This window comes from Azospirillum sp. TSH58, from assembly GCF_003119115.1.
Classification (GTDB): domain Bacteria; phylum Pseudomonadota; class Alphaproteobacteria; order Azospirillales; family Azospirillaceae; genus Azospirillum.
The window spans coordinates 491,864-604,692 of sequence record NZ_CP022363.1; the positions used below are offsets into that span (position 1 = coordinate 491,864).

At 69.5% G+C, this 112,829-nt stretch carries 96 protein-coding genes and 1 pseudogene (2 of these 97 running past the window's edge); 51 read left to right on the forward strand and 46 right to left on the reverse strand.

What is annotated here, in order from left to right; all coding sequences use genetic code 11:
• A protein-coding gene (locus tag TSH58p_RS02060; RefSeq protein ID WP_109068778.1) for a carbohydrate-binding domain-containing protein crosses the window boundary here: on the reverse strand, window positions 1-1,454 show its 5' portion. 703 nt of this gene lie to the left of the window's left edge; the window shows 1,454 of its 2,157 coding nt (coding positions 1-1,454); the start codon lies at window positions 1,452-1,454; its stop codon lies off the left edge, out of view.
• Between the two features lie 430 nt (window positions 1,455-1,884).
• On the opposite strand from TSH58p_RS02060, the gene TSH58p_RS33530 reads away from it, so the two are divergent.
• Window positions 1,885-2,031 carry a hypothetical protein gene (locus tag TSH58p_RS33530; protein WP_199230053.1) on the forward strand — a complete coding sequence of 49 codons (147 nt, stop codon included), beginning with the start codon at window positions 1,885-1,887 and terminating at the stop codon, window positions 2,029-2,031.
• An 18-nt stretch (window positions 2,032-2,049) separates the two neighbouring features.
• On the opposite strand, the gene TSH58p_RS02065 is transcribed toward TSH58p_RS33530, so the two are convergent.
• On the reverse strand, window positions 2,050-2,511 hold the full coding sequence (locus TSH58p_RS02065; RefSeq protein ID WP_035679469.1) for an Lrp/AsnC ligand binding domain-containing protein: 462 nt from the start codon (window positions 2,509-2,511) through the stop codon (window positions 2,050-2,052).
• Window positions 2,512-2,811: 300 nt separating this feature from the next.
• On the opposite strand from TSH58p_RS02065, the gene proC reads away from it, so the two are divergent.
• Together proC and putA are read left to right on the forward strand one after the other, a co-directional pair.
• Window positions 2,812-3,594 carry a pyrroline-5-carboxylate reductase gene (gene proC / locus TSH58p_RS02070; RefSeq protein WP_247873892.1) on the forward strand — a complete coding sequence of 261 codons (783 nt, stop codon included), beginning with the start codon at window positions 2,812-2,814 and terminating at the stop codon, window positions 3,592-3,594.
• Between the two features lie 82 nt (window positions 3,595-3,676).
• Window positions 3,677-7,435: a trifunctional transcriptional regulator/proline dehydrogenase/L-glutamate gamma-semialdehyde dehydrogenase gene (putA, locus tag TSH58p_RS02075; protein WP_109068777.1), complete on the forward strand. Its 3,759-nt coding sequence runs from the start codon at window positions 3,677-3,679 to the stop codon at window positions 7,433-7,435.
• 41 nt (window positions 7,436-7,476) lie between these two features.
• On the opposite strand, the gene TSH58p_RS02080 is transcribed toward putA, so the two are convergent.
• The gene (locus tag TSH58p_RS02080; protein WP_109068776.1) at window positions 7,477-7,665 is read right to left on the reverse strand and encodes a hypothetical protein; all 189 of its coding nucleotides are present in this window, start codon (window positions 7,663-7,665) and stop codon (window positions 7,477-7,479) included.
• Between the two features lie 211 nt (window positions 7,666-7,876).
• On the opposite strand from TSH58p_RS02080, the gene TSH58p_RS02085 reads away from it, so the two are divergent.
• Entirely contained in the window at window positions 7,877-8,917 is a 1,041-nt protein-coding gene (locus TSH58p_RS02085) for an MBL fold metallo-hydrolase (RefSeq protein WP_109068775.1), read from the forward strand.
• A gap of 128 nt (window positions 8,918-9,045) precedes the next feature.
• On the opposite strand, the gene TSH58p_RS02090 is transcribed toward TSH58p_RS02085, so the two are convergent.
• Window positions 9,046-9,753 carry an extensin family protein gene (locus tag TSH58p_RS02090; protein WP_109068774.1) on the reverse strand — a complete coding sequence of 236 codons (708 nt, stop codon included), beginning with the start codon at window positions 9,751-9,753 and terminating at the stop codon, window positions 9,046-9,048.
• Between the two features lie 217 nt (window positions 9,754-9,970).
• Between TSH58p_RS02090 and TSH58p_RS02095 the strand changes: the two genes are divergently transcribed.
• Entirely contained in the window at window positions 9,971-10,273 is a 303-nt protein-coding gene (locus TSH58p_RS02095) for a hypothetical protein (RefSeq protein WP_109068773.1), read from the forward strand.
• Window positions 10,274-10,320: 47 nt separating this feature from the next.
• Here the strand turns inward: TSH58p_RS02095 and TSH58p_RS02100 are convergent, their stop codons facing one another.
• From TSH58p_RS02100 to TSH58p_RS02120, 5 genes are all read right to left on the reverse strand, one after another.
• Entirely contained in the window at window positions 10,321-10,752 is a 432-nt protein-coding gene (locus TSH58p_RS02100) for a hypothetical protein (protein ID WP_109068772.1), read from the reverse strand.
• A 139-nt stretch (window positions 10,753-10,891) separates the two neighbouring features.
• Complete coding sequence (locus TSH58p_RS02105) at window positions 10,892-11,227, reverse strand: hypothetical protein (protein WP_109068771.1); 336 nt, start codon at window positions 11,225-11,227, stop codon at window positions 10,892-10,894.
• Between the two features lie 58 nt (window positions 11,228-11,285).
• The gene (locus TSH58p_RS02110) at window positions 11,286-12,104 is read right to left on the reverse strand and encodes an anti-sigma factor (protein ID WP_109068770.1); all 819 of its coding nucleotides are present in this window, start codon (window positions 12,102-12,104) and stop codon (window positions 11,286-11,288) included.
• A gap of 3 nt (window positions 12,105-12,107) precedes the next feature.
• Entirely contained in the window at window positions 12,108-12,626 is a 519-nt protein-coding gene (locus TSH58p_RS02115) for a sigma-70 family RNA polymerase sigma factor (protein WP_109068769.1), read from the reverse strand.
• A 92-nt stretch (window positions 12,627-12,718) separates the two neighbouring features.
• Window positions 12,719-13,180: an OB-fold nucleic acid binding domain-containing protein gene (locus TSH58p_RS02120; RefSeq protein ID WP_247873891.1), complete on the reverse strand. Its 462-nt coding sequence runs from the start codon at window positions 13,178-13,180 to the stop codon at window positions 12,719-12,721.
• 185 nt (window positions 13,181-13,365) lie between these two features.
• Between TSH58p_RS02120 and TSH58p_RS02125 the strand changes: the two genes are divergently transcribed.
• Window positions 13,366-13,752, forward strand: coding sequence for a helix-turn-helix transcriptional regulator (locus tag TSH58p_RS02125; RefSeq protein ID WP_199230052.1), 387 nt, complete (start codon window positions 13,366-13,368; stop codon window positions 13,750-13,752).
• A gap of 11 nt (window positions 13,753-13,763) precedes the next feature.
• Here the strand turns inward: TSH58p_RS02125 and TSH58p_RS02130 are convergent, their stop codons facing one another.
• From TSH58p_RS02130 to TSH58p_RS02140, 3 genes are read right to left on the reverse strand one after another with little or no spacing between them, the layout of a single operon-like run.
• Window positions 13,764-14,138, reverse strand: a complete 375-nt coding sequence (locus TSH58p_RS02130) for a rhodanese-like domain-containing protein (RefSeq protein WP_247873890.1) — start codon at window positions 14,136-14,138, stop codon at window positions 13,764-13,766.
• A gap of 2 nt (window positions 14,139-14,140) precedes the next feature.
• The gene (locus tag TSH58p_RS02135) at window positions 14,141-17,374 is read right to left on the reverse strand and encodes an efflux RND transporter permease subunit (RefSeq protein WP_109068767.1); all 3,234 of its coding nucleotides are present in this window, start codon (window positions 17,372-17,374) and stop codon (window positions 14,141-14,143) included.
• An 11-nt stretch (window positions 17,375-17,385) separates the two neighbouring features.
• Window positions 17,386-18,444 carry an efflux RND transporter periplasmic adaptor subunit gene (locus TSH58p_RS02140; RefSeq protein WP_109068766.1) on the reverse strand — a complete coding sequence of 353 codons (1,059 nt, stop codon included), beginning with the start codon at window positions 18,442-18,444 and terminating at the stop codon, window positions 17,386-17,388.
• Window positions 18,445-18,564: 120 nt separating this feature from the next.
• On the opposite strand from TSH58p_RS02140, the gene TSH58p_RS02145 reads away from it, so the two are divergent.
• From TSH58p_RS02145 to TSH58p_RS02155, 3 genes are all read left to right on the forward strand, one after another.
• Window positions 18,565-18,768, forward strand: a complete 204-nt coding sequence (locus TSH58p_RS02145; RefSeq protein ID WP_109068765.1) for a DUF2892 domain-containing protein — start codon at window positions 18,565-18,567, stop codon at window positions 18,766-18,768.
• Between the two features lie 118 nt (window positions 18,769-18,886).
• Complete coding sequence (locus tag TSH58p_RS02150; protein WP_109068764.1) at window positions 18,887-20,740, forward strand: sensor histidine kinase; 1,854 nt, start codon at window positions 18,887-18,889, stop codon at window positions 20,738-20,740.
• Window positions 20,730-21,341: a response regulator transcription factor gene (locus TSH58p_RS02155; RefSeq protein ID WP_109068763.1), complete on the forward strand. Its 612-nt coding sequence runs from the start codon at window positions 20,730-20,732 to the stop codon at window positions 21,339-21,341. The genes TSH58p_RS02150 and TSH58p_RS02155 overlap by 11 nt, the downstream gene beginning before the upstream one ends.
• Window positions 21,342-21,344: 3 nt before the next feature.
• Here the strand turns inward: TSH58p_RS02155 and trxC are convergent, their stop codons facing one another.
• Entirely contained in the window at window positions 21,345-21,794 is a 450-nt protein-coding gene (gene trxC / locus TSH58p_RS02160; RefSeq protein ID WP_109068762.1) for a thioredoxin TrxC, read from the reverse strand.
• 311 nt (window positions 21,795-22,105) lie between these two features.
• Here trxC and TSH58p_RS02165 point away from each other — a divergent pair, with 311 nt between their 5' ends.
• The 4 genes from TSH58p_RS02165 (at window position 22,106) to TSH58p_RS02180 (ending at window position 25,738) form a co-directional block, all read left to right on the forward strand.
• A complete protein-coding gene (locus tag TSH58p_RS02165) occupies window positions 22,106-22,651 on the forward strand; it encodes a hypothetical protein (RefSeq protein ID WP_247873889.1) in 546 nt (181 codons plus the stop codon).
• Between the two features lie 101 nt (window positions 22,652-22,752).
• Entirely contained in the window at window positions 22,753-23,538 is a 786-nt protein-coding gene (locus TSH58p_RS02170; protein ID WP_109068760.1) for an SDR family oxidoreductase, read from the forward strand.
• Between the two features lie 29 nt (window positions 23,539-23,567).
• Complete coding sequence (gene pabB, locus TSH58p_RS02175; RefSeq protein ID WP_109068759.1) at window positions 23,568-24,929, forward strand: aminodeoxychorismate synthase component I; 1,362 nt, start codon at window positions 23,568-23,570, stop codon at window positions 24,927-24,929.
• A complete protein-coding gene (locus TSH58p_RS02180; protein WP_109068758.1) occupies window positions 24,926-25,738 on the forward strand; it encodes an aminotransferase class IV in 813 nt (270 codons plus the stop codon). Before pabB ends, TSH58p_RS02180 begins: the two co-directional genes overlap by 4 nt.
• Before the next feature lie 9 nt (window positions 25,739-25,747).
• Here TSH58p_RS02180 and TSH58p_RS02185 read toward each other — a convergent pair whose 3' ends face one another.
• From TSH58p_RS02185 to TSH58p_RS02200, 4 genes are all read right to left on the reverse strand, one after another.
• Complete coding sequence (locus tag TSH58p_RS02185; RefSeq protein ID WP_199230051.1) at window positions 25,748-26,215, reverse strand: hypothetical protein; 468 nt, start codon at window positions 26,213-26,215, stop codon at window positions 25,748-25,750.
• Between the two features lie 104 nt (window positions 26,216-26,319).
• Window positions 26,320-27,405 carry a site-2 protease family protein gene (locus TSH58p_RS02190; RefSeq protein ID WP_109068757.1) on the reverse strand — a complete coding sequence of 362 codons (1,086 nt, stop codon included), beginning with the start codon at window positions 27,403-27,405 and terminating at the stop codon, window positions 26,320-26,322.
• 119 nt (window positions 27,406-27,524) lie between these two features.
• Window positions 27,525-28,244 (reverse strand): calcium-binding protein, encoded by a 720-nt coding sequence (locus TSH58p_RS02195; protein ID WP_109068836.1) that lies wholly within the window; start codon window positions 28,242-28,244, stop codon window positions 27,525-27,527.
• A 355-nt stretch (window positions 28,245-28,599) separates the two neighbouring features.
• Window positions 28,600-31,008 (reverse strand): transketolase, encoded by a 2,409-nt coding sequence (locus TSH58p_RS02200; RefSeq protein WP_109068756.1) that lies wholly within the window; start codon window positions 31,006-31,008, stop codon window positions 28,600-28,602.
• 140 nt (window positions 31,009-31,148) lie between these two features.
• Here TSH58p_RS02200 and TSH58p_RS02205 point away from each other — a divergent pair.
• The 4 genes and pseudogenes from TSH58p_RS02205 to TSH58p_RS02220 all read left to right on the forward strand — a co-directional run bounded on the left by TSH58p_RS02205 (window position 31,149) and on the right by TSH58p_RS02220 (window position 35,128).
• Window positions 31,149-31,631 (forward strand): annotated as a pseudogene (locus tag TSH58p_RS02205) (Lrp/AsnC family transcriptional regulator).
• Window positions 31,632-31,833: 202 nt separating this feature from the next.
• Window positions 31,834-32,454 carry a hypothetical protein gene (locus tag TSH58p_RS02210; protein ID WP_109068755.1) on the forward strand — a complete coding sequence of 207 codons (621 nt, stop codon included), beginning with the start codon at window positions 31,834-31,836 and terminating at the stop codon, window positions 32,452-32,454.
• A 212-nt stretch (window positions 32,455-32,666) separates the two neighbouring features.
• Window positions 32,667-33,557, forward strand: coding sequence for a LysR family transcriptional regulator (locus TSH58p_RS02215; protein WP_040137332.1), 891 nt, complete (start codon window positions 32,667-32,669; stop codon window positions 33,555-33,557).
• Between the two features lie 284 nt (window positions 33,558-33,841).
• Window positions 33,842-35,128, forward strand: coding sequence for an MFS transporter (locus TSH58p_RS02220; RefSeq protein ID WP_109068754.1), 1,287 nt, complete (start codon window positions 33,842-33,844; stop codon window positions 35,126-35,128).
• A 395-nt stretch (window positions 35,129-35,523) separates the two neighbouring features.
• Here the strand turns inward: TSH58p_RS02220 and TSH58p_RS02225 are convergent, their stop codons facing one another.
• Window positions 35,524-36,243 (reverse strand): GntR family transcriptional regulator, encoded by a 720-nt coding sequence (locus tag TSH58p_RS02225; RefSeq protein WP_109068753.1) that lies wholly within the window; start codon window positions 36,241-36,243, stop codon window positions 35,524-35,526.
• Window positions 36,244-36,428: 185 nt separating this feature from the next.
• Between TSH58p_RS02225 and TSH58p_RS02230 the strand changes: the two genes are divergently transcribed.
• From TSH58p_RS02230 to TSH58p_RS02240, 3 genes are all read left to right on the forward strand, one after another.
• Entirely contained in the window at window positions 36,429-37,412 is a 984-nt protein-coding gene (locus TSH58p_RS02230; RefSeq protein ID WP_109068752.1) for a C4-dicarboxylate TRAP transporter substrate-binding protein, read from the forward strand.
• Between the two features lie 160 nt (window positions 37,413-37,572).
• Window positions 37,573-38,091, forward strand: coding sequence for a TRAP transporter small permease (locus TSH58p_RS02235; RefSeq protein ID WP_109068751.1), 519 nt, complete (start codon window positions 37,573-37,575; stop codon window positions 38,089-38,091).
• On the forward strand, window positions 38,088-39,365 hold the full coding sequence (locus tag TSH58p_RS02240) for a TRAP transporter large permease (RefSeq protein ID WP_109068750.1): 1,278 nt from the start codon (window positions 38,088-38,090) through the stop codon (window positions 39,363-39,365). The genes TSH58p_RS02235 and TSH58p_RS02240 overlap by 4 nt, the downstream gene beginning before the upstream one ends.
• A gap of 210 nt (window positions 39,366-39,575) precedes the next feature.
• Here TSH58p_RS02240 and TSH58p_RS02245 read toward each other — a convergent pair whose 3' ends face one another.
• Window positions 39,576-40,631, reverse strand: coding sequence for a DUF808 domain-containing protein (locus TSH58p_RS02245; protein WP_109068749.1), 1,056 nt, complete (start codon window positions 40,629-40,631; stop codon window positions 39,576-39,578).
• Window positions 40,632-40,709: 78 nt separating this feature from the next.
• The gene (locus TSH58p_RS02250) at window positions 40,710-41,240 is read right to left on the reverse strand and encodes a hypothetical protein (protein WP_247873888.1); all 531 of its coding nucleotides are present in this window, start codon (window positions 41,238-41,240) and stop codon (window positions 40,710-40,712) included.
• A 328-nt stretch (window positions 41,241-41,568) separates the two neighbouring features.
• On the opposite strand from TSH58p_RS02250, the gene TSH58p_RS02255 reads away from it, so the two are divergent.
• From TSH58p_RS02255 to TSH58p_RS02265, 3 genes are all read left to right on the forward strand, one after another.
• Window positions 41,569-41,763: a hypothetical protein gene (locus TSH58p_RS02255; RefSeq protein ID WP_014242058.1), complete on the forward strand. Its 195-nt coding sequence runs from the start codon at window positions 41,569-41,571 to the stop codon at window positions 41,761-41,763.
• A 242-nt stretch (window positions 41,764-42,005) separates the two neighbouring features.
• Window positions 42,006-42,578, forward strand: coding sequence for a TetR/AcrR family transcriptional regulator (locus tag TSH58p_RS02260; RefSeq protein WP_109068747.1), 573 nt, complete (start codon window positions 42,006-42,008; stop codon window positions 42,576-42,578).
• Between the two features lie 94 nt (window positions 42,579-42,672).
• Entirely contained in the window at window positions 42,673-43,599 is a 927-nt protein-coding gene (locus TSH58p_RS02265) for an oxidoreductase (RefSeq protein ID WP_109068746.1), read from the forward strand.
• A 9-nt stretch (window positions 43,600-43,608) separates the two neighbouring features.
• On the opposite strand, the gene TSH58p_RS02270 is transcribed toward TSH58p_RS02265, so the two are convergent.
• The gene (locus tag TSH58p_RS02270; RefSeq protein WP_109068745.1) at window positions 43,609-45,531 is read right to left on the reverse strand and encodes a tetratricopeptide repeat protein; all 1,923 of its coding nucleotides are present in this window, start codon (window positions 45,529-45,531) and stop codon (window positions 43,609-43,611) included.
• A gap of 194 nt (window positions 45,532-45,725) precedes the next feature.
• On the reverse strand, window positions 45,726-46,421 hold the full coding sequence (locus tag TSH58p_RS02275; protein WP_109068744.1) for an HD domain-containing protein: 696 nt from the start codon (window positions 46,419-46,421) through the stop codon (window positions 45,726-45,728).
• A gap of 226 nt (window positions 46,422-46,647) precedes the next feature.
• Between TSH58p_RS02275 and TSH58p_RS02280 the strand changes: the two genes are divergently transcribed.
• Window positions 46,648-47,574 (forward strand): ABC transporter ATP-binding protein, encoded by a 927-nt coding sequence (locus TSH58p_RS02280; RefSeq protein WP_109068743.1) that lies wholly within the window; start codon window positions 46,648-46,650, stop codon window positions 47,572-47,574.
• On the forward strand, window positions 47,571-48,344 hold the full coding sequence (locus TSH58p_RS02285; RefSeq protein WP_199230049.1) for an ABC transporter permease: 774 nt from the start codon (window positions 47,571-47,573) through the stop codon (window positions 48,342-48,344). Before TSH58p_RS02280 ends, TSH58p_RS02285 begins: the two co-directional genes overlap by 4 nt.
• A 19-nt stretch (window positions 48,345-48,363) precedes the next feature.
• Here the strand turns inward: TSH58p_RS02285 and TSH58p_RS02290 are convergent, their stop codons facing one another.
• The 4 genes from TSH58p_RS02290 to TSH58p_RS02305 form a co-directional block, all read right to left on the reverse strand.
• Window positions 48,364-48,888: a GFA family protein gene (locus TSH58p_RS02290; protein WP_109068742.1), complete on the reverse strand. Its 525-nt coding sequence runs from the start codon at window positions 48,886-48,888 to the stop codon at window positions 48,364-48,366.
• A 92-nt stretch (window positions 48,889-48,980) separates the two neighbouring features.
• Complete coding sequence (locus TSH58p_RS02295) at window positions 48,981-50,264, reverse strand: amidase (protein WP_109068741.1); 1,284 nt, start codon at window positions 50,262-50,264, stop codon at window positions 48,981-48,983.
• Between the two features lie 38 nt (window positions 50,265-50,302).
• Window positions 50,303-51,703, reverse strand: coding sequence for an amidase (locus tag TSH58p_RS02300; protein WP_247895484.1), 1,401 nt, complete (start codon window positions 51,701-51,703; stop codon window positions 50,303-50,305).
• A 102-nt stretch (window positions 51,704-51,805) separates the two neighbouring features.
• Window positions 51,806-52,435: an isochorismatase family protein gene (locus TSH58p_RS02305; RefSeq protein ID WP_109068740.1), complete on the reverse strand. Its 630-nt coding sequence runs from the start codon at window positions 52,433-52,435 to the stop codon at window positions 51,806-51,808.
• A 346-nt stretch (window positions 52,436-52,781) separates the two neighbouring features.
• On the opposite strand from TSH58p_RS02305, the gene TSH58p_RS02310 reads away from it, so the two are divergent.
• The 15 genes from TSH58p_RS02310 (at window position 52,782) to TSH58p_RS02380 (ending at window position 70,357) form a co-directional block, all read left to right on the forward strand.
• Window positions 52,782-54,365 (forward strand): ABC transporter substrate-binding protein, encoded by a 1,584-nt coding sequence (locus TSH58p_RS02310; protein ID WP_109068739.1) that lies wholly within the window; start codon window positions 52,782-52,784, stop codon window positions 54,363-54,365.
• Window positions 54,366-54,367: 2 nt separating this feature from the next.
• Window positions 54,368-55,306, forward strand: coding sequence for an ABC transporter permease (locus TSH58p_RS02315; RefSeq protein ID WP_109068738.1), 939 nt, complete (start codon window positions 54,368-54,370; stop codon window positions 55,304-55,306).
• Between the two features lie 3 nt (window positions 55,307-55,309).
• Window positions 55,310-56,191, forward strand: coding sequence for an ABC transporter permease (locus TSH58p_RS02320; protein ID WP_109068737.1), 882 nt, complete (start codon window positions 55,310-55,312; stop codon window positions 56,189-56,191).
• A gap of 23 nt (window positions 56,192-56,214) precedes the next feature.
• Window positions 56,215-57,273, forward strand: a complete 1,059-nt coding sequence (locus tag TSH58p_RS02325) for an ABC transporter ATP-binding protein (protein ID WP_247873887.1) — start codon at window positions 56,215-56,217, stop codon at window positions 57,271-57,273.
• Window positions 57,270-58,409: an ABC transporter ATP-binding protein gene (locus tag TSH58p_RS02330; RefSeq protein ID WP_109068736.1), complete on the forward strand. Its 1,140-nt coding sequence runs from the start codon at window positions 57,270-57,272 to the stop codon at window positions 58,407-58,409. Before TSH58p_RS02325 ends, TSH58p_RS02330 begins: the two co-directional genes overlap by 4 nt.
• A gap of 36 nt (window positions 58,410-58,445) precedes the next feature.
• Window positions 58,446-59,099 carry an isochorismatase family protein gene (locus TSH58p_RS02335; protein ID WP_109068735.1) on the forward strand — a complete coding sequence of 218 codons (654 nt, stop codon included), beginning with the start codon at window positions 58,446-58,448 and terminating at the stop codon, window positions 59,097-59,099.
• A gap of 94 nt (window positions 59,100-59,193) precedes the next feature.
• Window positions 59,194-60,240 (forward strand): AbrB family transcriptional regulator, encoded by a 1,047-nt coding sequence (locus TSH58p_RS02340; RefSeq protein WP_109068734.1) that lies wholly within the window; start codon window positions 59,194-59,196, stop codon window positions 60,238-60,240.
• A 64-nt stretch (window positions 60,241-60,304) separates the two neighbouring features.
• Window positions 60,305-61,015 carry a GntR family transcriptional regulator gene (locus TSH58p_RS02345; protein ID WP_247873886.1) on the forward strand — a complete coding sequence of 237 codons (711 nt, stop codon included), beginning with the start codon at window positions 60,305-60,307 and terminating at the stop codon, window positions 61,013-61,015.
• 389 nt (window positions 61,016-61,404) lie between these two features.
• Window positions 61,405-61,494 (forward strand): K(+)-transporting ATPase subunit F, encoded by a 90-nt coding sequence (locus TSH58p_RS02350; protein WP_109068733.1) that lies wholly within the window; start codon window positions 61,405-61,407, stop codon window positions 61,492-61,494.
• Window positions 61,495-61,504: 10 nt separating this feature from the next.
• The gene (gene kdpA / locus TSH58p_RS02355; RefSeq protein ID WP_109068732.1) at window positions 61,505-63,214 is read left to right on the forward strand and encodes a potassium-transporting ATPase subunit KdpA; all 1,710 of its coding nucleotides are present in this window, start codon (window positions 61,505-61,507) and stop codon (window positions 63,212-63,214) included.
• A 13-nt stretch (window positions 63,215-63,227) separates the two neighbouring features.
• Entirely contained in the window at window positions 63,228-65,348 is a 2,121-nt protein-coding gene (gene kdpB / locus TSH58p_RS02360) for a potassium-transporting ATPase subunit KdpB (protein WP_109068731.1), read from the forward strand.
• Between the two features lie 10 nt (window positions 65,349-65,358).
• Entirely contained in the window at window positions 65,359-65,967 is a 609-nt protein-coding gene (locus TSH58p_RS02365; protein ID WP_109068730.1) for a K(+)-transporting ATPase subunit C, read from the forward strand.
• 100 nt (window positions 65,968-66,067) lie between these two features.
• Window positions 66,068-68,839, forward strand: a complete 2,772-nt coding sequence (locus TSH58p_RS02370; RefSeq protein WP_109068729.1) for a sensor histidine kinase KdpD — start codon at window positions 66,068-66,070, stop codon at window positions 68,837-68,839.
• Entirely contained in the window at window positions 68,836-69,534 is a 699-nt protein-coding gene (locus TSH58p_RS02375) for a response regulator (protein WP_109068728.1), read from the forward strand. The genes TSH58p_RS02370 and TSH58p_RS02375 overlap by 4 nt, the downstream gene beginning before the upstream one ends.
• Window positions 69,535-69,703: 169 nt before the next feature.
• Window positions 69,704-70,357 carry a TerC family protein gene (locus TSH58p_RS02380; protein WP_109068727.1) on the forward strand — a complete coding sequence of 218 codons (654 nt, stop codon included), beginning with the start codon at window positions 69,704-69,706 and terminating at the stop codon, window positions 70,355-70,357.
• Window positions 70,358-70,427: 70 nt separating this feature from the next.
• Here the strand turns inward: TSH58p_RS02380 and TSH58p_RS02385 are convergent, their stop codons facing one another.
• Complete coding sequence (locus TSH58p_RS02385; RefSeq protein ID WP_109068726.1) at window positions 70,428-72,128, reverse strand: adenylate/guanylate cyclase domain-containing protein; 1,701 nt, start codon at window positions 72,126-72,128, stop codon at window positions 70,428-70,430.
• A 141-nt stretch (window positions 72,129-72,269) separates the two neighbouring features.
• Here TSH58p_RS02385 and TSH58p_RS02390 point away from each other — a divergent pair, with 141 nt between their 5' ends.
• A complete protein-coding gene (locus TSH58p_RS02390) occupies window positions 72,270-72,968 on the forward strand; it encodes a Crp/Fnr family transcriptional regulator (RefSeq protein WP_109068725.1) in 699 nt (232 codons plus the stop codon).
• A gap of 4 nt (window positions 72,969-72,972) precedes the next feature.
• Here the strand turns inward: TSH58p_RS02390 and TSH58p_RS02395 are convergent, their stop codons facing one another.
• On the reverse strand, window positions 72,973-73,551 hold the full coding sequence (locus tag TSH58p_RS02395) for a YceI family protein (protein ID WP_109068724.1): 579 nt from the start codon (window positions 73,549-73,551) through the stop codon (window positions 72,973-72,975).
• Between the two features lie 46 nt (window positions 73,552-73,597).
• Complete coding sequence (locus tag TSH58p_RS02400; RefSeq protein ID WP_109068723.1) at window positions 73,598-74,452, reverse strand: hypothetical protein; 855 nt, start codon at window positions 74,450-74,452, stop codon at window positions 73,598-73,600.
• A 373-nt stretch (window positions 74,453-74,825) separates the two neighbouring features.
• Between TSH58p_RS02400 and TSH58p_RS32915 the strand changes: the two genes are divergently transcribed.
• Window positions 74,826-77,564, forward strand: coding sequence for a TrlF family AAA-like ATPase (locus TSH58p_RS32915; protein WP_146205835.1), 2,739 nt, complete (start codon window positions 74,826-74,828; stop codon window positions 77,562-77,564).
• A 95-nt stretch (window positions 77,565-77,659) separates the two neighbouring features.
• On the opposite strand, the gene TSH58p_RS02410 is transcribed toward TSH58p_RS32915, so the two are convergent.
• The 9 genes from TSH58p_RS02410 to TSH58p_RS02450 form a co-directional block, all read right to left on the reverse strand.
• A complete protein-coding gene (locus TSH58p_RS02410) occupies window positions 77,660-78,364 on the reverse strand; it encodes a nitroreductase (RefSeq protein WP_109068721.1) in 705 nt (234 codons plus the stop codon).
• A gap of 74 nt (window positions 78,365-78,438) precedes the next feature.
• Window positions 78,439-78,813, reverse strand: coding sequence for a response regulator transcription factor (locus TSH58p_RS02415; RefSeq protein ID WP_051141058.1), 375 nt, complete (start codon window positions 78,811-78,813; stop codon window positions 78,439-78,441).
• Window positions 78,814-78,971: 158 nt separating this feature from the next.
• Entirely contained in the window at window positions 78,972-79,619 is a 648-nt protein-coding gene (locus TSH58p_RS02420) for a response regulator transcription factor (protein WP_109068831.1), read from the reverse strand.
• 34 nt (window positions 79,620-79,653) lie between these two features.
• Window positions 79,654-81,144, reverse strand: coding sequence for a PAS domain-containing sensor histidine kinase (locus TSH58p_RS02425; RefSeq protein ID WP_109068830.1), 1,491 nt, complete (start codon window positions 81,142-81,144; stop codon window positions 79,654-79,656).
• A 165-nt stretch (window positions 81,145-81,309) separates the two neighbouring features.
• Complete coding sequence (locus TSH58p_RS02430) at window positions 81,310-82,983, reverse strand: FAD-dependent oxidoreductase (RefSeq protein WP_109068720.1); 1,674 nt, start codon at window positions 82,981-82,983, stop codon at window positions 81,310-81,312.
• Window positions 82,984-83,211: 228 nt separating this feature from the next.
• Window positions 83,212-84,714 (reverse strand): efflux transporter outer membrane subunit, encoded by a 1,503-nt coding sequence (locus TSH58p_RS02435; RefSeq protein WP_109068719.1) that lies wholly within the window; start codon window positions 84,712-84,714, stop codon window positions 83,212-83,214.
• A gap of 63 nt (window positions 84,715-84,777) precedes the next feature.
• A complete protein-coding gene (locus TSH58p_RS02440; RefSeq protein WP_109068718.1) occupies window positions 84,778-88,053 on the reverse strand; it encodes an efflux RND transporter permease subunit in 3,276 nt (1,091 codons plus the stop codon).
• Window positions 88,050-91,151: an MdtB/MuxB family multidrug efflux RND transporter permease subunit gene (locus TSH58p_RS02445; RefSeq protein ID WP_109068717.1), complete on the reverse strand. Its 3,102-nt coding sequence runs from the start codon at window positions 91,149-91,151 to the stop codon at window positions 88,050-88,052. The genes TSH58p_RS02440 and TSH58p_RS02445 overlap by 4 nt, the downstream gene beginning before the upstream one ends.
• A gap of 15 nt (window positions 91,152-91,166) precedes the next feature.
• Window positions 91,167-92,540 (reverse strand): MdtA/MuxA family multidrug efflux RND transporter periplasmic adaptor subunit, encoded by a 1,374-nt coding sequence (locus TSH58p_RS02450; RefSeq protein WP_109068829.1) that lies wholly within the window; start codon window positions 92,538-92,540, stop codon window positions 91,167-91,169.
• A 280-nt stretch (window positions 92,541-92,820) separates the two neighbouring features.
• Here TSH58p_RS02450 and TSH58p_RS02455 point away from each other — a divergent pair, with 280 nt between their 5' ends.
• Complete coding sequence (locus TSH58p_RS02455; protein WP_109068716.1) at window positions 92,821-93,435, forward strand: MliC family protein; 615 nt, start codon at window positions 92,821-92,823, stop codon at window positions 93,433-93,435.
• A 19-nt stretch (window positions 93,436-93,454) separates the two neighbouring features.
• Here TSH58p_RS02455 and TSH58p_RS02460 read toward each other — a convergent pair whose 3' ends face one another.
• Both TSH58p_RS02460 and TSH58p_RS02465 read right to left on the reverse strand, forming a co-directional pair.
• Complete coding sequence (locus TSH58p_RS02460) at window positions 93,455-94,027, reverse strand: HutD family protein (RefSeq protein ID WP_199230048.1); 573 nt, start codon at window positions 94,025-94,027, stop codon at window positions 93,455-93,457.
• 90 nt (window positions 94,028-94,117) lie between these two features.
• The gene (locus TSH58p_RS02465; RefSeq protein WP_109068715.1) at window positions 94,118-96,157 is read right to left on the reverse strand and encodes a M3 family metallopeptidase; all 2,040 of its coding nucleotides are present in this window, start codon (window positions 96,155-96,157) and stop codon (window positions 94,118-94,120) included.
• A gap of 630 nt (window positions 96,158-96,787) precedes the next feature.
• Between TSH58p_RS02465 and proV the strand changes: the two genes are divergently transcribed.
• The 3 genes from proV to TSH58p_RS02480 are packed head-to-tail and all read left to right on the forward strand — an operon-like array spanning window position 96,788 to window position 99,864.
• A complete protein-coding gene (gene proV, locus TSH58p_RS02470) occupies window positions 96,788-97,984 on the forward strand; it encodes a glycine betaine/L-proline ABC transporter ATP-binding protein ProV (protein WP_109068714.1) in 1,197 nt (398 codons plus the stop codon).
• Between the two features lie 3 nt (window positions 97,985-97,987).
• Window positions 97,988-98,926 (forward strand): proline/glycine betaine ABC transporter permease, encoded by a 939-nt coding sequence (locus TSH58p_RS02475; RefSeq protein WP_109068713.1) that lies wholly within the window; start codon window positions 97,988-97,990, stop codon window positions 98,924-98,926.
• Between the two features lie 41 nt (window positions 98,927-98,967).
• Window positions 98,968-99,864: a glycine betaine ABC transporter substrate-binding protein gene (locus TSH58p_RS02480; RefSeq protein WP_247873885.1), complete on the forward strand. Its 897-nt coding sequence runs from the start codon at window positions 98,968-98,970 to the stop codon at window positions 99,862-99,864.
• A gap of 29 nt (window positions 99,865-99,893) precedes the next feature.
• Here TSH58p_RS02480 and TSH58p_RS02485 read toward each other — a convergent pair whose 3' ends face one another.
• The 3 genes from TSH58p_RS02485 to TSH58p_RS33535 form a co-directional block, all read right to left on the reverse strand.
• Window positions 99,894-103,127, reverse strand: a complete 3,234-nt coding sequence (locus TSH58p_RS02485) for a PAS domain S-box protein (RefSeq protein ID WP_247873884.1) — start codon at window positions 103,125-103,127, stop codon at window positions 99,894-99,896.
• Between the two features lie 103 nt (window positions 103,128-103,230).
• Window positions 103,231-104,298: an HD domain-containing phosphohydrolase gene (locus tag TSH58p_RS02490; protein WP_109068711.1), complete on the reverse strand. Its 1,068-nt coding sequence runs from the start codon at window positions 104,296-104,298 to the stop codon at window positions 103,231-103,233.
• 156 nt (window positions 104,299-104,454) lie between these two features.
• Window positions 104,455-104,625: an RSP_7527 family protein gene (locus TSH58p_RS33535; RefSeq protein ID WP_199230047.1), complete on the reverse strand. Its 171-nt coding sequence runs from the start codon at window positions 104,623-104,625 to the stop codon at window positions 104,455-104,457.
• A gap of 444 nt (window positions 104,626-105,069) precedes the next feature.
• Here TSH58p_RS33535 and TSH58p_RS02495 point away from each other — a divergent pair, with 444 nt between their 5' ends.
• From TSH58p_RS02495 to TSH58p_RS02505, 3 genes are all read left to right on the forward strand, one after another.
• On the forward strand, window positions 105,070-105,765 hold the full coding sequence (locus TSH58p_RS02495; protein WP_109068710.1) for a lysozyme inhibitor LprI family protein: 696 nt from the start codon (window positions 105,070-105,072) through the stop codon (window positions 105,763-105,765).
• 181 nt (window positions 105,766-105,946) lie between these two features.
• Entirely contained in the window at window positions 105,947-106,366 is a 420-nt protein-coding gene (locus TSH58p_RS02500) for an organic hydroperoxide resistance protein (protein WP_109068709.1), read from the forward strand.
• Window positions 106,367-106,480: 114 nt separating this feature from the next.
• Window positions 106,481-106,960 carry a MarR family winged helix-turn-helix transcriptional regulator gene (locus TSH58p_RS02505; RefSeq protein WP_109068708.1) on the forward strand — a complete coding sequence of 160 codons (480 nt, stop codon included), beginning with the start codon at window positions 106,481-106,483 and terminating at the stop codon, window positions 106,958-106,960.
• A gap of 20 nt (window positions 106,961-106,980) precedes the next feature.
• On the opposite strand, the gene TSH58p_RS02510 is transcribed toward TSH58p_RS02505, so the two are convergent.
• Window positions 106,981-108,198, reverse strand: a complete 1,218-nt coding sequence (locus TSH58p_RS02510) for a plasmid replication protein (protein ID WP_109068707.1) — start codon at window positions 108,196-108,198, stop codon at window positions 106,981-106,983.
• A 798-nt stretch (window positions 108,199-108,996) separates the two neighbouring features.
• Between TSH58p_RS02510 and TSH58p_RS02515 the strand changes: the two genes are divergently transcribed.
• The gene (locus TSH58p_RS02515; protein ID WP_247873883.1) at window positions 108,997-109,881 is read left to right on the forward strand and encodes a helix-turn-helix domain-containing protein; all 885 of its coding nucleotides are present in this window, start codon (window positions 108,997-108,999) and stop codon (window positions 109,879-109,881) included.
• 144 nt (window positions 109,882-110,025) lie between these two features.
• Entirely contained in the window at window positions 110,026-110,574 is a 549-nt protein-coding gene (locus TSH58p_RS02520; protein WP_247873882.1) for a hypothetical protein, read from the forward strand.
• Window positions 110,575-110,596: 22 nt separating this feature from the next.
• Here the strand turns inward: TSH58p_RS02520 and TSH58p_RS02525 are convergent, their stop codons facing one another.
• Together TSH58p_RS02525 and TSH58p_RS02530 are read right to left on the reverse strand one after the other, a co-directional pair.
• Entirely contained in the window at window positions 110,597-111,637 is a 1,041-nt protein-coding gene (locus TSH58p_RS02525; protein ID WP_109068705.1) for a DctP family TRAP transporter solute-binding subunit, read from the reverse strand.
• 15 nt (window positions 111,638-111,652) lie between these two features.
• On the reverse strand, window positions 111,653-112,829 hold the 3' portion of the coding sequence (locus TSH58p_RS02530) for an adenylate/guanylate cyclase domain-containing protein (protein ID WP_109068704.1). It continues 965 nt past the right edge of the window; the window shows 1,177 of its 2,142 coding nt (coding positions 966-2,142); its start codon lies off the right edge, out of view; its stop codon occupies window positions 111,653-111,655.

Below are 112,829 nucleotides of genomic sequence, written 5' to 3' on the forward strand. Positions count from 1 at the left end.
AGCAGCAGGCCGGTGTCGTTCGAACCCGTCATCGTCAGGTTGTCGAACGTGATGTTGTCCTTGTTGTTCAGGCTGACGGCGTAGCTGGCGCCGCTCTTGGCCTTGATGATCGGGTCGGCGCCGGTGCCGTAGGCGCCGTAGATGATCGGCTTGTCGGTGGTGCCGGAGGTGGAGACCAGCAGGCTGTCGGTCCAGGTCTCGCCACGCTCGAACAGGACCAGCGAACCGGCGGCGAAGTTGGTGGAGTTCACCTTGGCCAGCGACTTCCAGGCCTGGTTCGGGTTGTTGCCGGAGTTGCTGTCGTTGCCGTGCGTCGCGTCGATGTAGAAGACCTGCGAGGCCGGGGTGGCCGGATAATCCGACGTCCCGCCGCTCGGGTTCGACGGGGCGGGCGGGGCCGTCGGCGTGGTCGGGGTGGTCGGAGTCGTGGGGGTGGTGGGCGTCGTGGTGGAGGAGGGGAAGAAATCCTTCGGAGCGGCGACGACCAGCGTGCCGTTCCACCACATGCCGGACTGGCCCTTCACCACGTCCTTGCCGTCGAGCGCGCCCTTGTCATAGGTGACGGAGGCGTCGGTCGGGTTGACGGCGTTGCCGTTGATGGTGATCTTGTTGACGATCAGGTTGCGGTCCTGGCCGTTCACGAAGCCATCGTTGTCGTACTGGATCTGGACCTTGTGGGCCTGACCGGGGGCGATGTCGGCGGTGAAGCTGTAGTCCTTGGCGGCGGTGCCGGCGGAGCCCTCGCCGATGACCTTGCCGTCCACCATCACCTTGAAGTGCGGGGCGACGCCGCCCGCCACGTTGCCGGCGGCGTTGACGACGATCTTCGTGCCGCCCGTCACCGCTTCGGCGGTCGCGGCGGGGAAATACTCCTTCGGGGCGGCGACGACCAGCGTGCCGTTCCACCACATGCCGGACTGGCCCTTCACCACGTCCTTGCCGTCGAGCGCGCCCTTGTCGTAGGTCACCGACTGATCGGTCGCGTCGAGCGCGTGGCCGTTGATGGTGATCTTGTTGACGATCAGGTTGCGGTCCTGGCCGTTCGCCACGCCGTCGTTGTCGTACTGGATCTGGATCTTGTGGGCCTGATCCGCCGTGACGTTGGCGTTGAAGGTGAAGTCCTTGGCGTCGGTGCCGGCGGAGCCTTCGCCGATGACCTTGCCGTCCACCATCACCTTGAAGTGCGGGGCCACACCGCCCGCCACATGACCGGCGGCGTTGATGACGATCTTCGTGGCGTTGTCGGCGGTCGCGGCGGCATCGGCAAGCGCCAGCGGCTGCGCGGTCTGCAGGGCCTGCGCCTGGAGGAGGGAGGCCGGCGTCGCGAAGGCATCGGCGGTGGACAGGGTGGACTCGCTGATCGTCATGTGCGACGTGTCGGCGCCGAGATCGCCAGCGTAGTTGGTGTGGTCGGTCAGATCCTGGTGGTGAAGGTCGATACCCAGATCGTCCATGGTCTGCACTCTCTTCCTTGTGGGGACGCCACCGCGCAGGTGGCCAGCGGGGGGCCGGCAGGCGGTCGGTGCGACCCCATCCTTTCGGTTAGCGCTTTCGCCTTTTGGCTTACCCCTTAAGACTATCCACTTCGCTGTGGCCTTAAATGGGACGATTTTAGGATAATAAATCTCAAATGCGTGATATCTCGGTCACAGTGAGGCGGATCCGCCCCGGTGGCGCGCTGGCCGGGTGCTGCAACCGGTGGGAAAAACCTCTTCGCCGCGCGCCGCGGCGGCGGCACCGAAAGCCGCCTTGCGCAGCCAAGGATGGCGGCGATGCGGACAAAAAGAAGCCCGCCTCCGAAATCAGTCCATCCATTGACTCGGGTCAATCCGCCGGAACCGGACCGGGCGTAGCCTCCCTCCAGGTATTGCAAGGAGGTATGACATGGAGACGATGGTCTTTCTGGTGCTGGCGCTTCTGCTGACCGGCTTCCTGACGGCGCTGTCGGTGCTGGGCATGGCCACGCTGCACGCCACGGTGCGGGCCGTCGTTCCGCCGCGTCGTCCGATGGCCCCCGTCCGGGCCTCGTGACCGGGCGTCACGCCTGAGTCAGAGGGGGAGGGGGCCGTCGTTCTTGACCTCCTCCATCACCGCATAGGTGCGGGTTTCCCGGACGCCGGGCAGCGAGAGCAGCACATCCCCCAGGAACCGCCGGTAGGCCGCCATGTCGGCCACCCGCGTCTTCACCAGATAATCGAACCCGCCCGCCACCATGTGGCACTCCAGGACCTCCGGCGCGTGGCGGATGGCCTGGGCGAAGCGGTCGAACACGTCGGGCGTCGTCTTGTCGAGCAGCACCTCGACGAACACCATCAGCCCGAAACCCAGCCGGTGCGGATCGAGCCGCGCCGTGAACCCCGTGACATAGCCGTCCTTCAGCAACCGCCGCATCCGCTCGCCGGCGGTCGTGGCCGACAGGCCGACCCGCTCCGCCAGATCCACGGCGGAAATCCGCCCGTCCATCTGCAGAATCGCCAGGATGCGCCGGTCCGTCCGGTCAAGCTCCGTCATTTCCTCGCTCCATGCCGTCTTTAACCGTTGATATCGCGGTCCAGAGACGAAAACAACCGTGGAGACACGGCGAACTCCGCGATAATCTGCGGATGCCGCAGTGGAACAAGCAAAACAAAGCGAACACGGCGGTCTTGAGAAGACGAATTGGATCGGGTGAGAGACACCGTGACCTTCGACATTGACCCCAACGCTGCGGGCCCCAACGCTGCGGGCCCCAAAGCTGCGGACCCCAAAGCTGCGGATGGCGCCGGATCGGCGCCGGGCGGCGGTACGATCCTTCTGCTGGGTGCGGGACGCATGGGCGGCGCCATGCTGCGCGGCTGGCTGGCGCAGGGCGTGCCGGCCTCCGCCATTGCGGTCGCCGACCCCGGCCCCGCGCCGGACCTGATCGAGCTGGCCGCGCGGACCGGCGTCCGGCTGAACCCGGCGGACGGCACCGCGGTCGACACCCTCGTGGTCGCGGTCAAGCCGCAGATGGTGGAGAGCGCGGCGGCGGACGTGCAGGCGATGCTGACGCCGCACACGCTGGTGCTGTCGATCATGGCGGGCAAGACGCTGGCCGACCTGCGCCACTTGTTCCCGGCGGCGGGCAGCGTGGTGCGGGCGATGCCCAACCTCCCGGCGGCGGTCGGGCGCGGCGCCACCGTCGCGGTCGCCGAGGCGGGCTGCCCGGCCGACCGCCGGGAACGCGCCGCCTCCCTGCTGACCGCCGTGGGAAGCCTGGAATGGCTGGCCGACGAGGCGCTGGTGGACGCCGCCACGGCGCTGTCCGGCTCCGGCCCCGCCTATGTCTTCTATCTCGTGGAATGCCTGACCCGCGCCGGCGTCGAGGTGGGGTTGCCCGCCGACGTGTCGGAACGGCTGGCCCGCGCCACGGTCGAGGGGGCGGGGGCGCTGATGGGCGCCACCGGCCAGCCGGCGGCGGAACTGCGGGCCGGCGTGACCTCTCCCGGCGGGACCACGGCGGCGGGCCTTTCCAAGCTGATGGCCGATGACCACCTCCAGAGTCTGTTGAACGCGACCCTGCGCGCGGCGGCCCAGCGTGCCGCCGAACTGGGCGGAACCGGCCCGAAAGCCTGACCCGAAAGCCTGAGAAGCACACCCCTTTTCACCATCAGGGACCGGCTCGCCCCCGGCCTGCGGATTCGAGCGGACGACACCGATGAACAGCATGACCAACCCGACCGCCACCCGGGGCGCCACCCGGGCCGACACCCGGACCGTTGCCCCGTCCGCCGCCTCGCGTTCCGGCGGCGCGGCACCGTTCGCGGACTTCGCACCGCCCATCCGACCGGCGACCGAGCTGCGCGCCGCGATCACCGCCGCCTACCGCCGGCCCGAGCCGGAGTGCCTGCCCTTCCTGTTCGAGCAGGCCGCGCTGCCGCCCGGCATCGTCACCGCCGCCGCGGCCACCGCCCGCAAGCTGATCACCGCCCTGCGCGCCAAGCCGCGGGGCCGCGGCGTCGAGGGGCTGATCCACGAATACAGCCTGTCCAGCCAGGAGGGCATGGCGCTGATGTGTCTGGCGGAGGCGCTGCTGCGCATCCCCGACCACGCCACGCGCGACGCGCTGATCCGCGACAAGATCGCCGGCGGCGACTGGCAGGCGCATCTCGGCAAGGGCGGCTCGATGTTCGTCAACGCCGCCACCTGGGGCCTGCTGATCACCGGCAAGCTGACCTCGGCGGGCGGGGAGCAGGCGCTGTCCTCCGCCCTGACGCGCCTGATCGCGCGCGGCGGCGAGCCGCTGATCCGCCGCGGCGTCGATTTCGCCATGCGCATGATGGGCGAGCAGTTCGTCACCGGCCAGACCATCCAGGAGGCGCTGACCAACGCCCGCCCGATGGAGGCCGAGGGCTTCCGCTACTCCTACGACATGCTGGGCGAGGCGGCGCTGACGGCGGAGGACGCCGCGCGCTACTACGCCGACTACGAGAACGCCATCCACGCCATCGGCAAGGCGTCGGCGGGCCGCGGCGTCTATGAGGGGCCGGGCATCTCCATCAAGCTGTCGGCGATCCACCCCCGCTACTCCCGCGCCCAGGCCGACCGGGTGATGGACGAGCTGCTGCCGCGCGTGAAGGCGCTGGCGCTGCTCGCCAAGGGCTACGACATCGGCCTGAACATCGACGCCGAGGAGGCCGACCGGCTGGAGCTGTCGCTCGACCTGATGGAATCGCTCTGCTTCGACCCGGATCTGGCGGGCTGGAACGGCATCGGCTTCGTCGTCCAGGCCTACGGCAAGCGCTGCCCCTACGTCATCGACTTCCTGGTCGATCTGGCGCGGCGCAGCGGCCACCGGCTGATGATCCGGCTGGTCAAGGGCGCCTATTGGGACAGTGAGATCAAGCGCGCCCAGCTCGACGGGCTGCCCGATTTCCCGGTCTACACGCGCAAGGTCTACACCGACGTCTCCTACGTCGCCTGCGCGCGCAAGCTGCTGGCCGCGCCCGACGCGGTGTTCCCGCAGTTCGCCACCCACAACGCCCAGACTCTCGCCACCATCTACGAGATGGCCGGCAGCGACTTCCAGGTCGGCAAGTACGAGTTCCAGTGCCTGCACGGCATGGGCGAGCCGCTCTACAAGGAGGTCGTCGGCCCGCTGAAGCGGCCCTGCCGCATCTACGCGCCGGTCGGCACGCACGAGACGCTGCTGGCCTATCTGGTCCGTCGCCTGCTGGAGAACGGGGCCAACAGCTCCTTCGTCAACCGCATCGCCGACCCGGCGGTCCCGGTCGACGAGCTGGTCGCCGATCCCGTCGCGGTCGCCAAGGCCATCGCCCCGCTGGGCGCGCCGCACGCGCTGATCGCCCTGCCGCGGAACCTCTACGCGCCGGAGCGGGCCAACTCCGCCGGCATCGACCTGTCGGACGAGACGGAGCTGGCCAGCCTGTCGGCCGCCCTGTCGGCGAGCGCCGCGATGACCTGGACCGCCGCGCCGCTGCTGGCGGACGGGGAGCGGACGGGGCAGGCCCAGCCGGTGCGCAACCCCGCCGACCGCCGCGACGTGGTCGGCTCGGTGACCGAGGCCAGCGAGGCCCTGGTGGCGGAGACCTTCGGCCACGCCGTCGCCGCGGCACCCGCCTGGGCCACCACCCCGCCGGAGGAGCGCGCCGCCTGCCTGTTCCGCGCCGCCGACGCCATGCAGGAGCGGATGCCGACCCTGCTCGGCCTGATCGTCCGCGAGGCCGGCAAGTCGCTGCCCAACGCCATCGCCGAGGTGCGGGAGGCCATCGACTTCCTGCGCTACTACGGGGCGCAGGTGCGCGACCGCTTCGACAACGCCACCCATCGCCCGCTGGGGCCGGTGGTCTGCATCAGCCCGTGGAACTTCCCTCTCGCCATCTTCTCCGGCCAGATCGCCGCGGCGCTGGCCGCCGGCAACCCGGTGCTGGCGAAGCCGGCCGAGGAAACCCCGCTGATCGCCGCCGAGGCCGTGCGCATCCTGCACGCGGCGGGCATCCCCGCCGGGGCGCTCCAGCTTCTGCCCGGCGCGGGCGAGGTCGGCGCCGCCCTGGTCGGGCACGAGGCGGTGCGCGGCGTGATGTTCACCGGCTCCACCGAGGTGGCGCGGCTGATCCAGCGCCAGCTCGCCGGGCGCCTGCTGCCGGACGGCGCGCCGATCCCGCTGATCGCCGAGACCGGCGGCCAGAACGCCATGATCGTCGACAGCTCCGCGCTGGCCGAGCAGGTGGTGGGCGACGTGATCGCGTCGGCCTTCGACAGCGCCGGCCAGCGCTGCTCCGCCCTGCGCATCCTCTGCCTGCAGGAGGACGTGGCCGACCGCACGCTCGCCATGCTGAAGGGCGCCATGCGCGAGCTGCGCATCGGCAACCCGGACCGGCTGGCCGTCGATGTCGGCCCGGTCATCAGCGATGAGGCCCGCGCCACCATCGCCGGCCACATCGAAGCGATGCGCGCCAAGGGCCGCAATGTGGAGTTCCTGCCGCTGCCCGCCGAGACGGCGGAGGGCACCTTCGTCGCCCCGACCGTGATCGAGATCGGCGGCATCCATGAGCTTGAGCGGGAGGTCTTCGGCCCGGTCCTGCACGTCGTCCGCTTCCACCGCGACGATCTGGACGCCCTGGTCGACTCCATCAACGCGACGGGCTACGGCCTCACCTTCGGCCTGCACACCCGCATCGACGCGACCATCGAGCGGGTGACCGCGCGGATCGGCGCGGGCAACGTCTACGTCAACCGCAACACCATCGGCGCGGTGGTCGGGGTGCAGCCCTTCGGCGGCCACGGCCTGTCGGGCACCGGCCCCAAGGCGGGCGGTCCGCTCTACCTCTCCCGCCTGCTGAGCCGCCGTCCCAAGGGCTGGCTGGAGTTCCGCGGGCCGGACGCGGCGCGCGCGGCGGGGCAGGCCTATGGCGAGTGGCTGCGCGCCAAGGGCTTCACGGCGGAGGCGTCGCGCTGCGCCGGCTATGCGGCGCGCAGCGCCATCGGCGGCGGCGCGGAGCTGAACGGCCCGGTGGGCGAGCGCAACCTCTATGAGCTGCACGGGCGGGGCCGCGTCCTGCTGCTGCCGCAGACGCGGACGGGCCTGCTGCTCCAGCTCGGCGCGGTCCTGGCGACGGGCAACAGCGCCGCGGTGGACGCCCCGCCGGAGCTGGCCGAGCTGCTGCGCGGCCTGCCGCCGGCCCTGGCCGCGCGGGTGCGGACGACGGCGGATTGGCGGGACGTCGGGCCGCTCGCCGCGGTTCTGGTGGAGGGCGACCGCGAGCGCGTGACCGCCATCAACCGGCGCGTCGCGGAGCTTCCCGGCCCGATCCTGCTGGTGCAGGCGGCGAGCGCCGAGGCGCTGGCGGCGGGACGGGGCGAAGGCTACGACCTCGACCTGCTGCTGAACGAGCGGTCGATCAGCGTCAACACCGCGGCGGCCGGCGGCAACGCCAGCCTCGTCGCGATGAGCTGACGGGGCGAAAAGGACGGGCTGCGGGGTGGGCGGTACGCCGCCTACCCCCCAACCTCCCGTTCGATCACCAGTTCCTCGTCGTCGATGCGCAGGAAGGACCCGACCTCCAGGTCACCACGCGCGATGGCATCGTTGATGATGATCTGCGCTTCCGCGAGTGTGATCGTCCGGTCATCAAAGAAAACCGGCCCGTCGGCGTGACGGATGATCCTGAACGTTGCGGTGGTCATCCGGCTATTCTCCTTCGGCAATGCCCTTTTGATAACCGATGCGCGGCGCATTCGTCGCGACCCCGCCGATGCTCCCGCACCGGAGCGGCCATGGACCGAAACGCAAGGTGCGTCAATGACCGGAATGTTCTATTTGCGGATAGTTGACCGGACGCGAACCAACGGGTAGCCAAGAGGTTTGGGGGCACCGCAGCGCAGGAGGATCATCAGGGTGAAAGACGACGCCGAACTCATCCGCCATCCGTTTTCCGAACCGCCGGACAATGGAACGGTCCGGGAGGTGGCGCCGAGTGTGCTGTGGCTGCGCCTGCCGCTGCCCTACGCGCTGGACCACGTCAACCTCTACCTCTTCGAGGAAGGGGACGGCTGGGCGCTGTTCGACACCGGGCTGGGCGACGACGTCAGCCGCGAGTGCTGGGACCGGCTGCTGCGCGGCGCGCTGGGCGGCAAGCCGATCGTCCGGCTGGTGGTCAGCCATTTCCACCCCGACCATGTCGGTCTGGCCGGCTGGCTGCACGAGCGTTTCGCCCCGCCGCTGCACATGACGCAGAGCGAGTATTTCTACGCCAAGCTTCTGCAACAGGGGCGTGATCCCCAGACGCTGGAGGCGCAGGACGCCTTCTACCAGTCCGGGGGCCTGTCGCCCGACGAGATCCAGCAGATGCTGAAGCGCGGCCTCAGCTACCTCAACCGCACGACCGGGCTGGCCCCCAGCTTCGAGCGGATGATCCCCGGCCAGACCATGCGGCTGGGCGGGCGCGACTGGCGCATCCTGACCGGCGGCGGCCATTCGCCGGAGCAGGCGATGCTCTATTGCGCCGCCGACCGGCTGTTCCTGGCCGCCGATCAGGTCATCGCCCGCATTTCCCCCAACGTCAGCGTCTCGGCGATGCAGCCCAAGGCCGACCCGCTGGGGCTCTACCTGTCGTCGCTGGCGGCGATCCGCGAGGAGGTGGCGGCGGACTCGCTGGTCCTGTCCGGCCATCGGCTGCCCTTCTACGGGCTGGACCACCGCACCCGCGCGCTGGAAGCCCACCACGCCGACCGCTGCGCGCAGATCGCCGAGGCCTGCCGCGCCAAGCCGCTGAGCTGCAAGGAACTGGTGCCGGTGCTGTTCCGCCGGGCGCTGGATTCCCACCAGCTGAGCTTCGCCTTCGGCGAGGCGCTGGCCCACCTGAACCACATGGTCGGGCGCGGGGAGCTGCGCACCGAGACGCGCGCCGACGGTGTTCTGGCCTACCACAGCGCCTAAAGCGAACATCCGTTCGCTTTAGACTCACATCGCCTCACTCGCCGGCGGGCTTCGGCCGCATGTGCGGCCGGGACCGCCATCGCGGTCCAAAGCGGATTGCAATCCGCATTAACCGCGCCGGAGCCGCCTCACCGGCAGACGCGGTACGGCCCCATGTCGAGGTGGAAGTGGTCGCGGTGGGCCTCGTTGTAGTCGGGGCCCAGCACCGCGCGGAAGACGTCGCAGGCGCCGTCGCGCACCTCGCGCAGGAAGGCGCCCTTCCGCCCGTCCTGCGATGTCCAGTCGCCGGGCAGGGCGATGCTGGTCCCGTCGGCCAGCGTGAATCCGGCGATGTCGAGGGCGTTGGCGGTGGCGTGCTCGCTGCGGCGCCCCTCCGCCCGGCCATAGACGTTGCGGCAGGCGTAGCTTCCCAGATGCCGCACCCGCGTCACGCGCTGGCCGAAATGCCGCTGCGCCGCGGGCTGGAGCGTGTGCGTCTCGAACAGCATCCAGGCGGCGGCGAGCGGGCAGGTGACGGTGAAGCCGCTGTTGAAGGCCACCGCTGAGCGGCTGACCTGCACCGCGTCGGTCAGGCCGCAACCCTCGCCCGATTGCCGGTCCGTCACCGGACTGAAACGCAGGCCCGCGGCGCCCAGGACGGCGTGGCACTGCCGGGGCGCGCCCTCCAGCCGGGACAGCTTGAGGCGGGTCAGCAGGTTCGGCACATCCCCGATGTCCAGCGGGGCCCAGGGATCATAGCGGGGCGGAACCGTCACCACGCCCGTGCCCACCATCGCCGCTCCGCCCAGGGCGGCGAGAAGCAGAAGCGCCGCCGTCCAGCGGAAGAACCGTCCCATGCGTCTGCCGTCTCTCCCCGTTGCGGTGCCGCAGGCTGAACGCTTGGCACGGGCGCGCGGCTCCCCCGGAACGTATTCCCCCTAATTGCTTATGAACCGGCGCTGGGGGCGGACTGTTGTCCAAGCGGCGGTTCATCCGTTCGTGCAATTGGACGGAGCGTGACTTCCATGCCACAGTTCAAGCATTACCCTTCGTCACGTGGTGAGGGAGAGGCCCATGTCCGATGCTCACGATGAAGTCTTGGCCATGCAGGGCCGGACCGAACGCGCGAATTCCACCATCCCGCTCACCGCTTCCTCCGCGCTGGCCTCCGCCGCGGCGCTGTTCCGGAAGATCGAGACGCCCCCGCCTCCCCCCGCCGAGGAGTGGATCGTCGGCGACGCCGGAGCCTTCGGCATCGGCGCCTACGGCCGCCTGCCGACCGCGGCGCCGGCGGCGTCGGTGGCGCCGGAGCTGCTGGCGCGGCGGGAGTTGGCGGCACGGCTCGACGGCGGGATGGCCGAGGACACCGCCGGCTGAGGAAACGGCAGACTGAGGAAACGGCAGACTGAGGCGCAAGCGTCGGCTCAGCCGTCCTTGCGGTAGAGGTCCACCAGCGCCGTGAGGACGGCGGGATCGTCGTAGCGGCCCAGGAACAGGTCGCCGATGGCCCGGCGCAGCAGGATGCTGATCCGGGCGCGGGCGCGGCCATGGACGGCGCCCTCCAGCCGGCGGCAGCGGTTGCACAGCAGGCGGACCCGTTCGACGGCCGAGCGGGTGATGCGCAGCGCCTCGACGCTGACCAGGATGTCGGTGGTGGCGGCGTATTCGGTGGCCTCCGGCCAGGGGACGCGGCGGCCGCGAGCGTCGCGCCACGTCTCGTCCGCCCCGTCGTACCAGCGCCCGTCGGGCAGGCAGCGCACGACGACCCCGTCGGGCCGCCCGCAGCAGCGGCAGCGCAGGTTTCCCGAGGTCTCCCCCACACGCACCGGGTCGAGATAGGGCGCGCGGATCTGCATCCGGCTCCCGGCGCGTGTCTGCCTGCCCCGCATCGGCTGTCCCATTCCCTGGCTTGAGATCCCCGTCCGGGGAGAAGTCCCCGGCGGGACGGGGACCATGACACGGAACGGCCGGTTCCGCGCGTGACTTCTGCGCGGATCAGGCCGCGAAGGGCATCAGGAACAGCGTGACTGAGGCCAGCGTGAAAGCGGCCATGGAGCGGCGCCCCACGGCGACGGCGGCCTCGTCCTGCCCGCTCTCCTCCAGGCGCAGCGCCAGGAAGCCCTGGGCCATGCCCGACGCGAAGGTGATGATGTGGATGATCGCGAGGCCGGGCAGCGCGTCCAGCCCCAGCAGCAGGGTGACCGCGCCCAGCACCATGCCGTTGAAGGCGGCCTGCCGCAGGATCGGTTCCCAATGCTCGCGGGCGATGAAGGTTTCGACCATGTCCAGCGGATGGCCGTTCCGCTCGTCCGGATCGGTGTACAGGCTCATGGCTGGGCTCCACAGGCTGGTGGGGCTCCGCCCGACAAGGTTTCCGGGCGGTGCGGTGTCAGGATCGGCGGATGCTGTCCGCCATCTTCTTGGCGACGGTCAGCAGATCGCCGTCGGCCTTGTTGCCGGTGACGGTGTAGGCGACCAGCCCGGCCCGCCAGTAAACGAGCCGCAGGCTGTCCTGCACGACGGTGTGCAGGGTGCCGTCCTGCGCCGGGCCTCCGGACGCGACGAACAGGGTCAGCAATTCGCCGTCCGGCTCCCTGTAGAGAAACTGGAGAGCGGTGCCATGGTTCCACGGCACGATGCTGGCCCGGATCAGGGTCAGTTCGGGACCGATGGCGGGAAGCGCCACCGTCATGCCGCGCCCCTCCGGCAGCGGCACCTGGGCGGTCTGGGCCGGAGCCGGCGTGGCGTCCATCTGGGGTGGCGACGGCCGCAGCGTGTTGAGCGCGACGGCCTTGGAATGCGCCTCCGCCGCCTCGTCCGCGAAGGCGGGGACGTCGTCGACCTCGCCGGCCAGCTGCGGTCCGGCGGCCCCGCCCGACTGCACCCACACGGTCAGGCTCCATCCCCCCATGACCAGCAGCATCGCGGCGGCCAGCGGGGCGACCCGCCGGGTGAAGCGGTCCATGTCCAGGCGCCAGCGCAGGCGCCCGGCCAGCGTTTCGGTCTCCTGCACCGAAACGGCGGCCATCATGTCCAGGCCGAGCTTCAGCATCTCCTGCTGGTGCCGGTATTCGTGCAGCTTGGCGGCCAGGGCCGGGTTGGCGGCGAGCTGCGCCTCGAAGGCGGCGCGGCGGGCCGGCTCCATCTCGCCGTCCATGTAGAGATGCAGGTCGGCGTCCTGGTTGAGGCTGATGGGATCACCGCCCATGGCTCACCTCACCGCCCGCAGGGCGGTCTGGGCGCGATCCCGGTGGCCCATCTCCACCCGCAGCGCCTCCCGCCCGCGGGCCAGCCGCGACATCAGCGTGCCGAGCGGGATGTCCAGCTGACGGGCGGCCTCCTGGTAGCTCATCCCCTCCACGGCGACGAGGGTCAGGACGCGCCGCTGTTCGTCGGGAAGGGTGGAGAAGGCCTCGATGGTCCGCATCAGCTCCACATGGTCGGGCTGGTTGGGCGGCATCTGCCCGTAGGCCATCGCCTCGATGGCCGAGGCGCCGCGCGCCCGCACCTGCTCCCGCCGCACGCCGTTGACGTGGACGTTGTGCAGGATGCCGAACAGCCAGGACCGCAGGTCGCCGTTGGGGCGGAAGGTCCGGGATCCGGAGATGGCGCGCACCAGCGTCTCCTGCACGAGATCCTCCGCATCGTCGCGGTTGCGCGCCAGCGCGAGGGCGTAGCGGCGCAGGGAGCGCAGTTGATTCGACAGTTGATCGCGCAGGCTGAACGTCACGTCTCCACCCCGTGGACTGGATTTTCCCGAATTCCTGCTCCGTTTTCGTTTCGGGAGGGCCTTTTAATCCCGGGGCGGGACGCTTTCCGCGGTCAGTCGTCGTCGCGGTCGCGGGTCGGCCGGTGCAGCGAGCCGTCGGCGAGGATGATCTCGCTGGCCACCAGCCCGCCCTTGCGGACACGTCCGGTGACGGTGATGGGGGCGCCCGGCTGGACGCCCTCCGGCAGGAAGCCGCGCATCGTGACATCCGTCCGGCCGCTCCCATCCTGAACGGTCATCCAGGTCACGCCCACCGCGGCGACCGACCCGGAGACGGTGCCGCCCCCGGCCCGCAGCACCTCGGCGACCGGCTGCGGCGAGGCGGCCTGAACCGTGTGGTGCCGCTCGCCGGCGTCGGCGGGGCCGGACAGCAGAAGGGCGGCGAAGGCCGCGGCCAGGACGGGGGCGGCCAGGGCGGGAGTGGCGAGAACGGGAGTGGCGAGAACGGGAGTGGCGAGAACGGGAGTGGCGAGAACGGGAGTGGCGAGAACGGGGAGGGTGGTGGAATGGCGCATGATCCTGTCTCCATCGCAAGGGGCGGGTGGTCCGCCCGGTCGAAAGGGATCATGGCAAGGCGCGGCTGAGCCTCGCCTGAACGGCGCGTTCAAGCGCGGTTCAGAATGGCCGATCACAATCCGCTTGATCGCCGCGGGACGGCCCATAAATTAGAAACACCTTATTTAGAGGGCGGATGAGGCCCATGCGATCCACTGAGCCATCCACCCAGCCATCCACCCAGCCATCCAACGAACCGCCGCTCGACCCCGCCGAGCTGGAAGCGCGGGCGGCCGAGGCGGAATCCTTCCTGCGCTCCATCGCCAGCCGCCACCGGCTGATGATCCTGTGCAGCCTGCTGGACGGGGAGATGCCGGTGGGCGACCTCGCGCGGCGGCTCGGCCTGTCGCAGTCGAACCTGTCCCAGCATCTCGCCAAGCTGCGGGACGAGGGGCTGGTCGCCACCCGGCGCGACGGCACCTCGATCCACTACCGCATCGGATCGGACCGGGTGCGCCCGATCCTGCTGGAGCTGTACCGCCAGTTCTGCGTCGGCGCGCGCTGCGTGGCCGGCGCGGACCCGGCGCCCTGAAACACTCCGTCTCAGCGCTCCACCGGGCCGGACGCGGCCATCCAGGCGGCCATGCCGCCGCTCAGCCGGTAGATGCTCCCGGTGTAGCCGCTTTCCGCCATCCTGGCCGAGGCCGGGCCGCAGCGCCGCCCGCTCTGGCAATGGAAGACGAGGTGCTTGCCCGTCGCGTCCGGCACGCGGGCCGGGTCGAACCGCGACAGCGGCACCAGCGTGGCGCCGGGAATGTGGCCGGCGCGGTGCTCCTGCGGTTCGCGGACATCGACGATCACCGCCGAGCCGTCCCTCAGCCAGCCCATGACGGTGGCGGCGTCGACGGTCCTGATCCGGTCGCTCATGGTGTTGGCGCTCCGGTTGATGCCGAGGAAGGCGAGAAGGGTCTTGAGCATGGTCATCCCTGGATGTTGGAACGGTCACGACGGTCGGCGGCGTCCCCGCGCAGGACGATGTAGATCGCCGGGATCACCAGAACCGTCAGAAGGGTCGAGCTGAACAGCCCGAACAGCAGCGAGATCGCCAGCCCCTGGAAGATCGGGTCGGTCAGGATGAAGGCGGCGCCGATCATCGCGGCGGCGGCGGTCAGCAGGATCGGCTTGAAGCGGATGGCCCCGGCCTCCAGCACCGCCTCGCGCAGCGGCGTCCCGCGCTCCCGCAGATGGCGGATGAAATCCACCAGGAGGATGGAGTTGCGCACGATGATCCCGGCCAGCGCGATGAAGCCGATCATCGAGGTGGCGGTGAAGGCCGCGCCGAACAGCCAGTGGCCCAGCACGATGCCGATCAGCGTCAGCGGCACCGGCACCAGGATGACCAGCGGCAGCGTGAAGCTGCCGAACTGCGCGACGACCAGCAGATAGATGCCCAGGATCGCCACGCCGAAGGCCGCCCCCATGTCGCGGAAGGTGACGTAGGTGATCTCCCACTCGCCGTCCCACAGCAGCACGGGCCGGCTCTGGTCGTCCGGCTGGCCGTGCAGCCGGATCTCCGGCGCGGCGGCCAGCCCGGCGGCGGCCCAATCGACGGCCTTCAGCCGCTCCTGCACCGCCAGCATGCCGTAGACCGGCGCCTCGAACCGACCGGCCAGATCGGCCATGACCATCTCCGCGAAGCGCCCGTTGTGGCGGAACAGCGTGTGGGAAGCGGGCTCCCGCGTCATCGTCACCAGATCGCCCAGCTCCACCGTGCCGCGCGCCCCCGGAACCGGGGTGGCCAGCAGGCGCTCGGACAGGTACAGGCCGGAGCGCGGCATCTGCACGGCGATCTCGACGGGCGTGCGCCCCGCGCCGCGGTGCGAGTAGCCGACCGGAACGCCGCCCGTCAGCGCGCGCAGCGTGTCGTAGACGGCCTGCTCCTCCACGCCATGGAACTCCAGGCTTTCGCGGTCCAGCGCGAAACGCAGCCGTTCGCCGGTCGGGCGGATGCTGTTCTCCACATCGACGATGAAGTCCACGCCGCGGAAGGCGTCCTCCACCGCCAGCGCCGCCTTGCGGCGGGCCTCGGCGTCGGGGCCGTAGACCTCCATCAGCAGGGTGGACAGCACGGGCGGACCGGGCGGCACCTCGACCACCTTCAGCACGGTCCCGGCGGGCAGGGGCAGATCGGAAAGCCGCGCCCGGATGTCGAGCGCGATCGCGTGGCTGCTGCGGCTCCGCTCGCTTTTGGGGGCGAGGTTGACCTGAAGGTCGCCCTGCTCCGGCTGGTCGCGCAGGTAGTAGTGCCGCACCAGACCGTTGAAGGTGAAGGGTGCGGCGGTCCCGGCGTAGGCCTGGAGGCTGGCCAGCTCCGGCAGGTCGGCGAGTTTCCGGGCGGCGGCGAGCAGGGTGCGCTCCGTGTCCTCGGGCGCCGCGCCGCGCGGCAGGTCGAGCACCACCTGAAGCTCCGACTTGTTGTCGAAGGGCAGCAGCTTGACCGCCACGTCCTTGCTGTAGAACAGCCCCGTCGAGGCGAGCGTCGCCACCCCGACCGCCAGCAGGAAGACCCAGGCCCGGCGCTTGCTGCGGATGACCGGGCGCGCGGCGGCGCGGTAAAGGCGCCCCAGCCGCCCGCCATCCTGCCCGCCATCCTGCTCGCCGTGCCCACCCGCCGGAGCCTCTCCCCGACGCAGCGTCACCATCAGCCAGGGCGTCAGCACCATGGCGGCGAAGAAGCTGAAGACCATGGCCGCGGAGGCGTTGGCCGGGATCGGGCTCATGTAGGGGCCCATCAGGCCGGAGACGACCATCATCGGCAGCAGGGCGGCGATGACCGTCAGGGTGGCGACGATGGTCGGGTTGCCGACCTCCGCCACCGCCTCGACGGCGGCCTGGACCTTGCTCCGCCCGTCGCGCATCGACCAGTGGCGATCGATGTTCTCCACCACCACGATGGCGTCATCGACCAGGATGCCGATGGAGAAGATCAGGGCGAACAGGCTGACCCGGTTGATGGTGTAGCCCATCAGCCAGGACGCGAACAGGGTCAGCAGGATCGTCGTCGGGATGACGACCAGCGTCACCAGCCCCTCGCGCCAGCCGATGGCGAGGACGATCAGCCCGACGATGGTGACGGTGGCGAGCGCCAGATGGAACAGCAGCTCGTTCACCTTCTCGTCGGCCGTCTCGCCGTAGTTGCGGGTGACGGTCAGCGTGAGGTCCTTCGGCAGCCCCTCCGCCTGGATCGCCTGGACGCGCGCCAGCACGCGGTCGGCGATGGTGACGGCGTTGGCGCCGGCGCGCTTGGCGATGGCGATGGTGACGGCGGGTGTCCGGACCAGCCCGCCCGTGCCGTCCGGCACCAGATGCCAGGCGCTGCTCTCGTCCGGGCGCGCTCCCGCCACCACGTCGGCCACGTCCTTCACATAGACGGGGCGCCCGTCGCGGGTGGTGACCAGAAGCAGCCCGATGTCCGCCGTGCCCTGGAGCGTCCGGCCGGCGACCACCGGCAGGCTGCCGCCCGCGTTGCGCAGCGACCCGGCGAGGAAGGAGCGGTTGGCGTTCCTCACCTTGTCGACGAGCTGGTTCAGCGTGACGCCGTAGAGCGCCAGCCGCTCCGGGTCGGGCTCCACGCGGATCTGCTCGGGGCTCCCGCCGACGATGACGCTGCGCCCGACATCCTCGATCTGGGTGAGCTGGCCCAGCAGGTCGTCGGCCACCCCGTGCAGGGCGTTGACGGTCCAGCGCCCGGCGGCGTCCGGCCTGGGGGAGAGGGTGAGGGTCAGGATGGCGACGTCGTTGATGCCGCGCCCGACGATCAGCGGCTCCGGAATGCCCAGCGGGATGCGGTCCATGTTGGCGCGGACCTGCTCGTGCACGCGCAGGATGGCGTCGTCGGACGGGGTGCCGACGAGGAAGCGCGCGGTGACCACCACGCGGTCGTCCATGGTCTGGCTGTAGGTGTGCTCGACCCCGTCGATGGCCTTGACGATCTCCTCCAGCGGCCGGGTGACCAGCTCCACCGCGTCACCGGCCTTCAGCCCGTCCGCCTGGACGAGGATGTCCACCATGGGGACGCTGATCTGCGGCTCCTCCTCGCGCGGGAGGGAGAGGAGCGCGATGGCGCCCACCGCCAGCGAGGCGAGCAACAGCAGCGGGGTCAGGGGGGAGCGGATGAAGGTCCGCGTCAGCATCCCGGACAGGCCGAGCCTCATGGCGTCCCCCCTCACGAGCCCGCCGGGCGGACGATCACGTCGCCGGGCTTCAGGCCGGACAGGATCTCCAGCCCGCCGGGCCGGTCACCCACCGTGGAAATCTCGCCGCCCGCCTGGACCGGGACCTCCGTCCCGTCGGCCAGCCGGACGAAGTCGGTGCCGAAGCGGCGCAGCAGCCAGTCCGGCGGGATCACCACCGCGTCGCGCGTGCCGGTGGCGACATAGACCCGCACCCGCTCGCCGACGAAGAAGTCTCCCAGCCCGGCGACCGTGGCGTCGGCGACCACCTGACCGCCGGCCATCTCGGGATAGACCTGCCGGACGGTGCCGCGCGCCAGCGCCGTGGCGCCGGGATCGGCGACGGACACCGTCACCGGGGCGAGCCCGCGCTGGCCGACCAGCACCGGGTCGCCCTCCTTCAGGAAACGGGCGTGCCGCTCCGGCAGGCGGAGCCGCAGGATGTAGCTGTCGGTGGCGATGCTGGCGACCGGCTCGCCCGGCATGACCACGGCGCCGGCGATCACCTTGACCTGAAGGACGCGCCCGGCGGCGGGGGCCAGCACCTCCCCCTCCCGCGACTGCTGGGCGACGACCGCGCGTTCGGCCTCCATGGCGGCGATCTGGGCGCCGGCCACGTCCAGCGCGGCCTGGGCATCGTCCAGCCGCTGCTGCGTGCCGGTGCCGCTGGCGCGGAGTTGGCGGGCGCGGCCCAGCTCCAGCTCCGCCTGATGCTGCTGCGCCGTCAGCGCCCGGATGCGCGCGTCGAGTGCTGTGAGCTGGAGCGGCAGCTTGGGGTCGCGCACGGTGGCGATGACCTGCCCGACGGTCACCTTGTCGCCCTCCGTCACCGTCAGATCGGCGACGGTGCCGCCGATGCGGGCGCGGGCCAGCGTCTCGCGCACGCTTTCCACGGTGGCGAAGACGGCCTTCAGGTCCGCCACCGGGCGCGGCCGGATGGTCAGCGTGCTTGGATCGGAGGCCCTTGCGCTCAGGGGAAGGAGGCCCGCCAGCAGGGCAACGGCGAGCAGGGCCATGCGGATCGGCGAGCGTGGGAGGAGGGAGCGGGGCATGGCGGACCACTTCGGACGGGAGGTGCGGGACTCGGGGTGTCTTGACTCCATAAATTAGATATTACTAAATTAGTTTCAACGAATGAATTCCGCGCCACCCGACCTGAGGGAGTTCGCACCATGAGCATCGACCGCGTCGTCATGGCGTTCGCCGGAACCGTGATCCTGCTGAGCCTTGCGCTGTCCCAGCTTCACACCCCCGCCTGGCTGTGGCTGACCGCCTTCGTCGGGGCCAACCTGCTCCAGGCGGCCTTCACCGGCTTCTGCCCGCTGGCGATCGTGCTGAAGCGGATCGGGCTGTGCCCCGGCGTCGCCTTCCCTTGAGCGCCCGTGCCTGGACGGATGGCCCGGGCGGATTGAAAGCGCGGGCGTAAGGGTGTATGCGGCGCGTCGGGGGCCGTTCCGGCGGCTTTCCCGCGTCTTCACCCGTCCGAAGGATGCCATGCGCTTCACGGTCCGCCCGGGTTGCCTGATGCTGGCGCTGCTGGGAGTGCTCTCCGCCGGGCTTCCCGCCCAGGCGGCGGAGCCGCCGATCCGCGTCGGCGTGCTGGCCTACCGCGGCGGCGACCACGCCAACGCCGTCTGGGAACCGACCGTCCGCTATCTGGCCGATCGCTTTCCACAGCGCGGGGCGGTGATGGTGCCGCTCGACCTGCCGGGCATGGACGCGGCGGTGGCCGCCGGCAGCGTCGATTTCGTGCTGACCAACACCGGCAACTATGTGGAGCTGGAGGCCCGTCACGGCGTCACCCGCATCGCCACGCTCCACTCCTCCCGCTCCGGCGCGTCGGGGGCGGCGGTCGGCTCGGCGCTCATCGTCCGCGCCGGGCGCGACGACATCCGGACGCTCGCCGACCTGAAGGGCAAGACCGTGATGGCGGTTGACCCCGACGCCTTCGGCGGCTTCCAGGTCGCCTGGGGGGCGATGCTGACGGCCGGGGTCGATCCCTACGGCGATTTGAAGGAGCTGCGCTTCTTCGGCTTCCCCGTGGACCGCGTCGCCTTCGCCGTCCGCGACGGGGAGGTGGACGCCGGCGTGCTGCGCGCCTGCGTGCTGGAGGAGCTGGCGCAGGAAGGCCACCTCGACCGCGCGGGGTTCCAGGTCGTCGGCGCCCGGACGGAGCCGGGGTTCGGCTGCGCCCTGTCCACCGGACTCTATCCCGACTGGCCGCTCGCCCGGCTGGCCAGCACGCCGGAGGAGCTGGCCAAGGCGGTGGTGGTCGCGCTGTTCCAGATGCCGGAGGGCCATCCCGCGGCGCTGGCCGGCGGCTATGAGGGCTGGACGGTGCCGATGGACTACCAGCCGGTCCACGGCCTGTTCCGCAGCCTGCGCATCGGCCCCTACGAGCATCTGCGCGACGTCACCCTCCTCGACCTCGCGCGGGAGCATTGGCACTGGCTGGCGCTGGCGGCGCTGGCCCTGCTGTGGTGGACGGTCCATTCGCTGCGGGTCGAGCATCTCATCAAGGTGCGCACGGCGGAACTGCGCGCGGCCAACCGCGAGCTGCGCCGCGAGATGACCGAACGCCGCCGCGCCGAGGACACCGCGCGGGAACGGCAGAAGGAGATGGACCATGTCGCCCGCCTCTCCATCCTCGGCGAGATGGCCAGCAACATCGCGCATGAGCTGAACCAGCCGCTGGGCGCCATCGCCAACTACGCGCGCGGCTGCACCCGGCGGCTTGAGGCCGGGGTTGGCAGCCCCGCCGAGTTCGCGGAGGCGTCGCGCGCCATCGCCGCCCAGGCCGACCGCGCCGGGCAGATCATCGCCCGCATCCGCGACTTCGTGCGCAAGCGCGCCGTCCAGCTGGAGCCGGCCGACGTCAACGGCGCGGTGGAGGCGGCGCTGCAACTCTGCGAGGGGCGGGCGCGCAGCGGCAACATCCTGGTGATCCGCGCCCTGGCCCCCGGCCTGCCGCCGGTCCTGGCCGACCGCGTGCAGATCGAGCAGGTCGTCCTGAACCTCGTCAAGAACGCGCTGGACGCCATGGATGGCGGGGCGGACGGCGAGGCGGGGGAAGGACAGGGCGTCACGGTGCGCACCGGCCTGGACGCGGAAGGGCGGGTGGAGATCGCCGTGGCCGACCGCGGGCACGGGTTGTCGGAGGACGCGCGGGCGCGCCTGTTCGACCCCTTCTTCACCACCAAGCCCGGCGGCATGGGGCTGGGGCTGTCGATCTGCCGGACCATCGTGGAAAGCCATGGCGGCCATCTCTGGGCCACCGATCATCCGGGCGGGGGCACCGTGGTGCGCTTCGTCCTGCCCGCAGCGGAGGAAAAGGACAATGCAGGCTGACGCGGCCCGCACCGTTTACGTGGTGGACGACGATCCGGCGATGCGCCACTCGCTGGGCTGGCTGATCGGCTCGCTGGGCGTGGCGGTGGAGTCCTTCGGCTCCGGCGAGGAGTTCCTGCGCGCCGTCCGCGCCGACCGGCCCGGCTGCCTCGTCACCGACGTGCGCATGCCGGGGATGAGCGGGCTGGAGTTGCAGGACACGCTGGCCCGCGCCGGCTCCGTCCTGGCCGTCGTGGTCATCACCGGCCACGGCGACGTGCCGATGGCCGCCCGCGCCTTCCGCGCCGGGGCGGTGGACTTCATCGAGAAGCCCTTCAACGACCAGCTCCTGCTCGACCGGGTGCACGAGGCGCTGGAGACGTCCCGCCGGGCGTGGGAGGCCCAGGCGCGCAAGGCCCAGGTCCGCGCCCTGCTGGCCCGCCTGACCCCGCGGGAACGGCAGGTCGCCGATCTGGTGGTGCAGGGCAAGCCGAACAAGGTCATCGCGGCGGAGATCAACCTCAGCCTGAAGACGGTGGAGGTCCACCGCCACAACGTCATGGACAAGCTGGAGGTCGCCTCCGTTTCCGACCTGACCCGCCTTCTGCTGGAAGCGGAGTAGCGCTCAGACCGCTGCCATCGCCTGCCGGACCCAGCCGAGCAGGGCGGGCAGCGGCATCGCCCCGGCGGTGCGCGCCACCTCGCGCCCATGATGGACGAGGACAAGGGTCGGGATGCTGCGCACGCCGAAGCGGGCGGCGAGATCGGGCGCGGCCTCGGTGTCGACCTTGGCGAGGCGGACATGGGGTTCCAACTGGCCGGCGGCCTGCTCGAAGACCGGCGCCATCATCCGGCACGGCCCGCACCATTCCGCCCAGAAGTCGATGAGCAACGGCAGGTCGCTGCGTTCCGCCTGGGCGGTGAAGCGGGCGGCGGTCAGCGCGAGGGGCTTGCCCTGGAACAGCGGCTGTCCGCAGCGGCCGCATTTCCCGGCACCGGGCTGGTCCAGGCGTCCGCGCGGCATGCGGTTCAGGGTGTCGCAGCTTGGGCAGGCGACGTGCAGAAAGTCGGACATGGCGCGGCTTCCCTCCAGGACGGGCGTCTTTATGAGCGTGATCTAATGCAGAGCCCGTGAAGCGCAAGAGGCCGGCGGCGCGGGACAGGGCTGCGGTCGGCGACCCCTATCATTGTGGGGTCAAGCGGTCGGCACGACCCTGGGATGTGCGCCTTCGGCATTGCGGTTGGAGCGGCGCTGTTCCTAGAATGCCGGCCCGTGGCCGTCCCCCGCCGGGAATGGCCAGGTCGTTCCGCCCAAGCCCTTCCGCAGAACCGCGATTTCGAATGAAGCCTTCCTTTTCGCCCGCTTCCGCCGCCGGTTGTTCCTCCATGGACGATCCCGGCCCCGCCCTGGCGCGCGCGCGGGCGCTGACGGCGGGATGGGGTGCCGGGGCACGGGCGCTGTCCACGCTGCCCGCGGACGCGGTCCCGGCGCCTTACCGCGCGCTGCTCGACCACGACCGCGGCATGACCGCCGTCCTGTCGGAGCGGTGGGGCGAAGCGGTGGGCGTGCGGGTGCTGCGCCAGCGGGCTGAGTCGGACGGGACGGCGCTGCTGCGCGACATCGTGCTGACCGTCGGGCCGGACGCGCTGCCGGTGGAGCTGGCGAGCATCCGCATCGCGCTCGACGGCTTTTCCCCGGCTTTCGCCGAGCAGCTTCGCGAGGGGACGGAGCCCTTCGGGCGCCTGCTGGCCCGCAACGGCGTCGTCTTCTCGGTGGAGGTGCTGGGTCTGCTGGCCGCCCCCCCTGCCGATGTCTGGGCCGCGGAGGGACGCGTGCCCGGTGGCGCCACGCTGTACGGCCGCATCGGGCGGCTGGTGCGGGCGGACGGCTGGACCATCGCGGAAACGGTGGAACTGCTTCCCCGCGCCTGAAGTCCGACACTTGAAGTCTGACGCCGGACGGGGTGCCATTCGGCGGGGCATCTGCTAAACCTTCGAAACCATCCACGTCCCCCGCATCGGCATCGGTGACCATGACCGCTCCGCATCTTCCCTATCTGTCGCAGTTCTCGCTGGAAGGCCGGGTGGCGCTGGTCACCGGGTCCGGGCGCGGGCTGGGTCTGGAAATCGCCCGCGCCATGGCCGGGTCGGGCGCCCATGTGCTGCTGAACGGGCGCGACGCCGCGCGGCTGGAACCGCTGGCCGAGGCCATCGCCGCGGCGGGCGGGCGGGCCTCCGTGCTGGCCTTCGACGTGGCCGACCGGGACGCGGTGCGGGACGCCTTCGCGCGGATCGGGCGGGACCATGGGCGGCTGGATGTGCTGGTCCAGAATGTCGGGCAGCGCAACCGCAAGCCGCTGACCGACTTCGCGGACGAGGAGATCAGCGATCTGCTCAACGTCGATCTGGCCGCCGGCCTGATCCTGGCGCGGGAAGCGGCGCGGCTGATGCTGCCCCAGGGCTTCGGGCGGCTGATCACGGTGACCTCCATCTCCGGACAGATCGCCCGCGCCAACGACGCGGTCTACGCCGCCGCCAAGGCCGGGCTGGCCGGCATGGTGCGGGCGCTCGCCGCCGAATATGGCGGAAAGGGCCTGACCAGCAACGCCATCGCGCCGGGCTTCTTCGCGACGGAGACCAACGCCGGCATCACCGGCAACCCCGCCCTGTCCGCCTATTTCGAGGGACGCACCCCGATCGGCCGCTGGGGCCGCCCGGAGGAGATCGCCGGGGCCGCAGTGTTCCTGGCCTCGCCCGCCGCGTCCTACGTCAATGGGCATGTGTTGGTGGTGGACGGCGGCGCCACCATTCTCATGTGAAGGCCGGTCCTACAGGAAGCTGAGCCGCCATGCTGGCGATCCCCTTGTCATGCGCCGATCCGGCGGAGGCCTTCCGCGCCCTGTCCGGACAGCCCTGGTCGATGCTGCTCGACAGCGCCGCCCCGCACCCCGCCCATGGCCGCTACAGCTACATCGCGGCGGAGCCCTTCCGCACGCTGGAGTCGCTGGACGGGCGGGCGCATCTCGACGGCCGGCCGGTGGACGGCGACCCCTTCGCCGTGCTGGCGGAGGAACTGGCGCGCCACGCCCGGCCCGGGACCCCGCCGGGACCGGCGCCCTTTTGCGGCGGGGCCGTCGGCTTCATCGGCTACGAGGCGGGGCTGCGGCTGGAGCGGGTCCGCTCGCGCCACGCCAACCCCGGCGGCCAGCGGGAGATGGCCTTCGGCTTCTACGACGCGGTGGCGGCCTTCGACCATGCGGAGCGCCGCGCCTGGGTGATCGCCGCCCGCCCGGAGGCGGAGGACCGCGCCCGCGCCCTGGCGGCCCGGCTGGAGGGCGGCGGAGCGTCCCCCCTCGGCGCCGTCCCGGCCGCCCCCTGGCGGAGCGAGCTGGACCGCGACGACTATCTGGCGCGGGTGGAGCGGGTGCTGGAGTACATCCGGGCTGGCGACATCTATCAGGCCAACTTCACGCAGCGCTTCCTGGCCGAGCGGCGCGACGGTCTGGACGCCTACGCACTGTACCGCCGGCTGCGCGCGATCAGCCCGGCGCCCTTCGCCGCCTATCTCGACTGCGGCCCCCGCCTGCGCATCGCCAGCGCCTCGCCGGAGCGCTTCATCCGGCTCAGCGCCGCGGGGGAGGTGGAGACGCGCCCGATCAAGGGCACCCGCCCGCGCTACGCCGACCCCGCCGCGGACGCCGCCGCCGCCGCGGAACTGGTGGCCAGCGTCAAGGACCGGGCGGAAAACCTGATGATCACCGACCTGCTGCGCAACGACCTCGGCCGGGTGTCGCGGATCGGCAGCGTCCGGGTGCCGACTCTCCACGGGCTGGAGAGCTTCGCCAGCGTGCACCACCTCGTCTCGGTCGTCACGGCGCGGCTGCGGCCGGGCCTGGGGGTGGTGGACCTGCTGCGGGCGGCGCTTCCCGGCGGCTCGATCACCGGGGCGCCCAAGATCCGCGCCATGCAGATCATCGACGAGCTGGAGGTGGCGCGGCGCGGCGCCTATTGCGGGTCCGTCGCCTGGCTCGGCTTCGACGGCGCGATGGACAGCAGCATCGTCATCCGCACCCTGTCGATCACGCCGGATACGGTGATCGCCCAGGCCGGCGGCGGCATCGTCGCCGACTCCGATCCGGCGGGCGAGCACGAGGAGATGATGGTCAAGATCCGCGCCCAGCTCCGCGCGCTGGAAGAAGTCAGGACATGAGCGTCGTCTGGCTGAACGGGCGCCTGCTGCCGGCGGAGGAGGCGCGGATCGACCCGGCGGACCGCGGCTTCACGCTGGGCGACGGGCTGTTCGAGACGATCCGGGTGGTCGGCGGCACCGCCCGCCATCTCGACCGGCATCTCACCCGGCTGGCGGACAGCGCGGCGCTGCTCGGCCTGCCGCTCCCCCACGACGCCGCGGCGCTGGCAGACGCCGCCGACGCGCTGATCGCGGCTGAGGGCCGCTCGCAGGGTGTGCTGCGGATCACGCTGACGCGGGGTACCGGAGCGCGCGGCGTGCTACCGCCGGCGGACGCCGTGCCGACGCTGCTGATGACCCTGGCTCCCGCGCCGCCGCCCGGCGGCCCGGTGGAGGCGGTCATCGCGCAATCCACCCGGCGCAACGAGCATTCGCCGCTGTCGCGCGTGAAGTCGCTGAATTACCTGGATTCCATCCTCGCCCGGCAGGAGGCGGCGGCGCGCGGCGCGGGAGAGGCGCTTCTGCTCAACGGCGCGGGCCGTCTGGCCGAGTCCAGCGTGGCGAACCTGTTCATCCTGCGCGGCGGGCGCCTGCTGACCCCGCCGATCGCCGAGGGCGCTTTGCCGGGCATCCGCCGCGCGCTGATCCTGGAACGGGGCGATGCCGGAGAGGAGCCGCTTGCCGTCGCCGACCTGCTGGGGGCCGAGGAAGCCTTCCTGACCAACAGCCTTGGCGTACGCCCGCTGCTGCGCGTCGACGGGCAGGCCATCGGCGCCGGGACCGTGGGGGCGGTGACGGCGGCCCTGCTGCAGGACGCCGAGGCGGAATAGAGCGCCCGCTTACGGTCGGAGGTAGGACCAGCCCTCTTCCTGAAGCTGCATCAGGCGGACGACTCCGGAGGGCACCAGCTTGGCTTCCGGCACCATGGGAACCTCGCCCTGCTCCACGCGGATCATGCCGTTGCGGGTGTTCTCGCAGGCGGAGTAGGTGAGGGTCGGCAGGCTGCCCTTCAACGACGTCAGGCGTTCCTTCACCGGCGAGCGGTCGGCGCGCAGCATGTGCAGGCCGGGGCCGAAGGTGACCAGCTCGACCTCCACCGTCTCGCCGATGGTCTTGTAGTACTCGATGATGTTCTTGACGTTGTTCAGCGCCATGTTCATCAGCGCCGGGTCGTTGCTGCTGACCTGGATGGCGACGCGGTGGACGCCGGGCTGGTCCGCCCCGGCCTTCCGCCCCGCCATGGCGGCGGTCATCCCGGCGAATCCGGCCAGAGCCAGCGCCGCCCGGCGCGTGGAGCGCATCGCCATGTCATCCTCCCTTCCGCTGTGGGGGCATCCGCTGTCCTAGCACAATGCCCCCGTCCCCCGCTTGTTCCCGAAGGGAGAGGGGGCGCGACGGAAGGGGGAGGCGGTCAGCGGCGAAGCGCGTGCCGGGCGGCCTGGACCATCATCATCTCCCCCACATTCTCCGGCGTCACCAGACCGACCAGCCGCCCGTTGCCGTCATCGACGCCGACCGCGGGCAGGCTCTTCTCCTGCATCAGCCGCAGCGCCTCCTCCAGCTTGCCGTGCCGGTGGATCACCGGGATGTCGGGGCGCATCACCTCCAGCACCGGCGTGTCCGGGCCGCGGTCGCGCAGGGCGCGGATCAGGTCGTCACGGGTCAGCACGCCGCGCAGCTTGCCCGCCCCATCCACCACGGGGAACTCGTGCTGGGTCGTGCGGATCAGGCATTGCACCGCGTCCTCCAGCACGCCGGAGGGGGGCAGCGTCTCGAAACTGGTGACCATGGCGTCCGACACGACCACGCCGTGGGTGATCTCCCGCATCTGCACCGCGTGGGCCTCCGACGAGGCGCCCAGATAGACGAACAGCGCGATGAACAGCAGCATCGGGTTGCCGAACAGCCCGAGCAGCCCCAGCCCGATGGCCACCGCCTGCCCGACCGAGGCCGCCACCTGGGTGCCGCGGACATAGCCCATGCGGCTCGCCAGCACCGCCCGCAGCACGCGCCCGCCGTCCATCGGGAAGGCCGGGATCAGGTTGAACAGGGCCAGGAACAGGTTGACCACGGCCAGCCGCGACAGCACGTCGATGCCGGCGTTCCGCACCTCCGCCGCCCCCGCCGATACGAAGCCGCCGAGCGCCGCGTAGAGCAGGGCCGCGATCACCAGATTGACCGCCGGCCCGGCCAGCGCCACCACCAGCTCCTGCGACGGCTTTTCCGGCAACCGCTCCAGCCGGGCCACCCCGCCGATGGGCAGCAGGGTGATGTCCGGCGTCCGCACTCCGTAGCGCCGCGCGGCGAAGACGTGCCCGAACTCGTGCAACAGCACGCAGAGGAACAGCAGCGAGAGGAACACCACCCCCTCCAGCGCCGCCGGCCAGCCGCCCTGCGCGTGGTAGGCGGCGCCGATCCACAGAAGGAACAGGAAGAAGGTGATGTGGATGCGGATCACCGTGCCCTTCACGGTGCCGATGGGGATCGACCAGCTCATCCCGACCTCGCCTCGCGCTGTGACCGTTGTTCGACCGAATCCTTATGTGGTGTCGCGCGGCGGGCGGCGTCATGGCCCGATTGGAAGGAGGGCTGGGCCGGCCCAGCCCCCCAACGACCTTACAGACCCCAGACGACGGTGTTGAACCAGTAATCCGTGCCGCTGAGGTTCAGATACTCGATGCGGCCGGCGCCGGCGGCGCTGCCGTTCCAGAAGTCGTCGATGATGATGTACTCGCTGATGGTGCCGTCGGCGGCGTCGGCCTTGGTGAAGAACAGGAGGTCGTTGGAATCGCCGCCGAAGGTGCTGGCCCGATAGTATTCGAGCTGGTTGGGCGCCGTGGGGCCGTTCATGCGGAGCCGGTCGTAGTCGCCGTGCGAATCCGAAATGAGATCGATGCCGTCCGAATTGCAGGTGTAGAGGTAGTTGTCGTTGTCGTAGCCGCCGTAAAGGACATCGTTGCCGGCTCCGCCCGCCAGGACGTCCAGGCCGATGTCCGACCCGTAATCCCCGAACAGCGTGTCGTTGCCGGCCCCGCCGTACAGCGTGTCGTTGTTGTTTCCGCCGTAGAGGAAGTCGTCCCCGATGTCACCGCTCAGGAGGTCGTTGTTGTCGTTGCCGTACAGCGTGTCGGCCCCGCTGCCGCCATACAGGCTGTCGTTCCCGAAGCTGCCGTACAGCGTGTCGTTGCCGTCGCCACCATCAATGTAGTCGGCGTCCGTGTTGCCCAGGATATCGTCGTTCCCGCCCTGCCCGAACAACATGTTCGGTCCCGAAGGAGCGTCATAGATGTCATTCCCGGAAGTTCCGTACCAGGTCGTCATCGCAAGTTTCTCCATATTATTAGCCGCAAAGCGGCCTGTGTTTTTCGCCAACAGCGTGTGTTGGAGTCAATGGAGTGCGATTTGAAACCGGTTACCCTTGTATAAATTCGAAATCAAATGAATTCAAAGGAGTGAGAACTGGTGAAATATCAGTGTTGGAAGCCGTTGATATTGATGGCGTTGTTCATGATTAGATATCTAACTAATCTATAGCGTCATTTTGACGCGCCTGCTTCTCGTCTTTCGTCGCCGACGGCGGGGATTATTTTTCTGTCTGAGAAAAGCCGTTCCGGCGGCGGAGCGCCCGCAGCGGTCGCTCAAGAATGGCGGCGCCGGCAGCGCGACCGACGCCGCCGGCGCTCGATTCAGGCTACACCGCCTTCAAGTAACGGACCGGGCGGCCGGGGGACAGCGCCTCCGCGGCGCGGACGATGGCCTGGGCGTCGATCCCGTGATGGCGGTAGAGGTCGGCGATGGTGCCGGTCTGGCCGAAATGCTCCACTCCCAGCGCCCGCGTGCGGTGTCCGTGGACCGAGCCCAGCCAGCCCAGCCCCGCCGGATGCCCGTCCTGCACCGTCACCAGCGCGCAATGGGGCGGGACTCCCTCCAGCAGCCGTTCGACATGGGAGCGCGCGTGGGGCTTCCCGCGCTCGCGCGCCCGCTGGGCGGCACTCCAGCCGGCGTGCAGCCGGTCGGCGGAGGTGACGGCCAGCAGCCCGACGTCGCGGCGGTCCTCGCCGAGCATGCCCACCGCCTCGATGGCCTCCGGAGCCACCACGCCGCTGTAGGCGACCACCACCTGGGCGTTCGGGCCGGGGCGGCGCAGCCAGTAGGCGCCCTGGACGATGCCGTTCTCCAGCTCCGCGTCCATGGTCCGGACCGGCTGCTCCAGCACGCGGGAGGACAGGCGCAGATAGACCGAGCCGCCGGTCTCGTCGCGCAGCCAGTTCCGCTCGTCCGGCTCGCCTTCGCCCTCCCGCTGCATGTAGTCGAAGGCCCAGCGCATGGTGACGGCCAGCTCGTCGGCGAAGGCCGGCTCGAAGCAGGCCAGCCCGTCCTGGGCCATGCCGACCAGCGGCGTGGCGATGGACTGGTGCGCCCCGCCTTCCGGAGCCAGGGATACGCCGGACGGGGTCGCCACCAGCAGGAATCGCGCGTCCTGATAGCAGGCGTAGTTCATCTGGTCCGCCGCCCGCATCACGAAGGGGTCGTAGACGGTGCCGATGGGCAGAAGCCGTTCCCCGAACAGCGAATGGGACAGGCCCAGCGCCGACAGCAGGATGAACAGGTTGGACTCGGCGATGCCCAGCTCGAAATGCTGGCCGTCGGGCGAGAAGTCCCATGTGTAGGTGGAGGGGATGCGCTCCTTCTTGAACAGGTCGGCCAGCGCGCTCTTGGCGAACAGGCCGCGGCGGTTCACCCAGGCGCCGAGGTTGGTGGAGACCGTCACGTCCGGCGCGGTCGTCACGATGCGCTCCGCCAGCTCCGTCTTCTCCCGCCCCAACTCGTTCAGGATCAGGCCGAAGGCCGCCTGGGTGGACAGCGCCTTCTGCGACGGGGCCGCCAGAGCCGCCGGCACCGGGACCGCCGCCGCGCCATGGCGGCGCCGCCCCTTGGCCGCGAAGGGCACCCGCTTCAGGAAGGCGTCCAGCTCCGCCGCCGGCCGGCTCAGCCCTTCGAAGCGGTCCCACTCGTGGCCCGGACGGACGGCGTTGGCGGCGCGGAACGCCTCCATCTGCGCCGGGGTCATCAGGCCGGAATGGTTGTCCTTGTGCCCGGCCAGCGGCAGCCCGGCGCCCTTGATGGTGTAGGCGATGAAGCAGACCGGCCGGTCGTGCGTGCGCGCCTGGGCGAAGGCGTCGAGCAAAGAGGGCAGGTCGTGGCCGCCGAGATTGCCCATCAGCCGGGCCAGCTCCTCGTCGTTGCGGCGCTCGATCAGGCGGGTCACCGGCCCCTGGTCGCCCAGATCGTCGAGCAGCCGTTTCCGCCACGCCGCTCCGCCCTGGTAGGTCAGCGCGGAATAGAGCTGGTTCGGGCACCGGTCGATCCAGTCGCGCAGGCGCTGGCCGCCCTCCTCCTGGAAGGCCGCCTGCATCAGCGCGCCGTATTTCAGGATCACCACGTCCCAGCCGAAGGCGCGGAAGATGTTCTCCAGCCGCTCCCACAGCCCCTCGCGGATCACCGCGTCCAGGCTCTGCCGGTTGTAGTCGACGATCCACCACGTGTTGCGCAGCCCGTGCTTCCAGCCTTCCTGAAGCGCCTCGAAGATGTTGCCCTCGTCCATCTCGGCGTCGCCGACCAGCGACACCATGCGCCCCTCGGGCAGATCCTTCGCCCAGCCCTTGGCCTTCACATAGTCCTGGACCAGCGAGGCGAAGAGCGTCTGCGCCACCCCCAGCCCGACCGAGCCGGTGGAGAAGTCCACGTCGTCCACGTCCTTGGTCCGCGACGGGTAGGACTGGGCGCCCTTGAAGCCGCGGAAATTCTCCAGATTCCCGCGCGTCTGGTTGCCCAGCAGATACTGGATGGCGTGGAAGATCGGGCTGGCGTGCGGCTTCACCGCCACCCGGTCCTCGGGGCGCAGGGCCTGGAAATAGAGCGCCGTCATGATCGTCGCCAATGAGGCCGAGGACGCCTGATGCCCGCCGATCTTCAGCCCGTCCTGGTTGGGGCGGACGTGGTTGGCGTTGTGGATCGTCCAGGACGCGAGCCAGAGAACCTTGCGCTCCAGCTCGCGCAGGCAGGCGAGGTCGACGTGGTTCGGAACGGTCGCGTCCATGTCTGTTCCCCTTTCAACGGAACGGCGGTCGATGATTGGTGAAGCCTATCATTTGTGCCGCGGCAGGAGTTTGCAAAGTGGCGCCGAAAACGCCGCCGGTTTAGCATCGGATTGCGCGAAACTGGGCCGGACGGCATGAAATGCCAAAAATCAAACTCGACCGTATCGACCGGAAGATCCTGGCCCTGCTCCAGCAGGACGGGCGGATGCCCAACAACGAGGTGGCGGAGCGCGTCGGCCTGTCGCCGTCCCCCTGCCTGCGCCGGGTCAAGGCGCTGGAGGAGGCGGGCGTCATCACCCGGCACGTCGCGCTGGTCGATCCCGCCGCCGTCGATCTGCCGGTGAACGTCTTCGTCAGCGTCAGCCTGGAGCGGCAGGTGGAAGAGCGGATCGACGCCTTCGAGGCCGCCGTGATGGCGCTGCCGGAGGTGATGGAATGCTACCTGATGACCGGCGACGCCGATTACCTGCTGCGCGTGGTGGTGCCCGACCTCGCCAGCTAAGAGCGCTTTCTGAAGGAGCATCTGACGCGGATTCCCGGGGTCGCCAACATCCGGTCGAGCTTCGCGCTGAAGCAGGTGCGCTACCGCACGGCCCTGCCGCTGGGCCATCTGGCGGGGTGAACAGGACGGCCATGGATCCATAGATAACTAAGTATTCATGCCGAGGTCATTGGTTAGACTTCTAATTATATTCTATTTTATTGATCAACGGCATGAGTGGCTTTATCATTTCCTTGGGTTCCAGGGCTGTGGCGTGATTGGGGGGAGGATGTCAAACATTTCCTTGAGCAGTGCGGTCCCTTCAGCGTCGGCACATCCGACGATGCCCTCCAAGCCGCCGGTGAGCCGGACCAAGGAGGACGAAGCGAGCAACGGCGGCGGGAGGGCCGACCATGTGGCTTTGAGCCCGTTGGCATCGGCCTTGAAGGGTGACGCGCTTTCGCTGTTCGGCAAGTTGTCGACTGACGACCGAAGTGCATTGGGTCTCTTCGTTTCGTCCGGCCAGATGTCGGCCGACGAAATGAACGATGCGCTTTCGGGGAAACTGAAGGAATCCCGCAGCCAGACCTTCTGGAAGGGCGCCATCGAGGCGGGTGTCGGACAGGAAACCGAAAGGCAGAAAAAGATCAGAACGCTTTCGGAAAGCATCGAAGCGCGGTTGTCCGCCATCGATAAAATGGCAAATTCGGGGTTGCGCCTGGACCAGGCGGTCGCGATCTCGAACGAGATGCGAGGCGCGATGCGGGAACGCAGCTCGCTGATGGGTCAAACGGACGAAGGCGCGACCACCGTGAAGTTGACGGCGGAATTCGCCTTGAACAAGCTGGCGCGGACCGACTCGGAACGCGCGGCGGGGGAAAAGCTCAGCGCTCTGGGCTTCAAGTCCGAAAGCTTCGATCGACTCCTGACGGACACGGCGAAAAAGGACATCGCGTCCATGTGAGCGTGTGTGCGCTGTGACAACCGCGGTCCGCCGACCGTAATCCCGCTTTCAACACGTTCAACATCCCATCGTCCGGACCGCTCATGACGTTCGCGATGGAAGACCTGCGCCGCTTTTTGCCATAAAGAGTATTGGAACCGGGGCGCTCGGCGAATTTTCCCGCTGACAGACCCCGACCGACAGGCGAAGGCATGGGGAAGCAGGACGGGATGATGGACTGGGACAAGTTGCGGGTGTTCCACGCTGTGGCCGAGGCCGGCAGCTTCACCCACGCGGGCGAGGCCCTCAACCTCAGCCAATCGGCGGTCAGCCGGCAGATCAGCGCGCTGGAGGACAGCCTCGGCGTTCCGCTGTTCCACCGGCACGCCCGCGGCCTGATCCTGACCGAGCAGGGCGAGTTGCTGAATCACGCGGCGCGCGACATCTTCGCGAAGCTGTCGATGACCCAAGCGATGCTGAGCGAGAGCAAGGACGCCGCCAAGGGGCCGCTGAAGGTGACGGCCACGGCCGCCTTCGGCTCGACATGGCTGACCCCGCGCATCGGGGAATTCCTGGCGCTCTACCCGGACATCCAGCTCACCCTGCTGATCACCGACACGGAACTGGATCTGGGCATGCGCGAGGCCGATGTGGCGATCCGCGTCAGCCCGCCGCGCCAGCCGGACCTGATCCAGCGGCATCTGATGACTTTCCGCTCGCACCTCTACGCGCACCGCCGGTACCTGGACCGCAAGGGGGAGCCGCAGACGGTGGCCGATCTCGCCTCCCACGATCTGGTGACCTATCCGCAGGAATTGCGCGCGCCCTTCGCCAACACCCATTGGCTGCGCGATCTGGTGACCGATCCGGTGGCCCGCGACCGGACCGTCCTTCAGGTCAACAACCTGTACGCGATCTTCCGCGCCGTCGAGAGCGGACTGGGTGTCGGCTCGCTGCCCGACTATCTGGTGACCGGCCTGAACGACATTGTGCGGGTGCTGCCGGACCAGTCGGGGTCGAAGGTCGACGCCTTCTTCGTCTATCCGGAGGAACTGCGCCATTCCAAGCGCATCGCGGTCTTCCGCGACTTCCTGGTCAAGAAGGTTGCGGAGAGCCAATTCTAGTTCCCGCTCAACGGGTTGGCGGACAGGGGCACGGCGCCGGACAGGGCCGTGCCCTTTTGTTTTTTCTGCCATCTGGTATGCGACATATTGTCGGTCAGGACGGAACGGCCGACTTAGCGCTTGCGCGCTGAACTGATATATTAATATATGCTGCATATGCGGAGCCCACCGCGTGTCAGCTTTCAAGCCCTGGGCCCCATCCGAAAAATTGCAATCGCCAGGAAATTCCCGGACGGGAAAGGCGTGCGCCCATGCCTGCCGATGAACAGGCAAGTGAGGAAGTCATGAAGTTAGTGCGTGGCCTGAGATGGAAAGTCCTGGCGCTCATCATGCTGGGGACGATCATCAACTACATCGACCGCAACACGCTGGGCATCCTGGCGCCGATGCTCAAGGAAGAACTGCACTTCACGACGGAGCAGTATTCCTACATCGTCAGCGTGTTCCAGCTCTGCTACAGCCTGATGCAGCCGATCGCCGGCTACGTGACGGACCTCATCGGTCTGAAGTTCGGCTACGCGATGTTCGCCTTCGTCTGGGGCAGCGCGGCGGCCCTGCACGCATTCTCCGGCGGCTGGCAGTCGATGGCCTTCTTCCGCGGCCTGCTGGGCATCAGCGAGGCGGCGGCCATGCCGTCGGGCGCCAAGACCGCCACCCTGTGGTTCCCGGCCAAGGAGCGGTCCATCGCCACGGGCTGGTTCAACACCGGCAGCTCGGTCGGCGCCATGATCGCCCCGCCGCTGGTGATCTGGCTGTCCGTGACCTGGAGCTGGCAGATCGCCTTCGTCGTCACCGGCCTGCTGGGCGTCGGCCTGTCGATGCTGTGGCTGGCGCTGTACCGCAACCCGGAGAACCACCCGCGCCTGACCAAGGAGGAGCACGCCTACATCCTGGACGGCCAGGAGCAGGTGCAGCTTCCCAAGCCCTCGATGAAGCGCGTCGTCACCATGCGCAAGTTCTGGGGCATCGCCGCCGCCCGCTTCCTGACCGAGCCGGCGTGGCAGACCTTCAGCTTCTGGATCCCGCTCTACATGGTCAGCACGCGCGGCATGGACATCAAGCAGTTCGCGCTGTTCGCCTGGCTGCCCTTCCTGTTCGCCGACATCGGCTGCGTCCTCAGCGGCTACCTGTCGCCCTTCTTCGCCAAGCGCTTCCGCATGTCGCTGGTCAACTCGCGCATCGCCGGCATCGGCATCGGCGCGGTGTGCATGATCGGCCCGGCCCTGATCGGCCTGACCAGCAGCCCGATCACCGCCATCTTCCTGTTCTCGGTCGGCGCCTTCGCGCACCAGATGCTGTCGAGCCTGCTCTACGCCCTGGTCACCGACACCTTCGAGAAGCAGGACGTCGCCACGGCGACCGGTTTCGGCGGCATGGCCGGCTACATGGGCGGCATGATCTTCTCGCTGATCATCGGCCAGCTCGCCAGCACGATCGGTTACGAGCCGCTGTTCGTCTGCCTGTCGGTCTTCGACATCACGGCCTTCATCGTGGTGCTGGTGGTTCTCGGCCAGTGGGGCCGGAACAAGGTCACGCCCCCGGCGGTGCCGAGCGGCGCCCACGCCGACTGACCCGGACCTCGTCTCGTCTCATGGGGCCGCGCGATCCGGGAAGACCCGGGCCGCGCGGCCCTTTTTCCATTTGGACGAACGGTTTACTGGACGGCGGCGGTCAGCAGGGAGGCGAGGGCGAAGCCGCTGACGATGACGAGGCGGGCGATGATGTGGGTCTTCATGGCATGGCTCCGATTGGCTTTGGCGGGCGGCGGGGCGAGCCCCGTTTCCGTGTTGAGCCAATGTTCGCACCGCGCGGATTAAAGACAAACCGCGCAATTCGCATGCCTTCCATATCGATATTGCAGCGCAACATAGCGCTGTTATAAGTCGAGAGCCTGATGAATGGAAGTATTCGCAGCGCTCTTCACAGCGCTGCTACTGACTCTGTTGCAGCGCTGCGATCCCAGTGGTCATGCGGATTCGGCGATCGATTCGGCGGGGACGGAATCGCTGTCGAACAGGTCGGGGAAGCGCTGGGCCAGTTCGGGCAGGGAGTTCAGGATCTCGCGCAGATGCACGCGCATGGCGGCCTCGGCGGCGTCGGGACAGCGCGCCCGGATGCCCTCGACGATCTGCTCGTGCTGGGCGATCAGCCGATCCAGCGGGGTCGCCTGCGGCAGGCTGAGGTAGCGCACACGGTCCATCTGGGCCTTGGTTTCCTCCACCACCCGCCACGCGTATTCGCAATCGACGCCCAGAGCGATGGTGCGGTGGAAGGCTTCGTCCAGTTCCAGGAAGGCCGCCGGGTTGGTGCTCTGGGCGGCGTCGCGCTGGGCCTTCAGGTTGGTCTCCAGCTCCGTGACGGCGCGGGCGGGCAAGCCCTCGCCGGCCTTGCGGGCCACGGCCAACTCGACCGCCTCGCGGACGAAGCGGGCGTCCATCACCTGCTTGGCCGAGATCTTCACCACGAAGGTGCCGCGCTGCGGGCGGATGATGACCAGCCCGGATTCGCTGAGCTTGATGAAGGCCTCGCGCACCGGTTGGCGGCTGACGCCGAGCTGGCCCGCGACCTCCTGCTCGGACAGCGGCTGGCCGGGCTGGAACTGCATCGTCACGATGGCGTGGCGCAGCTCCCGGAAGACGCGTCGCGCCACGGGCTCCGTCGAATCGGGCTCGATCCTCCTCAACATGCTCCCCCCATCCCTTCTTTTTTGGGTCCGTCCCGCCGGTGCGCGCCCGGACGATCCCGGGCGGCGGATTCATCCTGCACCGTTCGCAAGCCCATGGACAACACCATTCTTGTATACTACCATACCAGTTGCGTACCGAACAATCGCCTCCGTGCAAGAGGCGTTGTCCTCAAAGGGAGGAAACATTGAGCATCATCACCCGCACCTGGCGCGTGGCCGCCCTCGGCTTTGCGCTGGCCACCGTCGCCGGCGGCGCGCTGGCCGCCGACTACACGCTCAGCGTCAACACCGCGCTGGCCCAGCAGGACCCGCTCTACCGGGGGCTGGAGGAGTTCAAGAAGAACGTCGAGTCGCGGTCCGGCGGCAAGATGGCCGTCCGCCTGTTCCCCGGCTCGCAGCTCGGCAAGGACGAGGACGTGCTGGAGCAGGCCCGCGCCGGGGCCGGAGTCGCGGTCGTCGTCGACGGCGGGCGTCTGGCCGTCTTCGTGAAGGAGTTCGGCGTTCTGGGCGGCCCGTACCTCGCCCAGGGCTACGACGGCATCCGAAAGGTCGTCACCTCGCCGCTGTTCGACCAGTGGTCGGAGAAGCTGCGCAAGGCGTCGGGCCATCAGGTGCTGTCCTTCAACTGGTGGCAGGGCGAACGGCACCTGCTGACCAACAAGCCGGTCAAGGGGCCGGAAGACCTCGCCGGCATCCGCATGCGCACGCCGGGCGCGCCGGTGTGGATGGAGACGATCCGCGCCATGGGCGCCACGCCGACCCCGATGGGCTGGTCGGAGGTCTACACCGGCCTCCAGCAGAAGGTGATCGACGGCGTCGAGGCCCAGCACCCCGCCAGCTTCGGCGCGCGCCTCTACGAGGTGACCAACCGCATCACCAAGACCGGCCACATCAACCTGATCACCGGCATCGTCACCAGCGCCACCTGGTTCGACAAGCTGCCGCCGGAGCAGCAGACGATCCTGAAGGAAGAGGCGCTGAAGGCCGGCGACAGCGCGTCGCGCGCCACCCAGGCGTCGCTCGCCGACTTCGAGAAGCAGATGAAGGAGAAGGGCGTGACGATCGAGGAGATCGACGTGACGCCGTTCCGCAAGGCCACGGCGCCGGTCTACGAGAAGCTGGGCTACGCCGAACTCCACAAGGACGTGGAAAAGCTGCTGCAGAACTGACGGGGGTCGATCCGCGCCGACCTTGCCCCCACCCTGACCCTCCCCCGCTTGCGCAGGGAAGGGGGACGAATTCTCCCTCCCCTGCAAAGCGGGGGAGGGCCGGGGTGGGGGCAAGGCTTCCCAATCCAAAGCCGCCCGCCGCCATCAAGGGATCGCCATCATGTCGTCCTTGTTTCACAAGGGGGAAGCCGTCCTGGCGATGCTTCTCCTCGCCGCCATCGTTCTGCTCGTCTTCGCCGCCGGCGTCATGCGCTGGTTCGGCCATCCCCTGGTCTGGTCGGTGGACGTGGCGCAGCTCCTGTTCGTCTGGGTCGCCTTCCTCGGCGCCGACATGGCGCTGCGCAAGCGCGCCCACATCGGCATCGACTATCTGGTCAAGCGCCTGCCCAATTCCACCCGGGCCGTGCTGGATGTCGTGCTGGGCGTGCTGGTTCTCGCCTTCCTCGTCACCATGACGGTGATGGGCTACCGCCTGACCATGCTGAACCTGGAACGCCAGTTCGGCGACAGCGGCATCAGCTACGCCTTCGTCACCGCCGCGGTGCCGGTGGGCTGCCTGCTGCTCGCCATCACGCTGACCGGGCAGATCCTGGACACCCTGCGCGAGCTGCGCAGCCACCCCAAGCCGGTCTTCGCCCCGGCCCCGAAATCCGGCGACATCGAGGAGGTCGTGCCGTGACCCTGCTTGCCGTCACCTTCTTCGCGCTGATGGCCTTCGGCCTTCCCATCGCCTTTGCCATCGGCATCGCCGGCTTCTCCTTCTTCGCCACGAACGACATCATCCCGATGTCCATCGGGGTGCAGCAGGTCGCCTCGGCCTCGCAGAGCTTCCCGCTGCTGGCCGTGCCCTTCTTCGTGCTGGCCGGTCACATGATGAACCGGACGGGCATCACCAGCCGCCTGATCAACTGCTCCAACGTGCTGGTCTCCTGGATGTCCGGCGGGCTGGCGCAGGTCTGCATCGTGCTGTCCACCCTGATGGGCGGCGTCTCCGGCTCGGCGGTGGCCGACGCGGCGATGGAGGCCCGCATCCTCGGCCCCAGCCTGATCGCCCGCGGCTACTCGAAGGGCTTCACCGCCGCCGCCATCGCGGTCGGCTCGCTGATCACCGCGACCATCCCGCCCAGCCTGGGGCTGATCCTCTACGGCTTCGTCGGCAACGTGTCGATCGGGCGGCTGTTCCTGGCCGGCGTCATTCCGGGCTTCATGATGATGGCCGGGCTGATGCTGACCGTCTGGCTGATCGCGCGCCGCCGCGGCTACCGCCCGGAGATGGCGGAGCGCCCGACCCTGCGCACCGTATGGCGGGCGGTGGCCGACGCCAAATGGGCGCTGCTGTTCCCGGTGGCCCTGCTGTTCGCCATCCGCGGCGGCCTGTTCACCCCGTCGGAGGTCGGCGCCTTCGCCGTCGTCTACGCCGCCGTCGTCGGCTTCCTGCTGCACCGGGAGCTGACCTGGGCCGCGGTGGCCGAGGCGCTTCAGGAAGCGGTGGTGGACACCGGCCTGATCATGCTCATCATCCTGTTCTCGGGCATGGTCGGCTACGCCATCATCTTCGAGCAGGCGCCCCAGACCATCGCCGAGGCGATGACCCAGCTCACCACCAACCCGCTGCTGGTGGTCGCGCTGATCCTGATCTTCCTGTTCATCGCCGGCCTGTTCGTCGAAAGCACGGTGCTGGTCCTGCTGCTGACGCCGATCTTCCTGCCGATCGTGACGCCGCTGGGCGTCGATCCGGTGCATTTCGGCATCCTGATGATGACCATCGTGACTCTGGGCTCGATGACGCCGCCGGTGGGCGTGGCGATGTACACGGTGTGCAGCCTGCTCGACTGCCCGGTGGAGGAGTATGTCGTCGAATCGCTGCCCTTCGTCGGCACCATCGTCCTGCTGGTCGCCGTGCTGACGCTGTGGCCGGGGCTGGTGCTGTTCCTGCCCAACATGCTGATGTGAGGCCTGAGGGGAGGGCAAGGGGGGCTTGTCTTGGGGCGGGGCGCTGATATACTAATATATGGCGCTCCGATCTCTCGGCGGACCCACGGCCGGTCCGGGCACACCAAGCCCCGTCCATGGAGCGTCCTTGTCATTGTGGAAACGGGGCAGGGCCGCGTGTGAAGGGCAAACGCCAAGGGGCGGTCCGGGCAGGGCCGCCCCTTCGCGCGTTCACCCGTGGCCGCCTTGCTTTCCGGACACCATGCGCCAGAGCGGCTCGATCACCGTGTGCACCAGAGGGATCAGCAGGGCGCCGAGCAGCAGCCCGAACACCCCGGCCCCTGCCGCCCCGACCAGCCATTCCACCGCGGCCTTCGCCGCCGGCACGGCCTCTCCCGCCGCCACGGCGGCCCCGTGGATCGCGTGCCCGACCGCGGTCAGACCGAAGCCTTCCAACCCATGGATGACGATGCCGCCGCCGACCCACAGCATGGCGGCGGTGCCGACCAGGGCCAGCAGCTTCAGGAACACCGGCATCCCCTTGACCAGCCCGCGCCCGATCGCCTGCGTCACCGGGGCGAGCGCCCGGTCGGCCCCGCCCGGCGCAGCGGGAGAGGGGGTGCGCAACCCCAGGAGGCTGGCCGCCGGGCGCCCGTTCTGCGCCAGCGACAGGCCGACGTCGTCCGCCTTCACGATCAGCGCCACCGCGCCGTAGACGAGGCCGGTGATGCCCGCCCCGACGATCGCGAGAACGGCGGCCTGCATCCAGAAGGACGAGGTTTCGGCGGCGACCGTGGACAGGACGATGGCCATGATCTCCGCCGACAGGATTAGGTCGGTCTTGATGGCGCTGTTGACCTTCTCCCGCTCGAACTGCGCGGCGTCCTGCCCCGCGGCGCCCGCTCCCTCGGCGCCCTCATGCGCCGCGTGGGGGCGCAGCGCCTCCCACACCTTCTCCGCCCCCTCGTAGCAGAGGAAGCCGCCGCCGAGCATCAGCAGCGGCGTGATCGCCCAGGGCGCGACGAGGCTGAGCGCCAGCGCCAGGGGCAGCAGGAACACCAGCTTGTTCTTCAGCGAGCCCAGCGCGATCTTGCCGATGATCGGCAGTTCCCGGTCGGCGCTGAACCCGACCATGTAGCGCGGCGTCACCGCGGCGTCGTCCACCACCACCCCGGCGGCCTTGGCTCCGGCCCGCGCCGCCTGCCCCGCGGCGTCGTCCAGCGAGGCCGCGGCGACCTTCGCCAACCCGGCCACATCGTCCAGCAATGCGATCAGTCCCGTGCTCAAGGCTTTGGCTCCCCTCCGTACCGGCGTCCATGGAGCAGACAACGCGGCCGGGGGCAAGCCGGACCTTCGGAGGGCCGGTCAGCCGTCGGCCAACTCGTCGGCGGTGAGCATGTGGAGATCCGGGTCCGGCGTGTCCCGGCCGTCGTCCAGATACAGCACCCGGTCCACCAGAACGAGGACGCGCACGCCGTCCACCGGGACGACGCTCAGCCGCCGGTTGATGACGGCGTTGCGGAAGGCCACGGCCCGGTCATTGTAGGAGACCGACAGGACGTCGTTGGTTCCCTCCAGCATGGGCAGGGCGTGGCGCTCCATCATCTCCGCGGTCAGGCCGTCGATGCGTGGCAGCAACGAGGAGCCGACGATGTCGAAGCGGTGCCGCTCGATCCATCGGGCCAGCGGCGGGGACACCGCCTGCGCGATCAGGCCCGGCGTGTAGAGGGTGCATTTCTCGTTCATGCTCCGCACCATCGCCTTCAGGCCGAGGAAGGTGGGATGGTGCCGGAAATGTCCGGTCAGGACGTCGCGCAACAGCGCCTGCTCCCGCGGGTCGGGCAGGGTGGCACCGGATTCCCAGCGGGCAACGGTTTCCTCGGTGGAGGCCAGCATGACGGCAAACTGCGCGGTGGTCAGGCCATGCAGCCTTCGCAACGCGCGTACGATCTGCGGCCACTCATGCACCGGCACAGACGGCTCTCCAGATTATCTCCAGGGGCAATGACGAGAGGATACGTGATCCCCCGGCAAACACATACGCAATCATGTGGGAAGAGTCATACCGGAGTATCCAGTTTTTTTGGTTCGCTCTACCGACTGTTTTGATCCTAAACGCTTGAGGAAGCTGTAATTTTTCGGACTTGCTGCTCTGCGGGCATAGCGCTTCTGGTATCGGGTATACCACGGCACAATAACCCCACCAGCAAAGAGGAGACACATCATGGCTTACGCTTCCGCCCATCACAGCCATCACGACGGCCTTCTGTCGAGCATCGCCAAGGGTGTTACGGAGTTCGCCAGCGCTTGGTTCTCGGCCACTCCGTTGTATATCGTATACCAAGCCGTGTCGTCCGGCACCTACGCTCCGGCGGCCAGCACTTCGACGCTCGATCTGCCGACGCTGATGCGCGAATGACCGGCGCCAGGGCCTTCCGGCCCCACGACGCGGCGGCCCGCCCATCCGGGCCGGAAAAAAGGACCGACTCCTTCGGAGCGGTCCTTTTTCGTTTTGCCCATCGGTCCACCCGACGATCATAGGATCGTCGCTGTCCCGGATCGCTAGACGACCCTTTGCCAATCAGCACTCTTGCGGAAATGCCCCAGCCAGGTCATAAAATCAGGCCATAAAATGAGTGAGCACTCAATCGAGATGGTGGCATGGCCCGGCCGTTGAGCGAGGACAAGCGAACCGCGATCCTGTCGGCCGCCGCGCACTGGGTGGCGGAGGAGGGGCTGTCGGCCCGCACCGCGAAGATCGCCAAGTCGGCCGCGGTGGCGGAAGGCACCATCTTCAATTACTTCCCCACAAAGGACGATCTGCTCAACGAACTCTACGTCGCGTTGAAGTGCGAACTCGGCGACGCGATGCTGGCCGGCTTCCTCCAGCGCGAGGAGCTTCCCGGCCGTTGGGAAATGATCTGGGACGCGTACATCGACTGGAGCGTCGGGAACGACGTCAAGCGCCGGGCGCTCCGCCAACTGCGCGTGTCCGGGACGATCACGCCGGAAAGCCGGAAGGCGGCGCTTGGCGCGATGGAGGCGATGGCGACGGCCCTGTTCGATGGACCGGACGCGGACAGAGCGCGCTCGTCGTCGCGCGAGTTCACGGCCGCGGTGTTCGAGGCGCTCGCCGAGATGACGATCGAACTGATCGCCAAGAACCCGTCCGCGCACGCGCTCTACCGACGCAAGGGGTTCGAGAGCTTCTGGCGGGCGACAAGCGGGGACTGACCGTTTGCTCAAAAAATGAGTGATTGGGCACTCATCTATCGTTTTTCGTCCTTCTGCAAACGTCCTTCTGCGAACTATGGAAAGGGACAAGCCTATGAACTGGACGGCCAGCGACATTCCTCCACAGGAGGGCCGCCGCGCGGTGATCACCGGCGCCAACTCCGGCATCGGTTTCCATGCCGCGCTGGAACTGGCCCGCCACGGTGCCGAGATCGTCCTTCCGGCCCGCTCCGAAGCGAAGGCCGAGGACGCCATCCGACGGATTCGGGCGGAGGTTCCGCAGGCCAAACTCACGCCGGCCCTTCTTGATCTCTCATCACGGCGCAGCGTGCGGCGCTTCGTGGAGACGATCGACGACCGCTTTCCCGGCGGATCGATCGATGTCCTGATCAACAACGCCGGCGTGATGGCTCTGCCGCGGCGCGAGTTGACCGAAGACGGCTTCGAACGGCAATTCGCAACGAACTTCCTCGGCCCCTTCGCCCTGACGGCCCTGCTGTTCCCACGCCTGAAGCCGGCGAGCGGAACCCGCATCGTCACGCTGGCAAGCCTCATCGTGCATCAGGGCAGGATCGATTTCGACAATCTGCAGTCGGAGCGCAAATATGTTTCGTTGTACGGCGCCTACGCCCAGTCCAAGCTCGCCGACCTGATCTTCGCCCTCGAACTCCAGCGCCGGTTGAGCAGGGCCGGCTCTCCCATTGCGAGCCTCGCGGCGCACCCGGGGATCGCCGTGACGAACCTGATGGCGCATTTCACCGGCCTTTACAAACTGTTGGGGCGCTTCCTCACGCCGGTGATCGCGCAGAGCGCCGAGCGGGGGGCTCTGCCCGGGCTTTTCGCCGCCACCGCGCCCGAGGCGGCTGCCGGCGGCTATTACGGCCCCAACGGAGCCGGGGAACGCAAAGGCTTCCCGGCTCCGGCCAGGCTTCCGGCCGCCGCCGCGGACGAAGCGCTCGCGAGCCGGCTCTGGGACACCGCCGAGCGCCTTACCAAGACCCGATTCGACGTTGTCGGATAAAAGGCGCTCCTACCCGGCGACCGTGAACGTCGCCGGCGGCGCGCCCCGGCGCTGCCGGTCCATCATCGTCAGCAACGCCTGATCGAGGAAGCCCGTGTAGGCGTTCATATCGAACAGCGGCCCATCATCGCGTCCGGCGCGCAGCCTGTCGCGAACCGCCGCAAGGCCGCCGCGGTCCTTCGCCCACCGGAGAACCACGCCCTCATACTGGGCCAGGGACTCCGTCACGAAGCCGGGAAGGCCCGCGATGTGGAGCAGGCTGGCGGCCACGCGCGACTGCAGCGTGTGCCCCGGACAGGTCACCAGCGGAAGTCCGACCCACAGCGCGTCGCTCGCCGTCGTGTGGGCGCCGTAATGCAGGGTGTCCAGCATCAGGTCGGCGTTCTGGAGCCGGGACAGATGGTGCTCCAAGGTCGGTGCCCAGGGCGCGAAGACGACCCGGTCCGCTGCGATCCCCGCCGACGAGGCCGACCGCCGCAGATTCCCCTCGGCCTCCGCGGTCGTCCGGGCGAGCCACAGCACGGCGTCGGGAATTTGGTGCAGAAGGGCCATCCAGACGGCCCAGAGGTCGGGCGTGATCTTGTAGGCGTTGTTGAAGCAGGCGAGCACGAAGCCATCCGCCGGAAGCCCACAGGCCGACCGCGGCGGCGGCGGCGGCGCGTCGTACCGGCGGTCCCGCGGCAGGAAGCAGCGCGGCATCCGCGCGACCGCCTCGGTGAAGCCGCTCTCCAGGTCGGGCGGCAGGGCGATGGGATCGGCGACGATGTAGTCGATCCAGGGTGCCCCCAGGGTGCCGGGATAGCCCAGGAACTGGACCTGGACCGGTGCCGGCCGGGCGGCGAGGATGTGCGGCCGCGGGTGGCCGGTGTAGCCCTTCAGGTCAATCAGGATGTCGACGCCGTCCCGCCGTATGGTCTCGGCGGCGGCCTCCGCCGTCAGGGAGTCGATGTCGATGAAGCGGTCGACGCCTTCGCGGATGCGGCGGCGCTCGACGCTGCCGTCGTCCGGGCCGTAGCTGTAGGCGAGCACCCGGAAACGCGACCGGTCGTGCAGCGCCAGCACCCCGGCCAGAAGCTGGGCGACCGGGTGCTGGCGGAAATCGTTCGACAGGTAGGCGATGGTGACGACGTCCGCCCTGCCGGGCTTCGTCTTCAACCGCACCGGCTTCGACCGGATCGTCTGCGCGTGCGCCCGCGCCGCCGCCAGCAGAGACCGGGCGGAAACGCGGTGGGACAGCATCATGGAGGCCTGGACCGGCACGCCCTGCGCGGCGATGGACTCCAGCGCGACCGCGTCGTCGTCGAAGCTGGACCAGTCGCAGGACCGCTGCTTGGTCTGGATCAGCCCGACCGTGGCGGTCGGGTTCCCGGGCGCGATCCTCAGCGCGCGGCGGTAGGCGTCCGCCGCGGCGGCCAGCGTGTCCTGCCCCTTGAGGGCGGTTCCCAGATTGAACCACACCGCCGGGGCGTTCGGCGCCACCGCCGCCGCCCGACGGGCCAGACGCTCCGCCTCGGCGAGGCGTCCCAGTTGGAACAGCACCGCCGAGAGGCTGAGCAGCGTGTCGGGACTCGCCGGGTGCAGCGACCGCGCCTGTTCGAGCACGTCGGCGGCGCGGTCGTAGGCGCCCATCCTGAACAGGGTGTTGCCGATGTTCAGAAGGATGCCGGGATGATGTGGATCGCATTGGCGCGCCCGCTCGAACGCGCTCAACGCGTCGTCGTAGCGCTGGCTTCCGAAGGCCGCGTTGCCGACCGCCGCGTGGAGGTCCCGCCCGAACCCGGCGATCTGCGGAGTCAGGGCGGCGCCCCTGGTCGCCTGTTCGAACAACGCGACGGCGCGCGCCAGATCGCCCTTCTGGGCCAGGGCCAGAGCGTCCGACAGTTTGCGCATGTCCGGCGTGGAAGGAGCGCCGGATGGCCTGTTCTTGTTCATGGACGATACAACCCGGATTGCTTCGGTTCACCCAACACACCGAACCGCGCTGCGTCTGCCGCAGCCCGGTCCGTGCGAGCCGCACCGCCATGGCGACGCGCTCTATCAGGGCAAGCTAACGCTTCGCCACCCCGGCGAGGAGAGCGTTGTCGTCGGGCCAGCCTCCACACGCAGCCCGCGCTGCTGGGGAGCCGTCAGGCGTCCCCGGCGATCTCCGCCAGAAGCTGGACCTGGAAGGACAGCAGGAAGGCCGCCCGCTCCTGAGCCCGCGCCCGGCCGGCCGAGGTCTGCATGGTGTTGGGAAGGAGCAGCAGCTTCGCCTTGAAATGGTCCAGCGCGTATTGCAGGTCATCCAGCGGGCGGGTCTCGGCCATCGGGTCCTCGCCGTGGAACAGCGCCCGCTTCATCAGGCCGGAGGTGGCGAAGCAGCGGGCGATGCCGATGGCCCCCAGGCTTTCCAGACGGTCGGCGTCCTGGACCAGCTTCGCCTCCACGGTCAGCGGCGGGATGCCGGCGGAGTAGCTGTGCGCCTCGATGGCGTGGCGGGTGGCGGGGATCAGCGCGTCCGGGAAGCCCATGCCGCGCAGAACCTCCTCCGCCCGGTCCGCCGACAGGCGGGAGGCGCGGCTGCGGTCCGGATGGTCCTTCGGCACGTTCACGATGTCGTGGAGCAGGGCGGCGGCCAGCACGACCAGCATGTCGGCCAGCGTATCGGACGACGGTCCGCCGTCCCGCTCGGCCTCCGCCGCGGCCAGGGCCTTGGCGGTGCGCCAGACGCGAAGAAGATGGCCGACATCGTGCGCCGGATCTTCGGCCACGTTGGAACGCAGCCACGTGGTGATGGAGCTTTCCCAGACATCGACATCGCTGAGCACAACATCTTTTGGCATGAGCGCTCGTCCTCTTTCGTGCTTTTTACATAATATGGGGATGGGCGGGGCTGTTGTCCCGAAATCATTTGTGGGCGGGCATCCCCCACCCCGAATCGGGACTCCCAAATCAGGCCCTCCTTATCCGGAATGGTTGCGTCGCGCCGAATGCCCGGTGACCGCGCGCCGCCCCGCCGTTAAGGTGACGCCCGCCCGGACCGGGCCGACCGACAGGCAGAGGGGAGACATGCAGCCGATCATTCAGGTGCGTGGGCTGGAAAAGACCTACGCCACCGGCTTCCAGGCGCTGAAAGGGGTCGATCTCGACATCCGCCGCGGCGAGATCTTCGCCCTGCTGGGGCCGAACGGCGCCGGCAAGACGACGCTCATCAGCATCGTCTGCGGCATCGTCAACGCCACCGCGGGCACCGTGACGGTCGACGGGCACGACATCGTGCGCGACTGGCGCGCCGCGCGCGCGCTGATCGGCCTCGTCCCGCAGGAGCTGACGACCGAGGCGTTCGAGAGCGTCTGGGCCACCGTCAGCTTCAGCCGCGGGCTGTTCGGCAAGGCGCCCGATCCCGCCCACATCGAGAAGGTGCTGAAGGACCTGTCCCTCTGGAACAAGAAGGACAGCAAGGTCATGGCGCTGTCCGGCGGCATGAAGCGCCGCGTGATGATCGCCAAGGCCCTGTCGCACGAGCCACGCATCCTCTTCCTCGACGAGCCGACCGCCGGTGTGGACGTGGAGCTTCGCCGCGGCATGTGGGAGATGATCGGACGCCTGCGCGACAGCGGGGTGACCATCATCCTGACCACCCACTACATCGAGGAGGCGGAGGAGATGGCCGACAGCATCGGCGTCATCTCCAACGGCCGGATCGTGCTGGTCGAGGACAAGGCGGCGCTGATGCGCAAGCTGGGCAAGCGGCTGCTGACCCTGCAGCTCCAGAACCCGCTGGACTCCATCCCGGCGGAGCTGGCCGGCTACCCCCTGACCCTGTCCGGCGACGGGCGGGAGCTGGTCTACAGCTTCGACACGCAGGACGACCAGACGGGCATCGCCCGGCTTCTCCGCAAGCTCGGCGACCACGGCATCGATTTCACGAACCTGCACACCGAGGAAAGCTCCCTCGAGGAGATCTTCGTCAGCCTTGTGAAGGAGCGGGCATGACCTCCCCCATCAACCTTCATGCGGTCAAGGCCATCTACCTGTTCGAACTGGCCCGCACCTGGCGCACGCTGTTCCAGAGCATCGCGGCGCCGGTCATCTCCACCTCGCTCTATTTCATCGTCTTCGGGGCGGCCATCGGCGGGCGCTTCACGGCGGTGGACGGGGTGACCTACGGCGCCTTCCTGGTGCCCGGCCTCGTCATGATGTCGGTGCTGACGGAGAGCGTGTCCAACGCCTCCTTCGGCATCTACATGCCGCGCTATTCCGGCACGATCTACGAGGTGCTGTCGGCCCCGATCTCCGCCTTCGAGACGGTGCTCGGCTATGTCGGGGCGGCGGCGACCAAGTCGATGATCCTAGGCGTGCTGATCCTGCTGACGGCCCGGCTGTTCGTCGACTACTCGATCCAGCACCCGTTCTGGATGGTCGCCTTCCTGGTGCTGACCTCGGTCACCTTCAGCCTGTTCGGCTTCATCCTGGGCGTCTGGGCGGACGGCTGGGAAAAGCTGCAGATCGTGCCGATCCTGGTCATCACGCCGCTGGCCTTCCTCGGCGGCAGCTTCTACTCGATCAGCATGCTGCCACCGCTGTGGCAGAAGGTTACCCTGTTCAACCCGGTCGTCTATCTGGTCAGCGGCTTCCGCTGGAGCTTCTACGGGCAGGCCGACGTGCCGGTGGGGATCAGCCTCGCCATGACCGCCCTGTTCCTGGCGCTCTGCCTGACGGCGGTCTGGTGGATCTTCCGCACCGGCTACAAGCTGAAGAACTGACCGGCCCGGACGGCGGGGGTCATGCCCCGCCGTCCGCCTTTCCCCCCTCGGGCTTTCCCCCCTCGGGCTTTCCGCTGTCCAGCATCCCATGGGCGCGGTGCCATTCCTCCAGCGACTCCGGCGGGTAGTCGTCGCTGCGTTCGTCCCCCGGCGCGGCCTGGACCGGCACCCAGTTGGCCTTCGACCCCAGCATCATGTGGACATGGGCCGGCGCTTCCGGCAGGGGGCTGTCGATGGCGCTGGCGAAGGGGTGGACCAACTCCGGCCAGCGCGGGTCGCTGACCCACAGGGCGGAGCCGCAGCGCGCGCAGAAGCGTCGCTCGCCGGGGCTTTCCTCTCCGTCGATGCGGGCGTGGAAGAGGGAGATGTGCTCCGCCCCCGTCACCTCCAGCGTGTCGGCCTTGGCTCCCAGATTGATGGCGTAGCCGCCCCCGCCCGCCGTCTTGCGGCAGATCGAGCAGTAGCAGCACAGGTAGGGGGCCGGCGCGTAGGCGTCCACCGAGAAACGCACCGCGCCGCAGTGGCAGGACCCGTCGAGCTTCATCCGTCCTCTCCTCCGATCCTCGGGCGCCCGGTTGCGGGGCCGCACCCGTCCAACCCTCCCGCTCCGGGAAAGTTTCCGGGGGGGCGCGGCCCTCACACGTCGACCACCGGGGCCATGGCCTCGGCCATCGCCAGCAGGGCGGCGTCCTGGAAGCGCGGGGCCACCAGCTGCACCCCCACCGGAAGCCCGCGCGGCCCGCGGCCGCAGGGCATGGCGAGGCAGGGGACGTGCAGCACCGTCCAGATCGCGTTGAAGATGTGGTCGCCCGTGGTGTGCAGCCCTTCCGGGGCCTCGCCCGGCGCGGGCGGCGTCAGGATCACGTCGATGGACTCGAACAGGGCGGCGAAGCGCGGCCGGCATGTGTCGGCCACGTCGTAGGCCTCGGTCAGGGTGCGCGCGGTGATGCCGCGGTTGTGCTCGCAATGGTCGGCCAGCTCGGGGTGCAGCCGGTGGCGGTCGCTGAGGTAAAGGTCGAGGAAGGAGGCGCGCCCCTCGCCGCGGCGGATCACGTCCTGCACCTCGGCCAGGGTCGAGAAGTCGTCCGGCAGTTCGAAGGGCACGACCGCCGCGCCGGCCTCCTCCAGCCGTTTGGCGGCGAGCAGCAGCGCCGCCTCGCCCGCCGGCTCGATGCGCGACCAGACGGGGGAGCGGCAAAGCCCGACGCGCAGGCCCTCCAGGGCGACCGGCGCAGTCGCCCCCATGCCTTCGATCTGGAACGCCTCGGCCATCAGCGCGAGGTCGGCGACCGAACGCCCGTACCAGCCGAGCGTGTCGAGGGACACCGCGTAGTGCTTCATCCCCTCGCGGCTGACCACGCCCCAGGTCGGCTTGAAGCCGTAGATGCCGTTGAAGGCGGCGGGGCGGATGTGCGAGCCGCCGGTCTGCGTGCCGAAGGCCAGCGGCACATGCCGGTCCCCCACCGCCGCCCCCGACCCGGAGGAGGAGCCGCCCGGCGTGTGGGCGGGGTTGACCGGGTTGCGGGTCGCTGCCTTGCGCCCGCCGGAGGCGAACTCCACCGTGTCGGTCTTGCCCAGCAGGATGCCGCCGGCGCTGCGCGCGATGGACACGCAGGCGGCGTCACGGGCGGGCCGATGGCCCTGGAAGATCGGCGAGTTCTGGGTGGTCGGCAGGTCGGCGGTGTCGATCACGTCCTTCACGCCGAAGGGCAGGCCGTGCAGCGGGCCGGCGGCGGGACGCTTGTCGGCCTCCCGCGCGGCGGCCAGCGCCAAAGTGGGATCGACGGTGATCCAGGCGCGCACCTCCGGGTCGCGGGCTTCGATCCGCTCCAGGCAGGAGCGGACCAGCGCCTCGCTGGTCAGGCGGCCCTCGCGGATCGCGCGGGCGGCCGCGCTGGCCGTGAGTTCGAACGGTTCCATGGCGGGTCCTTCCGGAAAATGTCAGGCGGGCCGGAGACTCAAAGGGGCAGGGCGGGGCGCTGGCGGTGGTGGTCGGTCGCCGCCTGGAAGGCCGCCCCGGCGCGGAAGACCAGCGGCTCGTCGAACCAGCGCCCGACGATCTGCATGCCCACCGGCATCCCGTCGCCGTCGAAGCCGCAGGGCACCGACATGGCGGGAAGACCGAGCGCGCCGAAGCCGTAGGTGAAGCGGCTGACCGCCCGCGTCGCCTCGATCATGTCGGCGCTGTCGTAGATGCGCGGCGCCACGATGGGGGTGGTCGGGGTGAGGATCAGGTCCACACGCTCGAACAGCTCGCGGAACCGCAGCTTCCAGGCGGCCAGCCAGCGCCGCGACTCCGCGTACTGCACGCCGGACACCGGCAGACCCAACTGCAGGCGGCGCAGCACCTCCGGTCCGATGGACTCCGGCGCGGTCTCCATCTTGTCGAGGTGATACTGCGCCATGTCGGCGACGAGCAGGGAGAAGGCGGTGCGGGCCTGCGCGACCTCCGCGTCCTCGATGGTGACGTCCACCAGGACCGCGCCGGCCTTCTCCAGCACCGCCGCCGCCGCGCGCACCCGCTCCGCCACCGCGGGCTGGAGGTTGTCGAAATAGAAGTTGCACGGCAGCCCGATGCGCGTGCCGGCGATGCCCGCCTTCACATCCGGCAGAAAGTTGCCGAGAGGAACGTCCACCGAATTGGGGTCTTCCGGGTCGTAGCCGGCGATGGCGGCGAAGGCCCGCGCCACATCGGCGACCGAACAGGCGAGCGGGCCGATGGTGTCGAAATCGACGCTGCACGGGATCATGCCGACGTTCGACACCCGGCCGACGCTGGGCCGCAGCCCGACCACCCCGCAGAGCGCCGCCGGGATGCGGATGGAGCCGCCGGTGTCGGTGCCGATCGACACCCGGCACAGCCCGGCGGCGACCGAGGCCGCCGAGCCGCCGCTCGACCCGCCGGGCACCCGCCCGGTGTCCCAGGGGTTCCGGCAGGGGCCGTGATGCTCGTTCTGGTTCGTCGAGCCAAGGCAGAATTCGGACAGGTTGTTGCGCCCGACCAGGATGGCCCCGGCGTCGCGCAAGCGGCGCACCAGCGGGGCGTCCTGCCGGCCCAGCCGGGCGAAGCGGGCGGAGGAACCGTAGCTGGTCGTCTCGCCGGCCAGTTCGAAGCAGTACTTGACGGTGACCGTCACCCCGTCCAGCAGACCGGGCCAGTCCCCCGCCGCCCGCGCCTCGTCCTGCGCCTGGGCCCGGCGGACCGCCCCGTCGGCGTCCACCGCCAACAGGGCGTTGACGATCGGGTTCAGGCTCTCGATGCGGGCGAGACGGGCGCAGGTTTCCGCCTCGCTGGGGCCGGGCATGGATGGGGCGCCGCCGCCGGACCGGGCCGGATGCGTTGTCGAAAGTTCGGACATGCGTTGCTGCTTTCCGCTCGCGTGCCGGATGGCTTCAGACGCTCGGGTCCGGCGACGGCCTGTTGAAATCGCTTCGTTGCGCTTAGGGACGGAACCGCCGGGTCAGGCGGCGTCCGCCAGCGCCAGATGGGCGATGACCGCGTCCAGCGGCATCACGTCGGCGTATTTCTTGCCCATGTCGAACAGGTTGGCGCGGTGCGGCTCCTCCGCCCGGTCGCCCACGCACTCCTCCACGATGATCGGGCGCAGCCCGTGGGCGGAGGCGTCGATCACGCTGGCCCGCACGCAGCCCGAGGTCGTGCAGCCGGTGACCAGCAGCGTGTCGACCGCGTTCGCCCGCAGCCAGGAGGACAGGGCGGTGCCGAAGAAGGCCGAGGCGTGCTGCTTGCGCACGATGAACTCGTTGGGCAGCGGCGCGACCTCCGGGGCGAAGGCGACGTCGGGGGACTCGGCGGTCAGGGTCAGCAGCGACGGAATCTTCTCGCCGAACGGGCCGATGCCGCCCGGAGCCTCCGGCGCGATGAAGCAGGCATGGGCGATCGGCATGCCCAGGGGGCGGACATGTCCGAGCAACTTGCCCGTGGCGGTGATGGCGCTGTTGATGTTGAAGCCGCCGAAGGCGTCCTCGCGCGTGAAACCGATCTGGAAGTCGATGATGAGGAGGGCGGACTTGCGGCCGAAGCCGAGCGGCTTGCCGATGCCCTGGCGGTCGTAGATGGAAAGATCGCTCATTTCAGGAGGTTCCTTCTTCCGCTGCAGCGCCGCATCACGGGCGCCGGACCAGCATACAACGAGGTTTTTTTGCATTCAAAGTCCATAGTTTCACCAATTCAAACCCGTCCCTGCCCGCGTTTTGCGCAGACATGCATATTGCTGTATTCACGAGCAATACCGCTGAATCCAGCTGTAAAGTGCTGTTTTAGAAGAATTTATAGACCACCTGCGACAGCCTGCCGCAGGGTGGCACGATTCCTGCGAATTTGGTCGGACATAAGGGTCCAGCGCAGATTGTGTGCAAAAATAGACCGGACAAATCTCAGCGCTGCCCGTAAAATCTTTGACACAGAGGAGCAGGCTTATGGACGGGATCAATCGCAAGGAACGGGCCGGCCGGATCGAGCGGAGCGGCGTCAACCGTCGCCAGTTCGGCACGTTGCTGGCCGCCGGCGCCCTGGTGGCGGGCAGCGGCTGGCCTCTGCCGGCGTCGGCGGCGCCGCCGGTCCTGCGGGTGCGCATCGGCAGCGACATCGGCAACCTGGATCCCGCCCGTATTTTCCAGATCGAGAACCAGACGGTCGCCACTCAGATCTTCAACGGGCTGGTCAAGTACGACGAGGCGAGCAACGCCATCGTCCCCGACCTCGCCACCGGCTGGGACATCTCCGGAGACGGTACCGTCTACAGCTTCGCCCTGCGCAGCGGCGTCACCTGGCACAAGGGCTTCGGCCCCTTCACCTCCGACGACGTCAAATTCTCGTTCGAGCGCGTGCTCGACCCGCAGACCGGCAGCAGCTACAGCGGGCAGCTCGCCTCCATCAAGTCCATCGAGACGCCGTCCCCCGACAAGGTGGTCATCACGCTGAAGGAGCCGAATTCCGGCTTCCTGCACAAGGTCTCGGCCTTCAACCAGGGCTGGATTGTCAGCCGCAAGGCGCTGGGCGAGATCGGCGACAAGGCCTTCGCGCTGAACCCCATCGGCACCGGCCCCTTCGTGTTCCAGAACTGGGCGCCGGGCCGCGAGGTGAAGCTGTCCGCCAACAAGGACTATTTCGCGGGCGCCCCCAAGGTCGAGGAGGTGCAGTTCCGCGTCATCAAGGACGAGACGGCGGCGGCCATCGCCCTGGAGAACGGCGAGATCGACATCCTCTTCGGCCTGCAGCAGCCGGAGGTCATCCAGCGACTGAAGGGCGGCGGGCTGGTCACCGTGCTGGACCGGGACGCCAACCACACGATCAACCTCGTCCTCAACACCTCGATCAAGCCGCTGGGCGACCTGCGCGTCCGTCAGGCGATCTACCACGCCATCAACCGCAAGGCGCTGATCGACGGCTTCTTCAAGGGCACCAAGTCGGAGGCGAGCGGCTTCCTCACCCCGGCGTTCCAGGAGTTCACCGACAAGGTCCCGCTGTTCCCCTACGACCCGGCGAAGGCCAGGGCGCTGCTCAAGGAGGCCGGGGTGGGGTCCTTCTCGCTCGACCTCGTGGCGCCGGGTGCCAACCCCTACGACAAGATCGTCGTGCCAATCGCCAGCGACCTCGCCGCCGTCGGCATCGACGCCAAGATCAAGGTGCTGGAGCGCGGCGCCTACCTGCAGGCGCGCAACAAGGGCACGGTGCCCACCTGCATCACCGGCGTGGTCGGCGCACCCGACCCGGACAGCCCGATCCTGTCGCTGTTCGCCAAGTCCTCCTTCCCGCCGGGCCTCAACACCGCCCATTACGAGGGGGTGGAGGACCTGATCGCCGCCGCCCGGCAGGCCCAGGGCGACGACGCCCGCAAGGAGGTCTACGGGAAGATCCAGGCCAAGGTGATGGGCGACGTGCCGGTGATCCCGCTCTACGCCGACCACCTGTTCATCGCCCACACCAAGAAGGTCTCCGGCTTCGTCCAGAACTCCCTCTTCACGATGAGCGCCTATCCGGTCTCGCTGCTGGAGGCGTGACGATGGACCGGCTTCTTCGCCAACTCTCGCAGCTCGCGATCACGGTGTTCGGCATCGTGACCGTGACCTTCTTCCTGGTCCGGATGATCCCCGGCGACCCCGCCCAGTACATGCTGGGCGACTACGCGACCGAGGAGGCGCTGGCGACTCTGCGCGCCCAGCTCGGCCTCGACCAGCCGGTTTACGTGCAGTACGGGCTCTACGTGCTGCGCGCCGTCACCGGGGATTTCGGGTCGTCGGTGGTCACCGGCCGCCCGGCGCTGGAGGAGATCCTGTTCAGCCTTCCCGACTCCGCGATCCTGGCCTTCGCCGGCCTCGCGGTGGCGGTGGTGATCGGCATCCCGCTCGGCATCCTCACCGCGGAGCGGCAGGGATCGTGGAGCGACATGCTCATCATGATCGTTGCGCTGTTCGGCATCTCCTTCCCGGTCTTCTGGCTCGGCCTCGCCTCCGTCCTGCTGTTCTCGCAGGAGCTGAAATGGTTCCCGGCGCTGGGGGCCAGCTCGGGCGGCGGGTTCCTCACCCACCTGCACCATCTCGTGCTTCCGGCGGGCGTGCTGGGCATCTCGGTCGCCGCCTACATCACCCGCCTGACCCGCTCGGCGATGCTGGAGGTGCTGGGCCAGGACTGCATCCGCGTCGCCCGCGCGATGGGGGTGCCGGAACGCCGGGTGGTGTGGCGGCTGGCGCTGAAGAACGCGCTGGTGCCGATCCTCGCGATCGTCGGGGTGACCTTCGCCTGGTCGCTGGGCAGCGCCATCCTGATCGAGGTGGTGTTCAGCCGGCCCGGCATCGGCTCGATGATCCTGAAGGCGGTCTCGGCCCGCGACTACCAGCTCGTCCAGGCGGGCGTGCTGGTGCTGGCGGTCGCCGTCGTCCTCGTCAACAGCCTGCTCGACCTCGCCTACGGGCTGGTCGATCCGCGCCTGTCCACACGGTGACCCATGGCAGCAATCGCAACCGTATCCACCGCGCCGCGGCGGTCGTCCCTGATGCGCTACTTCCGCCATCCGGGCTTCCTGATCGGCGTGATCCTGCTGACCCTGCTGCTGATCGTGGCGGTGGCGGCGCCCTGGATCGCCCCGATGTCGCCGCTTGAGACCGACCTCGCCAACACGCTGGCCCCGCCCTCGGCCGCGCACCTTCTGGGCACCGACCAGTTCGGGCGCGACGTGCTGTCCCGCCTGATCTGGGGCACCCGCATCTCCCTCCAGGTCGCCGTCGCGGTGATGGCGCTCTCGCTGTCGCTGGGCATGGCGATCGGCGCGGTCGCCGGCTTCTTCGGCGGCTGGGTCGAGCGGGTCACCGTCTCGATCATCGACATCCTGCTGGCCTTCCCCGGCTTCCTGCTGGCGCTGGCCCTGGTGGCGGCGCGCGGCTCCTCGCTGGAATCGGTCATCATCGCGGTGGCGCTGGCCTTCACCCCGCGGGTCGCCGCGGTGATGCGGGCGGTCGTCCTGACCATCAAGCCACGCACCTACGTCGAGGCATCGCGGGCCATCGGCATGGGCACAATGCGGCTGCTGTTCCTGCATGTCGTGCCGAACAGCCTGCCGCCGGTGATCGTGGTCGCCACGGTCAGCGCCGCCACCGCCATCCTGGCCGAAGCGGGCCTGAGCTTCCTCGGCCTCGGCGTCCAGCCGCCGGCCCCGACCTGGGGCAACGTCATCGCCGACGGGCAGAGCTTCCTGGCCTCCAACCCGCTGATCTCGCTGTCGGCGGGCATCTGCATCGCGGTGATGGTGGTCGCCCTGAACCTGCTGGGGGACGGCCTGCGCGACACGCTCGACCCGCAGATGCGCCGTTCCTCCGGGCGCGTGCTGTGAGAACGCCCATGCCAAACCACCCCATGCCGAATCTTCATCCCGTGGCCCCGGCGGCTCCCATCGCCCCCGCCACGGCCCCCCGCCCGGTCGCGCTGGAGCTGCGCGACCTGACCACGGTCTTTCCCGGCGACGACGGACCGGTCACCGTCATCGACGGCGTGTCGCTCGCCGTGCGGGCCGGCGGCACGCTGGCGGTGGTCGGCGAGTCCGGGTCGGGCAAGTCGATGACCTTCCTGTCGGCGCTGGGCCTCGTCGCCACGCCGGGCCGCGTCCGCCGCGGCGAGGTGCGGATCGACGGGACCGACATCCTGCACCAGCCGCCGGAACGGCTGCGCCGCCTGCGCGGGGCGGTCATTTCGATGATCTTCCAGGACCCGCTGACCGCGCTGAACCCCGTCTTCACCATCGGCGAGCAGATCGTCGAGGTGCTGCGGGCCCACCAGCGGATCGGCCGCGCCGCCGCCCGCGCCCGCGCCATCGAGCTGCTGGCCCGCGTCCAGATCCCCGACCCGGCCCGGCGGGTGGACGACTACCCGCACCAGCTCAGCGGCGGGCAGCGCCAGCGCGTGCTGATCGCCATGGCCATCGCCCTGTCGCCGAGGATCCTGATCGCCGACGAGCCGACCACGGCGCTCGACGTGACGGTGCAGGCGCAGATCCTCGACCTGCTCGCCGACCTCCAGGCGGAGACCGGCATGGCGCTGGTGCTCATCACCCACGACCTTGGGCTGGTCGCCAAATACGCCGACGACGTGGCGGTGATGTACGCCGGGCGGCTGGTCGAGACCGGCTCCATGGAGGAGGTCTTCACCAGGCCCCGCCACCCCTACACCCGCGCGCTGTTCCGCAGCATCCCCCGCCTCGACGGCCCGGTGGACGAGGAGCTTCCGGCCATCGAGGGCCAGCCGCCCAACGTCGCCCGCCTGCCGCCCGGCTGCGCCTTCGAGCCGCGCTGCACGGTCGGCCGCGGGCGGACGGACTGCTGCACCCGGCGCCCCCTGCCGCTGGCCGGCGACCGCTCCGGCCACCGCAGCGCCTGTTTCCACGAAGACCTGCCCGACCGGAAGGAGGCCGCCCGATGACCGCGTCGCTTTCAGCACCCCCTCCGGCCCTGGAACTCGTCGACGCCACCCGCGTCTTCACCCGCCGCGGCGGCCTGTTCAAGACGGTCGGCAAGGCGGTGCGGGCGGTGGACGGCGTGTCGCTGACCATCCGCGCCGGCGAGACGCTGGGGCTGGTCGGCGAGAGCGGCAGCGGCAAGAGCACGCTGGGCCGCCTCGCCCTCCGTCTGGTCGAGCCGACCAGCGGGCGGCTGCTGGTCGACGGGCGCGACGTGACCGGCGTCTCCAAGGCCGAGATGCAGGCGATGCGGCGCGACATCCAGATGGTCTTCCAGGACCCCTACGGATCGCTCGACCCCCGCGTCACCATCGGCCAGAGCATCGCCGAGCCGCTGAAGGTCCACGGCTTGTGGGACGGCGACGGCCCGCAGAAGGTCGCCGGGGTGATGAGCCTCGTCGGGCTCGACCCCTCGCACGCCGACCGCTACCCGCACCAGTTCTCCGGCGGCCAGCGGCAGCGCATCGGCATCGCCCGCGCCCTGACGCTCGATCCGAAGATCCTGGTGCTGGACGAGCCGGTGTCGGCGCTCGACGTGTCGATCCAGGCGCAGATCATTAACCTCCTCCAGCGCATCCAGCGCGAGCGCGGGCTGTCCTACCTGTTCATCGCCCACGATCTGGCGGTGGTCCGCCACGTCAGCCACCGCATCGCCGTGATGTATCTCGGCAAGGTCGTGGAGATGGCGGAGCGCGACAACCTCTACCGCCGTCCGCTGCACCCCTACACCGTCTCGCTGCTGGCGGCGGTGCCCATCGCCGACGTGCGGATGCGCAACCGCCGCCGCACCTCGGTGTCGATGGGCGAGATCGGCTCGGCCACCAACGTGCCGCCGGGCTGCCGCTTCCACCCGCGCTGCTACCGGGCGCGGCTGGTCGCCGCGGCGGGCGGCGTGCCCACCGAACGCAGCGGCGACGCCCTGCTGCCGCGCGCCTGTCTGATCGACCAGCCGGAGCTTCGCGCCTGCGGCACAAACGCTGGCGGCGGCACCGACCGGGTCGCCTGCCACTTTCCCGAAACACCGGAGACCCGGTCCGAGGTCGCCACGGCGGTCCTCCAGGACATCGGCTATCCGCCCATCCGTCCCATTCCCCTGTAATCGGCCCCCCTGCAATCGACCTGAGGACCACACCCCATGTTCAGCGTCACCGACGAACTCAAGGACAACTATTCCGGCGTCTTCCAGAACCGGATCGGCTTCGGGCGGAAGGCCGCCGTCATCTCCATCGACTTCATCGACTTCTACACCCAGCCCGGCGCCCCCTTCTTCGGGCAGGGGGTGGTGGACGCGGTGATCGCCAGCGTGCCGCTCTACGCCGCTGCCCGCCGCGCCGGCCTGCCGGTCATCTACACCAAGGTCGTCTATGACGCGGCCGGGACCGAGGGCGGCATGTTCGTGAAGAAGATCCCGGCGTTGCGCGCCTTCACCGCCGACAACCCGCTGGCCGCGTTCGACGCCCGCGTGACGCCGGAGCCGCAGGACGTCGTGCTGGTCAAGCACCACTCCTCCGCCTTCTTCGGCACGCCGCTCAGCACCATGCTGCGCGTGATGGAGTGCGACACGGTGATCCTCACCGGCTGCTCGACCAGCGGCTGCGTGCGGGCGACGGCGGTGGACGCGGTGTCCCACGGCTTCCGCGTCATCGTCCCCGCCGAATGCGTGGGCGACCGCCACCAGTCCCCGCACGATTCCGCCCTGTTCGACATGAACGCCAAGTACGGCGACGTCCTGCCGGTGGCGGAGGTGATGGCCCACGTCGAAAAGCACGTCGCGGCCGTGGCCGCCTGATCACTCCCGACCGCCTTCCACCCCATCCGAACTGTATGGAGCGGTGGCGCGCCCGCGGCCGACCGGCGGGCGCGCCCCTGAGCAATCTGCCGACATGATGCCCCTTTCCAATCCCCTCCAGTGGTGCCTGCTGGTGGGGGCGACCCTCCTGTTCACCGCCCTTTTCATGGTGGCCGGCCTTCCCGGCGCGACGCTGCTCGGCCCCATGGCGGCGGCGATCCTGCTGGGGGTGCGCGGCGCCTCCATCGAGCTGCCCAAGCGCTTCTCCTGGCTGGCCCAGGCGCTGACGGGCGGCGTCGTCGCCCGCTCGATGGACGTGACCATCCTGCACGACGTGGCGCTGCACTGGTTTCCCATGCTGATGGCCCTGTCCACGATGCTGGCCGGCGCGGTGCTGGTCGGCTGGCTGCTGGAGCGGTCGGGCCGCTTTCCCGGCGGCACCGCCCTGTGGGGGACCATGCCGGGCGCCGCCCCGGCGATGATCGCCATGGCCGGCGATTTCGGCGGCGACCCGCGCTTCGTCGCGGTGATGCAGTATCTGCGGGTGATCGTGGTCGTCGTCCTGGCCTCGCTCGTCTGCCATTTCCTGCTGGGCAGCGTCCCTGTACCGATCGCCGTTCCCGGCGCCGTCCCTCCACCGTCCGCCTCCGTCGCCTCGACGCTGGCGCTGGTGGCGGTCGCGCTGGCCGGCGGCTGGGCCGGCACTGTGACGCGGCTTCCGGCGGGGGCGCTGCTGGGGCCGATTCTGCTCGGCGGCACCCTCAACATGACCGGGCTGGTCGTGCTGGACTCGCCGTCCTGGCTGATCGCCGTCGCCTTCACGATCATCGGCTGGACGACCGGCCTGCGCTTCCGGCGGGAGCTGCTGCGCGATCTGCTGGCGTCGGTCCCGCTGATGCTGCTGTCGACCTTCGGTCTGGTCGCGCTGTCGCTCGGCTCCGCCTGGCTGCTGGTCACGCTGACCGGCAAGGATCCGCTGACCGCCTATCTGGCGACCAGCCCCGGCGGGCTGGATTCTGTGGCGGTGGTGGCCCTGGGCAGTGCCGCCGACGTGCCCTTCATCCTGACCCTGCAGACGCTGCGGCTGTTCGGGACGATCCTGATGAGCGTTGTGCTTGTGCGAATCCTGCGCCGCCGATAGAACGCAATCCCTTGCCCCACAATTTTCCAACCGCCGGCGCCCGACGCCCCGGCCGGAGGACACCGTGACCCCGTTCACCGATGCGAAGGCGACCGGGACCTACCGGTCCGAACAGGTCGGCTCCATCATGACCGCTCTGCGCAACCGGGTGCTGGAGGGCAAGCTGCTCCCCGGCACCAAGCTGAAGGAGGCGGAGCTGGCCGCCCAGTTCGGCGTGTCGCGGACCCCGATCCGCGAGGCGCTGGTGGCGGCGGAGCGGGAAGGGCTGGTCACCTACGAGACCAACCGCGGCTACACGGTGCGGCAGTTCACCCGCCGCGACCTGCTGGAGAGCTACGAGATGCGCGCCCTGCTGGAGGGGCACGGCTGCCGCATCGTGGCGGAGCGCGGCCTGCCGCTCGACGTGGAGCGGGCGCTGCGCAACGGCCTCGACCGCGCCGAGGCGCTGATCGCCGGCGACAGCCCGCTGGAAGGGGAGGCGCTGGAGCAGTGGCGCCTGCTGAACCAGCGCTTCCACACCACCCTGATGGGGCTGGTGCCGAGCGGGCTGTTCAACCGCTCCTTCCAGACCGTCTACCGGGTCCCGAAGATCTACGACGTCCTCGAGATGGAAAAGGACGGCCCCACCCTGCGCCAATACAACGAGGAGCACCGCCGCATCCTCGACGCCATCGCCCGCCGCCAGAGCGGGCGCGTGGAGTTCCTGATGCGGGAGCATCTCCAGGGGCCGTGCGATCTGCTGCTCCGCCGGATGGAGGAAACGCCGGGCGGGTGAGGGGGGCCGTGCTGACGGTGCCCCCTCCCTAACCCTCCCCCGCTATCGCAGGGGAGGGGACCAATCTCCCTCCCCTGCGAAAGCGGGGGAGGGCCGGGCTGGGGGCAAGCCCCCCCATTTCATGCACCGCCCCACCCGGCATATACGCCGTCTATACGACAGACCCTCTTCCGCCCCCCTCGAATCTATACGCGCATCGGGCGCAGCCTGATCGTGCCGGACACAGCCGTGCCGGCATCCGATCCACGCTGACGCGCGCCCGGTTCCGCCCGGGTGCGCCCCGGAGAGCACCCATGCTGGACATCATCGCGCTGGCGATCACCGCGGCCTTCTTCGCCGCGTCCATCGCCTATGTGCACGCCTGCGACCGCTTGTGAGGGGGGCGGGCCATGATCGTCGAATACGCGCTCGGCGGCCTCGTCGCCGCCGGGCTGCTGGGCTACCTCGTGTACGCCCTGATCCGCCCCGAACGGTTCTGAGGAGACTCCCATGACCGTCAGCGGCTGGATTCACATCCTGCTCTTCGCCGCCCTCGTGGCCGCCGTGGCGCGCCCGCTCGGCGGCTACATGACGCGGCTGTTCAACGGAGAGCGCACGCTGCTCTCGCCGCTGCTCGGCCCCGTCGAGCGCGGGCTCTACCGCCTCGCCGGAGTGGACGCCAGGACGGAGCAGCATTGGGTGACCTACGCGGTCGCCATGCTGCTGTTCAACGTCGCCGGCCTGCTGCTGCTCTACGCGCTGCAGCGCCTCCAGGGCGTCCTGCCCCTGAACCCCACCGGCGTGGCGGGGGTGCCCGCCGATCTGGCCTTCAACACCGCCGCCAGCTTCGTCACCAACACGAACTGGCAGAATTACGGCGGCGAAAGCACGATGAGCCACCTCGTGCAGATGGCCGGGCTCACCGTGCAGAACTTCGTGTCGGCGGCGACCGGCATCGCGCTGGCCGTGGCGCTGGTCCGCGGCTTCACCCGCACCGGGGCGCGGACGGTCGGCAATTTCTGGACCGACCTGACCCGCGGCACGCTCTATCTCCTGCTGCCGCTCAGCCTGCTCTACGCGCTGTTCCTGGTGTGGCAGGGCGTGCCGCAGACGCTGGCCGGGACGGTGGATGCCACCACCCTGGACGGCGTCAAGCAGACCATCGCGCTCGGCCCCGTCGCCTCGCAGGAGGCGATCAAGATGCTGGGCACCAACGGCGGGGGCTTCTTCAACGCCAACTCCGCCCATCCCTTCGAGAATCCGAACGCCCTGACCAATCTGGTGCAGATGCTGTCGATCTTCGCCATCGGCGCCGGGCTGACCAACCTGTTCGGGCGCATGGCCGGGGACGAACGGCAGGGCTGGGCCATCCTGGCCGCCATGGGCCTGCTGTTCTTCATCGGCGTCGGCGTCGTCTATTGGGCGGAGGCCCAGGGCAACCCGGCCTTCGCCGCCCTCGGGCTGGACGGAAGCACCGGCAACATGGAGGGCAAGGAGACCCGCTTCGGCATCGCCATGAGCGCCCTGTTCGCCGCGGTGACCACGGCGGCCTCCTGCGGGGCGGTCAACGCCATGCACGACAGCTTCATGCCGCTGGGCGGCATGGTGCCGATGGTCAACATGATGCTGGGCGAGATCATCGTCGGCGGCGTCGGGGCCGGCCTCTACGGCATGCTGCTGTTCGCCATCGTCACCATGTTCGTCGCCGGTCTGATGGTCGGGCGCACGCCGGAGTATCTGGGCAAGAAGCTGGAGGCGAAGGAGGTCAAGATGACCATGCTCGCCGTGCTCTGCCTGCCGCTGATGATGCTGGGCGGCACGGCCTTCGCCGTGGTGCTGGACACCGGCCTCGCCTCCCTCGCCAACGCCGGGCCGCACGGCTTCTCGGAGGCGCTCTACGCCTACGTCTCGGCGGCGGCCAACAACGGCAGCGCCTTCGGCGGGCTGTCGGGCAACACGCTCTGGTACAACCTGACGCTGGCCGCCGGGATGCTGGTGGGCCGCTTCCTGGTCATCGTGCCGATGCTGGCGGTCGCCGGCTCGCTCGCCGCCAAGACGCGCAGCGCGGCCTCGGCCGGCACCTTCCCGACCCATGGCGGCCTGTTCGTCGGGCTTCTGGCCGGCGTCATCCTGATCGTCGGCGGTCTGACCTTCTTCCCGGCGCTCGCCCTCGGCCCGGTGGCCGAGCATCTGGCGATGCGCGCCGGCCTCCTCTTCTGACCGGGGACCATCCATGGACACCCATTCGAAAACCGCCACCCGGACTCCGGCCTCCACCCTGCTGGACCCGGCCATCCTCCTGCCCGCCGTCGCCGGATCCTTCCGCAAGCTCGACCCGCGGCTGATGGCCCGCAACCCGGTGATGTTCTGCGTGGAGGTGGTGGCGGCGCTGACCACGCTGCTGTTCCTGCGCGACGTCCTGGCCGGGGCCGGGGGCATCGGCTTCTCCCTGCAGATCGTGCTGTGGCTGTGGTTCACCCTGATCTTCGCCAACTTCGCGGAGGCGGTGGCGGAGGGCCGTGGCAAGGCCCAGGCGGCCAGCTTGCGCCGCACCCGCACCGAGACCACCGCCAAGCGGCTATCCGAGGGTGGAGACTGGCTGCCCGTTCCGGCCACCGCGCTGAAGCCCGGCGACCTCGTGCTGGTCGAGGCGGGCGACCTCATCCCCTCCGACGGCGAGGTGGTCGAGGGCGTCGCCTCCGTGAACGAGGCGGCGATCACCGGCGAATCCGCCCCGGTCGTCCGCGAATCCGGCGGCGACCGCTCCGCGGTGACCGGCGGCACGCAGGTGATCTCCGACTGGATCAAGGTGCGGATCACCGCCGCCCAGGGCAACACCTTCCTCGACCGCATGATCGGGCTGGTGGAAGGCGCGCAGCGGCAGAAGACGCCGAACGAGATCGCGCTGAACATTTTGCTGGCCGGCATGACGGTGATCTTCGTCATCGCCGTGGCGACCATCCCCAGCTTCGCCGCCTACGCCGGCGGGTCGGTCGGGGTGCTGGTCCTGGCGGCGCTGTTCGTCACGCTGATCCCGACCACCATCGGCGCGCTGCTGTCGGCCATCGGCATCGCCGGCATGGACCGTCTGGTGCGCTTCAACGTGCTCGCCATGTCGGGCCGGGCGGTGGAGGCGGCGGGCGACGTGGACACGCTGCTGCTCGACAAGACCGGCACCATCACGCTGGGCAACCGTCAGGCGGCGGAGTTCCTGCCGATCTCCGGGGTGGCCGACCGCGACCTCGCCGACGCCGCCCAGCTCGCCTCGCTGGCCGACGAGACGCCGGAGGGCCGCTCCATCGTCGTCCTGGCGAAGGAGAAGTACGGCATCCGCGCCCGCGACATGGCCGGTCTGCACGCCCAGTTCGTGCCCTTCACCGCCCAGACGCGGCTGAGCGGCATCGACAGCGACGGCGTGACGATCCGCAAGGGTGCGGTGGACGCCGTGCTGGCCCATGTGCGGGCCCTCGGGCACGGCGGCACCGCCGCCCAAGGCAACACCGTGACCGCGCTGCGCCCCGATCCCGCTGTGGACGCGGCGGTGCGCGAGGTGCAGGCCATCGCGGAGCGCGTCGCCAAGTCCGGCGGCACGCCGCTGGCCGTCGCCCGCGACGGCAGGCTGCTCGGCGTCATCCATCTGAAGGACATCGTCAAGGGCGGCATCCGGGAGCGCTTCGCGGCGCTGCGCCAGATGGGCATCAAGACGGTGATGATCACCGGCGACAACGCCATGACCGCCGCCGCCATCGCGGCGGAGGCCGGGGTGGACGACTTCCTGGCCCAGGCGACGCCGGAGATGAAGCTGCAGCTGATCCGCGACGAGCAGGCGCGGGGCAAGCTGGTCGCCATGTGCGGCGACGGCACCAACGACGCCCCGGCGCTGGCCCAGGCCGACGTCGGCGTGGCGATGAACACCGGCACCGTCGCCGCCCGCGAGGCCGGCAACATGGTCGATCTGGACAGCGACCCGACCAAGCTGATCGAGATCGTGGAGATCGGCAAGCAGCTGCTGATGACCCGCGGCGCCCTGACCACCTTCTCCATCGCCAACGACGTGGCGAAGTACTTCGCCATCATCCCGGCCATGTTCCTGGCCTTCTACCCGCAGCTCGGCGCGCTGAACGTGATGGGGCTGGCCAGCCCGGAGAGCGCCATCCTGTCGGCGATCATCTTCAACGCGCTGATCATCGTGGCGCTGATCCCGCTGGCGCTGCGCGGCGTCGCCTACCGCGCGGTGGGCGCGGCGCGGCTGCTCCGCCGGAACCTGCTGATCTACGGGCTGGGCGGCCTGATCGTGCCCTTCGTGGGGATCAAGCTGATCGACCTGCTCGTCAACGCCATCGGCCTCGTGTGAGGAATCCGCCATGATCAAGGAACTGCGTCCCGCCCTCGTCATGATCGCCGCGCTGACCGTGGTGACCGGGCTGGTCTACCCGCTGGCCGTCACCGGCATCGCCCAGGCCGTCTTCCCGCATCAGGCCAACGGCAGCCTGATCGAGCGGGACGGGACGGTCGTCGGCTCCGCCCTGATCGGCCAGAACGTCACGGGGGAGGGCTATTTCCACGGCCGGCCCTCGGCCACGCTGGGGCCGGACCCGGCCGACCCGTCGAAGAGCGTGCCGGCGCCCTACAACGCCGCGGCCTCCGGCGGCTCCAACCTCGGCCCGACCGCCCAGGCGCTGGCCGACCGGGTGCGGGAGGAGACGGAGCGGCTGAAGGCGGAGAATCCCAACGCCCCGGTGCCGGTCGAGCTGGTGACGACCTCGGCCAGCGGCCTCGACCCGCATCTGTCACCCGCCGCCGCCGACTTCCAGGTCCCCCGCATCGCCCGCGCCCGCGGCATCACGGAGGCCCAGGTCCGCGCCCTGGTCACCATGAACACCGAGTCGTCGCCCCTGGGACCGCTGGGGGAGCCGGTGGTGAACGTGCTGCGGCTCAATCTCGCCCTCGACGCCGCCACGGCGACGCATTAGCTGAAGGTCAACAGGCGGCCCCGTCCGCTCTCCCGTCCGCTCTCCCTTGCGGGCGGGGGAGGGGACGGGGCCGCCGATCCGTTCCGAAAGCCGCCCCCCGATGCCGAACGACCGAACCGCCGCCGTCACCCGGCCTTCGCCCGAAGCGCTTCTGCGCGAAGCGGCGCGGGAGGGGCGCGGGCGGCTGAAGCTGTTCCTGGGCGCCGCCCCCGGCGTCGGCAAGACCTACGAGATGCTGCTGACCGCCCAGGCCAAGCGGCGCGACGGGGTGGACGTTGTGGTCGGCGTGGTCGAAACCCATGGCCGGCGCGAGACCGAGGCGCTGCTCGCCGGCCTGACGGTCCTCCCCCGCCGCAAGGTCGAGTACAAGGGCCGCCGGCTCGACGAGATGGACCTCGACGCCATCCTCGCCCGCCACCCGGCCATCGTTCTGGTGGACGAGCTGGCCCACACGAACGCCCCCGGCAGCCGGCACGCCAAGCGCTACCTCGACGTCGAGGAGATCCTCGCCGCCGGGATCGACGTCTACACGACGATGAACATCCAGCATGTGGAGAGCCTGAACGACGTCGTCGCCCGGATCACCCGCGTCCGCGTGCGCGAGACGGTGCCGGATTCCATCCTCGACCGCGCCGACGACATCGAGGTCATCGACATCACGCCGGACGACCTGATCCAGAGGCTGAAGGACGGCAAGGTCTATGTCCCGCGCACCGCCGAGCGGGCCATCCGCCACTACTTCTCCCCCGGCAACCTGACGGCGCTGCGCGAGCTGGCGCTGCGCCGCACCGCCCAGCGGGTGGACGAGCAGCTTCTCACCCACATGCAGGCCCACGCCATCGCCGGCCCCTGGGCGGCGGGGGAGCGGCTGCTGGTCTGCGTGAACGAGGACCCGGCCTGCGCCGCCGTCGTCCGCTACGCCCGCCGTCAGGCGGACCGGCTGCGCGCCCATTGGACCGCGCTGCATGTGGAGACTCCGCGCAGCCTGCGCCTGAGCGAGGCCGAGCGGGACCGCATCGCCGACGCGCTGCGGCTGGTCGAGAAGCTGGGCGGCGAGGCGGTGACCATCCCCGGCGGCGACGTCGCCGGAACGGTGGTCGAGTATGCGCGGACCAACAACGTCGCCCACATCGTCATCGCCAAGTCCCACCGCGGCCCCTGGGCCGAGCTGCTGCGCAGCTCCATCGCCTTCCGGCTGATCCGGCAGGCCGGCGGCATCAGCGTCCACGTCATCGCCGACGACGCCGAGGAGCCGATCCCGCCCAAGACGGTGCGCACCGCGGCCCCCCGGCGCCCGGCGCTGTCCTGGTGGCCCTACGCCGCCGCCACCGGCTATGTCGCGCTGGCGCTGGGCGTCGGGGAGGTGCTTCAGCAGGTGCTCGACGTCAGCAACGTCGCGCTGGTCTTCCTGACGGCGGTGCTGACCAGCGCGGTGACCGGCGGGCTGGGGCCGTCGCTCTACGCCTGCGTCGCCAGCATCCTGGCCTTCAACTACTTCTTCCTGAACCCGCTCTACACCTTCTCCATCGCCGATCCGGAGAACATCGTCGCGCTGTTCTTCTTCGCGGTGGTCGCGGTGATCGCCAGCAACCTGACCGCCCGCGTGCGCGCCCAGGCCGTCACCGCCCGGCTGCGCGCCAAGACGACGGAGGATCTCTACGGCTTCAGCCGCAAGCTGGCCGGGGTGGTCACCATGGACGATCTGCTGTGGGCGACGGCCCACCAGATCGCGGCGATGCTGAAGGTGCATGTGGTCCTGCTGCTGCCCAGCGGCGACACCGTCACCGTCCGCGCCGGCTACCCGCCGGAGGACGAGCTGCGCGAGGCCGACCTCGCCGCCGCCGTCTGGGCGTGGGAGAACAACCGGCCCGCCGGGCGCGGCTCGGACACGCTGCCCGGCGCCAAGTGGCTGTTCCTTCCCCTGCGCACCGGGCGCGGCCCGGTCGGGGTGGTCGGCATCGACACCGACACCGCCCGCACCGGCAAGCCCGGCGCCCTGCTGACCCCGGACCAGCGCCGGCTGCTCGACGCGCTGACCGATCAGGCAGCCCTCGCCATCGAGCGCGTCACCCTGGCGGAGGACGTGGACCGCGCCCGTCTGGCCGCCGAGACGGAGCGGCTGCGCTCGGCCCTGCTCACCTCGATCTCCCACGACCTGCGGACGCCGCTGGCCTCCATCCTGGGATCGGCGACCAGCCTGACCGCCTACGGCGCCGGGATGGACGAGGCGTCGCGCCGCGATCTCGCCGCCACCATCCAGGAGGAGGCGGAGCGGCTGAACCGCTTCATCGCCAACCTGCTGGACATGACGCGGCTGGAATCGGGGGCCATCCGTCCGCGCACCGGCCCGGTCGATCTGGCCGAGACGGTGGGCAGCGCGCTGGGGCGGGCGGGCCGCATCCTGGCCGGGCACCGGGTGGACGTCGATCTGGCCGCCGACCTGCCGATGCTGCAGGCGGATGACGTGCTGTTCGAACAGGTTCTCTTCAATCTGCTGGACAACGCGGCCAAATACGCGCCAACAGGCTCGCGGATCGAGGTCGGGGCGGCGCGGGAGGATGGTCGGGTGCGCATCGAGGTGCGGGACGAGGGCGACGGCATCCCGGCGGCGGATGTCGAGCGGATCTTCGACAAGTTCTACCGCGTCCAGGCCCAGGACCGGCAGCGGGCCGGGACCGGGCTGGGGCTGGCGATCTGCCGCGGCTTCGTCGAGGCGATGGGCGGCACCATCGCCGCCGGCAACCGCAAGGACCGCTCCGGCGCCGTCTTCACCCTGACCATGCCCGCCGCCGCCGCCCTGCCCGGCCTTGATGAACCCGGCCTTGAGGAGCCCGGCCTTGAGCCAGGCGTTGAGGAGGAGGAGACGCCATGAGGTCGGACAGCCTGCCGCTGCGCGTCCTGGTGGTGGACGACGAGCCGCCGATCCGCCGCTTCCTGCGCACCACCCTGTCCGCCCAGGGCTACGACATCGCCGAGGCGGAGGACGGGGCGGGCGCGCTGGAGGCGGTGCGGCGGCGCCCGCCGGACCTGCTGGTGCTCGACCTCGGCCTGCCGGGGATCGGCGGGCTGGAGGTGATCCGCCGCCTGCGCGCCGACGGGGTGGCCGCCCCGATCATCGTGCTGTCCAGCCGGGCCGACGAGGCGGGGAAGGTGGAGGCGCTGGACCTCGGCGCCGACGATTATGTCACCAAGCCCTTCGGCATGGACGAGCTGCTGGCCCGCATCCGCGCCGCCCTGCGCCACCGCCTGCAGCAGCAGGGGGAGCGCCCGCTGTTCCGCAGCGGCGACCTCGCCGTCGATCTGGTCCGGCGGATCGTGACGGTTCGTGGCGCCGAGGTGAAGCTGTCGCCCCGCGAGTACGACCTGCTGCGCCTGCTGGTCGCCCATGCCGGCAAGGTGCTGACCCACCGCTTCATCCTGAAGGAGGTCTGGGGGGCCGACACCGACGTGCAGTATCTGCGCATCTACATCCGGCAGCTCCGCCAGAAGATCGAGGCGGAACCGGAACGCCCCTCGCACATCCTGACCGAGACCGGCGTCGGCTACCGGCTGCGCGCGCCCGACTGATCCCGCCCCACACCCGTTGCAACCCACCGCTGCACGCTAAACCTGCTGCGCCCCGGTTGGATTCGTGCGACAGAAGCCCCAGGGCCGCTGTTTCAAGCGCAAGCCCCAAGAAAAGAGATGACCGCACACCGCAACTGAGCCCAACCGAAGCCTTCGAAGAGATTTTTATATGGAAAGCGTCGATCTCTGGTCGCAGCTCACCGCCCTTGGGCAGGTGGTCGCCATCGACCTCGTTCTGGCCGGCGACAACGCCATCGTGGTCGGCATGGCCGCCGCCGCCGTTCCCCAGGAGCAGCGCCGCAAGGTGATCTTCTGGGGCATCGGCGCCGCCATCATCCTGCGCATCTTCTTCGCCCTGATCACCACGCAGCTTCTCGCCATCATCGGGCTGACCCTGGCCGGCGGCGTGCTGCTGCTCTGGGTGTGCTGGAAGATGTACCGCGAGCTGCGCTCCGGAGGCGCGGACGAGGTGACGCCCGACGAGGCGCTGGCCGCGAACGGCTCCGGGGACGCCGCGGTCGGCGCGGCGGTGGCGACGACCACCTTCGGCGCGGCGGTCTGGCAGATCGTGGTGGCCGACGTGTCGATGTCGCTCGACAACGTGCTGGCGGTGGCCGGTGCGGCCAAGGACCACCCGACGGTCCTGGTCATCGGCCTGCTGCTGTCGGTCATCCTGATGGGCGCCGCGGCCAACATGATCGCCCACATCCTGCACAAGCACCGCTGGATCGGCTGGATCGGCCTCGCCATCATCACCTACGTGGCGCTCGACATGATCTGGCGCGGTGGCAACGAGGTCCTGACCCAGGCCCATCTGCTCTGACAGCCCATCCGCTCTGACAATCGAGAAACCCCCGCCGAGAAACCCCCGCCCCTCCGGCGGGGGTTTCTCTTCAGGCGCCCGCCCCCTCCAGCACCGCCCGCAAATCCTCCTGGCGGCGGACGGTCCGCACCCCCAGCGTGCCGTCGCGGCCCCGGATCGCCACATCCCGGCGCTCCAGATTCTCCAAACCCCGGAGCCCGGCCAGCTCGGCCGCCGCGTCGGAGAAGACCACGGTGGCGCCCAGCGTCTTGGTCATCTCCTCCAGCCTTGCGGCGACGTTGCCGGTGTCGCCGATGAACTGGAGCGATCCGTCCTCCGAACAGGCCACCGCCCCGACCACGGCGAGGCCGGAATGCACCCCGGCCCCGAAGGCCAAGGGCTGGTCCAGCTCCTCCGCGAGATCGCGGCTCAGCACCTCGATGTCGCGCCACAGGTCGGCGGTGGCGCGCAGCGCGCTGGCCGCCGCCGCCGTGGGGTCCTCCTCGTTGGCGAACATGCCCATCACCCCGTCGCCGGCGATGGCGATGACGTAGCCGCCGTGCTTCCGGATCGCGTCGGTGACCACCTGGACGTAGCGGGTGACAATGAACAGCGCGTCGAAGGGCAGCCGCTCCGCCGCCAGCGAGGTCGATCCCCGCAAATCCACGAACAGGGCGGTGATCGCCAGCTCGCGCCCGCTGTCCATGGGGGCGGTGACGGCGAAGGTGCGGCCGTTGTCCCGCGCCGACAGCAGCGGCGTCACCGACAGCGGCGCCACCGGGCGGAGCTGGCAGGCGAGGCGGACGGCGGGCGGCGCCTTCATCCGCTCCAGCACCGCCCGTTCCGTGGCGTTGGGCGGCGGCAGGGCATCCGCCCCCTCGGTCACGCGGATGCGGCAGGTGGAGCAGCGCCCCCGCCCGCCGCACAGCGCGGTGTGCGGGATGCCGTTGGCCCGGCTGGCCTCCAGCACCGAGGTGCCGCGCGGGACGGTCACCGCGCGCCCGCCGGGATAGGCGATGCGCACGGGGCTGGTCGCCCGCGCCCGCCAGTTGCGGTACTGCCGCATCCCCAGCGTGCCGACCAGCAGCAGGACGTAGGTGTTGAACACGCCGCCGCTGATCGCGGCCAGCGCGGCGCGGTTCTCCGCCTCCGGCGTGCCGGCGGGGGGCGGGCGGAACTGCTCCAGATAGGCGGGATCGGCAGCGCCGCGGCGCTCGGCGTCCCAGCCGGCGTTGACGATCCCGGCCAGCGCCAGCAGCGGCAGCAGCATGGCGAAGGCGCCGAGCAGCGAGGCCCGCTGCCGGTACCAGGGTTTCGTCATCAGCCAGCCCCGCACCCCGATGCAGCCGTGTATCCACACGATCACCAGGAGCAGGAGCTGGCGCCACAGCAGGGTTTCCGGCGCGGTGATCCAGTAGAGGACGATCGCCCGCGGGTAGGTCAGCGGGTCGTTGTAGAGGTCGTCCGACAGCATGCCCGCCATGCCGTGGGGGATCAGCAGCAGCGGGATGCACAGCCCCAGCCCCAGCTGCCACGCCTCCCCGGCGGGCATGCGCAGGTGGCGCCGCCGGTACAGCGCCCACAGCCCCAGCCCGGCGTGGGTGACGAAGGAGCCGGCGAGGAGCGCCTGTCCGGGCAGCGTGTCCCAGACCCACAGCAGGGTGCCGCGCGCCACCTCCATCGCCGGAAGCAGCAGCAGCCCGGCGGCGTGGGCGAGGAAATGGGTGATGACGAAGGTGAACAGCGTCAGGCCGGTGAACAGGCGCAACGGGCGTTCGATCCGGCGCTTCATGAACGGTTCCGGGCGGCGATGGGACGTTCGTTCATGTCGGTCGGCGGTCTCGGGCTGTGGATGTCGGCTTCGGCGTGGCGTCCCTTGGCATCCTATGAGATCATCCCGCGCCATGCCACAGCCGGACACCCACACCCGTTCATGAGGCGCCGGACCGAAACGCTGGCCGGGGCGGCGCTGTTCCGCTCCCTCTCCCCCGACGAGCTGCGGGCGCTGGAGGACCGCTGCGTCTGGCGCCGGGTGGAGGCCGGGCAATGGATCATCGATTTCGAGGATGAGGGGACCGACGTCTTCGTCGTCGCCGCCGGTCTGGTCCGGGTGACCATCCGCGCGATCTCCGGGCGGACGGTGATCCTGCGCGACATCCCCGCCGGTGAATTCTTCGGCGAGTTGGCGGCCATCGACGGCAAGGCCCGCTCCGCCGGCATCGTCGCCGTGACCAACGCCACGGTCGCCTGCATGCCCGCCCCGCTGTTCCGCGACTGCATCCACCGCCACCCCGACGTCTGCGACCAGGTGATGGTCCTGCTGGCCGGGGAGATCCGGAAGCTCGCCACGCGGGTGAACGAGTTCAACACGCTGGACGTGCGCCACCGCATCTACGCCGAGCTGCTGCGGCTGGCCCGGCCCGACGGGCGGGGGGAGCACAGCGCCACCATCTCCCCGCCGCCGCCCCACGCCGACCTCGCCGCCCGCGTCAGCACCCGGCGCGAGGCGGTCTCGCGGGAGCTGAGCGCCCTGGAGCGCGACGGGCTTCTGGAGAAGCGGCGGGGGGCGCTGCTCCTGCTCGACACCCGCCGCCTGCGGGACCGGGTCCGGCAGGCGGCGGAGGAGGATTGAGGGCTTAGCTCTTCACCGCCTCGGACTCGATGATGATCTGGATGTCGTCGCCGATGTTCGGCACGCCGTACTTCATGCCGAAGTCGGAGCGCTTGATCGTGCCGCGGGCGGAGAAGCCGACCGTCTCCATCTTGCTGGCCGGGCTGACGCCGTCCTTGTTGAAGGCCACGTCGAGGACCACCGGCTTGGTGACGCCCAGCAGGGTCAGGTCGCCGTGCAGCTTGCCGGTCTTGTCGCCGGTCGTCTCGATCTTCGTGCTCTTGAAGGTCATCTTCGGGAACTCCTTCGCGTTGAAGAAGTCCGGCGACTTCAGGTGCTCGTCGCGCTTGGCGTGGTTGGTGTCGACGCTGGTGGTGTCGATGGTCACCGACAGGCTGCTCTTGTCCGCGGCGTCCTTGTCGAAGGACAGCTCGCCGGCCACCGTGTTGAAGCGGCCCACGGCCTTGGAGAAGCCCAGATGGTCGACGATGAAGACCACCGCGGTGTGGGCCGGGTCCAGCTTGTAGGCGACCGGGGCGGCCTGGACGGTCATCGGCAGGGCGACGAGGGCGGACAGGGCGGCGGTGGCGAGAAGACGCTTCATGAGTCGGAAGTCCTTTGTTCGGATGGAACGGGATAAATGGGGTGGGTCAGTAGCCGGACACGTCGGAACCGGCGGAGAGCAGGAAGGCGACGCCCACGGCGGCGGCGGCCGGCACCAGGGCGAGGACGGTCAGCGCCACGGTGCCCATGGCCCGTCCCGCGGCGGTGCGCGGCAGGGGCAGCCGGTCGCGCAGCCGGTCGGCGAAGAAGGCCGGCAGGACGAGCAGCAGGGCTTCGGCGTGGGCGGAGGAGAAGAAGGTCAGGGTGGCGGCCAGCAGGACCAGGATGCCCAGCGCCGCCTGACCGGCGTTGCCCCAGGCGTGGCGCTCCACCGGCCAGTTCCACAGCAGCAGGCCGCCGGTGGCCGCGGCCAGCGCGAAGGCGAGCTGGGCGACGGAGGCCGAGGCGCCGACCAGCGCCACCCCGCCCACCGCCACCGCGGCGGCCAGCAGGGCGACTCCGGGCGTCGCCACCCCTTCGCCCTCGCCGGCGGTGCGCGTCAGGGCGATCCAGCCACCGGCCAGCAGCAGGACGGCGGCGGTGATGGTGTCGAGGCTGCCCGGCAGCACCGGCAGGGCGATCCACAGCAGCGCCACCGTCACCCAGGCGCCGAGCAGCCAGGTTCCGCGGCGGCGGTCGATCCCGGCGAGGTCGGCGCCGACGCCGATGACCAGACCGGCCACCGCGCTCCAGAACAGGCGGCCCATGCTGGAGGGCGGGGGCAGGGCGGGCAGGCCGACGATCAGCGCGTAGGCCGCCAGGAAGGCGGCGGCAACACCCGCCGCCGCCAACCGGGGACCCCGCGTGCGCCCGCCGGCGAGACGGACCACACCGACGGCGGCGACACCGACCACCAGGGGAAACAGGGCGGTCTGCACCACAAGATCATCGAGCAGAGCCATCGTCGGAACACTCCAAGCCGCAGGAAACGGGACGCGGGGCGGAGCCTGCCGGGATGGAACGGTCAGGCCAGCGCTTCGCGGCGCGGCTGGAGAGTGCCGTCACGGCCCGCCGACACCTGTGCGAAAACGCACATCGCGAACGCGGTGTGACCGGGTTTTGAGGATGCCCGACGCTGTTGGAGCCGAACGTCGGCTCAGCTCGTGCGTTCCATCCGTGCTGGGTTGGAGGACGGACGCCAGTTTGCAAAAGGTTCGTGCTGCCCCCTGGACAGCCAGTTGCGTGTGTCGGTTCACCACCAATTGCGAACATTCACATTTGTGCTAAAAATGCGATTATGATTCGATATTTTCGACTGTGACGCGAGATTAAGAAATGCCAACCTCTGGAATTGCTGGCGCCTCTTGGTGGGCTTTCGACTTTCACACCCATACGCCGGCATCGTCGGACTACGGCAGGGGGCCAAACCAGAACACGCTGAAGCAGATCACCCCCGAGGATTGGCTGCTCGCTTTTATGCGCAAGCGAATCGATTGCGTGGCGGTGAGCGACCACAATAGCGGAGAATGGATCGACCGTTTGAAGGCGGCGTTGGCCACCATGGCAGCATCCGCCACACCTCCGAACGGCTACAGGCCGCTCACCCTGTTCCCTGGCGTCGAGATCACCGCCAACGGCGGAATCCATGTTCTGGCAATTTTTGATCCCTCCGCTAGTTCATTGGATATTGTTCGTTTGCTTACAAAAGTCGACTACTATGGAGACCCTGGAGACAGCGAAATTGCAGCAAACAAATCAGTCATTGATGTAATCCGTGAGATTCGCGCTGTTGGGGCTCTTCCAATACTCGCCCATGCCGATCGAGAACGGGGCGCGTTCGGGCTAACCGGAAACACCCTAAAGCCGCTTTTGGAATGCGGTCTTCTGGCTGCGATTGAATTAACCCATTATACTGCCGCCAAGCCACAGATTTACCAGGACTTGAACCTTGGATTGCCGGAAGTCCTTGGGTCGGACTCCCATCATCCAGATGGTGCGAACGGGCCTCAATATCCAGGCTCACACTTTACGTGGGTAAAGATGGAAAGCCCGTGCCTGGAGGGGTTGTGCTTGGCGCTGCTGGACGGTGCCCCACTTTCCATTCGGCGAAGCGACATGGACCCGAGCGAGCAGAACCGACTTCCGGCTCTGATGATCGAGTCCATCGAGGTTGCCAACGCCTTTCGGTGCGGACGTTCGCAGCCGCTTCACGCGCGGTTCAGTCCTTGGCTCAGCACACTTGTGGGCGGTCGCGGGTCAGGTAAGTCCACCATTCTGGAAATGATGCGGATAGGACTCCGTCGCGAAGACGAGGTGCCGTCATCTCTCGTGGAGGACTTTAAGAACTTCAAACGAGTTGGTAGCCGCGCGGATCGCGGTATGCTGACTAGCAGCACTGCTATAAAAATCAAGTACCGCAAGGACGGTGCCGAGTTTTGCGTGCAGTGGAGTCAGGCTGGTGATCTGCCGGCCATCACCCAGGTCCAGACCAATGGTCTGGAAGCCGAGGTGCCCGGCGATGTGCGCTCCCGATTCCCGGTCCGGCTCTTCAGCCAAAAGCAGGTGTTCACCATGGCGGAAAGCCAGGACGCCTTGCTGCGGGTGATCGACGAGGCCGACAGCGTCAAGCGGGCCGAGTGGCAGGCCCGGTGGGACCAGGAAGAGAAGCACTATCTTTCTTTGATGGCTCAGTGCCGGGAACTGGACGCGCAGGCGTCGCAACTTGATAAAGTTCGCGGCGAGTTGGATGACGTCGTCCGGAAGTTGTCGGTATTTGAGGGTGCCCACCACGCCGAAACCCTGAAAAGTTATCAAGCGAAGCAGCGTCAAATTCGGGTACTGGACGAATGGCGAACACGTTGGGCAAATGCCGAGGAGCACATCCTCACCGCTCAGAAGGCGATTCTTCCACCGCACGTAGACTGTGAGGCCTTTACCAACCCTAGCAGCGAAGCGGAACTAGGTGCCCTGGAGCTTCTAGATGGTGTGTATGCCGAGCTTCAGAAACTGGCTGAGACGTTGAAGGGCATGGCGGAGGTGACCGCTGGCCAGCGCGTCGATTGGGAGGCGCGCCGCGATGGGTCGGCGTGGCGTGCTGGAGTAAGGCAGTGCGAAGAAGAGTACGCGGCCCTTGTCGAGCAGCTTCGTGATGAAGGCGTGGATAACCCGGCACAACACAGTGCCTTGGTTCAACAACGCCAGGAAAAGGAGCAGCGCATCCTTGAACTGGAGAAGATCGAGCAAAGCCGCCAGGATGTTCTGAAGCAAGCCCTGGAAAGCCTGGATCGCCTCAAAGCGCTACGACGGAAAATCACGCGGAAGAGGCAGGAATTTGTCGACGGTGTTCTCGGCAGCAACTTATTCGTGAACATCAAGATTTTGCCGTACCAACCCGAGCTTTCCGTCATCGAAGCGGCATTCCGTGCCTTGATCAATCGTGCGAACGATGATGGTTTTGCTCAAGACATCCTCGTGGAGGATGACGGAAAGCCTCAGGACGGCCTCCTGGGGAGGCTGTTGAAGGACATCACCAGTGACGCCCAATCTGCCGCTGCGGATATCGAGGCGCGCCTGGACGAGATGAGGACCAATCTAATTGCTGCCGCCCGAGGAGAGGCGACACCTGCCGGCATGAAGAAGCCGCTCATCAACCATCTGAAAAGGCTGACACCCGAGCAGTGCGACCGGATACGCACATGGTTTCCGGAGGATGGGCTACAGGTTAGCTACAGCGCGGACGGGACCGGTCGCAATTTCCGCCCCATCGAACAGGCATCGCCGGGCCAGAAGACGGCGGCCATACTTGCCTTCATCCTGGCCTATGGCACAGAGCCATTGGTCCTCGACCAGCCTGAAGACGACTTGGACAACCGGCTGATCTACGACCTCATTTCCAGCAGATCCGACAGATCAAGGTCCGGAGGCAGGTCATCATTGTTACCCACAATCCCAACATCGTGGTCAACGGGGACGCGGAGAAGGTTCTCGAAATGGCATTCAAACACGGGCAATGCGTGGTCGTCGAACGTGGATCGCTTCAGTCGCAAGCCGTTCGGGATGCTGTTTGCAGAGTGATGGAGGGCGGTACCGAGGCATTTGAAAAGCGGTATAAGCGGATTGCCTTGGGACGTTTTGGTAATTAACCATTACGCGATCCAAGTGAAGAGGCGTCAGAATCCGTGGAAGCGGGTGAAGTCGGCGACCGGGGCGCGCTCGGTTTCCAAGCGGTTTTCCGGCGCGTCGGGGTCGGCGTGGCCCAGCGCCATGCCGCTCAGCAGGATGTCGGCGTCAGGGATGGCGAGATGGCGGCGGACGATGCGGTGGTACGTGATGAAGGCGGCCTGCGGGCAGGTGTCCAGCCCGAAGCCCCGCGCTGCCACCATCACATTCTCCATGAACATGCCGACGTCGAGCCAGCTTCCCTGCTCCATCCGCCGGTCCATGGTAAAGAACAGCCCGACCGGGGCGCCGAAGAAGTCGTAGTTGCGGGCGTGCTGCTCCGCCATCGCCTCGCGGTCGCCCTTGGCGATGCCGAGCAGGCCGTAGAGGTCCCAGCCGATCTTCCGGCGGCGCCCCAGATAGGGCTCGAACCACTGGGTCGGGTAGTAGGTGTATTCCGCCCCGGCCAGATCGTCCGCCGGGTCGAAATGGGCGGCGCGCAGGTCCGCCGACAGCGCCTCGCGCGCAGCACCGGCCACCGCGTGGACTTTCCAGGGTTGGATGTTCGACCCGCTGGGCGCCCGGCTGGCGGCCTCCAGGATCTCCTCCACCACGGCGCGCGGCACCGGCTCGGCGGTGAAGGCGCGGACGCTGCGGCGGCTGCGCACGGCGTCCAGGGCCGACAGAGGGCGGGGATAGGATTCTTCGGACGCCATGGGCGCGCTCCACTGCGGACGGTGTCTCACGAACCCTGTCCGGGGAACGGCGGCCCTCTCGGAAAGAAGGACGGTCAGGCTGGCAGCAGGCGCTGCACCGCGTCAAGGAGCTGGTCCTCCTCGAACGGCTTTTCCAGGAAGGCGGTCACGCCGGCTTCCCGCGCGCGGGCGAAGGTCGCGGGATCGCCGCGCCCCGACACCATGATGACCGGCAGGCCGTGCAGGTTCGCCCCGAAGCGCTCGATGAACTCCAGCCCGCTCATCACCGGCAGGTGCAGATCGAGGACGAGGCAGCCCGACGGCTTGCCGTTGTACTGATCCATGAAACTCTGACACGACGCGTAGTCGCGCACTTCGAAGGCACAGGCTTCGAGCAGCGCCTTCATCGAGTCCCGCACCGGCTCGTCGTCGTCGACGATGTAGACGATGCTATCGCCCGGTTCGGCCAAGACTGCCTCCAGCATCGGAAATCACGCGGAATGGCGCCCGTCGTGGGGCGTTACAGGGAAGATAGAAGCCGACCGGCGGTGCCGGAATACGGAGTTCCCCTTATCGGGCGTGGTTTTGATGTGGATCAGTCGCCGCCGGTGCCGCCCGGCGGCCGGACTCACTCCCCTTTGGGGGTGATCCCGGCGGCCAGGGCCATGCGGACCAGCGAGGGCAGGCTGTCGGCGCGCATCTTCTCCATCACGCGGGCGCGGTGGATCTCCACGGTGCGCGGGCTGATGGACAGCTCGAAGGCGATGACCTTGTTCGACTTGCCTTCGACCAGCCATTGCAGCACGTCGCGTTCCCGCGGCGTCAGGCTGGCCAGCCGCTCCATCACCTCCGGGGAGACGGCGGGGGCGGCCGGCGCCGGGGTCGCCGCCTGGGCGGCCTGCGGCGCCGGGGCCGGAACGGCGCGGGCCAGGGCGGTCTTCACGCTGCCGATCAGGGCCTGCTCGTCGAAGGGCTTCTCCACGAAATCGATGGCGCCGGCCTTCATCGCCCGCACCGCCAGGGGCACGTCGGCGTGGCCGGTCATGACGATCACCGGCAGGCCGCGCCCCTCCCGGACCAGACGCTCCTGAACGTCGAGCCCGCTCATCTGCGGCATCCGAACATCGACCAGCAGGCAGCCGGGCCGCGACGGTGCATCCGATTCCAGGAAGGCGAGGGGGGACTCGAAGCTCTCGACCCGGAAGCCCTCGCATTCCAGCAGGATCACGACGGAATCGCGCACCGCCTCGTCGTCGTCCAGGACGAAGACCGTCATGTCCGACGGCGGGACATCGGGCAACAAGGGGGACTCAGGGCGCATCATCCTCTCCGGCAACCGGCACGGTGAAGGCAAAGGTGGCCCCTCCGTCCCCCGGTTCCAACCACAGGCGGCCGCCATGGGCCTCGATGATCGACCGGCAGATCGACAGGCCGAGCCCCATCCCCTTCTCCTTGGTCGTGACGAAGGGCTGGAAAAGCTGGGCCAGCACGGTCTCGTTGAGGCCGGGACCGGTGTCGCGGACGGTGACGCGCATCAGCGCCGCCGTCTCCGGGTCGGGGCCGGTGGCCACCGTCAATTCCCGAATCTCCGACTCGGCCATCGCCTCGATGGCGTTGCGGACGAGGTTGAGGACGACCTGCTGGATCTGGATCTTGTCGATCAGCACGGGCCGTTCGTCGCCGCTCATCTCCAGCCGGACATGGACGCCGCGTTCCTTGGCGCCGACCAGGGCGAGGGCGCTGGCCTCCTCCACGACCTTGCCGATGCTCTCCACCGTGTGCTCGGTCTGGCCCTTCTCGATGAAGTTGCGCAGGCGGCGGATGATCTGGCCGGCGCGGGCGGCCTGGGCGGTGGCCTTGTCCATCGTCTCGCGCGCCTTGTCCGCCCCGTCCGGACGGTCGAGCAGCCGCTTCACCGCCTTGGCGTAGTTGATGACGGCGGTCAGCGGCTGGTTCAGCTCGTGCGCCAGGGTCGAGGCCATCTGGCCCATGGCGCTGACCCGGCTGACGTGCAGAAGCTCGGCCTGAAGCTCCTGAAGGCGCTTCTCGGTGGCCTGCCGCTCGGTCAGGTCGCGGATGAAGCCGGTGAAGCAGCGGTGCCCGGCCAGCTGCACCTCGCCCACCGCCAGCTCCATGGGGAAGACGGAGCCGTCGCGCCGCAGGCCCGAGACCACCCGGCCGATGCCGATGATCTTGCGCTCCCCGGTGGTCAGGTAATGGTCCATGTAGCGGTCGTGCTGATCCCGGTAGGGGGAGGGCATCAGCAGGCTGACGTTCCGCCCCGTCACCTCGGCGGCGCTGTAGCCGAACAGCCGCTCCGCCGCCGGGCTGAAGGACTCGATCAGTCCGCGCTCGCTGATGACGATGATCGCCTCGGGCACGGTCTCCAGGATGGAGGTCAGGCGGGCCTCGCGCTCGCGCAGGGCGGTTTCGGCCCGCTTGCGCTCGCTGATGTCGCGGATGATGCCGATGTAGACCCCGCCGCCGCCGGCCTCCCGGCAGGCCTCGCCGACCGACAGCTCCATCGGGAAGGTGGTGCCGTCGCGGCGCAGGCCGGTGACCTCGCGCCCGATGCCGATGATCCGGCGTTCCCCGGTCCGGTGGTAGCGGTCCAGGTAGCCGTCATGCTCCTCCCGGTAAGGTGGCGGCATCAGCATCTTGACGTTGTGGCCGATCACGTCCGCCGCCGCCCAGCCGAACAGCCGCTCGCAGGCCGGGTTGAAGGTCTGGATGCGCCCTTCGGCATCGATGATGACGATCCCGTCCGGCACCGTGTCCAGCATGGCCTGAAAGCGCAGCATGAGGTCCGGATTTCCCGTCCCGATATCGTCCGCCATCCCCGTCCCCAACGTCCCTGGTCCCTCGAACCGTTCTTGGCTCAAGAGTAGTTGAGTTGATTTCTCGGTCAACCGGGATTGGGGGTTGCGGGCGGGAAGAGCGGTCCCCGCCCGCGTCGGGACGGCGATTCACGCCGCCTGCTGGTCCTCCAGGGTGACCGCGCGGTCGTGCTGGAGCTGGGCCGACACCTCCTCGGCCAGGCGGAAGGCCAGCGCCACGAGGTTGATGGTCGGGTGGTCGCAACCCATGCTGGGGAAGACGGAGCTGCCGCCGATGTAGAGGTTGTGCATCCCGTGCACCTTGCAGCGCGCGTCGACCACGCCCTGCTTCGGGTCGTCGTGCATGCGGGTGGTGCCCATATGGTGCCAGCACCAGGAGATGCGCTCCGCCCAGGCGCGCTCGGCGGCCTCCTGCGGGTCGGCCTCGGTCACCGTGATCAGGCCGTTGCGGGTCAGCTCCGTCCGCACCAGCTCGTTGGTGCGCAGGAAGTTGTCGCGGTCCTGCTCGGTCAGGCGCCAGACCGTGTCGGCCCGGTTGAGGCCCAGCGCGTCGCGCTCCGCCGCCAGGGTCACGCGGCTGTCGGGGTTGGGCACCGGCTCGACGATGGTTTCCAGCAGGAAGCTGCGCGTCACCCAGGCCGGATTCACCACATTGTCGAACAGCGCGTAGGCGAGGTTCGGCAGATTCAGCGCGATCTGCGGCACCGCCTCGCGCAGCAGGGCGCGCAGGTCGCCCTCGGCGTGGCCGAACTTGCGCCGGTCGGACATCAGCATGCGCAGGTCGTGCAGCGCCCGCACACCGGCGGTCGCCTCGCCGTGATACTGCGCCACCAGATAGCTGCGCGAGTTCATCAGCCCCAGCCGGCGCTGCGTCTCCACCGTCGGCGACAGGGACGCGGAAACCGGCAGATGCTTGGCGTTCAGCCGGCGGCGCGACAGGGTCAGCGTCATGTCGTAGAGGCGGCGGTGCCGCGCCTGATCGGTCAGGCGGACGGAGCCGGCCTTGATGCGCGGGTGGTCGGTGAAGTAGCGGCCGACCAGATCGTGGCCGTTGCCCAGCCCGGCGCTCTGCACCCGGTTGGACAGCAGCAGCAGGCGGGCGTTCTCGATGCCGCCGCAGCACAGGACGAACTGCCGCGCGGTGACCGTGAAGCGGGCCCCGCTGAGCGCGGCGCAGCGCACCCGCTCCACCACCGTGGCGGTGTCGTTGGTCTCGAACTCGGTGACGTTGGCGTTCAGGTAGCAGGCGATGTTCGCGGCCTGGACGATCTCGTCGACGGAGGTCACGCCGACGCGCGGCTGGTCGCTGATCTGGGCGATCCGGTTCTCCAGGGCGCCGCCCTCGACCGGCAGGAACTCGATCCCGTCCGGCGCCAGGGTCTTTTCCCAATGGCCGTTGTCGTAGATGTGGGACGGCAGGTTCAGGTGGCTGTGGGCGCGGGCGTAGTAGGGGGCCAGCATCTCCGGCCCGAAGGGCCAGCCGCTGTTCGGCACCCAGGGCCGCGCCTCCATGTCGATCGGCTCGAAGGGCCGGCAGAAGCCGCCCCAGCAGTTGGTGCTGCCGCCGAAGTAGCGGCTGCGCGCGGTGGACAGGCGCTCGTAGGGAAGGCCGAGATTCTCCCCGGCGTAGAGCGACTGGGTGTGGCCGTCGGGGTCGAGCCCGCCGCTTTCCAGAAGGACGATCTTCCAGCGCGAACCGGCCAGCGCACGGGCTATGGCGAGCCCGGCGGCGCCGGCGCCGACGATGCAGAGGTCCGCGTCAAGGTTGGTGCCCGAGGACACCGAGCGAGCATCGAGGATCATGCTGCGCCTGCTTTTCTTTGAGGTTGAACGCACGGGACTCAGATAAATCCCAAGTTCCCGGTGCCGTTACTGAAATTGCGGGCTAGCCCGTCCAGCGGATTACCTCCGGCACCGTCCCCACCGCCAGCAAACGCGCGGATTTTACCCGTTTTTTCAAAGGGCTGGACGCCGACTTCCCGCACCACTTCCGATGCGGAGTCCGAAGGGGTAGTCCAGCCTTGACCCGGATTAAAAATTCGGCGGAGTGCCCCCCAGCGCCTGGAGAAGCGACACCGCGGCCAGCAGGCGGCTCTGCCGGACCGACAGGGCGCTTTCCTCGTCCGACAGGGCGGCGGTCTGGGCGGTCAGGACGCTGCTGTAGGGCAGGGTGCCGGCCCGGTACTGGTTCAAGGTCAGCCGCTCCGCCTCGCGCGCCAGACGCACGGCGTCGTCCTGCACGGCGGCCTGCCGGGCGAGGATGCGCTGGGCGGCGAGCTGGTCCTCCACCTCCTGGAAGGCCGTCAGCACGGTCTGGCGGTACTGCGCCACGCTCTGGTCGAAGACGGCGCGGCGCAGCTCCACCTCGGCCGTCCGCGTGCCGCCGTCGAACAGGGTCTGGGCGACCTGCGCCCCGACCGCCCAGATCGCCGTCGGCGCCTGAAGCAGCCGGGGCAGGATCGTCGCGCTGTTGGTGAGGGAGCCGGACAGCACCACGTCGGGGTACCAGGCCGACTCCGCGATGCCGATCTGGGCGTTGGCCTGGGCCATCTGCCGCTCCGCCGCCGCGATGTCCGGGCGGCGCTCCAGCAGGGCGGAGGGCACGCCGGGCGGGATCGCCGGGACGGCGGCGGTCAGCGGCGCCGGGGCCAGGGCGAAGGCGGCGGGGGCCTGCCCGACCAGAACCGCCATGGCGTGCTCGAACTGGGCGCGCTGCACCCCCAGCGCGACGAGCTGCGACTCGGTGGAGCGGACCTGGGTCTCGGCGGTGAAGACGTCGGCCAGGGTCGCCGTGCCCACGGCGTGGCGGTTGCGGGCGATCTCCAGCGACTGGCGGTAGGCGGCGATGGCCCGCTCCAGCAGAGCCTTGCGCTCGTCCGCCACGCGGAACTGGATGTAGGCGGTGGCCAGCTGCGCCTGCGCCGACAGGCGCGCGGCGGCGAGGTCGGCGGCGCTGGCCTGGAGGTTGGCGTCGTTGCTCTCCACCGAGCGGCGGATGCGGCCCCAGAGGTCCGGCGCCCAGCTCGCCCCCAGCCCGGCGTCGTAGGTGGTCACCGGGGTTCCGCCGCGGCTGACGCCGGAGCCGGTGCCGGAGGTGGTGCGGTCGCCCGACCCGACGCGTCCGGCCCGGTCGGCGCCGCCATTGACCGACAGGACCGGGAAAAAGCCGGAGCGGGCCTGGTCCGACAGCGCCTTGGCCTGCCGGTAGGCAGCCTCCGCCGCCTTCAGGCTCTGGTTGTCGACCTCCACCCGGCGCATCAGCCCGTCCAGCACTGGGTCGTTGAAGACGGTCCACCAGGGACCGGCCTCCGCCTGTCCGGGGGCAGCGGGGCGCCAGCCGTCGTCGCGCGGGACGGGGGGCGCGAAGGCCACGGGGGTGACGCCGCCCTCCTTGTCGGCCGCCTCCTTGTAGGCCGGCGGCACGGCGGCGGAGGGCCGCTCGTAGTCCGGCCCCACCGCGCAGGCCGACAACAGCGTGAGGGCGCCGAGCGCCGTGCCCAGGAGACGGGCGCGCCGCCCGAAGATCGTCGTCATGTCAGGTCCATTCAAAGGACAATTTCCCTCTCCCCGGAGGGGAGAGGGCTATGATGGGCGCCATCATGCCGCGACACCCGCCTCGGGGCGCCGCCAGCGCCGCCGGCACCACAGCCGGAAGCGGTCGAGGTACAGGTAGGTCACCGGGGTCGTGTAGAGGGTCAGCATCTGGCTCACGACCAGCCCGCCGACGATGGCGATGCCCAGCGGCTGGCGCAGCTCCGCCCCGTCGCCGGAGCCGAGCGCCAGCGGCAGGGCGCCCAGCAGGGCGGCGACCGTGGTCATCATGATCGGGCGGAAGCGCAGCAGGCAGGCGCGGTGGATCGCGGTGCGCGGGTCCAGCCCCTCGCTCCGCTCCGCCTCAAGCGCCACGTCGATCATCATGATCGCGTTCTTCTTGACGATGCCGATCAGCAGGATCACGCCGATCAGCGCGATGATGCTCAGCTCCTTGTCCAGCGCCATCAGCGCGACCAGCGCCCCCACCCCGGCCGAGGGGAGGGTGGAGAGGATGGTCAGCGGGTGGATGTAGCTCTCGTAGAGCACGCCCAGCACAATGTAGACGGCCAGCAGCGCCGCCAGGATCAGCACCGGCTGGTCGCCGATGGACTGCTGGAACACCCGCGCGGTGCCCTGGAAGCTGCCCTGGATGGTGGTCGGCACGCCGATCCGGTCCATGGTGTGGCGGATCAGGGTCAGCCCCTCGCCCAGCGAGATTCCGGGGGCGAGGTTGAAGGAGATGGTGGTGGCGACGAACGGCCCCTGGTGGTTCACCGACAGCGGCGTGTTCTCCAGCGAGACGCGGGCGATGGCCGAGAGCGGGACCATCGTCTCCACGCCGGTGCTGAGCGCCGATCCGGTGGAGGCGGCGGTGCGGCCGGTGGTGGCGATCTGGTTGATGCGCTGGTTGCGCGCGGCCTCCGTGTCGGCCGTGGCCGCCCCGGCGATGGCGCTCGTCGCCTGCGTCCCGCTGACCGCGCCGCCGGATTTGCTGATGAGGATGTCCTTCATCATCTCCGGGTCCTCGCGGTACTGGGGGGCGACCTCCATGATGACGCGGTACTGGTTCAGCGGGTTGAAGATGGTCGAGGCGGAGCGCTGGCCGAAGGCGTCGTAGAGCGTGTTGTTGATCTGGTTGAAGGACAGGCCCAGCCGCGCCGCGGCGTCGCGGTCCACCGTCACCTCCAGCGCCAAGCCGCGCTGCTGCTGGTCGGAGTTCACCTCGGTCAGCTCCGGCACCTGCTGGAGCGCCTGGGTCAGGCGGGGCGCCCAGGTCTGCAGCTCGTCCAGCGTGTCGCCCTGGAGCGTGAACTGGTAGTTGGCGTTGGCCTGCCGCGCGCCCGCCCGCAAATCCTGCATGACCGACAAATAGAGGTTGGCGCCGGGGACCTGGGTGAGCTGGGTGCGCAGCCGGGCGATCACCGCGTCGGCGGTGACGTCGCGCTGCGCCAGCGGCTTCAGCGAGACGGACATGAAGCCGCTGTTGGTCCGGCTGCCGCCGGTGTAGCCGACCACCGTGTCCACCGCCGGGTCGGCCTGCACCAGCGCCACGAAGCGCTCCATCTTCTCCTTCATCAGCGTGAAGGAGGTGCTCTGGTCCGCCACGACGAAGCCGATCAGCCGGCCGGTGTCCTGCTGCGGGAAGAAGCCCTTGGGGATGATCGTGAAGAGATGGACGCTGAGCGCCACGGTCGCCGCGAAGACCACCATGGTCAGCAGGCTGTTGTCGAGCGCCGCCGTCAGCGTCCGGTCGTAGAGGCGCAGCGTCCCGCCGCCGATTTGGGCGCCGATCCGGGCGCCGAAGCGGCGCAGGGCGGCCACGGCGCGGCCCGGCTCCTTCGCCTTGCGCGGCTCGCGCAGCAGGACGGCGCACATCATCGGCGTGGTGGTCAGGCTGATGACCATCGAGACCAGGATGGCGATGGACAGGGTCAGGGCGAATTCGCGGAACAGCCGCCCGACGATGCCGCCCATCAGCAGGATCGGGATGAAGACGGCGACCAGCGACACGCTCATCGACAGGACGGTGAAGCCGACCTCCCGCGCGCCGCGCAGCGCCGCCTGGGTGCGGGACATGCCGTTCTCGATGTGGCGGGCGATGTTCTCCAGCACGACGATGGCGTCGTCGACGACGAAGCCGGTGGCGATGGTCAGCGCCATCAGCGACAGGTTGTTCAGGCTGTAGCCGAGCAGATACATGGCGCCGAAGGTGGCGACCAGAGACACCGGCACGACCACGCTGGGGATCAGCGCCGCCCGCGCGTTGCGCAGGAACAGGAACACCACCATCACCACCAGCCCGACGGCGATGATCAGCGTGTGCTCCACCTCGGCCAGCGAGGCGCGGATGGTCGTGGTGCGGTCGCTGGAGACCGACAGGTCGATGTCGGTGGGGATGGAGGCGCGAAGCTCCGGCAGCATGGCCTTCACCCGGTCCACCGTCTCGATGATGTTGGCCGCCGGCTGGCGGTTCAGCATCAGCAGGACCGACGGCTTGCCGTTGGTGATTCCGGCGTTGCGCAGATCCTCCACGCTGTCCGACACCTCGGCCACGTCGGACAGGCGGACCGCCGCCCCGTTGCGGTAGGCGATGACCAGCGACCGGTATTCCTCCGCCTTGCGGGCCTGATCGTTGGTGTAGATCTGGAAGCGCAGCTCCCCGTCCTCGACGGCGCCCTTGGGGGCGTTGGCGTTGGCCGACGCGATGGCCGCCCGCACGTCCTCCAGCCCGATGCCGTACTGGAACAGGGCGCGCGGGTTCAGTTCCACCCGCACGGCGGGGAGCGAGCTGCCGCCGATGCTGACCTGCCCGATACCCTCGACCTGCGACAGCTTCTGCTGGAGCACGGTCGCCGCGGAATCGTAGAGCTGCCCCTGGCTGAGCGTCGCCGAGGTCATGGTCAGGATCATGATCGGGGCGTCGGCGGGGTTGACCTTGCGGTAGGTCGGGTTGCTGCGCAGGCTGGACGGCAGGTCGGCGCGGGCGGCGTTGATGGCGGCCTGCACCTCCCGCCCCGCGCCGTCGATGTCGCGGTTCAGCCCGAACTGGAGCGTGATCCGCGTCGATCCGGCGGAGCTGGAGGAGGTCATCTCCGTCACGTCGGCGATCTGCGCCAGATGCCGCTCCAGCGGTGTCGCGACGCTCGCCGCCATGGTCTCCGGGCTGGCGCCCGGCATCGAGGCGGTGACCGAGATGGTCGGGAAATCCACCTGCGGCAGCGGCGACACCGGCAGCCCCACGAAGCCCAGCGCCCCGGCCAGCGCCAGCCCGAGCGTCAGCAGGGTCGTCGCCACCGGCCGCCGGATGAACGGCGCCGACAGGTTGGCCGCCCAGCTCATCGCGCGGCCCCTTCCCCCAGCCCGCCCGGACGCCCGCGCAAGCGCGCGGCCAGCCGGTCGAAGGCCAGATAGATCACCGGCGTGGTGTAGAGGGTCAGAAGCTGGCTGAGGATCAGCCCGCCGACGATGGACACACCCATCGGCTGGCGCAGTTCCGATCCCGTGCCGGTGCCGAGCATCAGCGGCAGGGCGCCGAGCAGCGCCGCCATGGTGGTCATCAGGATCGGGCGGAAGCGCAGCAGGCAGGCCTGATAGATCGCCTCGCGCGGCGGCTTGCCCTCCTCCCGCTCGGCGTCGAGCGCGAAGTCGATCATCATGATCGCGTTCTTCTTCACGATGCCGATCAGCAGGATGATGCCGATGATGGCGATGATGTCCAGGTCGTGCCCGGCCAGCATCAGCGCGATCAGCGCCCCCACGCCCGCCGAGGGCAGGGTGGAAAGGATCGTGATCGGGTGGATGTAGCTCTCGTAGAGGACGCCCAGCACGATGTACATCGTGACGATGGCGGCCAGGATCAGCAGGAGCTGGTTGCCCAGCGACGCCTGGAAGGCCAGCGCCGCGCCCTGGAAGCGGGTCAGCACGCTCGCCGGCAGGCCAAGCTCCTGCTCCGCCGCCTCGATGGCCTTGACGGCGGCGCCCAGCGAGACCCCCGGCGCCAGATTGAAGGAGACGGTGACCGCCGGGAACTGCCCGAAATGGTTGATCTGGAGCGGCGCGTTGCGCACCTCCATCCGCGCGAAGGCGGCCAGCGGCACCTGCCCGCCGCCCGCCGAGGGCAGATGGATGGAGGTCAGAAGCTGGTCCACCGTCATGCGGTCGGGGTCGGCCTCCAGGATCACGCGGAACTGGTTGGCCTGGGTGAAGATGGTGGAGACGATGCGCTGGCCGAAGGCGTCGTACAGCGCGTTATCGATGGCCGCCGTGGTGACGCCGTAGCGCGCGGCGGTGTCGCGGTCGATGGTGATGGCGGCCGACAGCCCCTTCTCCTGAAGGTTGCTGGTGACGTCGGTGATCTCCGGCACCGCGGCCAGCCGGTCGATCAGCCTCGGCGCCCAGACGCGCAGCTCGTCGGGGTTCGCGTCCTCAAGGACGAACTGGTACTGGGTGCGGCTGACCGTGGCGTCGATGGTCAGGTCCTGCACCGGCTGCATGAACAGCTCGATTCCGGGGACGGCGGCGGTGTTGTGGCGGATGCGGCGGATGATGTCGGCCACATGGTCCGTCCGCTGCTCCTTCGGCTTCAGGTTGATGAGGAGGCGGCCGCTGTTCATCGTCGTGTTGGTGCCGTCCACCCCGATGAAGGAGGACAGGCTGACCACGTCGGGGTCCTTCAGCACCTCCACCGCCAGCGCCCGCTGCCGCTCCGCCATGGCGGCGTAGGAGACGGACTGGGTGGCCTCCGTCACGCCCTGGATCAGGCCGGTGTCCTGTGCCGGGAAGAAGCCCTTGGGGATGGCGGCGTAGAGCACCACCGTCAGGGCCAGCGTGCCCACGGCGACCAGCAGCGTCGCCCCCTGGCGGTCCAGCACCCAGCGCAGCGTGCGGGCGTAGCCGGCGATCACCGCGTCGAACCACGCCTCGCTGCGCCGCGCGATGGCGGACATCTCCTTCGGCTCGCGGTGGCGCAGCAGCTTGGCGCAGAGCATCGGCACCAGCGTCAGCGAGACGACGGCGGAGATCAGGATGGTGACGGCCAGCGTGATGGCGAACTCGCGGAACAGCCGGCCGACCACGTCGCCCATGAACAGGAGCGGGATCAGCACGGCGATCAGCGAGACGGTCAGCGACACGATGGTGAAGCCGATCTGCTTCGACCCCTTCAGCGCGGCCTGGAGCGGCGGTTCGCCGCGCTCGACATGGCGGGCGATGTTCTCGATCATCACAATGGCGTCGTCGACGACGAAGCCGGTCGCGACGGTCAGCGCCATCAAGGACAGGTTGTTCAGGCTGAAGCCCGCCAGATACATCACCGCGAAGGTGCCGACCAGCGACAGCGGCACCGACAGGCTGGGGATGATCGTCGCCGGGATGTTGCGCAGGAACAGGAAGATCACCAGGACGACCAGCCCCATGGCCACCATCATCTCCATCTGCACGTCCTCGACGGAGGCGCGGATGGTCACGGTGCGGTCGGTCAGCACGGCGACATCGACCGAGCCGGGCAGGGCGGCGGTCAGGTTGGGCAGCATCTCCTTCACCCGGTCCACCACCTCGATCACGTTGGCGCCGGGCTGGCGCTGGATGTTCAGGAGGATGGCCGGCGTGTCGTTCATCCAGGCGCCCAGCCGGGTGTTCTCGGCGCTGTCCAGCACCTCGGCCACGTCGGACAGGCGCACCGGGGCGCCGCTGCGGTAGGCGACGACGAGGTCCTTGTACTCGTCGGCCCGGCGGAGCTGGTCGTTGGCGTTGATGGTGTAGTTGCGGGTCGGCCCGTCGATGGTGCCCTTGGGCGAGTTGACGTTGGCCGTGTTGATGGTGCTGCGCAGGTCGTCGATGTTCAGCCCGTAGGCGGCCAGCGCCTGGACATTGGCGCGGATGCGCACCGCGGGCCGGTGCCCGCCGCTGAGGCTGACCAGACCGACGCCGGGAAGCTGCGACAGCTTCTGCGCGAAGCGGCTGTCCGCGAGGTCCTGCACCTGGGTCAGCGGCAGCGTCTTCGACGTCAGGGCCAGCGTCAGGATCGGCGCGTCCGCCGGGTTGACCTTGGCGTAGATGGGCGGGGCGGGCAGGTCGGAGGGCAGCAGGTTCCCGGCGGCGTTGATGGCCGCCTGCACCTCCTGCTCCGCGATGTCGATGCTGAGTTCCAGCCCGAACTGGAGCGTGATGACCGACGCCCCGGCGGCGCTGACCGAGGACATCTGGACCAGCCCCGGCATCTGGCCGAGCTGGCGCTCCAGCGGCGCGGTGACCGACGAGGTCATCACCTCCGGGCTGGCGCCGGGGAAGAAGGTCTGGACCTGGATCGTCGGGTATTCCACCGCCGGCAGCGCCGACAGCGGCAGGAAGCGGTAGGACACCGCCCCCACCAGCAGGATCGCCAGCATCAGCAGCGACGTGGCGACCGGGCGGACGACGAAGGGGTGGGAGATGTTCATGGGCCGGGACGCGCGTTACGACGCGTTGCGCTGGGGACGGCGCTGCGGGCGCGGCCCCTCGCCGGCCGGGGCGGCGGACGGGGCGGCGGACGGGGCCGCCGGCTGGACCGAGCCGTCGGTCGCCGCGACCTTGGCGCCCTCGCGCAGCCGGTCGGCGCCCTGGATCACCACCGTCTCGCCGGGCTGCACGCCCTGGGTGATGACGGTCTTCGCCCCGTCGCTGGCGCCCAGCGTCACCGGACGGACGGAGGCCGTGCTGTCGGCGCCGTTCACCACATAGACGTAGGTGCCGGGCGCCCCGCGCTGCACCGCCGCCACCGGGACCATCGGCACGCCGGCCAGCGTGTCCACCAGAAGCTGGACGTTGACGAACTGGTTGGGGAACAGCGACTGGTCGGCGTTGTCGAACTGGGCGCGCAGCTTCACGGTGCCGGTGGTCACGTCGATCTGATTGTCCACCGTCGTCAGCGTGCCGGTCGCCAGCACGCGGTCGCGCGTCCGGTCATAGGCGGTGACCGGCAGGTGCGCCCCGCCGCGCAGCCGACTCATGATCGCCGGGATGTTGTCCTCCGGCAGGGTGAACAGGACGGAGATCGGCTGCACCTGGGTGATGACGACAATGCCGCCGGCCTCGCCCGCCGTGACGTAGTTGCCGGGATCGACCAGCCGCAGCCCGGCGCGGCCCGAGACGGGGGCGGTGATGCGGGTGTAGGACAGGTTCAGCTTGGCGTTCTCCACCGCCACCTGATCGGCCTTCACCGTGCCCTCATACTGCTGGACCAGCGATTCCTGGGTGTCGCGCTGCTGTTTGGCGATGGAGTCCTGCTTGACCAGCAGGCGGTAGCGCTCCAGGTCCAGCCGGGCGTTCTTCAGCAGCGCCTGATCGCGCAGAAGCTGGGCCTCGGCCTGCTCGACGGCGAGCTGGAAGGGCCGCGGGTCCACCTCCGCCAGGAAGTCGCCCTTCTGCACGGCCTGCCCCTCGGTGAAGGCGACCTGGGTGAGCTGGCCGCCGACCTGCGGGCGCACCGTGACGGTGGCGAGCGAGGAGACGGTGCCCAGCCCGTTCAGGCGGATCGGCATGTCGCCCTTCTCCACCGTGGCCGTCACCACCGGCGAGGCGGTCGGCATGCCGGGCCGGAACCCGCCGGGCGGGCCGCCGCGCGCGGCCATTTCCGGCGCCGGGCGGAAGGCGAACCACCACACCCCGCCGCCGATCAGCGACAGCACGACCAGCCACGCCAGCACCCGGCCCAGGATCGACCGGCGCCGGGGGGCTTCGGTCCGCTGGGCGTCGGGCGCCGGCTGGCCCCGCCGGGCTTCCGGCGCTGCCGTGGCGGGGCTGTCCGGCCCGGGCGCGGGCGGCGGTCTGAGGGGCGTGTCCAAATCCATCGGGTCCTTCATCGCCTGCGGGCGTCGTCCGGAAAGTCGCGTCGGGAGGGTGGCCGGCGGCCCAGCCCCGATCCCGGCGGGACGCTATCACGGCGCCGCGCGCAGAATATGTCCAGAAGGGATTAGATTTGTAACGCTCGGTAACAGCGTCGAGGGGCGGCCGGATCACCCCCGCCCGTTGAGGAGTAACCCCGGCGCCCGGCGGGGCAATGAGTGTCTTCTTCCGGGACCTCGAACGCGGCATTCTGAGCGAACCAGGGAAACGGAGGGGAGAGGCCTCATGCACGCGCGTCGCACCGCTTTCCGGCTTGTCCTCGCGACGACGGCGCTGATCGCCGGCGGCGCCGCCCTTGCCGCCGAAACCTCCGGCCCCTCCTTCTCCTGCGCCGGAGTGGAGACGGGCAGCGTCGAGCAGATGGTCTGCACCGACCCCACCCTGTCGGCGCTCGACCGCAAGCTGGCCGGGGTCTATGGCGAGGCCGCGGGCAAGGCGGCGAACGAGCATCCCCCGGTGCTGAAGGCGGAGCAGCGCGGCTGGATCAAGGGCCGGGACGACTGCTGGAAGGCCGACGACCGCCGCGCCTGCGTGGAGGAGCAGTACCGCCTGCGCATCGCCGAGCTTCAGGCCAGGTACCGGCTGGTGCGCTCCATCGGCCCGGTCCGCTTCGCCTGCGACGGCGCTCCGGGCAACGAGCTGACCGCCACCTTCTTCGAGACCGAACCGCCGACGATGATCGCCGAACGCGGGGACGCGGTGTCGTTGATGGTCGGGCAGCCGGCGGCGTCCGGCGCCCGCTACCAGGGCCGCAACGAGAGCTTCTGGGAGCATCAGGGCGAAGCGCGGGTGACCTGGGGCTACGGCGCGCCGGAGATGACCTGCCGGACGGCGCCGTAACCCCCGCGTCCAGGACTCCTTACCCGCGCGCCGCGACGCGGGCGAGAACGGCGCAGGCCCCCGGCCCGGTCTCCAGCGTGGCGGCGGCGTCCAGACGGGCGGTCCAGCCCGGCGACACCCGCGCCACGCTGTCGCCGGTGCGCAGGATCACCTCGCCGTCCAGCGCATGGACCAGCGCCACGCCGCCGGCCGGGATGTCCGCCGCCTTGTCGGCCGGCAGGATGTCGAGACGGGCGTCGGCCCGCTCGCGGTCGAAGATCAGGTTGAAGTCGCGGATCGGCCCGTCCAGCAGGGCGCAATCCACCACGGCGTCGCCGGAGAAGCGGAAGGGGTCCGCGCGGTTGGTCACGGTCGCCGGAACGCCGTCCACGGTCAGCCGCATGCCGGCCCCCTCGACCACCGCGATCAGCCGCTCGTAGCCGGTGAAGGCGGAGAAGGGACCGGCCTCCGCCACGTCGGCGATGCTGACCCTCCAGAGGAAGCGGCCGGCCTCGCCGGGCAGCTCCTGGAGGGCGATTTCGGTGGTCGTCCCGCCGCCGTTCTTCCAGGGCATGCGGCGGTAGCGGGCGGGATCGAGAAGAGAAACAGCCATAAGAATCCTCGCGGGGCGGGGGAGGGCGTCCGGCCCATTCCCCCGTCCCTTGTCCTCGTGAATGTGTCAGCGGCGCCGATGGGCGGCTCGTCAGGCGTCCCCGAGCGACTGGGTCAGGCCCCGGTGCTTGAGAAGCGCCTCGATGCGCGGCTCGCGTCCGCGGAAGGCGGTGTAGAGTTCCATCGGGTCGCGGGTGTCGCCCGACGAATAGATCGTCTTCAGCTTCGCCGCAAGGTCCGGGTCGAAGGGGTTGCCCGTCTCCAGGAACGCCTCGAACCCGTCGGCGTCGAGCACCTCCGCCCACAGATAGGCGTAGTAGCCCGCCGCGTAGCCGCTGCCGGCGAACAGATGCTGGAAATGGGTCGGGCGGTGGCGCACGGCGATTTCCGCCGGCATGCCGATCTTGTCCAGCACCGACCGCTCGAAGGCGGCCACGTCCGTGTCGGCGGCGTCGCCGCGGGTGTGGAACTCCAGGTCGAGCAGCGCCGCCGCGGTGTACTCCACCGTGCCGAAGCCCTGGTTGAAGTTGCGGGCGGCGAGCAGGCGGCGCAGCAGGTCCTGCGGGATCGGCTCCCCGGTCTGGTGATGGCGGGCGTAGGTGGACAGCGTTTCCGGAACCGCCAGCCAGTGTTCGTAGATCTGCGAGGGCAGTTCCACGAAGTCGCGGCGCACCGAGGTGCCGGACTGGCTCGGGTAGCGCACGTTGCTGAGGCAGCCGTGCAGGAAATGGCCGAACTCGTGGAACAGCGTCTCGGCGTCGTCGAAGCTGAGGAGCGTCGGCTCGCCCTTCGAGAAGTTGTTGTTGTTGACGATGATCGGCGACACCGCCCCGTCGAAATTCTCCTGGTCGCGGTAGCTGCTCATCCAGGCGCCGGAGCGCTTAGACGAGCGGGCGAAATTGTCGTGCAGGAAGATGCCGACATGGCGCCCGTCCTGTTCCGTCACCTCGTAGACGCGGACGTCAGGATGGTAGACCGGCAGGTCGGGCCGCTCGGTGAAGGTCAGCCCGAACAGGCGCCCGGCGGTGTCGAAGGCCGCGCGCACCATGTTCTCCAGCACGAAGTAGGGCTTCACCTCCGCTTCGTCGATGTCGTACTTGGCCTGCCGCACCTTCTCCGCGTAGTAGCGCCAGTCCCAGGGGGCGATCGGCTCGTTCATGCCCTCCGCCCGGGCGCAGTCCTGAAGCTCCGCCCGCTCGGCGGCGGCCTTCTCCTTGGCCGGCCCCCAGACCTGCAGCAGCAGCCGTTCGACGGCGGAGGTGTCCTTCGCCATGCTGTCGTCCAGCTTGAAATCGGCGTAGCTGGCGTAGCCCATCAGCTTCGCCTGCTCGGTGCGCAGCGCGACGATCTCCCGGATCAGCGGGCGGTTGTCGTGCTCGCCCTCATGCTCGCCGCGGCGGATCCAGGCCTCGTAGGCCACCTGCCGCAGGTCGCGGCGGGCCGAGAAGGTCAGGAACGGCTCGACCGAGGAGCGGGCCAGCGTGATGACGTATTTGCCCTCCTGCCCGCGCTCCTTCGCGGCCTGGGCGGCGGCGTTGCGCGCGAAGTCCGGCAGGCCGGCGAGGTCGCTCTCATCCAGGACGAGCTGCCAGTCCTTCTCGTCGTGCAGCACGTTCTGGCCGAACAGCGTGTGCAGGGTCGCCAGCCGCTCGGTGATCGCGGTCATCCGCGCCTTGGCGTCCGGCGGCAGCAGCGCGCCGCTGCGCACGAATCCCAGATGCTGGCGCTCCAGCAGGCGCAACTGGTCGGGGGCGAGGTCCAGCGTGTCACGCCGCTCGTACAGGTCGGCGACGCGGGCGAACAGCGCCGGGTCCAGCGCGATGCGCATGGAATGCTGGGCGAATTTCGGCGCGTAGTCGCGGGCGATGGTCTCCAGCGCGTCGGTGGTGTTGCTGGAGTTCAGGTTCCAGAACACGCCGCCGACCCGGTTCAGGAAACGCCCGCTGCGCTCCATCGCCTCGATGGTGTTGGCGAAGGTGGGGGCGTCGGGGTTTCCGGCGATCGCCTCGATCTCCGCGATGTTCTCCGCCATGCCATGGTCGAAGGCGGGCGGAAAATGCTCGGCCTGGATGCGGTCGAAGGGCGGCAGGCCGAAGGGCGTGGTCCAGGTTTCGAAGAACGGGTTGCTCATCAAGGCCCCTTGCTGACCGGAGACGGGAGACAGTCTGACATGGTGCCGCAACCGGCCCGCCGCCACAACACGCCGGACGCCGCAGGGCGCATTCCAGAGCGGCGAAAAAGGCAGGAACGACTAAGCCATTATAGGATAATAAGCCTTTAAATCCACGCTTGAACGACATTGATCCGGTGCCATATCCGGCCGAGACACAAAAAGGCTTCAAATCTCTCCTAAACTTTGTTAGCCTCTTGTCAGTGGCGGCCAGGAATTGCTCTCTTGAACGCGCTTCAGGAGCGCCATTTCCTGTGCGCATTTCCCTACAACCCCAGTCTGTTTCAGAGGTGACATCGGTATGCATGCATAGATAAATCTGTTTTCTTGTTCATATGGCCTTCGATTTCATGAGTCTTCGCTGATTTTGCGTTTTCTCATGTGACTTTACTTTCCCTGTGGTTGGCGGGAGGCAGTCGCGACGCGGCTGTCAGAATTGCTGGCGTGCGGACGAAAGTCCTTGCCTTGCGTGCCTCTCCACCCCGGCACGCCCCCTGCTTCCCCCTGCTTCCAATGAAGGCTGCAAGACGGACCGGTCCCTGTCGGGCTCCGGAACCACACGCATTTTGCCAAGAGCGGAGGCATCAGCGGATGACCGCGAAAATCGCCGTAAACGGCGTCACCCGGATTTTCGGGCGCCACCCACGTCAGGCGCTCGACCTGCTGAAGGCGGGTCTTTCCAAGGAAGAGATCTTCAAACGCACCGGCCAGACCGTCGGCGTCCTCGACGCCACATTCGAGGTCGAGGCCGGTGAAATCTTCGTCATCATGGGCCTGTCGGGCTCCGGCAAATCGACGCTGGTCCGGATGCTCAACCGGCTGATCGACCCGACCGCGGGCGAGATCCGGATCGACGGCCGGGACATCACCAAGCTGTCGCGCGCCGAGCTGACCGAGCTGCGGCGGCGCGACCTCGGCATGGTGTTCCAGTCCTTCGCCCTGCTGCCGCACCTGCGGGTGTGGGAGAACGCCGCCTTCGGGCTGGAGATCGCCGGAGAAACCCTGAAGGCGCGGCGCGACAAGGCGCAGCAGGCGCTGGACGCGGTCGGCCTCGGCGCCTACGCGGAAAGCTTCCCGCGGGAGCTGTCGGGCGGCATGCAGCAGCGCGTCGGTCTGGCCCGCGCGCTCGCCAACGAGCCGTCCGTCCTGCTGATGGACGAGGCCTTCTCCGCCCTCGACCCGCTGATCCGGACGGAGATGCAGGACGAGTTGCTGCGCCTTCAGGCCGAACGGCAGCGCACCATCGTCTTCATCAGCCACGATCTGGACGAGGCGATCCGCATCGGCGACCGGCTGGCCATCATGGAGGGCGGCCAGATCATCCAGGTCGGGCGCCCGGACGAGATCCTGAAGCAGCCGGCCAACGATTACGTCCGCTCCTTCTTCCGCAACATCGACGTCACCAAGATCCTGACGGCGGGCGACATCGCCCGGCGCGATCAGGTGACGCTGATCCGCCACACCGGCGAAGGCCCGCGCGCCGCCGTCCGCCAGCTGCGCGAGCGCGACCGCGAGTTCGGCTATGTCCAGGACGGGCGCCGCCGCTTCCACGGCGTGGTGTCGGTGGAGACGCTGGTCACCGCCATCGAGCGGCACAACGGCTCCGCCACGCTGGACGAGGCGCTGCTGCCGGGCATCGAGCCGGTGCCCGTCGACCTGCCGATGGACGAGGTGCTGCCGCGCATCGCGTCGGCGCCGTGCCCGCTGCCGGTGGTGGACGGGCAGGGCGCCTATGTCGGGGCGATCTCCAAGACCGCCTATCTGGAAACCCTTGGACGGACGCGCTGACCTATGGAGTTCAAGCTTCCCATCGGCGATTGGGCCGACGCCGCCGTGATGTTCCTCCTGGACCACGCCCAATGGCTGTTCGACGGCATCGACCTCGTGGTCGGCGCGGTCGCGGACGGCGTCCAGGCCGCCCTGACCTCGCTGCCCGGCGTGGCGCTGGCCGCCATCGTCGTGCTGATCGGGCTGTGGCGGAACGGCTGGCGCTTCGCGCTGTTCGCCGCGGCCTCGCTGCTGGTCGTCGCCGGGCTGGGCATGTGGCACCAGACGGTGGACACGCTGGCGCTGGTGCTGACGGCGACCGCCATCGCCCTGACCATCGGCGTTCCGCTGGGCATCGTCGCCGCGCGCAACGACCGGGTGGAAACGGTGGTGCGCCCGGCGCTCGACCTGATGCAGACCATGCCGGCCTTCGTCTACCTGATCCCGGCGGCCATGCTGTTCGGGCTGGGCCGGGTGCCGGGGATCATCGCGACGATCATCTTCGCCATGCCGCCGGTCGTCCGCCTGACCAGCCTGGGCATCCGGCAGGTCCCGCACGAGCTGGTCGAGGCCGGTCTCGCCTTCGGCTGCACGCCGCGCCAGCTCCTGTTCAAGGTGCAGATGCCGACCGCGCTGCCGTCGATCATGGCCGGCATCAACCAGACCATCATGCTGTCGCTGTCGATGGTCGTCATCGCCTCGATGATCGGGGCCGGCGGCGTCGGCAACGAGGTGCTGCGCGGCATCCAGCGGCTGGACATCGGCCTCGGCGTCGAGGGCGGGCTGGCCGTGGTGATCCTGGCGATCCTGCTCGACCGCATCACCCAGAGTTTCGGAACCCCGGACGCGGGGGGACGCTCCCCCCGGTCCGCTTTGCGCGCCCTGCTGAACCGCCGCCGCGCGGAGCAGCCGAAGGACGGCGCGCGCCTGTCTCCCACGCACGGAGTCACGGAAGCGGGATGAACCGCCATCCCCAAAACCATACAAAACAAAGGATTTTTTGCATGAGACGCACGTTTCTGAAGATGATGGCCCTCGGCGTCGCCGCCGTGATCGGCGGCACCGCCCTGTCCTCCGCCAGCTTGGCTGCGGAGGACAAGAAGCCGGTCCGCATCGGCTGGACCGCCTGGTCCGACGCCGAGGCGGTGACCAAGCTCGCTCAACGCCTCATCCAGGAACGGCTGGATCAGCCGGTCGAGCTGGTGCTGGCCGACATCGGCCTGCAGTATCAGGGGCTGGCCAAGGGCGACCTCGACTTCATGATGATGTCCTGGCTGCCGACCACCCACGCCTCCTACCTGGACAAGGTGGGCAAGGACATCGTGCCGCTGGGCATGCTCTACACCCGCGCCCGCCTGGGCTGGGCCGTGCCGGACTATGTGCCGGAGGATCAGGTGAAGACCATCGCCGACCTCGCCAAGCCGGAAATCCGTGAGAAGCTGAAGGGCAAGATCCAGGGCATCGACCCCGGTTCGGGCCTGATGCAGGCGTCGGAGAAGGCGCTGAAGGATTACGGCCTCGACGGCTACGAGCTGGTGTCGGCCAGCGGCGCCGCGATGACCGCCGCGCTCGGCCGCGCCGATCGGCGCGAGGACTGGATCGCCGTCACCGCCTGGAGCCCGCACTGGATGTTCGCCAAGTGGAAGCTGCGCTACCTGGAGGACCCGAAGGGCTCGCTGGGCGGGCTGGAGCGCGTCCACGTCATGGCCCGCAAGAACTTCTACCAGGAGCACCCCAAGGTCGCCGAGTTCCTGACCCGGATGTACCTGCCGCTGGAGGATCTGGAGAAGATCATGCTGGAGGCCGACGCCAGCTCCTATGACAAGGCGATCGACACCTACATCGCCAACAACAAGCAGCGCGTGGACTATTGGGTGACCGGCGAGATGCCGGCCTCCTAACAGGCCCTCGCCCGAGCCTCACGGCATCCTTACAGGGGCTCGGGCAGGAGGGGCTCGGACAGGGCCTCGACGCTGTCCTTCAGCACGCTCTCCAGGCCTCCGACCAGGGCCAGGGCCTCCTCGGGCGGCGCCTTTTCCAGCGCCAGCGCGAGGTCGCCCAGCCGCTTCGCCCCCACATTCCAGGACAGCCCCTTGAGCGTGTGGGCGGCGCGGCGGTGCTCCTCGCCGCTGGCCAGGGCGGCGCTGATCCGCGTCACCTGTTCCCGCGCGGTGCGGGAGAAGCCCCGCACGGCCTCGGACCAGCTCTCCGGGCCGAGGGCATCGGCCACGCTGTCCACCTGCTCGCGGTCCAGCAGTTCCACCGCCGGAGCGGTTTCCGGAGCCGCCTCGGCAACCACCTTGGGCGCGGGGCTGCCGACGACGGCGCGGATCGCCGCGTCGAGCGCCGCCGGGCGCAGCGGCTTCGGCACGAACCCGTTCATGCCCGCCGCCATGCATTCCGGGAGCGAACTGCCCGAGGCGTGGGCGGTCAGCGCGATCACCGGCACCCCGTTGCGCGACGCCGGCAAGGCGCGGATCAGCCGGGTGGCGGTCAGCCCGTCCATCCCCGGCATCTGGATGTCCATCAGGACCACGTCGAAGGGCTGCTCCGACCGTTCCACCACCCGCACCGCCTCGTTGCCATCCGCGGCGGTGACCACGCTGTGCCCGCCGCGCACCAGCAGGCCGCGCACGATGTCCCGGTTCACCGCGTTGTCGTCCACCGCCAGGACCCGCAGGGGCGGCAGGGGGGCGGCCGGCGGCGCCTCCGCGGCTTGGCGCAGCGCCGCCGGATCGCCGGGCGCGCAGGCGACCGAGAACTGGAACAGGCTTCCCTTGCCCGGCGCGCTGGAGACGGAAATCGTCCCGCCGAGCAGCCCGCACAGCTCCTTGCAGATCGCCAGCCCCAGGCCGGTGCCGCCGTAGCGGCGGGTGATGGAGCTGTCGGCCTGGGTGAAGCGGTCGAACAGGGACGGCATGGACTCCGCGGCGATGCCGATGCCGGTGTCCTCCACCTCGAATTCCAGAAGGAAACGCCCGTCCGGCAGGTCGGCGCCGCGGCGGGCCCGCACGGCCACATGGCCGCTGCCGGTGAACTTCACCGCGTTGCCGACCAGATTGAACAGGACCTGCCGCAGGCGGGCCGGATCGGTGACCACCGCCTGCGGCACCGTGGGCAGCATGTGGCAGGACAGGGACAGCCCCTTGTCCGCGGCCGAGGGCTGGAACACCGCCATCACCGCCTCCGCGAGGTCGGCGGGCGCGCAGGTCTCCTCCTCGATGGCGATCCGCCCGGCCTCCAGCTTGGAGAAGTCCAGGATGTCGTCCAGCAACCGCAGCAGGCTTTCCGCCGAGCGGCGGGCGACGCCGGCCAGCCGCCGCTCCTCCGCATCCAGCCCCTCGCCGTCCAGCAGGGTCAGCGTGCCCAGCACGCCGTTCATCGGCGTGCGGATCTCGTGGCTGATGGTCGCCAGGAACTCGCTCTTCATCCGGTTGGCGTGCTCGGCGCTGTCGCGGGCGCGGCGCAGGTCCGCCTCGATCTGCTTGGCCTTGGACAGGTCGTGGAAGACGCCGATGAAATGCTCGCGCCCGCCGGCGCGCCAGCTCGACAGGGCGATCTCGGTGGGCACCAGCCGGCCGTCGGCGCGCTGGACCGGAACCTCGCGGACCACGCCGCTCGGGCTGCCCCGGCCGCTGGACTGGTAATCCTGGAACAGGCGGTCGTGGTTGACGGCGTGCCCGTCCGGCATCAGGGCGCTGACGTTGCGCCCGATCATCTCCGCCTCGCGGTAGCCGAAGAGGGCCTCCGCCGCCGGGTTGAAGCCGGTGATCACGGCGTTCTGGTCGGTCACCACGATGGGCTGGCCGACCGCGGCGAACATGGCGCGGTAGCGCCGCTCGCTGTCGGTCAGCGACCGTTCCGCCCGACGCCGCTCCGTCACGTCGGAGCCGGAGCCGCGGTAACCGGCGAAGGCGCCCTGATCGTCGAAGACCGGCTTGCCGCTGAGCGACCAGATGCGGGTGTCGCCGTCCGGTCCGCGGACCGCGAATTCGAAATCGCGGAAGGGCTGCCGGTCCTCCAGGGTGCGGCGGTGCTCCTCCCAATGCGCGTCGTCGCCGGCTTCGCGCTGGGCGATGTCCTCGCAGCGCCGGCCGCGGTACAGGTCCGGATCGCGGATCGATCCGGCATAGGCTCCGGACACGCCGGCGAAGCAGAGATCGGCGTCCATCTCCCAGAACCAGTCGGACGCCGTCTCCGCGATGTCGCGCAGCTTCGTCTTGCTGGCGCGCAGGTGCCGGGCGGCCTCGTCCAGCGTGGCGTGGGCGCGCTCCTGGGCGCGGCTCTGCAGCGTCACCAGCGTGGCCAGGACGAACAGCAGGGCGGTGGTCAGGCCCGCCCCGACGGTGTAGGCCCGCTGGCGCGCCCAGGTTTCGGCCATGAACTCCGCCTCGCCCAGGCCGGCCGTGACGATCAGCGGATAGTTGGTAAGGCGCCGGAAGCTGGTCAGGCGGGCCACGCCGTCGATCGAGCTGACGGAGCGCACGAAGCCTTCCGTCCGGTCCTTCGCCTCCGTGAAGATGACGCTGCGGCTGACGTCCAGCCCGATGATCCGGTCATCCATGACGCTGCGCGCCCGCAGGATGCCGTCCATCCCCATGATGGAGATGACGCCCTCGCGGCCCACATCCAGGTTGTCGAAGGTGCGCCCGAAGTAGAAGGGGTCGAGCGAGGCGACGATCATCCCGCCGAACCCACCGTCCGGGGCGGTGACCTTGCGGCTGAGCTGGATCGACCATTTGCCCGACGCCCGCCCGAAGACCGGCCGGCTGATGAACAGCCCCTCCACCGTGCCTTCCTTGTGCACGCGGAAATGCTCGCGGTCGGCGAGATTCACCCGGGCGGGGGCGTTGTCCACGCTGGTCTGGATCAGGTCGCCCTTGCCGTCCGCGTAGGCGAGCTGGAGCAGCAGGTCCGAATCCAGCGTCGCGTTGCGCATCACGTCGCGCAGCAGCGGGCTCTGGCTGCCCAGCCGGTACAGATCGTAGCCGATGAAGGACAGGATGCGGTCGGTCCCGGCGATGGCCCGCGTGGTCTGTTCCGCGATGATGTGCGCCAGATTGCCGGTGTCGCGCTCGGCCCGCTGGAGCGCGTCGCGCTGGTCGCGCTCCGTCAGGTAGAAGGCCGCGGTCCAGGCCGCCGCGGTCAGCAGGAGCGTGGCCATCCACACCCCGGAGACCAACGCCCTGGACCGGAACGCGTAGGCCCGGTGACCGTGCTCGGGCAGGGGAAGAGAAACGGCGGTGTCCGGCATCGCGCCCTCCCGTCTAGCGGAACGCGGCGCCGTCCGTCCCGGTGAAATCCGGGTCGGGATGGGCGTCGTGAATGGCGAGGATCGACGTCCAGGCGCGCAGGAAGGCGTCGACGCAGACCGGATCGAAATGGCTGCCGCTGTGCTCGACGATGTAGGCCTTCGCGGCGTCGAGCGGCCAGGGCTTCTTGTAGGGGCGGGCGGTGGCCAAGGCGTCGAAGACGTCGGCGATGGCGACGATGCGGCAGGCCAGCGGAATCTCCTCCCCCCGCAGGCCCTTGGGATAGCCGGTGCCGTCGTACTTCTCGTGATGGCCCAGCGCGATCTCCGCGGCCTCGCAGATGAGGGGATGCTCGCTTCCCTGCAGCACGGCGTGGCCGATCACCGGATGCTCGCGCATCACCCGCATCTCGCTGTCGGTCAGGCGGCCGGGCTTCAGCAGGATGGCGTCGGGAATGCCGATCTTGCCGATGTCGTGCATCGGCGCGGCCTCGGCCAGCCGGGCGCAGTCGTCGGGGTCCATCCCGAGGCTTTCGGCGATGACGCGCGAGTAGCTCGCCATCCGCTCGATGTGCAGGCCGGTTTCCGGGTCGCGGTACTCGGCGGCGCGGGCGAGGCGGGCCACCAGCTCCTGCGCCTGCTGGCGGAGCTGGGCGGTCGCCTCCTCCACCCGGCTGCGCAGCACGGCGGCCTGGTCGCGCATCATCCGCTGGCCCAGCCGCAGGCGCAGCAGGTTCTGCGCCCGGGCGAGCAGCTCCGGCACGATGATGGGCTTGGTCAGGAAATCGGTGCAGCCGCTTTCAAGGGCGGCCACCCGCAGCTTCACCGACGTGTCGGCGGTGATCATCACCACCGGGACGTCGGCGAGGTGCCGCTGGGCGCGGATGCGCTCCAGCACGTCCATGCCGTCGAGATCCGGCATGACGTGATCGATCAGGATCAGGTCGGGCGTGTTGACGGCCAACCAGTCCAGAGCGTCCAGCGGACTGCCCATGCCGATGGGCTCCGCGTCGTCGATCCGCCGGATGACCGCGCTGGTGATGAACAGCGTGGAGGGATCGTCATCGACGATTACAACCTGCATTTTTGCGCCCGCCCCAGACCACCATTTCGGGTATCATTAGAAAATGATACACGGCAAAATCTTAACGAATCTTGCTAAAATTGGTCATATGCGGGCGAAAAAGTCGCGGCCGGACCGTCCGGCCGCGTGCAGGGGACCTGCTCTGTCGGGTGCGCCTCAGCGGGCGGCGGTCAGGCCGCCGTTGGTCGCCGCGCCCGGACGGCTGAAGGCCGCCGCCAGACGGCGGAACAGGCTGCGCAGATAGGCGGCCCGCATGGCTTCCGCCTGACGGCGGATGTTGCGCAGTTCCGTGGACGACAGGGGGGTGGCAAAGCTATCGGCGTTCATGGCTGTCCTCATGGCGGCATCAGGGGCCGCGGTTCGATGGAAAATGTCTCTGGCGGTGCCGCTCGGGCGCCGGGGTCGGCGGCGGGCCATGGAAGGGGCCTGCGCGATGCCGGCGGAGGGGCGGTGTTGCCTGCCTGGATATATTGACACCGCCCCTCCGAAAGACGACGCGCCGATAACGCATGGCTTCCATTACTATGATGCAGCGCACAACACAGAATAAAATGGAGCATGATCTTTCAAGCAAGCAAGTCTTCGCAGCGCTGCTAAAAGAGTTGATCGCAGCGCTGTGACGATGGGGACTTCCGCAGCGCTGCGAAGCGCGGATGTCCTGCTTCCGAGGGGAGGTGGGAACACAGCGGACCGGATGATCCCTGGCGGACGGGTTGACCGCTCTCCGCCGCCACGGCAGAGTCGAGGCCCGACCGTCGAAGGGAAATCCGCATGCTCCGCCCAGCGCTGCTCGCCCTTGGCCTCCTGGCCCTGCCGACCGCCACCACCGCCGCCACCGCCGCCACGGCGGGCTTTCCCTGCTCCAAGGCCACCACCCCGACGGAAAAGGCGATCTGCGCCGATCCGGCGCTTTCCGCGCTGGACGGGCGGCTGGCCGCGACCTACCGCGCCGCCCTGGAGCGCCTGTCGGGCGCCAGCCCGGAGGAGGGCGCCGCCGGGGCCGCCGTGAAGGCCGACCAGCGGGCCTGGCTGCGCGAGCGCGACTCCTGCGGCGCCGACGCGGCCTGCCTGCGCAGCGCGTATGATGGACGTATGGCCGTCCTGTCCTTCCGCACCGATCCGGCCACACCGCCGTCACCGGCCGGGCGCTATGTCGGCCTCTTTGATCATGAGGGGTTCATCGGCATTGCCGCCATGGCCCTGCGCAACGGGACCGTCGCCGTCAGCGTCAGCGGCGCCGAACCCTCGGCGGGGCGCTGGGTGTGCGACTTTTCCGGCGTCGGGCGGCCGGACGACCAGGGGCGGCTGATCGTCGGCACGCCCGACGCGGAAGGCGGCGGCCTGATCCTGGTCGCCGGAGAGGACGGTGGGATCGTCATCCCCGACCTGGAGCCCAACCGCGCGGCCAGCGGCTATTGGTGCGGCCACAACGGCAGCTTCGTCTGGAGCTACCGGCGCGCGCCCTGACCCGTTTCCCCTGCGAAGCGCGTGCCCCGGCGCCATTCCGACGATGCATTGCGCGCAATCGAATAGCGCATGGCCAATCATATTGCGCGCAATTCGATTTTGCGCGATAGTCCTCCTCGACAACAAGCGGCAACCCGCTTCCCCGATCGAAACGATCCATCTGTTCACAGGAGTGTACGCAATGAAGACCCTCTACACGGCCAAGGCGACGGCCACCGGCGGGCGTGACGGCAAGGCGGAGAGCGACGACGGCCTGCTGTCGGTGGCGCTGGCCGCCCCGAAGGAGCTGGGCGGCAAGGGCGGCGCCACCAACCCCGAGCAGCTGTTCGCCGCCGGCTATTCGGCCTGCTTCATCGGCGCCATGAAGTTCGTCGGCGGCCGCGACAAGATCGCCGTTCCGGCGGACGCCACCGTCACCGCCCAGGTCGGCATCGGCCCGCGCGACGACGGCGAGGGCTTCGGCCTCGCGGTGGACCTCACCGTGTCGCTGCCCGGCCTGGACAAGGCCGCGGCCGAGGATCTGGTGGCCCGCGCCCACAAGGTCTGCCCCTACAGCCACGCGACCAAGGGCAACATCGCGGTGAACACGGTCATCGCGTAACGGGCGCATAGCAGGGTTCTGCACTCTCGGGTCTGTTGCGTGCCATATCCCCATGCGCTATGGGGTCGCGCGCAACAGGCCCGCGACGCGTCCCTGATTGGGAACCCCCGAACGATGAGCACCGAGAACGACAACCCGCTTCTTCTGGCCAACCAGGCCTGCTTCGCCCTCTATTCGGCGAATCTGGCGATGACGCGGGTCTACCGCCCGCTGCTGGAGGCGCTGGAGCTGACCTACCCGCAGTATCTGGTCATGCTCCTGCTCTGGGAACGCGACGGCCAGACCATGAAGGCGCTGGGGGAGCGGCTGCTGCTCGACAGCGGCACCCTGACCCCGCTGCTGAAGCGGCTGGAAGGGCAGGGGCTGGTCACCCGCGCGCGCGACCCGGCGGATGAGCGGCTGGTGCGCATCCACCTGACGCCGCAGGGCACCGCCCTGCGGGAGCGGGCGACGGCCCTGCCGGAGCACATCGCCGCGGCGGCCAACTGCCCGCTGCCCGACCTCGCCGGTCTGCGCGACGCGCTTCTGCGCCTGCGTGACTCGCTGAACGCCGCCGCCGAGAACGCCACCGAGAACGCCGCCGACCGGGACTGAGCCCGGTCGCGGACGCTCCGTCAGCCCGCCTCGGCCATCGGCAGGCGCGGCGCTTCCTCGGTCAGCCGCCTGGCGCGGCGGGCCCGGGTCTCCACCGTCGTGGCGGGGGTGACCGGCACGAAATCGGTGGGCCGGCGATCATCGCCGGTGATCGCCCGCATGGCCGCCACGTTGGCGCTCTCCACCGCCTGCGCCTTGCGCACCTGGGCCAGGAACTTGGCGCTGGGCAGCATCACGTAGGTGATCCCCTCGATGCGGGCGCCCACCTTGTCGTAGAGCTTTTCCGCGCTGGTCAGGATGCCTTCCTCGACCAGGGCGTCCACCGCCGAGGTCACCGCGCGCAGCGTGTCGCGGCGGCGGCTCCACACATTCATGCCGCTGTTCTTGATGATCTCGTCCGCCGACAGGGTCATCGCCTTGGCGCCCAGGTCGCCCGGCGCCTCCGCCCCCGAATAATCGTACTCGGCGCTGAGACGGTTGTAGAGCCAGCGCGACACCGGGCTCTTCAGCCGCATCAGCCATTGGTAGCTGACCGGCTTGAACTCCAGGTTCCGGATGGCCGAGGAAACCAGCGGGTTGAACTGCAGGTGGGTTTCCTCGTCGCCCCCCTCGTCGCCGATCAGGTCGGGGCGGGAGCGGATGGCCAGCACCGGGAAGGCCGTGGATTCCAGCAGGTTGGCCCCGCGGCCCTTCTTCACCCCCTCCGCCGGCTTGCCGATGATGATGCGCGAGCGCGCCAGGATGGTCAGCGATTCGCGGATGTCGCGGATCGACAGGGTGTGGCCGACCGCCTTCAGCTCGCGCTGGATCTCGTAGAGGGTGAAGCGCATCTGGACCTTGTCGCGGTTCTCGCCGCCCAGCGACAGACGCGAGCGGTCCATGGCGAGGCGGCGCACCACATGCTCCACCACCTGCTCGCGCTCGGCGGGGAAGACCTCGTATTCGATCTCGGTCTGGCCGTCGGCCTGGGCGGTGCCGTCGTCGCGGTTGACCATCTTGGTCAGACGGGCGGGCTGGATGGTCAGGTGGAAGGTGCTGCCGTGATAGGTGAACTCGCGCTTGATCGACGCGACGAAATTGCCCTTCGCGGGCGCGGTCTCCGCGGACCGCCCGCCGTCGCGCGAGGCGAAGACGTAGCGCGGCGCCAGATCGTACAGCGCGATCAGGTGCGACTGGGAGCGGTCCTCCAGCTCGAACAGAACCAGTTGCAGCGCGCCGGGTGTCGCGATCTTGCTCATCCAATCCCTCCTTGCCCGGCTATGACCATGCGGCGGCCGGGGCGCGCTGACAACCGCTTCGTGACGGGCGACCTCCTTCGGTATGGAGCCTTTGCCCGCGCCCATGGAGCGATAGCCCGCGGGTATGGAGCGATAGCCCGCGCTTTCCCGGCAGCGCGTTGACATCCTTCGACTCTGCGGGCGACTCCGCCGCCCGACGCGAATCGTTCCGCCCCGGCGAGGCCCAAGGCGAAGATCAAGGCGGGGATCGGGGCGGGGATCGGGGCGCGGGCTATCGCTCCATGACCGCGAGTCTCCCCGCGAGTCGGAACTCCATGGGCCGGACCGGCGAAGCGCGAGCAAAAGCTCCACCCTCTGCTCGCCACCCGATGACCGGACGGAGGGGGTGAGGACGGCAGGGCGCGGGCTATCGCTCCATACCCGCGGGCTATCGCTCCATGATGCGCGGGGGGCTTTGCGCCGAAGCGCGGGCTGTTGCTCCATGATCCGGCGCGCCGGCCGCGGCCTGCGGCTCCATGGTCCGAATCCGGAAGCGCGGGCAAAGGCTCCAGAAGCGCGGGCTCCCGCTCCAGGATTCCGATTCGGCGATGAAGCGCGGGCTGTCGCTCCATGGTGGCGGGCAAAGGCTCCAGGAGCGCGGGCCAGGGCTTCAACGGCGCGGGTTACCGCTCCATGCCCGGCTATGGAGCGACAGCCCGCGGTTTGAAGAGCCGGGCGCCGCCGGGAATCCTGATCCGCAAAGCCACCGGCCCGCCGTCCGTGCGGAGCCGGTCCCGATTGCCTTGCGGAGACCGCATCATGACACCCCGCGACGACACAGCCATGGACATTCCACCGGATGAGGGCCCGCGAGAATCCAGCCCACAAGAATCCGGCCCGCCCGCCGACACCGGGCGGTGGGGCCGGATTCCGGCCTGGTGGCTCGGCCACCCCGCCATCGACGCCGACGGTCTGGCCGTTCTGGCGGCACTGGCGACCTACGCCAACGCCCGCGGCGAATGCTGGCCGTCCCAGGCGACCCTCGCCACCGCGCTGAAGCGCAGCCGCAGCACGGTGAACCGCATCCTCGGCCAGCTCGCCGAATCCGGGGTGATCGGGAGGGAGTCCCGCCGCTCCGCCTCGGGCGGGCGCCTGTCCTGCCTGTACCGGCTGCGGCTGGTTCCCGGCGACGGACCGATTCCGGCGGCTGCGGCGGCGTGCGACCGGACCGGAACGCCCCCTGTGCAGCCGCCGGGCAAGGATGTCGCTCCCGCCGACTCCCCATGTGCACCGGTGCGACAGAAACAGCCGGAATCCGAACAGACTCCGGACTCGCACGCTTCGCGCGGGCCGGCGCAGGCCGTGCCGGACGGTTGGATGCCGGATGCCGGGGATCGCGCCTGGGCCGAAAGCCGCTTCGCCGGGGTGGATCTCGACCGCCATGCCGAAGGATTCCGGCTGCGCTGCCAAGCCCATGGCTATCGCTACCGCGATGCGGGGGCCGCCTGGAAAGCCTGGCTCGCGCAGGACGCCGCCGCCGGCAAAGCGCCGATGATCCGACCGACCGGCCCCGCGACCGTCACGAGGCCCGCAGCGTCCGCGCCCGTTCCCGAACAGAAACTCGGTGCTTGGATGGCCGCCGCGGCGAAGCTCAACGCCGCCCACGGTCCCGCCCCGCAAGCCCGCCCGCAAGTCTGGAGGTGAGGTAACACCATGACCGCACAGCCGCGATCCGTCCCGCCCAGGGCTCCAAGCCCTTCGGTCGTGACTCCTTTGCCATCCCGTCCACCGCCGGCCTTTAACCCGTCCGCCCCGGCTGCGGAGCGCCGCGTCGCTCTGGTTTCCACCTTGCCCGGGCCCCTCAGGGACGTCCTCGCCTCCGGCCTCGTGGAGTGCCGGCCGCGTTTCGGCGACCGCGGGTTCGATGGGGTGACGGAGGACTGGAGCCCGCCGGAGGGCGTGACCGGCCAGCACGCCATGATGGCGCGGCGCGCGCTCGACGAGCTGACCGCCTCCATCCTGGCCCCGGCGACGCCGGACCACCTGCTGGCCCGCGTCCTGGCCCTGCTCAGCCATTATCCGGCCAAGGGAACCGCGCCGGAGGTGGAGCATCTGGTCGCGCTCGACTGGGCGGAGGATCTCGGCGAGTTCCCGGCCTGGGCGGTCGATGCGGCGGCGCGGACCTGGCGCCGCACGCAGAAATGGCGCCCGTCCATCGCCGAGATGCGGGCGCTGTGCGAGGAGGCCTGCGCGCCGGAATGGGCGCTGGCGCGACGCCTGTCGGTGATCGCGGCGGCGGGAAGCGCGTCCGCAGACGGGGCGGGCGAGGGGACGGGCCACGGCCGCGCCGGCCGGCTGCGCGCGCTGGCCGGGGGAGCGGTCCGGCGGATGGGATGAGCTGACCGCCCGGCTGCGCCGCCTACGGCGTCCGCTCCTCGCGGATCGCCCGTTCGAAGGCGGCCAGCATCTCCACCCCCTCGGCGCCGAACCGCCGCTCGATGGCCTGCCGCACCGCGGGCTGGGTGACCTTGCGGAACGCCTCCGCCTCGCGCGGGGTCAGCGTGTGGACCTCCATGCGCTGGGCCAGCGGCGGCAGGCCGCGGTCCGAGGATTCGATCAGCCGGCTGAGGCCGCGGCTGGCGACGACGCCCAGCCGGGCGCCGTTCAGCACGGCCGCGCGGTCGCTGGGGGCGAGGTCGTCCAGGAACTTGGCGTTCATCACCCAGACATAGGGGAGGAACAGGTGGTTGCTCAGCGTCAGGTGGCGCTGCACCTCGTCGAAGCGGGCGAAGCGGACGATCGGCACCGGATTCATCTGGCCGTCCACCGCGCCGGTGCCCAGCGCGTTGTAGAGGTCCGACCAGGCGACGTTGACCGGCGTGCCGCCCAGGCTGCCGATCATGGTGCGGTGCGTCTCCAGATCCATGGTGCGGATCTTCAGGCCCTTCATGTCCTCGGGCAGGCGGATCGGGCGCTTGGAATTGGTGATGGTGAACAGGCCGCCCGGATCGCCGAAGCCCAGCACGGCGAGACCCGCCTTGCGCCGGATCTCCTCGGCCAGCCGGTGGCCGAAGGGGCCGTCGAAGACGTCGTAGGCGTTGGCGACGGAGGAGTAGGCGAAGGGCAGGTCGATGACCGCCAGCATCGGGTAGAGCGGGGCCACGCCGCCGACCGAGGAGATGGCCGACTGGATGGTCCCCTGGCGGACCAGCTTCACCGCGTCGCCGTCGCGGCCCATCTGGCCTTCGGGAAAGATCTCCACCCGCACGCGCTTCTCGGTCGCCACCTCCACATGGTTCTTGAAGACGATGGCCATCGCCCCGGCGGTGTTGTCGAAGGCGTCGTTGCGGTTGGGGTGGGCCAGCTTGATGACCGTCTCGGCGGACACCCCGGCGGCGGCGAGCGCCAGCGCCAGTATTGTGCAGGCGGCCATCAGCCGCGCCGTCCATCTGCTTTTCATCGCGTCCTCTTCTGGCTACTTGGTCTTGAAATGCTCGGCGGGGTCCCAGCCGTCGCCGGGCGGGTCGGCGATCAGCCGCTCGCAGCGCGCGATGTAGAGCCGGGCCAGCGCCGCCACTTCCGGCTCCCCGGCCAGGGGCTGGAGAAGCTCCAGGGCGGCCGACCAGCGCCGGCCGCGGTAGAGCGAGACGGCGACGTGCCACTGGCGGCACAGGTCGTGGGTCTCCGGCGGGCGGGCGAAGGCCGAATGCGGGTCGAGCGCGCCGACCAGCTCGAACAGCTCGATCGGCGCCGAAAGGCCGGAGGGCACGGCGAGATCGACGGGCCGGAACAGGAAGCGCCCGCGCACCGCCTGCTCCACCGCCCCCGTGACCAGGATGCTGGTGCCGTAGACCTTGTTCAGCCCCTCGATGCGCGAGGCGAGGTTCACGTGGGAGCCGAGCGCCGTGTACTGCATGCGGTCGGAGGAGCCGACGTTGCCCACCACCACCTCCCCCAGATGCAGGCCGAAGCGGGTCGGCATCGGCGGCATGCCGGCGGCGAGGCAGGCGTCGTTGATGGCGCGGTTGACCGACAGGCAGCCGAGCGCGGCGAGGCAGGCGTGCTCCGCGTGGTCCGGGTCGGGGCGCGGGGCGTTCCAGAAGGCCATGATGGCGTCGCCGATGAACTTGTCCACCGTGCCGCCATGGCCGTGGATGCAGGCGGTCATCCGCTCGAAATAGGTGGTCAGCCGGTCCAGAACCTGCTGCGGCGGCATGGCTTCGCTGGTCGCGGTGAAGCCGGCGATGTCGCTGAACAGGATGCTGAGGGGGCGCGTCTCGCCGCCCAGCTCGCCGCCGTCGCCGGTGACGATGATGTCGCGCACCAGCGCCTTGGGCACATAGGCGCCGAAGCGGCGCAGGCCGCCCTTCATGGCCTCCACGGCGCCGGCCAGCTCCGCCACCTCCTGCACGCGGGTGCGGACGGCGAAGCGGCCGTTCAGGTCGAAATGGCGGATGCGATTGGTCTCCGACACGATGTCCTGCATCGGGCGGGTCAGCCGGTGCGACAGCCAGAGCAGCAGCAGAACCGACACCGCCAGCAGCCCGGCGCCGATCACGACGATGCGGTAGGTGGCGCGGCGGATGGAGCCGACGAACTCGTCCACCTCCACCGCCACGCCGACGGTCCAGCCGCCGCCGATCCCGTCGGTC

What these genes read in the sequence shown, in the direction of transcription:
- TSH58p_RS02370 (WP_109068729.1), top strand. Translation starts at nt 66,068, where the DNA reads ATGCCGAACGACCGAACCGCCGCCGTCACCCGGCCTTCGCCCGAAGCG.
- TSH58p_RS02255 (WP_014242058.1), top strand. Translation starts at nt 41,569, where the DNA reads ATGGCTTACGCTTCCGCCCATCACAGCCATCACGACGGCCTTCTGTCG.
- TSH58p_RS02445 (WP_109068717.1), bottom strand. Translation starts at nt 91,151, where the DNA reads ATGAACATCTCCCACCCCTTCGTCGTCCGCCCGGTCGCCACGTCGCTG.
- TSH58p_RS02215 (WP_040137332.1), top strand. Translation starts at nt 32,667, where the DNA reads ATGGACTGGGACAAGTTGCGGGTGTTCCACGCTGTGGCCGAGGCCGGC.
- proC (WP_247873892.1), top strand. Translation starts at nt 2,812, where the DNA reads ATGGGCGGCGCCATGCTGCGCGGCTGGCTGGCGCAGGGCGTGCCGGCC.
- TSH58p_RS02180 (WP_109068758.1), top strand. Translation starts at nt 24,926, where the DNA reads ATGAGCGTCGTCTGGCTGAACGGGCGCCTGCTGCCGGCGGAGGAGGCG.
- TSH58p_RS02410 (WP_109068721.1), bottom strand. Translation starts at nt 78,364, where the DNA reads ATGGCGTCCGAAGAATCCTATCCCCGCCCTCTGTCGGCCCTGGACGCC.
- TSH58p_RS02485 (WP_247873884.1), bottom strand. Translation starts at nt 103,127, where the DNA reads ATGGCCACGCTCCTGCTGACCGCGGCGGCCTGGACCGCGGCCTTCTAC.
- putA (WP_109068777.1), top strand. Translation starts at nt 3,677, where the DNA reads ATGAACAGCATGACCAACCCGACCGCCACCCGGGGCGCCACCCGGGCC.
- TSH58p_RS02140 (WP_109068766.1), bottom strand. Translation starts at nt 18,444, where the DNA reads ATGCCCCGCTCCCTCCTCCCACGCTCGCCGATCCGCATGGCCCTGCTC.
- TSH58p_RS02450 (WP_109068829.1), bottom strand. Translation starts at nt 92,540, where the DNA reads ATGGATTTGGACACGCCCCTCAGACCGCCGCCCGCGCCCGGGCCGGAC.
- TSH58p_RS02120 (WP_247873891.1), bottom strand. Translation starts at nt 13,180, where the DNA reads ATGCGCCATTCCACCACCCTCCCCGTTCTCGCCACTCCCGTTCTCGCC.
- TSH58p_RS02270 (WP_109068745.1), bottom strand. Translation starts at nt 45,531, where the DNA reads ATGAACAAGAACAGGCCATCCGGCGCTCCTTCCACGCCGGACATGCGC.
- TSH58p_RS02250 (WP_247873888.1), bottom strand. Translation starts at nt 41,240, where the DNA reads ATGCTGGCCTCCACCGAGGAAACCGTTGCCCGCTGGGAATCCGGTGCC.
- pabB (WP_109068759.1), top strand. Translation starts at nt 23,568, where the DNA reads ATGCTGGCGATCCCCTTGTCATGCGCCGATCCGGCGGAGGCCTTCCGC.
- TSH58p_RS02170 (WP_109068760.1), top strand. Translation starts at nt 22,753, where the DNA reads ATGACCGCTCCGCATCTTCCCTATCTGTCGCAGTTCTCGCTGGAAGGC.
- TSH58p_RS02190 (WP_109068757.1), bottom strand. Translation starts at nt 27,405, where the DNA reads ATGAGCTGGTCGATCCCCATCGGCACCGTGAAGGGCACGGTGATCCGC.
- TSH58p_RS02440 (WP_109068718.1), bottom strand. Translation starts at nt 88,053, where the DNA reads ATGAGCTGGGCGGCCAACCTGTCGGCGCCGTTCATCCGGCGGCCGGTG.
- TSH58p_RS02145 (WP_109068765.1), top strand. Translation starts at nt 18,565, where the DNA reads ATGAGCATCGACCGCGTCGTCATGGCGTTCGCCGGAACCGTGATCCTG.
- TSH58p_RS02220 (WP_109068754.1), top strand. Translation starts at nt 33,842, where the DNA reads ATGAAGTTAGTGCGTGGCCTGAGATGGAAAGTCCTGGCGCTCATCATG.
- kdpA (WP_109068732.1), top strand. Translation starts at nt 61,505, where the DNA reads ATGACCGTCAGCGGCTGGATTCACATCCTGCTCTTCGCCGCCCTCGTG.
- TSH58p_RS02135 (WP_109068767.1), bottom strand. Translation starts at nt 17,374, where the DNA reads ATGAGGCTCGGCCTGTCCGGGATGCTGACGCGGACCTTCATCCGCTCC.
- TSH58p_RS02105 (WP_109068771.1), bottom strand. Translation starts at nt 11,227, where the DNA reads ATGAGCCTGTACACCGATCCGGACGAGCGGAACGGCCATCCGCTGGAC.
- TSH58p_RS02095 (WP_109068773.1), top strand. Translation starts at nt 9,971, where the DNA reads ATGTCCGATGCTCACGATGAAGTCTTGGCCATGCAGGGCCGGACCGAA.
- TSH58p_RS02295 (WP_109068741.1), bottom strand. Translation starts at nt 50,264, where the DNA reads ATGGAACCGTTCGAACTCACGGCCAGCGCGGCCGCCCGCGCGATCCGC.
- TSH58p_RS02305 (WP_109068740.1), bottom strand. Translation starts at nt 52,435, where the DNA reads ATGAGCGATCTTTCCATCTACGACCGCCAGGGCATCGGCAAGCCGCTC.
- TSH58p_RS02185 (WP_199230051.1), bottom strand. Translation starts at nt 26,215, where the DNA reads ATGGCGATGCGCTCCACGCGCCGGGCGGCGCTGGCTCTGGCCGGATTC.
- TSH58p_RS02335 (WP_109068735.1), top strand. Translation starts at nt 58,446, where the DNA reads ATGTTCAGCGTCACCGACGAACTCAAGGACAACTATTCCGGCGTCTTC.
- TSH58p_RS02385 (WP_109068726.1), bottom strand. Translation starts at nt 72,128, where the DNA reads ATGAAGCGCCGGATCGAACGCCCGTTGCGCCTGTTCACCGGCCTGACG.
- TSH58p_RS02235 (WP_109068751.1), top strand. Translation starts at nt 37,573, where the DNA reads ATGTCGTCCTTGTTTCACAAGGGGGAAGCCGTCCTGGCGATGCTTCTC.
- TSH58p_RS02110 (WP_109068770.1), bottom strand. Translation starts at nt 12,104, where the DNA reads ATGGGCGGTGATCCCATCAGCCTCAACCAGGACGCCGACCTGCATCTC.
- TSH58p_RS02455 (WP_109068716.1), top strand. Translation starts at nt 92,821, where the DNA reads ATGCACGCGCGTCGCACCGCTTTCCGGCTTGTCCTCGCGACGACGGCG.
- TSH58p_RS33530 (WP_199230053.1), top strand. Translation starts at nt 1,885, where the DNA reads ATGGAGACGATGGTCTTTCTGGTGCTGGCGCTTCTGCTGACCGGCTTC.
- TSH58p_RS02510 (WP_109068707.1), bottom strand. Translation starts at nt 108,198, where the DNA reads ATGAGCAAGATCGCGACACCCGGCGCGCTGCAACTGGTTCTGTTCGAG.
- TSH58p_RS02420 (WP_109068831.1), bottom strand. Translation starts at nt 79,619, where the DNA reads ATGACGGTCTTCGTCCTGGACGACGACGAGGCGGTGCGCGATTCCGTC.
- trxC (WP_109068762.1), bottom strand. Translation starts at nt 21,794, where the DNA reads ATGTCCGACTTTCTGCACGTCGCCTGCCCAAGCTGCGACACCCTGAAC.
- TSH58p_RS02150 (WP_109068764.1), top strand. Translation starts at nt 18,887, where the DNA reads ATGCGCTTCACGGTCCGCCCGGGTTGCCTGATGCTGGCGCTGCTGGGA.
- TSH58p_RS02525 (WP_109068705.1), bottom strand. Translation starts at nt 111,637, where the DNA reads ATGAAAAGCAGATGGACGGCGCGGCTGATGGCCGCCTGCACAATACTG.
- TSH58p_RS02430 (WP_109068720.1), bottom strand. Translation starts at nt 82,983, where the DNA reads ATGATCCTCGATGCTCGCTCGGTGTCCTCGGGCACCAACCTTGACGCG.
- TSH58p_RS02320 (WP_109068737.1), top strand. Translation starts at nt 55,310, where the DNA reads ATGGCAGCAATCGCAACCGTATCCACCGCGCCGCGGCGGTCGTCCCTG.
- TSH58p_RS02375 (WP_109068728.1), top strand. Translation starts at nt 68,836, where the DNA reads ATGAGGTCGGACAGCCTGCCGCTGCGCGTCCTGGTGGTGGACGACGAG.
- TSH58p_RS02290 (WP_109068742.1), bottom strand. Translation starts at nt 48,888, where the DNA reads ATGAAGCTCGACGGGTCCTGCCACTGCGGCGCGGTGCGTTTCTCGGTG.
- TSH58p_RS02195 (WP_109068836.1), bottom strand. Translation starts at nt 28,244, where the DNA reads ATGGAGAAACTTGCGATGACGACCTGGTACGGAACTTCCGGGAATGAC.
- TSH58p_RS02465 (WP_109068715.1), bottom strand. Translation starts at nt 96,157, where the DNA reads ATGAGCAACCCGTTCTTCGAAACCTGGACCACGCCCTTCGGCCTGCCG.
- TSH58p_RS33535 (WP_199230047.1), bottom strand. Translation starts at nt 104,625, where the DNA reads ATGAACGCCGATAGCTTTGCCACCCCCCTGTCGTCCACGGAACTGCGC.
- TSH58p_RS02515 (WP_247873883.1), top strand. Translation starts at nt 108,997, where the DNA reads ATGACACCCCGCGACGACACAGCCATGGACATTCCACCGGATGAGGGC.
- TSH58p_RS02285 (WP_199230049.1), top strand. Translation starts at nt 47,571, where the DNA reads ATGACCTCCCCCATCAACCTTCATGCGGTCAAGGCCATCTACCTGTTC.
- TSH58p_RS02395 (WP_109068724.1), bottom strand. Translation starts at nt 73,551, where the DNA reads ATGAAGCGTCTTCTCGCCACCGCCGCCCTGTCCGCCCTCGTCGCCCTG.
- TSH58p_RS02310 (WP_109068739.1), top strand. Translation starts at nt 52,782, where the DNA reads ATGGACGGGATCAATCGCAAGGAACGGGCCGGCCGGATCGAGCGGAGC.
- TSH58p_RS02365 (WP_109068730.1), top strand. Translation starts at nt 65,359, where the DNA reads ATGATCAAGGAACTGCGTCCCGCCCTCGTCATGATCGCCGCGCTGACC.
- TSH58p_RS02315 (WP_109068738.1), top strand. Translation starts at nt 54,368, where the DNA reads ATGGACCGGCTTCTTCGCCAACTCTCGCAGCTCGCGATCACGGTGTTC.
- TSH58p_RS02210 (WP_109068755.1), top strand. Translation starts at nt 31,834, where the DNA reads ATGCCCTCCAAGCCGCCGGTGAGCCGGACCAAGGAGGACGAAGCGAGC.
- TSH58p_RS02300 (WP_247895484.1), bottom strand. Translation starts at nt 51,703, where the DNA reads ATGTCCGAACTTTCGACAACGCATCCGGCCCGGTCCGGCGGCGGCGCC.
- TSH58p_RS02130 (WP_247873890.1), bottom strand. Translation starts at nt 14,138, where the DNA reads ATGCTCAAGACCCTTCTCGCCTTCCTCGGCATCAACCGGAGCGCCAAC.
- TSH58p_RS02200 (WP_109068756.1), bottom strand. Translation starts at nt 31,008, where the DNA reads ATGGACGCGACCGTTCCGAACCACGTCGACCTCGCCTGCCTGCGCGAG.
- TSH58p_RS02260 (WP_109068747.1), top strand. Translation starts at nt 42,006, where the DNA reads ATGGCCCGGCCGTTGAGCGAGGACAAGCGAACCGCGATCCTGTCGGCC.
- TSH58p_RS02100 (WP_109068772.1), bottom strand. Translation starts at nt 10,752, where the DNA reads ATGCAGATCCGCGCGCCCTATCTCGACCCGGTGCGTGTGGGGGAGACC.
- TSH58p_RS02090 (WP_109068774.1), bottom strand. Translation starts at nt 9,753, where the DNA reads ATGGGACGGTTCTTCCGCTGGACGGCGGCGCTTCTGCTTCTCGCCGCC.
- TSH58p_RS02275 (WP_109068744.1), bottom strand. Translation starts at nt 46,421, where the DNA reads ATGCCAAAAGATGTTGTGCTCAGCGATGTCGATGTCTGGGAAAGCTCC.
- proV (WP_109068714.1), top strand. Translation starts at nt 96,788, where the DNA reads ATGACCGCGAAAATCGCCGTAAACGGCGTCACCCGGATTTTCGGGCGC.
- TSH58p_RS02460 (WP_199230048.1), bottom strand. Translation starts at nt 94,027, where the DNA reads ATGGCTGTTTCTCTTCTCGATCCCGCCCGCTACCGCCGCATGCCCTGG.
- TSH58p_RS02330 (WP_109068736.1), top strand. Translation starts at nt 57,270, where the DNA reads ATGACCGCGTCGCTTTCAGCACCCCCTCCGGCCCTGGAACTCGTCGAC.
- kdpB (WP_109068731.1), top strand. Translation starts at nt 63,228, where the DNA reads ATGGACACCCATTCGAAAACCGCCACCCGGACTCCGGCCTCCACCCTG.
- TSH58p_RS02505 (WP_109068708.1), top strand. Translation starts at nt 106,481, where the DNA reads ATGAGCACCGAGAACGACAACCCGCTTCTTCTGGCCAACCAGGCCTGC.
- TSH58p_RS02495 (WP_109068710.1), top strand. Translation starts at nt 105,070, where the DNA reads ATGCTCCGCCCAGCGCTGCTCGCCCTTGGCCTCCTGGCCCTGCCGACC.
- TSH58p_RS02065 (WP_035679469.1), bottom strand. Translation starts at nt 2,511, where the DNA reads ATGACGGAGCTTGACCGGACGGACCGGCGCATCCTGGCGATTCTGCAG.
- TSH58p_RS02490 (WP_109068711.1), bottom strand. Translation starts at nt 104,298, where the DNA reads ATGCAGGTTGTAATCGTCGATGACGATCCCTCCACGCTGTTCATCACC.
- TSH58p_RS02480 (WP_247873885.1), top strand. Translation starts at nt 98,968, where the DNA reads ATGAGACGCACGTTTCTGAAGATGATGGCCCTCGGCGTCGCCGCCGTG.
- TSH58p_RS02080 (WP_109068776.1), bottom strand. Translation starts at nt 7,665, where the DNA reads ATGACCACCGCAACGTTCAGGATCATCCGTCACGCCGACGGGCCGGTT.
- TSH58p_RS02380 (WP_109068727.1), top strand. Translation starts at nt 69,704, where the DNA reads ATGGAAAGCGTCGATCTCTGGTCGCAGCTCACCGCCCTTGGGCAGGTG.
- TSH58p_RS02155 (WP_109068763.1), top strand. Translation starts at nt 20,730, where the DNA reads ATGCAGGCTGACGCGGCCCGCACCGTTTACGTGGTGGACGACGATCCG.
- TSH58p_RS02165 (WP_247873889.1), top strand. Translation starts at nt 22,106, where the DNA reads ATGGACGATCCCGGCCCCGCCCTGGCGCGCGCGCGGGCGCTGACGGCG.
- TSH58p_RS02435 (WP_109068719.1), bottom strand. Translation starts at nt 84,714, where the DNA reads ATGACGACGATCTTCGGGCGGCGCGCCCGTCTCCTGGGCACGGCGCTC.
- TSH58p_RS02340 (WP_109068734.1), top strand. Translation starts at nt 59,194, where the DNA reads ATGATGCCCCTTTCCAATCCCCTCCAGTGGTGCCTGCTGGTGGGGGCG.
- TSH58p_RS02390 (WP_109068725.1), top strand. Translation starts at nt 72,270, where the DNA reads ATGAGGCGCCGGACCGAAACGCTGGCCGGGGCGGCGCTGTTCCGCTCC.
- TSH58p_RS02500 (WP_109068709.1), top strand. Translation starts at nt 105,947, where the DNA reads ATGAAGACCCTCTACACGGCCAAGGCGACGGCCACCGGCGGGCGTGAC.
- TSH58p_RS02325 (WP_247873887.1), top strand. Translation starts at nt 56,215, where the DNA reads ATGCCGAATCTTCATCCCGTGGCCCCGGCGGCTCCCATCGCCCCCGCC.
- TSH58p_RS02350 (WP_109068733.1), top strand. Translation starts at nt 61,405, where the DNA reads ATGATCGTCGAATACGCGCTCGGCGGCCTCGTCGCCGCCGGGCTGCTG.
- TSH58p_RS02400 (WP_109068723.1), bottom strand. Translation starts at nt 74,452, where the DNA reads ATGGCTCTGCTCGATGATCTTGTGGTGCAGACCGCCCTGTTTCCCCTG.
- TSH58p_RS02125 (WP_199230052.1), top strand. Translation starts at nt 13,366, where the DNA reads ATGCGATCCACTGAGCCATCCACCCAGCCATCCACCCAGCCATCCAAC.
- TSH58p_RS02425 (WP_109068830.1), bottom strand. Translation starts at nt 81,144, where the DNA reads ATGCTGCGCTTTCAGGCCATGCTGGACACGGTGCCGGACGGGATCGTC.
- TSH58p_RS02225 (WP_109068753.1), bottom strand. Translation starts at nt 36,243, where the DNA reads ATGTTGAGGAGGATCGAGCCCGATTCGACGGAGCCCGTGGCGCGACGC.
- TSH58p_RS32915 (WP_146205835.1), top strand. Translation starts at nt 74,826, where the DNA reads ATGCCAACCTCTGGAATTGCTGGCGCCTCTTGGTGGGCTTTCGACTTT.
- TSH58p_RS02265 (WP_109068746.1), top strand. Translation starts at nt 42,673, where the DNA reads ATGAACTGGACGGCCAGCGACATTCCTCCACAGGAGGGCCGCCGCGCG.
- TSH58p_RS02475 (WP_109068713.1), top strand. Translation starts at nt 97,988, where the DNA reads ATGGAGTTCAAGCTTCCCATCGGCGATTGGGCCGACGCCGCCGTGATG.
- TSH58p_RS02280 (WP_109068743.1), top strand. Translation starts at nt 46,648, where the DNA reads ATGCAGCCGATCATTCAGGTGCGTGGGCTGGAAAAGACCTACGCCACC.